We start from the raw sequence: 115,343 nt of genomic DNA on the forward strand, positions 1-115,343 counted from the left end.
CAGCGAATTTTTTAAGTTTTTTCAAGTCTTCTTTGTGGCTGACAAATGTGATAACAACACCAGACTTGCCCATGCGCCCTGTTCGTCCAGCACGGTGTGTGTACGTTTCTTTATCACGAGCAACTTCAAAATTGATGACGTATTCAAGGTTATCAATATCGATACCGCGAGCTACCAAGTCAGTTCCTAAAAGTAGTGAAATATCATGATTTTTGAATTTCTCAAGGATGACTTTACGGAATTTTACATTGATATCTGAGGCTAAAGAAACTGCAGACGCGCGGTTGAACTGCAGACGTTCTTCCGCAGCGCCAAGGTCTGAAAGGCTATTGAAGAAGACAAGACCACGAAAATCAGGGATGTTTGCAAATTTACGAAGCAATTCCACGCGGTCACGTTTGTCAACAGAAATGTAGTAGTGAGCAATGTGGTCGAGTTTTTGACCAGAAAGATCGATGGTAATTGTATTTTCAGCTAAAACGTCAGAATCAACTTTATCTGTTGCACTCATGTAAATCATTTGATGGTCACGTGGGACACGATGAATGATATTTTCAACAAAATGATATTGAGAGTCACTTAATAGCTCATCAAATTCATCTAAGATGATAGTGTCAACATTCATCATTTTGATTTTTTTGAGTTTGACAAGTTCAAAGACACGCCCTGGTGTTCCGATTAAAATTTCAGGACCTTTTTTCAAACGTTCGATTTGGCGTTTTTGGCTAGAACCTGAAATGAAAAGTTGTGTTGAGAGATTTAAAGGCTCAGCCCATGTTTTGGTAACGTCAAAGATTTGTCCAGCTAACTCTGTGTTTGGTGCCAAAATGAGCAATTGTTGAGATTTTTTAGGTTTTAATTTTAGCAAAGCTGGGAATAAGTAGGCTAACGTTTTACCTGTACCCGTTGGGCTAATACCAAGAAGATTATCTCCTTGTGAAATTGGTTCAAAGACTTGTTTTTGAATGTCAGTCAGTTCAGCAAATCCAGCTTCTTTTAGTTGGTTTTGCCATACTTGTGGAAATTGTGAAATCATAGTTTTCCTTTTCTTTGTATAAGTTCTTTATCCCATTATAACATATAAAAAGTAAACTTTTTTCAATTTAAAGACAAGTAAGGGATTACAATATTTGAAAAATTTAAAAAAAGTAGTAGAATAGATAGGAACTATTTTTTATTTGGAGTAATAAATGCGTAAAAAACCTATTATTATTGGTGTTACTGGTGGATCTGGTGGCGGAAAAACCAGCGTTTCTAAAGCAATTTTGGCTAACTTCCAAGACCAAAAAATTGCAATGATTCAACATGATTCTTATTATAAAGATCAAAGTCATTTGACTTTTGAAGAACGTGCCACAACTAACTATGACCACCCACTTGCTTTTGATACTGATTTGATGATTGAACACATCAACGAATTGATTGCAGGTCGTCCAGTTGATATTCCAATTTATGACTACACATTACACACACGTAGTGATAAAACATACCGTCAAGAACCTCAAGATGTTATTATCGTTGAAGGTATCATGGTTCTTGAAGACAAACGTCTTCGTGACTTGATGGATATCAAACTTTTTGTTGACACTGATGATGATATTCGTATTATCCGTCGTATTAAACGTGATATGGAAGAACGTGGACGCAGCCTTGACAGTGTTATCGAACAATACACTTCAGTGGTTAAACCAATGTTCCACCAATTTATCGAACCAACAAAACGTTATGCTGACATCATCATTCCTGAAGGTGCTTCAAACATTGTCGCTATCGACCTTATCAACACTAAGATTGCAGCGATTTTGAAAGATAACGAAGAATAAGAGAGGGCTGGGAAAACCAGCTCTTTTACTTTATGTGGATATTTTCAGAAAATTTATTTTATTTTGATTATTCTGTTGACTTTTAATTGATAAAGGAGTATTATGTAAAAAACGAAAAACATCGAAGGGAAAAAAGTCAATGACATTCACAACAATGACAGTCTTGCTATTGCGTGATGAGGGCTAGTGCATAAAAGCATTAGTCCTGTTTGGCTTACCAAGCGGGATGAAAACATCTCGCTTAACCGTGAGATGTTTTTATTTTTATCTTAATGTTTTTGCTAGAATTAGAAAGAGGTTACTATGCGTAAAGTTGAATTTCTTGATACCACTCTTCGTGACGGTGAACAGACCCCAGGCGTGAATTTTTCTGTGAAAGAAAAAGTTGCTATTGCAAAGCAACTTGAAAAATGGGGAATTGCATCTATTGAAGCAGGTTTTCCAGCAGCAAGTCCAGATTCATTTGAAGCAGTTCGTCAAATTTCAGAAGCTATGACAACAACTGCTGTGTCTGGCTTAGCACGTTCTGTCAAGTCAGATATTGATGCGTGTTATGAAGCATTGAAAGATGCCAAATACCCACAATGTCATGTCTTCATTGCTACAAGTCCGATTCACCGTGAATACAAATTAAAAAAGACAAAAGAAGAAATTCTTGATATCATCAAAGAGCATGTAACTTATGCGCGTAGTAAATTTGATGTGGTTGAATTTTCGCCAGAAGATGCTACACGTACTGAACTTGATTATCTGCTTGAAGTTGTCCAAACAGCAGTTGATGCTGGAGCTACTTACATCAACATTCCTGATACTGTTGGCTTTACGACACCTGAAGAGTTCGGTAATATTTTTAAATACCTTATTGAAAATGTAACATCTGACCACGAGATTATTTTCAGTCCGCACTGCCATGATGACCTTGGTATGGCAACAGCTAATACGCTAGCAGCTATTAAAAATGGTGCTGGTCGTGTTGAAGGTACAGTAAATGGAATCGGAGAGCGAGCTGGTAATGTAGCACTCGAAGAAATTGCTGTGGCTCTTAACATTCGTGAAGATTATTATCAAGCGACCTCAGATATTGTCCTTAATGAAACAGTTAATACTTCAGAGTTGATTTCTCGCTTTTCTGGAATTTCAATTCCTAAAAATAAAGCAGTTGTTGGCGGCAATGCCTTCTCACATGAATCAGGGATTCACCAAGATGGCGTCCTTAAAAATCCACTTACATACGAAATTATTACGCCAGAACTTGTTGGTGTTAAGCACAATTCACTTCCTCTTGGTAAACTTTCAGGTCGCCACGCCTTTGTTGAAAAATTAAAAGAGTTGGAGCTTGCTTTTGAAGAAGCAGAAATCAAACCACTCTTTAGCAAATTCAAAAAATTGGCAGATAAGAAAACAGAAATCACTGATGCTGATATCAGAGCATTGGTTGCTGGTACAGAGATTGAAAATCCAGAAGGTTTCCATTTTGGAGATTTGAAGCTTACATCTAACGCTGATGAAACTGTGACTGCAGAAGTTAGCATGGTGAATGCTGATGGAGAAGAGGTTGAAGTTCTAGCTGATGGTAAAGGTTCTGTTGAAGCAGTCTACAATGCGGTTGATAAATTCTTTAATCAAAAAGTTCGTCTTCTCAGCTATACAATGGATGCTGTGACTGATGGCATTGATTCTCAAGCTCGCGTGTCTGTATCAGTTGAAAACAGTGATTCAGGTACGATTTTTAACGCTTCAGGTATTGATTTTGATGTATTAAAAGCAGGTGCGATTGCTTACGTGAACGCAAATGCGCTTGTTCAAAAAGAAAATGCGGGAGAAATTGGCAAAGCTGTTTCATTCCGTGATGTGCCAACAAATGACTAAGAAAGGAAGTCGTGTGAGAGCCTAATTGTTTTCACGCAAGGTATAAGGATGACTAAAAAAATTGTAACGTTAGCAGGAGACGGAATTGGTCCAGAGATTATGGCAGCAGGTCTTGAAGTTCTCGAAGCTGTCGCTAATAAAATTGGTTTTGATTATGATATTGATGCTAAACCTTTTGGTGGTGCGGGAATTGATGCTAGTGGGCATCCTCTGCCAAAAGACACTTTAGATGCCGCTAAATCTGCGGATGCTATTTTGCTAGCAGCAATCGGTGGACCAAAATATGACAATGCAACAGTTCGACCAGAACAAGGTCTTCTTGCTATCCGTAAAGAATTGAATCTTTTTGCCAATATTCGTCCTGTTCGAATTTTTGATGCGCTAAAACACTTGTCGCCATTAAAACCTGAACGCATTGAAGGTGTTGATTTTGTAGTGGTACGTGAATTGACAGGTGGCATTTACTTTGGTGAACACAAATTGGAAGATGAAGCTGCGCGTGATATCAATGATTATTCAGCGCAAGAAATCCGTCGTATCATCCGTAAAGCCTTTGAACTAGCCCAAGTCCGTGGCAAGAAAGTCACTAGCATCGATAAACAAAATGTCTTGGCAACGTCAAAATTATGGCGAAAAGTTGCTGAAGAAGTTGCTCTAGATTTTCCAGATGTGACTTTGGAGCATCAATTGGTTGATAGCGCAGCTATGATTATGATTACTAACCCAGCTCGTTTTGATGTTATTGTCACTGAGAACTTATTCGGTGATATTTTATCAGATGAGTCAAGTGTCCTTCCTGGTACGCTTGGGGTGATGCCATCAGCTAGCCATTCAGAAAATGGTCCAAGTCTTTACGAGCCAATCCATGGTTCTGCTCCAGATATTGCTGGAAAAGGGATTGCAAATCCTGTCAGTATGATTTTGTCTGTAGCGATGATGCTTCGTGAAAGTTTTGGAGAATTAGCTGGTGCTGAAATGATTGAAGAAGCAGTTGATAAGACTTTTAATCAAGGTATTTTGACACGAGATTTAGGAGGTCAGGCTACTACAGCTGAAATGACAGCAGCCATTATTGCAAATCTATGAGTATAAAACAGTATGTCGTCTTTGTTTTCATTTTATGGAATGTTTTTGTCTTTATCACATATGGTGTTGATAAGATTAGGGCTATCAAGGGAAAATGGCGAATTCCAGAGAAAACCTTATTATGGGAGAGCATCTTATTTGGTGGTTTAGGTGCTTTTCTGGGCGGTAGTTTCTTTCATCATAAAACCTTAAAATGGTATTTTAGAGCTTGTTGGTATCTTGGAATTATCATCAATGTTGTTTTTGCCTATTGGTGTTTCATGATGTGGAAATGATGACAAGGACAGTGGAGGAAAATATGAGCGGAAAATCGATTTTTGATAAGCTTTGGGAGCGTCATGTGATTACAGGTGAAGAAGGCGAACCTCAGCTTATGTATGTTGACCAGCATTATATTCATGAAGTGACAAGTCCACAAGCCTTTCAAGGACTTCGTGATGCAGGACGAAAGGTACGTCGACCTGGATTAACATTTGGTACAACAGATCATAATGTGCCGACAGTAGATATTTTTAACATTCGTGATTTAATTTCTAAAAATCAAATTGACACGCTTGCTAGAAATGTCGAAGAATTTGGTATTGATGCTGCAACGCATGGGACTGAGCGCCAAGGGATTGTTCATATGGTTGGTCCAGAAACAGGACGCAGTCAACCTGGAAAATTTATTGTCTGCGGGGACAGCCATACAGCAACCCACGGTGCTTTTGGAGCGATTGCTTTTGGTATCGGTACTTCAGAAGTAGAGCACGTGTTTGCGACACAATGTATCTGGCAAGTGAAACCTAAAAAAATGAAAGTTGAATTTGTCGGCAAGCCACAAAAAGGTGTTTATTCAAAAGACTTTATCCTTGCTTTGATTGCCAAATACGGTGTTGATGCTGGTGTTGGTTATGCGGTCGAATACTGCGGTGAAGCAATTGATGCTCTTTCAATGGATGAGCGTATGACCATTGCTAATATGTCTATCGAATTTGGAGCGAAAATGGGCTTGATGAACCCAGACCAAAAAACGTTTGATTATGTGAAAGGTCGTGAAGCAGCACCTAAAGGTGAGAAATTTGACCAAGCAGTAGAGGACTGGAAAACGTTGGCTTCTGACCCGGATGCTAAATACGACAAAGTCATCACTATCGATGTATCAGAACTGGCACCAATGGTGACTTGGGGAACCAACCCTGAAATGGGCGTTGAATTTGGTCAACCATTCCCAGAAATCAAAGACATGAATGATGAACGTGCTTATCACTACATGGACATTAAACCTGGTGATAAAGCTGAAGATATCGACCTTGGTTATGTCTTCATCGGTTCTTGTACCAATGCTCGATTGTCAGATCTTCAATTGGCAGCGAAGATTGTCAAAGGAAAACATATTTCACCAAAATTGACAGCAATTGTTGTTCCGGGCTCTCGTCCAGTTAAGAAAGAAGCAGAGCGTCTTGGACTTGATAAAATTTTTACGGACGCCGGTTTTGAGTGGCGTGAGCCTGGTTGCTCAATGTGTCTTGGTATGAATCCAGACCATGTGCCAGAAGGTGTTCACTGTGCCTCAACTAGTAATCGTAACTTTGAAGGTCGCCAAGGATTTGGAGCTCGTACCCACCTTTGTAGCCCAGCCATGGCAGCAGCGGCAGCAATTGCTGGAAAATTTGTAGATGTACGCCAAATACCAGAAATTCAGTAAAGGAGAGAAAAGATGGAAAAATTTACAGTTTACACCGGGAAATCTGTTCCTTTGATGAATGATAACATTGATACTGACCAGCTTATTCCAAAGCAATTTCTAAAAGCTGTTGACAAAAAGGGGTTTGGGAAAAATCTTCTATTTGAATGGCGTTATTTAAATGATAGCTATGATGAAAATCCAGAATTTATCTTTAATAAACCCGAGTACCGAGATGCTACTATCTTGATTTCAGGTGATAATTTTGGTTCAGGGTCTTCACGCGAACACGCTGCTTGGGCGCTGGAAGACTATGGTTTTCGTTGTGTGATTGCAGGTTCATTTTCAGATATTCATTACAACAATGAGTTGAAAAATGGGATGCTTCCAATTGTTCAGCCACTGGAAGTTCGTCAGAAACTAGCAGCACTTCCTGCAGGCGAAGAAATTACCATTGATTTGCCAAATCAAGTTATCAAATCTTCAGCTGGTGAATTTCCATTTGATATTGACGGTGAGTGGAAACGTAAGCTTGTTCTAGGTCTGGATGATATTGGCATCACACTTCAGTATGAGGACTTGATTTCAACTTACGAAAAAAATCGTCCAAGTTATTGGCAATAACAGATTGTCGCAGTCATTTAATCATATAAAAAATCTGGGATAAAATTGTCTCAGATTTTTTAGCTAATTAGCTTTCAAGACAAATGACGTTACCTCATTTTTTTGATATAATTAACCTTATGGAAAATACTAAGAAAATTGAGAATTATGAAATCATGTTAGCGCAAGCAAATGCTTTATTTGCTAACGAAAGAAACTTGTTGTCAAACCTTTCGAATGCTAGCGCACTTTTGAAGATGACCTTGCCAAATTCTGTTTTTACTGGCTTTTACCTTTTCAATGGTGAAGAATTACTTCTTGGACCATTCCAAGGTGGGGTATCTTGTGTGCACATCAAGCTTGGTAAGGGTGTATGCGGTGAATCAGCTCAAAATCGTGAAACAATGATTGTCGCTGACGTTACAAAACACGCAAACTATATCGCTTGTGATTCAGCTGCCATGAGTGAAATTGTAGTGCCAATGGTTAAAGATGGAAAATTAGTTGGTGTCTTAGACCTAGATTCACGCTTGACAGATGACTATGATGCGATTGACCAAGAATATCTTGAAAAATTTGTGGCTGTACTTATCGAAAAATCATATTGGAATCTAGATATGTTTGGAGTTGAAAAATAATGTATCAAGCCCTTTATCGAAAGTACCGTAGTCAGACCTTTGATGAAATGGTCGGGCAAACGGTTATTTCAACGACTCTGAAACAAGCAGTATCTTCTGGGAAAATTAGTCACGCCTATTTGTTTTCGGGTCCACGAGGTACGGGTAAAACCAGTGCCGCTAAAATTTTTGCAAAGGCAATGAACTGTCCTCACCAAGTAAGTGGTGAACCTTGTAACCAGTGTGATATCTGCCGAGATATTACAAATGGTAGTCTTGAAGATGTCATTGAAATCGATGCTGCTTCAAACAATGGTGTTGATGAAATTCGTGATATCCGTGATAAATCAACTTACGCACCAAGCCGTGCGACTTACAAAGTTTATATCATCGATGAAGTGCACATGCTGTCAACTGGGGCTTTTAATGCACTTTTGAAAACTCTAGAAGAACCAACTGCAAATGTTGTCTTTATCTTAGCAACGACAGAGTTGCACAAAATTCCAGCAACAATTCTTTCTCGTGTTCAACGTTTTGAGTTTAAAGCGATTAAGTTAGCAGCGATTCGTGAGCATTTGGGTCATATCCTTGATAAAGAAGGTATCTCTTATGACGAAGATGCTCTAACCCTTATCGCTCGTTGTGCCGAAGGTGGTATGCGTGATGCACTATCTATCCTTGATCAAGCTCTTAGCTTAACAACTGACAATCATGTCTCACTTGCGATTGCTGAAGAAATTACAGGTAGTATTTCAATGGCTGCTCTGGATGATTTTGTGGCAAATGTTTTGGCGCAAGAAACAAGTAATGCTTTGGAAAATCTTGAAACGATTTTTGATAGCGGTAAGAGCATGAGCAGATTTGCAACGGATTTGTTGAATTATCTTCGTGATTTGTTGGTTGTTCAAAGCGGTGGTGAAAATACTCACACCAGCCAAGCCTTCCAAGAAAATTTATCAGGTGTTCAGCAGGATCGTATTTTTGAGATGATTAATCTGGTGACTAAGATTTTACCAGAGATCAAGAATGGTGTTCAACCTAAAATCTATGCTGAAATGCTGACGATTCAATTGTCTGAGTCTAGTAAACAAACTGTAAGTGCTCAAGTGCCAGAAGGTTTGTCAGATGAATTAGCAAGACTTAAAGCAGAAATCAAAGATTTGAAAGATCAACTGGCTAATCTTGACAGTTCAGCTATTTCTCAAAAATCAACAAAACGTCAAAAATCAAATTCAAGCTATCAGTATAAAGTTGATCGCACGAAGATTTTGACTATCATGCAAGAAACAATCGTTGATAGTCAAAAATCACGCGAGTATCTTGAAGCGCTTAAGGGGGCTTGGAATGAGATTTTGGACAGTATCTCTGCTCAAGACCGTGCCTTGTTACTAGGATCTGAGCCTGTTCTTGCAAACAGTGAGAATGCTATTTTGGCTTTTGATGCTGCCTTTAATGCAGAGCAAGCCATGAAGCGAACTGACCTTAATGACATGTTTGGAAATATCATGAGCAAGGCAGCAGGTTTTTCACCGAATATCTTGGCTGTTCCACGTAAAGATTTTAATAGCATTCGTACAGAATTTGCTCAAAATCTGAAAAAGAAAAAACAAACTCCAACGCAGGAAGAAGTTAAAGATGATTCTTTCATTCCAGAAGGATTTGATTTTCTAGCAGATAAGATTAACAAAATCGAAGATTAAAAAGAGGTATTCGTTTGAATACCTCTTGTGTTTTAAAACAGTTATATTATCTGATAAAAACAACTATCTATGCTATAATGATTGTATGACTATAAGACGTTTTTTATTAATGGCATTGGTATGTGCCTTTGAGACTTATTTTTTTAATGAATGTATATTAGATGGTGATTATTTCTTTGCTATCTTTTGGGGATTGTTGTTATTGCGCGATATTCAACGTGTCTACACACTTGATAAATTACTTCAAACCTTGACATCTACTCCCAAGAAGAAAGACTAATTTCACCACTGCGTAATAATTTTTCTTGACCATTGTCAAGTTTAACTAGCAGGTGCCCTTGATTGGTAATGTCAATGGCAAGTCCTGAAAATTCAATATCATTTTCGCTGAAAGTCACTTGTTTGTTCAAAACAAGTGATTTTTCTTTGTAAACTTTTACCAAATCTTTTTCTGGAATAGTCAAGAAAAGCTTCCAAATTTCTGTAATGAGCTCATTGCGCGTGATAGTTGGTTGAGATGAAAAGAGTGATCCAGCTTTTTTAGAAATATCTTTCGGGAAATCTGTGATATGGAAATTGATACCAACACCGATGATGACATCTGTAATTAGCCCAGTTTCAACTGATGAGGTTGCTTCAGTTAAAATTCCAGCGATTTTTTTGTCTTTATAGTAGATATCATTAACCCATTTGATGTCTGTTTCAATGCCTGTCAATCGAGAAATGGCTTTTACGATGCTTGAAGCAACCATAAGAGTGTATGGCTTGATTTCTTCAAAAGGTACATTTGGCTTAAGATGGAGAGACATGTAAATGCCTCCTTGTTTTGAAGCGAAGAATTGTCTGCCAAAACGACCTTTTGCCTTTTCTTGGCTAGGAGCGAGGTAAAGGTGGGATTGCTTATCAACTTCCATGTTATTTTTAGCATCAAGCTGAGTTGATTCACTTTTTTCGTTAATTGTGACAGGAATATTAAGCTCTTTAGCAATGATTTCGGGAAGAAGGAGGTCGCCTGAGGTAATTTTATAACCACGTTTTTTGATAGAATCAATTTTGACGCCTTTTTCTTCTAACGTTTTGATAGCTTTCCAAATCGCGGTGCGAGAAAGTTCAAATTCTTTTGCGAGTATCTCACCACTGATATAGTCGTTTTGATTTTGAAGGTAGCAGTAGATTTTTTCGTAGGTTTTCATACCTATTAGTATAATATATTTTTTCTAAATCTTCTTAGTTAAAAGTGAATTTGTTACAAAATGGTAAGAAATTTACTATAGGCATTTGTGGTGAAACGTGGTACAATATTCTAGTTAATGAGTCCCGATAAGACAATCTGGTGGTTTAATAACGTGTTACTCTTTGTTAGCTTATCTTGATATGCTTCAGTATTATCTGCGATTTCGCTGCCTTGATTAACCCGCCATTAATCGCGCCATCTCCCGTTTGGAAGGTGCAGATTGGTACTTTGTAACTCTCTTTGTTTTTTGATGAGTAAAGTTATTCATAAAACAATGAAAATCCTATGGAATCTTCGTGATTGGCTAAGTAAGTTGATTTGGGAAGAAACTATGGAATTTTTAACAAGTGCTTTTTATGGTAACGTATTAAGCAATTTTTAAAATTTTTAAGGGGGGACATTTTTATGTCAGAACGTAAACTTTTCACGTCTGAATCTGTTTCTGAGGGGCATCCAGATAAGATTGCAGACCAAATTTCAGATGCTATTTTAGATGCTGTGTTGGAACAAGATCCTGATGCGCACGTTGCAGCAGAAACTGCTGTATACACTGGATCAGTCCATGTTTTTGGTGAAATTTCAACAACAGCCTATGTTGATATTAACCGTGTTGTTCGCGATACTATTGCAGAAATCGGTTATACAAATGCTGAGTACGGCTTTTCTGCTGAGTCAGTTGGAGTTCATCCATCATTGGTTGAACAATCACCTGATATTGCACAAGGTGTTAACGAAGCTTTGGAAGTTCGTGGTAACGCAGACCAAGATCCACTTGATTTGATTGGTGCTGGTGACCAAGGTTTGATGTTTGGTTTTGCAGTTAATGAAACACCTGAGTTGATGCCACTACCAATTTCACTTTCTCACAAATTGGTTAAAAAATTGGCAGATTTGCGTAAATCAGGCGAAATTTCATATCTTCGCCCAGATGCTAAATCTCAGGTAACTGTTGAATATGACGAAAATGACAAACCAGTTCGTGTAGATACTGTCGTTATCTCAACTCAACATGACCCAGAAGCAACAAATGAACAAATTCATAATGATGTGATTGAAAAAGTCATCAAGGCTGTTATTCCAGAAAAATATCTTGATGACAAAACTAAATTCTTCATCAATCCAACTGGTCGTTTCGTAATCGGTGGTCCTCAAGGGGATTCTGGTTTGACTGGTCGTAAGATTATCGTTGATACTTACGGTGGTTATGCACGTCACGGCGGTGGTGCTTTCTCTGGTAAAGACGCTACAAAAGTTGACCGTTCTGCATCATATGCTGCACGTTACATCGCTAAAAATATTGTCGCTGCTGGTTTTGCAACTAAAGCAGAAGTGCAATTGGCTTACGCTATCGGTGTAGCACACCCAGTTTCAGTTCGTGTTGATACATTTGGCACAAATACTGTAGCAGAAAGTAAATTGGAAGCAGCTGTTCGTGAAGTCTTTGACCTTCGTCCAGCTGGTATCATTAAAATGCTTGATTTGAAACGTCCAATTTACCGCCAAACAGCTGCATATGGACACATGGGACGTACAGATATTGACCTTCCATGGGAAAAACTTGATAAAGTAGATGCTTTGAAAGAAGCAGTAAAATAAAAATATAAATCGTTGTACCTTCGGTGCAGCGATTTTTTAAATTCCATAAATTTTGTTCAAAGATTCTAGGGAACCTTTGTCTTTCTTTTGATAAACTATATATAGATAGGGAGGTGCTTGAAATGATTTATCGTTTTAATCAGACAATGACTTACATTGAAAGTGTACTTGATTCTGAAATTGATAAGAAGAAAATTCAACAACTTTCAGGGTATTCATATTCAATGTTTTCTCGTTTGTTTTCTATCTTAGCTGAGATGACTTTGTCGGAGTATATACGCAAACGTAGATTATCTGAAGCAGTTAATGATTTGAAAACAACATCTCAAAAAATTGTTGATATAGCTATGAAATATGGTTATGATTCAGCGGATAGTTTTAGTGCAGCTTTTAAAAAATTTCATGGTGTAACACCTTCTGAAGTTCGTCGAGGGATGACTTATAAAGTCTTTCCAAAATTACAGCTATCTTTAAAAGTAATGGGAGGACGAGATATGAACATTACGATTGAGAAAAAACAAGCTTTTGCTGTTGCTGGTGTGTTGGCTTCTGGTATTGAAAGCAAAGATTGCCCGAAAGTTTGGGACAAGTTGTATGCTACTTATGACTGTGATAGTCTAAAAAAACTGGGCAATGCAACCATGATTGGAGTTTGCTCAGAGACCATTGAAAATACAAGAGTTAATTATTTAGCTGGCTATGATGTAGCTGATAAAAAAGTGGCGCAAGAATTAGGATTAGATGTTTTGGAGGTGGATGAGGCAGAATATGCTGTTGTACCAGTGAAAGGAAATGTTCCTGATTCTATTCATGAAGCTTGGAAATACGTTCTTGAGGTGTTCTTTCCAGAAAACGGCTATAGACATTCAGGTGCCCCAGATTTTGAAGTTTATAAAGAAGGTAATATACACGCTGATAATTATGAAATGGCCTTATGGATACCAATTATAAAAGAGAAGTGACATAGAATATAAATCGTTGTACCTTCGGTGCAGCGATTTTTAATATAATTCCTTCGTCTTGTTACATTTGCAATAAAATAGTCATTATAAAGCGGATAAAATTCCGATTTTTTAAATTAAATTTGAAGATTCAAAATAGAAGTTTTATGATATACTATTAAAACGAGAGAAAATATTACAAAACCTTTACAAATTGTCAAAATATTCTTCGTAATCTGTTTGTAAAATTGAATAATCTATGATAAAATGAAAAGGTTGAATTCTAGCAGAAAGTTTTGAATGTATGCGTAAAATTGTTATTAATGGTGGCAAACCTTTAAAGGGAGAGGTTGCTATTTCAGGTGCTAAGAATAGTGTTGTGGCTTTGATTCCAGCAGCTATTCTATCTGATGATATTGTTATTTTGGATGGAGTTCCTGCCATTTCCGATGTTGATAGCCTAATTGAGATTATGGAAGTGATGGGAGCTAAGATTAAGAGAGAAGGCGAAACGCTTGAAATCGATCCACGTGGTGTTAAAAATCAACCGATGCCATATGGAAAAATCAATAGCTTGCGTGCTTCTTACTACTTCTATGGTAGTCTTCTTAGCCGTTTTGGTGAAGCAACTGTAGGGCTTCCTGGTGGATGTGACCTTGGACCTCGTCCGATTGACCTTCACTTGAAAGCTTTTGAAGCTATGGGAGCAAAAGTATCTTATGAAGGCGAAGCAATGCGCTTGGCAACAGATGGTCAACCAATTCATGGTGCTCACATCTACATGGATACGGTTAGTGTTGGTGCGACAATTAATACTATGCTTGCTGCAACAAAAGCAAATGGTCGTACAATCATTGAAAATGCAGCTCGTGAACCAGAAATCATCGATGTGGCTACTTTGTTGAATAACATGGGTGCTCACATTCGTGGTGCAGGTACTGATGTTATTACAATCGAAGGTGTTGAGAGCCTTCACGGAACACGTCATCAAGTTATTCCAGACCGTATCGAAGCAGGTACTTACATTGCTATGGCGGCAGCGATTGGTGAAGGTGTTCGTGTTACTAATGTCCTTTATGAACACTTGGAGAGCTATATTGCTAAGCTTGAGGAGATGGGTGTTCGTATGACAGTCGAAGAAGATGCTATCTTTGTTGAAAAACAATCAGGTCTAAAAGCTGTGTCAGTTAAAACATCACCATATCCTGGTTTTGCAACTGACTTACAACAGCCTATCACTCCGTTGTTATTGACAGCTGAAGGTCGCGGAACTATCTTAGATACTATTTACGAAAAACGTACTAACCACGTTGCTGAATTGGTTCGTATGGGTGCTGACATTTCTATTGTTGGTGGTCGTATTGCTTACCAAGGTCCTAATAAATTGACAGGTGCTCCAGTTAAAGCGTCAGACTTGCGTGCAGGTGCTGCACTTGTAACAGCAGGTTTGATGGCCGAAGGAACAACAGAGATTACTAATGTTGAATTTATCTTACGTGGTTACTCAAATATTATCGAAAAATTAACAGCTCTTGGTGCTGATATTAAATTAATCGAAGAATAAGAAGAAGCCTGTGAAGGCTTTTTTCTTTTGCTTTTTTGCACTAAAGTGTAACGATTCATTTTTTGATATCGTATGTTATAATAGAATCATGGATATTTGGACGCGTTTAGGACGCTATGCTTTTGTTGAGACAGAACGCATGTATTTACGTCCTTTTGCATATAAGGATAGTCAGGATTTTTTTGAGATTTGTCATAATCCAGACAATCTTCGTTTTATTTTTCCTAGCCGTGCGACACATGAGGAAAGTGATTTTCTCATGGTTCATTATTTTATGAAAGAGCCACTTGGAGTGTGGGCGATTGAAGATAAAAAAACTCGTAAAATGATTGGCTGTATACGTTTTGAAAAAATTGATGTTAATCATTTGTCTGCTGAGATTGGTTATTTTATAAATCAAGCATTCTGGGGAAAAGGGTTGATGACTGAGTGTTTAAAGACAATTGCTTTTTTAGGTTTCCAAGAAATTGGCTTAAAAGAGCTGCATGTTATTGCTCACGCAGAAAATCTTGCTAGTCAGCGAGTTGCGCAGAAATCTGGTTTTACCTTGAAACATCAATTTAAGGGAAGTGATCGATACACTAGAAAAATGCGTGATTATGTCGATTATCAGTTGAAAAAAGGTGACTATCGTTATGAGTAAACATCAGAAAATATTAGAGTATCTTGAAAATCTAGCTGTTGGAAAGCGCGTGAGTGTGCGTAGTATATCCAACCATTTGAATGTTAGTGACGGTACGGCTTATCGTGCAATTAAAGAAGCGGAAAATAGAGGGATTGTTGAGACAAGACCTCGAAGCGGTACGGTCAGAATTGAAAAGAAAGCTACTGTTCGTATTGAACGATTGACTTATTCTGAAATTGCTAGAATCAGTGATTCTGAAGTTTTAGCTGGAAAATCAGGACTCACACGAGAATTTAGCAAGTTTTCTATCGGTGCCATGACTCAGGAAAATATTTCACGTTATCTGGTTAAAGGTGGTTTGTTAATTGTTGGAGACCGTGAAAATATTCAATTGCTGGCGCTTGAAAATCATAATGCTATTTTGGTTACGGGTGGATTTTCTGTGTCAGAAGCTGTTATTCGCTTAGCAGATGAACTCGGAATTCCTGTCATGGTAACTAACTACGATACATTTACTGTTGCGACGATGATTAATCATGCTTTATCAAATGTCCGAATCAAAACGGACTTAACAACAGTTGATCAAGTTTATCAAGTGAAGTCAGAATACGGTTTTCTACGTGAAGGTGATACGATTCGTGATTTCAATACCTTAATGAAGCAAACCAAAAATGTGCGTTTTCCTGTTGTTAATAGCAAAAATGTTGTTATCGGTGTTGTCAGTATGCTTGATGTGGTCGGTCAAGAAAATAATGTTGACATAAAGAGCATCATGTCTCGTAATTTGATTATCGCAAAACCCCAAGCAAGTCTTGCTAATATCAGTCAAAAGATGATTTTTGAAGACCTTAACATGTTACCGGTTGTGGCAGATGATTTGACTTTACTAGGGGTGATTACACGACGTCAAGCTGTTGAGAACCTTCAAAATTTACAACACTCTAGTCTTTATACATACAGTGAGCAGATGTTGTCAAATTTGAAGCACGAAGATGGTGTTTATCAATTTGTCGTTGAGCCTGCAATGATTGACCACGCAGGAAATTTTGCTCAAGGTGTTTTAACTGAATTTATCAAAGAAATCAGTGTTCGTGTCTTAACTAAAAAACATCAAAAGAACATTATTATTGAGCAATTGATGCTTTACTTTTTACAGGCTGTTCAGATTGATGACCGTTTAGTTATCCAACCAAGGATTATTACAGAAAAACGTCGTAGTTCGGTGATTGATTTTGAAATTCTTTTAGATGACCAAATCGTTGCCAAAGCCTTGGTAACAACAAAAATTAACTATTAATTTCCAGTATCTTATAGAAATAAAGTGTCAAATAAGTGACATTTTTGACAGTTTAGTAACTATCAGTGTATAATTAAGATTACCAATACACTTTTTATAGATATTATTATAGGAGTATATATTTATATGATTACATTAAAATCAGCTCGTGAAATCGAAGCAATGGACCGTGCAGGGGATTTTCTTGCTTCTATTCACATCGGTCTTCGCGACCTTATCAAACCAGGTGTTGATATGTGGGAAGTTGAAGAGTATGTTCGCCGTCGTTGTAAAGAAGAAAATGTTCTTCCTCTTCAAATCGGTGTTGATGGCTCTATCATGGACTATCCATACGCTGTTTGCTGTAGCTTAAATGACGAAGTTGCGCACGCATTTCCACGTCACTACATTTTAAAAGAAGGCGATTTGCTTAAAGTTGATACTGTTCTGTCTGAACCGCTTGATAAATCAGTTGTTGACGTATCAAAATTGAACTTTGACAATGTTGAACAAGTTAAAAAATACACTGAATCATACACTGGTGGTTTGGCTGACTCATGTTGGGCATATGCTGTTGGTGAAGTATCACAAGAAGTTAAAGATCTTATGGATGTAACCAAAGAATGTCTTTATATCGGTATTGAAAAAGCAGTTGTTGGAAACCGTATCGGTGATATCGGTGCAGCAATCCAAGAATATGCTGAAAGCCGTGGATACGGTGTTGTTCGTGACCTAGTAGGTCACGGTGTTGGTCCTACAATGCACGAAGAACCAATGGTTCCTCACTATGGTAGAGCAGGTCGTGGACTTCGCCTACGTGAAGGAATGGTTATTACAGTAGAACCTATGATTACTACAGGAACTTGGGAAATTGATACTGACATGAAAACTGGCTGGGCTCACAAAACACTTGATGGTAGCTTATCATGTCAATACGAACACCAATTTGTGATTACAAAAGATGGTCCTGTAATTCTAACAAGCCAAGGAGAAGAAAGAACGTACTAAGAGATGAAGCGAAAGCAGTTCTTAGACAAATTATGGTCTAAACTAGAGTGGCAACCGCTGCAGGTTTATTTAAAACATTATCGCAGTGCAGAGATTGACTTATCAGCAATCGCAGTTGCTTACTACTTGTTGCTGACAGCTTTTCCGTTGATTGTTATCGCAGCAAATATTTTCCCTTACCTGAATATTGATGTTAATATTTTGTTAGCTTTCATGAAAAAGAATTTGCCGACAAATTTATATCCGTCGGTATCGGCTATTACGGTTGACATTTTTTCAAAACCTTCAGGTAGTATTTTGGGAGTTGCCACTTTAACAGCATTTTGGACCATGTCTAAATCGTTGACCTCTCTTCAAAAAGCAATTAATAAAGCATATGGTGTAGCACAACACAGAGATGTTGTCATTGGTCGATTAGTTGGTGTTATCGGGAGTCTTTTGATTCTTTTCTTGCTAACTTTCGTTTTACTATTTTCGACTTTCTTAAAAGTCGTTTTGCAAATTATCAATTCGAACTATGATTTGAGTGATACGATGGCAACTGTTATTTTGCACTTGTCACAGCCGGTGACAGTTATAACGATTGTTATCGGGCTGATGTTACTGTATTTTATTCTACCTAACGTTAAAATCAGACGTCTACGCTATATTTTACCAGGGACGATATTCACATCCGTTGTTATTGTGTTCTTGAATAACTTGTTTAGTAGTTATATTTTGAGAACTTTTGAACGAATGGTAGACATTAAAACATTTGGGTCTGTCGTGATTTTTGTTTTGATGTTGTGGTTTATCTTCCTTGCTCATATCTTGATTTTAGGAGCTGTCCTAAATGCAACTTATCAAGAAGTACGTCAAGGGAAAATGGAAAGCCGTCGTGGCGATTTATTGTCTATCTTGACGCAACGAGGAAAAAAATAACACCCAAGGGTGTTATTTTTTATCTTTAAAAACAAGTAATTTACTGAGAACATAATTCAAAACAATGACTAGGACTTGAGCAAAGAGAGTCTCGATAGCATTTACCATCGACAGATTGTCGCCTACGAATTGCCCGATAATGTGAGGAAATTTTGTCACTAAAAGGTAAGCCAAAACTAGGTCTAGAATCAGTGTTGATAGACGAGCAACAGAGAATTTGATTAGGCGTTTCACCCAACCTTTTCTAGCTTGATTGAAAACGAAATAATCATTGGTAAAAAATGCAAACATAATTGCAGTGACATTAGCGATAACAGCTGAGATAGTAGCGGATTCAATGATTGAAAAGACGATTAAACGTGTTCCCATGTAGACAACTGTTGCTAAAACTCCAAAAAATAAATATTTAAAAACTTCGCTTGTAATTATTTTTTTCATAAGACTACTATATCAAAATTTAACTATTTGTGCTATACTTTTAAGCGTTGTCTATACAACCCTTGGCGCTTTTTCCCTTTCGCCAAGCATATTAGAAACGTAGAAGGGACTAACTTTCTAACGTTAAAGGAGAAGAATTAAAATGAAAAAATTCACTATTCGTGATTTTACTCAAGTTGCTCTTGTTGCAGCAATTTATGTTGTTTTAACGGTTACACCGCCTTTAAATGCTATTTCTTATGGCGCATACCAATTTCGTGTGTCAGAAATGCTAGTATTTTTAGCTTTTTATAACCGTAAGTATATTGCAGGTCTTACGCTAGGGTGCATGATTGCTAACCTTTATAGTTTTGGATTGATTGATGTTTTTGTTGGTGGAAGCCAAACTTTCTTATTCCTAACTTTAGGGGTTACCTTATTTGAACGTTACAAAGATCAATATTTGTTCAACGGCTTGTTTAATAAAGCATTCTTTTATTTTTCGCTCTTATTTGCTGCATCAATGTTTACCATCGCAGCAGAATTATACGTGGTGGCTGATGCCCCATTCATGATGACTTGGTTCACATCAGCTGTAGGAGAATTTGTCTCTCTTTTAATTGGCTCACTCGTGATGGATAAATTAGGAAATCGCGTTGAGTTAACAGCTTAATAGATAAAAAGGCTTCCATTATTGGAAGCTTTTTCTTTTTAAAATTTTAAATTTCGTCAGCTTTAGGGGAGTTTTTTGGGTTAGATGTGTTAAAATAGTATGTATGAAAGAACGTATTCAAAAATTGGTTGAGACACTCAATCAGTACAGAAAAGAGTATTATACACAAGACCAACCAACGGTCTCTGATAGTGAGTATGACAAGCTCTATCGTGAATTGGTAGAGCTTGAAAAGGCTAATCCAGACTTGATTTTACCTGATAGTCCGACTCAGGCAGTTGGTGGTCTTATTTTGGACGGTTTTGAAAAATATCAACATGAAACACCGCTTTATAGTCTTCAAGATGCTTTTTCACGTGAAGAACTTGATGATTTTGACCGACGCGTTAAGGCTGAATTTCCAAATGCCTCTTACATGGCTGAACTTAAGATTGATGGCTTATCGGTATCGCTTGTCTATGTTGATGGTGAATTACAAGTTGGGGCTACACGTGGTGATGGTTCTATTGGTGAAAATATTACTGAGAACGTTAAGCGTATCAAAGATATCCCACATAAATTAGAACAACCATTGACGATTACAGTTCGAGGCGAAGCTTATTTACCAAGAAAATCATTTGATAAAATCAATGAAGAACGTCGTGAAAGTGGTCAGTCAGAATTTGCTAATCCTCGTAATGCTGCAGCTGGAACACTTCGTCAGTTAAACACTGCCGTTGTTGCAAAACGTAATTTAGCGACATTCCTTTATCAGGAAGTAGCTTCAACTGACAAAACAACACAAAATGATGTCTTAGAAGAGCTGGCAGGCTATGGTTTTTCTGTTAATCCGAGACGTATCACAACGTCATCTATGGATGATATTTGGACATTCATTCAAGAAGTCGCAGCTGAACGTGATGAATTAGCATACGATATTGATGGTATTGTTATCAAAGTTAATAGCTTAGCCATGCAAGAAGAACTAGGGTTTACAGTTAAAGCACCACGTTGGGCAATTGCTTATAAATTCCCAGCAGAAGAAAAAGAAGCTGAGATTTTATCAGTTGATTGGACAGTAGGGCGTACAGGTGTTGTAACACCGACAGCAAACTTGACGCCTGTTCAACTTGCAGGAACTACAGTTAGTCGCGCTACCTTGCACAATGTTGATTACATTGCTGAAAAAGATATTCGTATTGGTGACACGGTTATTGTCTACAAAGCAGGAGATATTATCCCAGCAGTACTTCACGTTGTTGAAAGCAAACGTGATAAGCAAGTGCCAATGACGATTCCTGAGGCTTGTCCATCTTGTGGTAGTGAGCTGATTCATTACGAAGACGAAGTCGCACTTCGTTGTATTAACCCGCTTTGCCCAAGTCAAATCCAAGAACGTTTGACTCATTTTGCTAGTCGTGATGCGATGAATATTACAGGGCTTGGTCCATCAATTGTTAAGAAACTCTTTAAGTCTGATTTGGTTCATGATGTTGCAGATATTTATCGACTAAGTGTTGAAGATTTATTAACGCTTGATGGCTTCAAGGAAAAATCTGCTGAGAAGCTTTATGATGCTATTCAAACGTCTAAGGCTAACTCAGCTGAAAAATTGTTATTCGGTCTAGGCATTCGACATGTTGGTGCTAAAGCTAGTCGTCAGCTTTTAGAGGTTTTCGAAAGTATTGAAAATCTTGTGGCAGCAGATGAAGAAGCTATTGCAACTATTGATGGTCTTGGAACTGTTATTGCCAAATCATTGCGCAGCTATTTTGCAAAAGATGAAGCAGAAGAGCTTTTAAAAGAATTGAAAAATGCAGGTGTTAACTTTGCGTATCTTGGAAAGAAAGTTTCTAAAGATGCACAATTAGCTGGTTTGACAGTCGTTCTAACTGGAAAATTGCAACGCTTGACACGTAATGAAGCAAAGGAAAAATTGCAAGATTTAGGAGCAAAAGTCACTGGAAGTGTTTCTAAGAAGACTGATATTGTCGTTGCAGGAGCAGATGCTGGTTCAAAATTGACAAAAGCCCAAGCGCTTGGAATTGAAGTCCGTGATGAAGCTTGGTTAGAAAGTTTATAATTTTTGAGGTAATAAAATGGTCAAAAAACAAAAACGCGCACGTTTAATCTATAATCCGACCTCTGGCCAGGAAATTATGAAGAAAAATGTTGCAGAAGTTCTAGATATTTTGGAAGGATTTGGATATGAAACTTCAGCATTCCAAACAACCCCTGAAGAAAATTCCGCACGCGATGAAGCAACTAGAGCTGCTAAAGCAGGCTTTGATTTGGTCATTGCTGCTGGTGGTGATGGAACAATTAATGAAGTGGTCAACGGAATTGCTCCGCTTCCAAAACGTCCAAAGATGGCAATTATCCCGACAGGTACCACAAATGATTTTGCGCGTGCTCTAAAAATTCCGCGTGGAAATCCAGTTGAAGCAGCTAAAATCATTGGTAAGAACCAGTTGATTCATATGGATATTGGTCAAGCGCGTGAAGATACTTACTTCATTAACATTGCAGCGGCAGGTTCATTCACAGAGTTAACTTACAGTGTCCCAAGTCAATTGAAAACAATGTTTGGATACTTAGCTTATTTGGCAAAAGGTGTAGAACTTTTGCCAGGTATTCGTACAGTTCCAGTCCGCATCAAGCATGATAAAGGTGTTTTTGAAGGTGATGTGTCAATGATTTTTGCGGCTATCACTAATTCAGTTGGTGGTTTTGAGCAAATTGCTCCTGATGCAAAACTTGATGATGGTAAATTCACTCTTATCTTGGTTAAAACAGCTAACTTGATTGAAATTCTTCGCCTAATTCGTTTGGTGCTTGATGGTGGCAAGCACATTGGTGATAAACGCATTGAGTATATTAAGACTGGGTCATTAGAAATTGAACCATTATCTGATAAGAGAATGATGATTAATTTAGATGGTGAATATGGTGGAGATGCTCCAATTAAACTTCGCAACCTTAAAAATCACATTACTTTCTTTGCAAACACAGATGAAATTTCTGACGATGCTCTAGTTTGGGATCAGGAGGAACTTGCTCTAGAGGCTATTGCTCAAAAATTTGCACATGAAGTTGAAGACTTGGATGATTCAATGGACAATTAATTATAAAATGTTCAAAATGTAACTATATTATAGAAGAAAGTTGTTCCATTTTTGAAGTTCATGTAAGCCTTTAAAAGAATTGTTGCTTTTTTATGGCAAATCAAGTTACTTTTTCTACATTTTTTTAGAAAAATAAGCTAATAATTAGCAGAAAATTATGGCGAAAAAGGCTAGAGAGAAGCGGATGATACCGTTTCTCTTTTTTTAAAACAAAAAACTAAACAGAGGTTAAGTATAGTCAGGGAAAACGTTTCCGAAACCATTGATTTCGTTGACAATTTTCTAAAATAGGACTAGAATAACAAGGTAAAAAATTTTAAAAGGAGATTCATATCATGTTGAATTTAAAAATCTTAGCACTTGGTCTTGCCGTACTAGGAGTTAGTCTTGGTGAAGGTATCCTTGTTGCCAATATTGCAAAATCTGCAGCACGTCAACCTGAAATGTTCAGCAAATTGCAAACACTTATGTTCCTTGGGGTAGCCTTTATCGAAGGTACATTCTTCGTCCTTCTTGCATCAACATTCTTCGTTGGATAATTCTAACTTAGAACATTAAAAAGAAGGAGGGATAGAGTTGGAAACATCTGTAAATCCAACAGCGCAGTTCTTTGGTATTGAGTTTGACTTAACCATTTTAGCGATGTCTCTCTTGACGGTGATTATTTCCTTCGGTATCATTTTTTGGGCTACTCGAAAAATGACTTTGAAACCTAAAGGAAAGCAGAATTTCATTGAGTACGTCTACGAGTTTGTACAAAATACGATTAAACCTAATCTAGGGAAATACACTCCCAACTACAGCTTGTTGATGTTCACGATTTTCTTTTTCATTCTGATTGCTAACAACCTTGGGTTGGTAGTAAAATTGGAGTCTGAAAACTACAACTTTTGGACATCTCCAACATCAACTTTCATGGTTGATTTCACGCTATCTTTGATTATAGCGATTGTTGTCCATTTTGAAGGTGTACGAAAAAAAGGTGTAGGTGCATACTTGAAAGGGTACTTAAGCCCATTTCCAATGATGCTTCCAATGAACATTTTAGAGCAATTTACAAATCTTTTGTCACTTGCTTTGCGTTTATTTGGTAATATCTATGCCGGTGAAGTTGTTACAGCTTTGATTGTTGGCTTTGGTACAAAAAGCTTAATTTTTGCGCCATTTGCCTTTGCCCTTAACTTGGCTTGGGTTGCTTTCTCAGCCTTTATCGGATGCATTCAAGCGTACGTATTCACAATTTTGTCATCTAAATATATTTCAGAAAAACTCCCAGAAGATGAGGATGAATCTTAAGAAAGGAATAATCAATGGAAACACTAATCAATAGTACAAGTATTGGTAATATCATTATTACTGCTGGTTCAGTGATCCTTTTGTTGGTTCTCATCAAACTTTTTGCTTGGGAACAATTGACAGGGATCTTTGCCGCTCGTGAAGAAAAAATTGCTAATGATATTGATGGTGCAGAAGCAGCTCGTAAAGAAGCAGAAGCTCTTGCTGCTAAACGCCAAGAAGAGTTAGCTGGCGCTCGTACTGAGGCAACACAAATTATTGATGATGCCAAAGAAACTGGTAAAAATCAAGAGGCTAAAATCGTCGCTGAAGCACGCGAAGAAGCTAGTCGCTTGAAAGCTAAAGCTAATCAAGATATCGAACAAAGTAAAGCAGAAGCTCTTTCAAGTGTGAAAGGTGATGTCGCTGATTTAACTGTCCTTTTGGCAGAAAAAATCATGACAGCAAATCTTGACAAAGAAGCTCAAAGCAATCTCATTGATAGCTATCTTGACAAGCTAGGAGATGCCTAATGGATAAAAAGACACAAGCTCTTGTTGAGCAATATGCGAAAAGTCTCGTAGAAATTGCTATTGAAAAAGACAGTTTAGCTGAACTCCAATCAGAAACAGAAGCTTTGTTGTCTGTTTTTGAAGAGACAAACTTAGCTGACTCTTTGTCAAGTTTAGTTGTTTCACGTGATGAAAAAGTAAAACTTGTTAGGTTGCTTCAAGAGTCTAGTTCAGTTTACATGAACAATTTTCTTGAGGTAATTTTACAAAATGAACGAGAAGCGCTCTTGAAAGCCATCTTAGAAGGCGTTCAGAAAGATTTTGTTATTGCAACTAATCAACACGACATTGTTGTGACAACTGCGGTAGCATTGACTAATGAACAAAAAGAACGTATCCTTGCTTTGGCAGCTGAAAAATTTGGTGTCCAAGCAGGTAAACTCGTTGAAAACATCGATGAATCAATCCTTGGTGGATTTATCATCAATGTTAACAATCAAGTAATTGACACAAGCATTCGTCGTCAATTGCAAGAATTTAAAATGAATTTGAAATAGAAAGTGGTGTGACTTTTGGCAATTAATGCACAAGAAATTAGCGCTTTAATTAAAAAGCAAATTGAAAACTTCCAGCCAAATTTTGACGTCACAGAAACTGGTGTTGTCACTTATATCGGTGATGGTATCGCTCGTGCTCGTGGTCTTGATAATGCCATGAGTGGAGAACTTCTTGAATTTTCAAATGGTGCTTTCGGTATGGCTCAAAACCTTGAGTCAAATGACGTAGGTATCATCATTCTTGGAGATTTCTCTTCAATTCGTGAAGGTGATGAAGTTAAACGTACTGGTAAAATCATGGAAGTACCAGTAGGTGAAGCTCTTATTGGTCGTGTTGTTAACCCACTTGGTCAACCAGTAGATGGTCTTGGAGATATCGAGACAACTGCTACACGTCCAGTGGAAACACCTGCACCAGGCGTTATGCAACGTAAATCAGTTTCTGAACCACTCCAAACAGGTATTAAAGCGATTGACGCTTTGGTTCCAATTGGACGTGGTCAACGTGAATTAATCATTGGTGACCGTCAAACAGGTAAAACATCTGTTGCGATTGACGCAATTTTGAACCAAAAAGGACAAGATATGATTTGTATCTATGTTGCTATTGGTCAAAAAGAATCAACTGTTCGTACACAAGTTGAAACACTTCGTAAATACGGTGCCCTTGATTACACAATTGTTGTGACAGCATCTGCTTCACAACCTTCTCCATTACTTTACATCGCTCCATATGCTGGTGTTGCAATGGCAGAAGAATTCATGTACAACGGAAAACACGTATTGATCGTTTATGATGATCTATCAAAACAAGCGGTAGCTTACCGTGAACTGTCACTTCTTCTTCGTCGTCCACCAGGACGTGAAGCTTACCCAGGTGACGTCTTCTACCTACACAGTCGCTTGCTTGAACGTTCTGCGAAAGTTTCTGATGCGCTTGGTGGTGGATCTATTACAGCTCTTCCATTCATCGAAACTCAAGCTGGTGATATCTCAGCTTACATCGCAACTAACGTAATCTCAATCACTGACGGACAAATCTTCTTGCAAGAAAATCTTTTCAACTCAGGTATTCGTCCTGCGATCGATGCTGGTTCTTCAGTATCACGTGTTGGTGGTTCAGCACAAATCAAAGCAATGAAGAAAGTTGCAGGTACACTTCGTCTTGACTTGGCTTCTTACCGTGAACTTGAAGCCTTCACTCAATTTGGTTCAGACTTGGATGCTGCAACTCAAGCTAAACTTAACCGTGGACGTCGTACAGTAGAAGTGCTTAAACAACCTGTTCACAAACCACTTCCTGTTGAAAAACAAGTTGTGATTCTTTATGCACTTACTCATGGTTTCTTGGATGATGTGCCAGTAAATGACATCCTAGCATTCGAAGAAGCTTTGTATGATTACTTTGATGCACACTACGAATCAATCTTTGAAACTATCCGTACAACAAAAGATTTACCTGAAGAATCTGTCTTAGATGCAGCTATCAAAGCCTTTAAAGATCAGTCAGAATTCAAATAAGAGGGAGGTAGCATATGGCAGGCTCTCTTAGTGAAATCAAAGGGAAAATTATTTCAACTCAGAAAACTAGTCATATCACTGGTGCCATGCAAATGGTATCAGCTGCAAAATTGACTAAATCTGAGCAGGCAGCAAAAGATTTCCAAGTTTACGCATCAAAAATTCGTCAAATCACAACTGACTTATTGAAATCAGAACTTGTTAATGGTTCAAAAAATCCAATGCTTGCAGCTCGTCCTGTTAAAAAGACTGGTTACATTGTAATCACATCTGATAAAGGACTTGTTGGCGGTTATAACTCAAAAATCCTTAAAGCAATGATGGATCTTATTGAGGAATATCACAAAGATGATAGCTACGCTATTATCGCCATTGGTGGTATTGGAGCTGATTTCTTTAAAGCTCGTGGTATGAACGTTGTCTTTGAATTGCGTGGTTTGGAAGATCAGCCATCATTTGAACAAGTTGGAAATATCATTTCACAATCTGTTGAAATGTATAAAAACGAATTGTTCGATGAATTATATGTATGTTACAATCATCACGTAAATAGCTTGACTAGTCAAGTTCGTGTACAACAAATGCTTCCAATTGCTGAGTTAGACGCTGACGAAGCAGCAGAAGAAGGTGTTACTGGTTTTGAATTGGAACCAAATCGTGAAATGATTTTGGAACAACTCTTGCCACAATACACTGAAAGTCTAATTTACGGAGCAATTGTTGATGCGAAAACTGCTGAGCATGCGGCAGGTATGACTGCTATGCAAACAGCAACAGATAATGCTAAAAATGTTATCAATGATTTGACTATTCAGTATAACCGTGCGCGTCAAGCTGCTATTACGCAAGAAATCACTGAAATTGTAGCAGGTGCTAACGCACTAGAATAATGTGAGTGCTTTTTAGCCTCATAAAAAAGGGAGCGACTCCCTAAAAAATCTAAAAGGAGAAAAACATGAGCTCAGGCAAAATTGCTCAGGTTGTTGGTCCAGTTGTTGACGTTGCGTTTGCAGCTGGTGACAAATTACCTGAGATTAATAATGCATTGATTGTTTATAAAAATGGCGATAAATCTCAAAAAATCGTGCTCGAAGTTGCTCTTGAACTTGGAGACGGTCTTGTTCGTACTATCGCTATGGAATCAACTGATGGGCTTACACGTGGATTAGAAGTTTTCGATACTGGTCGTCCAATTAGTGTACCAGTTGGTAAAGAAACTTTGGGTCGTGTGTTCAACGTTCTTGGTGATACAATCGACCTTGATGAACCATTCGCAGAAGATGCACCTCGCGAACCAATCCACAAAAAAGCACCAGCTTTTGATGAATTATCAACATCATCAGAAATCCTTGAAACAGGTATCAAAGTTATTGACCTTCTTGCCCCTTACCTTAAAGGTGGTAAAGTTGGACTTTTCGGTGGTGCCGGTGTTGGTAAAACCGTTCTTATCCAAGAATTGATTCACAACATTGCCCAAGAACACGGTGGTATCTCAGTATTTACCGGTGTTGGGGAACGTACACGTGAAGGTAATGACCTTTACTGGGAAATGAAAGAATCTGGCGTTATCGAAAAAACAGCCATGGTCTTCGGTCAAATGAATGAACCACCTGGAGCACGTATGCGTGTTGCCCTTACTGGTTTGACAATTGCGGAATACTTCCGTGATGTCGAAGGACAAGACGTGCTTCTCTTCATCGATAACATCTTCCGTTTCACTCAAGCAGGTTCTGAAGTATCAGCCCTTCTTGGTCGTATGCCATCAGCCGTTGGTTACCAACCAACATTGGCTACTGAAATGGGTCAATTGCAAGAACGTATCACATCAACTAAAAAAGGTTCTGTTACATCTATCCAAGCCATCTATGTGCCAGCCGATGACTACACTGACCCAGCGCCAGCAACAGCATTCGCTCACTTGGATTCAACAACTAACCTTGAACGTAAGTTGACTCAAATGGGTATCTACCCAGCCGTTGACCCTCTTGCTTCAAGTTCACGTGCCCTTGCACCAGAAATTGTTGGTCAAGAACACTATGAAGTAGCAACAGAAGTGCAACGTGTTCTTCAACGTTACCGTGAATTGCAAGATATCATCGCAATCCTTGGTATGGATGAATTGTCTGACGAAGAAAAAACATTGGTTGGACGTGCTCGTCGTATCCAATTCTTCTTGTCACAAAACTTCAACGTTGCTGAACAATTTACAGGTATGCCTGGTTCATACGTTCCAGTTGCTGAAACTGTTCGTGGATTCAAAGAAATCTTGGAAGGTAAATACGATGATCTTCCAGAAGATGCTTTCCGTAACGTAGGTCCAATCGAGGATGTAGTTGAAAAAGCTAAGAAAATGAATTACTAATGAGGTGATACCATGACATATATGACTGTTCAGGTAGTAACACCAGATGGTATTCGCTATGATCACCATGCTAATTTTATTTCAGTAAAAACACCGGATGGTGAGATGGGGATTTTGCCAGAACACATTAACCTCATTGCTCCGCTAACTGTCCACGAAATGAAGATTCATCGTACTGATGATCCTAATCACGTGGATTGGGTAGCTATCAACGGTGGTATTATTGAGATTAAAGATAATTTTGTGACAATTGTTGCAGACTCTGCAGAACGTGAACGCGATATCGATGTTAGCCGTGCTGAACGTGCTAAACTTCGTGCAGAACGTAAATTGGAACAAGCTCAAAGTACTCACGATATCGACGAAGTACGTCGTGCACAAGTTGCTCTTCGTCGTGCTTTGAACCGTATCAGTGTTGGTAATAAATAAAATATAAGAAAGTCTGAGATATTTGTCTCAGGCTTTTTTGTTCTCTAAGAAATTTCTATTACAGTTTTATTGCCACTGTGTAAAGAAGTTTGATATTTTATAAGTTTTTTGTTGTCGGCTTTGAATTCTGATATAATGGTTTTATGGAAATTTTAAATAGTTCAGTGACTCTGATTAGTCATCTTATTTTTATTGCGATGACTCACCAAGTGCTTCGCAATTTATTTGATTGGTCAAAAGTGATTAAAAATACTGCTGAGAATATCGGACGTCTCAAAGTTTTTATTCTTTTGTTGAGTATTGCCATAGGCTACATGGTAAGCCATTTTATTTTGGAAATTATCACTGTTAGCCAGACATTCTTCTTTGATTTTCAATAAAAGCAATAATTGCTAAACTGTGATATAATTTTAGGTATTATAATATAAGAATGGAGTTCATTTTGGATAAAATTATAATTGAAGGTGGTAATACTCGCCTTGAAGGAGAAGTAATTATTGAAGGAGCAAAGAATGCTGTTCTTCCTCTTCTTGCTGCGACAATTTTACCAGAGAAAGGAAAAACAATTTTAACCAATGTTCCAATCCTTTCAGATGTATATACAATGAATAATGTTGTTCGTGGCTTGGATATTCAAGTTGATTTTGATGAGGCTAAAAATACTATTGAGGTTGATGCTTCTGGAGATATCTTGGATGTTGCACCGTATGAGTATGTCAGCAAAATGCGTGCTTCAATCGTTGTTTTAGGACCAATTTTAGCCCGTAAAGGTCATGCCAAAGTTTCAATGCCGGGTGGTTGTACAATTGGTAGCCGCCCAATTGACCTTCACCTCAAAGGTTTGGAGGCTATGGGTGCAAAAATCACACAAGCTGGTGGTGATATTACAGCTACGGTTGATGGAAAACTTAAGGGAACAACAATCTATATGGATTTCCCATCAGTTGGAGCTACACAAAACTTGATGATGGCTGCAACTCTTGCTGAAGGTACTACAATTATTGAAAATGTGGCACGTGAGCCAGAAATTGTTGATTTGGCGGTGCTTCTAAATAAAATGGGAGCTGTTGTTAAGGGTGCTGGTACTGAAACACTTACCATCGTTGGTGTTGATAGTCTTCATGGTGCTGAACATGATGTTGTTCAAGACCGTATCGAAGCTGGTACATTTATGGTAGCGGCAGCGATGACATCTGGTGATGTTCTCATTAAAGATGCTATCTGGGAACACAATCGTCCATTGATTTCAAAATTGATTGAAATGGGTGTGACAGTAATCGATGAACCAGAAGGTATTCGTGTGGTTGCTGATACAGCTAAATTAAAGCCTGTAACAGTTAAAACACTTCCTCACCCAGGATTTCCTACAGACATGCAGGCTCAGTTCACAGCCTTGATGGCAGTGGTTAATGGTGAGTCAACAATGATTGAAACAGTTTTTGAAAATCGTTTCCAACATTTAGAAGAAATGCGCCGTATGGGGTTGCAATCAGAAATCATGCGTGATACGGCAATGATTCATGGTGGTACTGAATTACAAGGTGCTCCAGTGATGTCAACTGACCTTCGCGCAAGTGCAGCTTTGATTTTAACAGGAATGGTCGCTAAAGGAACAACAACAGTTGGTCGTTTGAATCACCTTGATCGTGGCTACTATAAATTCCATGAAAAATTGGCTAAACTAGGTGCAAATATTAAACGTGTAAGCGAGGCTTAAAAATGACAAGTGGCTGGAAATATGTAGTAAAACAATTGGGATTAGTTTTATTGGTTGCTCTATTAGCCTGCCTATTTTTAGCGATTGGACTGATGGTTGGATATGGTATTATCGGAGATGGTAAAAATCCATTTTCAATTCTATCACTCGATAAATGGCAATCTATTATTGCTAAGTTTACAGGTCAATAATTAGAGCGGTTTCGAGAAACTTTGTTGTAGAATTTAGAGGTGGAATCATCGAATCTATTTTTAGGTTTGATGTTCCACTTTTTTGGTGAAAGGAAGTTAATGGCAAAAAAATCAAATCTGTCTAAAAAGACAAAATCATTTATCTCTTTACTGGTTTTATTAGTTGGTATTGGAACAGGATGGGTAACGACGTCTGATTCTAGTGATCCAGTCAATCAAGTTTTGTCTCTTGTTACGGGAGCATCATCGTCACAGGTTGCTTCAAATCATTCAAGTGCTAATGACTCAGCACCAAGTCAGGAATTGGCTGAGTCAGTTTTAACTGATAATGTTAAAGCACAGTTAGGCTCAACTATTGAATGGAATGGAGCAGGGGCTTACCTTGTAAATGGAAATAAAACCGCTTTGAATGCCAAGGTTTCAAGCAAAGCTTATGCCAATAATAAGACGAAAGTAGTACAAGGACAGTCAGTTCCAACAGTTGCTAATGCACTTTTGAGTAAGTCAACCCGTCAATACCGAAGCCGTGAGGAAACGGGTAATGGCTCAACGTCGTGGACGCCAGCTGGTTGGCATCAAGTGCAAAATCTATCTGGAACTTATAGTCATGCGGTTGATCGTGGGCATTTGCTTGGTTATGCTTTGATTGGTGGTTTGAGAGGTTTTGACGCTTCAACAAGCAACCCTGAAAATGTTGCTACGCAGACAGCTTGGGCAAATGAAGCTAGATCAGAAAACTCGACTGGTCAGAATTACTATGAAGGGCTTGTTCGTCGAGCACTTGATCAGAATAAACGAGTTCGCTATCGTGTGACTTTAATCTACGATGGGGACAATATTTTAGCTAGTGGAACACACTTGGAAGCTAAGTCGTCTGATGGTAGTTTAGAGTTTAATGTCTTTGTGCCAAACGTTCAAAGTGGACTTACGATTGATTACTATTCAGGTCAGATTAGTGTGAATTAATTTGGCTTGACCTTGTCAAATGGTGAAAAATTTGCTAGAATGAGGAGTAAATTGAATAGTGTCTTATGAGACTAGTAACCTTATGGCAGTTTAACAGGGAATGGAAGTCGTGACTGGAAGCTTCCTAGATGAAAGTTTGGCGAATTCACTCATGATAAAGACGATGAATTAAGGTCTGCTAGTCAGATAAAAAACGGATGGTACCGCGTGTCAACGCTCCGCTATTGGAGTGTGGCACGCTTTTTTCGTTTTCAATTAAATCGGGCTTGACCCAAGGAAGGAAATTTAATGGATTTACAAGCGCAGTTAGAGGAATTAAAATCATCTACGCAAGCTAAATTGGCTGAAATGCGTGGAAACAATGCAAAAGAACTTCAAGAATTACGTGTTCAAGTTCTTGGTAAAAAAGGATCATTGACAGAATTATTGAAAGGGTTGAAAGACCTTTCTAAAGAAATGCGTCCAGTTGTCGGAAAACAAGTCAATGAAGTGCGTGACGTTTTGACAAAAGCTTTTGAAGAACAAGCTAAAATTGTTGAAGCAGCTAAAATTAAAGCACAATTGGAATCAGAAAGCTTGGATGTGACTCTTCCAGGACGTCAAATCAATCTTGGTAACCGTCATGTCTTGTCACAAACAAGTGAAGAAATCGAAGATATCTTCCTTGGTATGGGATTCCAAGTTGTTGATGGTTTTGAAGTTGAATCAGATTACTACAACTTCGAACGTATGAACTTGCCTAAAGATCACCCAGCACGTGATATGCAAGATACTTTCTACATCACTGAAGAAATCTTGCTTCGTACACACACAAGTCCTGTTCAAGCTCGTACACTTGATAAACATGACTTTTCTAAAGGTCCATTGAAAATGATCTCACCAGGACGTGTGTTCCGTCGTGATACTGACGATGCAACTCACAGTCACCAATTCCACCAAATCGAAGGTCTTGTTGTTGGTGAAAACATTTCTATGGGTGACCTTAAAGGAACTCTTGAAATGATTATCAAGAAAATGTTTGGTGAAGATCGTAAAATCCGTCTTCGTCCATCATACTTCCCATTCACTGAACCATCAGTAGAAGTTGACGTTTCATGCTTCAAATGTGGCGGTAAAGGATGTAACGTATGTAAGAAAACAGGTTGGATTGAAATCCTTGGTGCTGGTATGGTACACCCTCGTGTTCTTGAAATGTCTGGCGTTGACTCAGAAAAATATTCTGGATTTGCTTTTGGTCTTGGTCAAGAACGTATTGCAATGCTTCGTTATGGTATCAACGATATTCGTGGCTTCTATCAAGGCGATGTCCGTTTCTCAGATCAATTTAAATAATCATTATTAAGAAAAAGAATTGGAGGTCATCATGGCAGAAATCAGAGTTGAAAAAGTGACCTTGGATAAGTTGGATGTGCTACAAAAACTTAGCATTGATACTTTTCGTGAAACTTTTGGTTTTGATAATACCGAGGAAGAACTTCAACAATTTTTCGATGACAATTACACTTTAGAGCAACTTGAAAAAGATGTGACAGATGCTGAATCTGATGTTCGCTTTGTTTTGGTTGATGGACGTGAAGTTGGTTTTATGAAAGTCAACTGGGGAGCAGCACAGACTGAGCATGAGTTAGAAAATGCTTTTGAAATTCAACGTATTTATATTCTTAGTGAGTGTCAGGGCTTAGGCTTAGGTAAAAAGTTATTTGAGCTTGCGCTTGATATGGCTAAAAAAGGTGGATTTGATTGGGCTTGGTTAGGTGTCTGGGAAGACAATGTTAAAGCGCAAGGATTCTACCGTAAATATGGTTTTGAAAAATTTTCGGAACACTCATTTAAAGTTGGCGATAAAGTAGATACAGATTGGCTTATGAGAAAAGCCTTAAAAGAATAACAGTAGAAAGGGATAAAGAAGCTTGCAGGTCAATTAAGCTTTGACTGCGAAAGCTTTTAACACATTATTATGTTAGTAAGTTATAAATGGTTAAAAGAGCTTGTCGATGTTGATGTTACAACTCATGAGCTTTCTGAAAAAATGTCAACTACAGGGATTGAGGTTGAAGGAGTATCAACACCATCTGAAGGTTTGACAAAATTAGTTGTTGGTCACGTTGTATCTTGTGAAGATGTTCCTGAAACACACTTGCACCTTTGCCAAGTAGATACTGGTGATGACGAATTGCGCCAAATCGTTTGTGGTGCTCCAAATGTTACTGCAGGAATTAAAGTAATCGTTGCTGTTCCAGGTGCACGTATTGCAGACAACTACAAAATCAAAAAAGGTAAAATCCGTGGTATGGAATCACTTGGTATGATTTGCTCACTCCAAGAACTTGGTTTGCCAGAATCAATCATTCCAAAAGAATTTTCAGACGGAATTCAAATCTTGCCAGAAGATGCTAAACCAGGTGACAGCATTTTCCCATACCTTGATTTGGATGATGAAATCGTTGAATTATCAATCACACCAAACCGTGCGGACGCTCTTTCAATGCGCGGTGTAGCTCACGAAGTAGCAGCTATCTACGGAAAAGAAGTTCACTTCCCAGAAAAAGAAGTTAAAGAAGTTTCTAAAGCTGCTAAAGATGTTATCGATGTTGCAATCGAGTCTGACAAAGTCTTGACTTACAAAGCACGTGTCGTTGAAAATGTGACTGTTAAACCAAGTCCACAATGGTTGCAAAACCTTTTGATGAACGCTGGAATCCGTCCTATCAACAATGTTGTCGACGTGACAAACTACGTTCTATTGTACTTTGGTCAACCAATGCATGCCTTTGATTTGAACAAATTTGAAGGAAATAAAATTGTTGCACGTAATGCGCGTGAAGGTGAAAAATTAGTCACTCTTGATGGCGAAGAACGTGAATTGAATGCTGAAGACCTTGTCATCACAGTTAACGATAAACCAGTTGCACTTGCTGGTGTTATGGGCGGACAAGATACTGAAATCGACAGCAATTCTAAAAGCGTTGTTCTTGAAGCTGCTGTCTTTGACGGTACATCAATTCGTCGCACAAGCGGTCGTTTGAATCTTCGTTCTGAAAGTTCAGCTCGTTTTGAAAAAGGTATCAACTATGCTACAGTTGATGAAGCTCTAGACTTTGCTGCTGCAATGTTGACTGAATTGGCAGAAGGTGATGTTCTTGCTGGTCGAGTTGAAGCTGGTTCAGTACCAACTGAAGATGTAGAAGTATCAACTACTCTTGATTATGTTAACGTTCGTTTGGGAACAGAATTAACATATGCTGACATTGAAGATGTCTTTGCAAAACTTGGCTTTGGTTTGTCAGGAAATGCTGATAAATTTACAGTTTCAGTACCACGTCGTCGTTGGGATATTGCTATCCAAGCTGACTTGGTTGAAGAAATTGCTCGTATTTACGGTTACGAAAATCTTCCAACAACATTGCCACAAGCAGCTGGTACTGCAGGCGAATTGACAGCAACTCAAAAATTGCGTCGTAAAATGCGTTCAATCGCAGAAGCAGCAGGTTTGTCTGAAATCGTATCATACGCTTTGACAACACCAGAAAAAGCAACTGAATTCACATTGCAACCAAGCAACTTGACTGAATTAATGTGGCCAATGTCAGTTGAACGTTCAGTTCTTCGTCAAAATGTTGTTTCAGGTATGCTTGATACAATTGCTTACAATGTAGCTCGTAAAAACAGCAATTTGGCTATTTACGAAATTGGTAAAGTCTTTGAACAAAAAGGTAATCCCAAAGAAGACCTTCCAAATGAAATCAGCACATTTGCATTTGCAATTTCTGGTTTGGTAGCTGAAAAAGATTTCCAAACAAAAGCTACACCAGTTGATTTCTTCTATGCTAAAGGTATCGTTGAAGCAATCTTTAACAAACTTGACTTGACAGTTGATTACGTTGCTGAAAAAGGTCTTGATAGCATGCACCCAGGCCGTACAGCAAGCATTTACTTGGACGACAAATTAGTAGGTTTTGTTGGTCAAATTCACCCACAAACTGCTAAAAACTACAATGTTCCAGAAACTTATGTTGCTGAATTGAACTTGGATGTTATCGAAGCAGCTCTTGAAGCTGATAAAGCATTCGTAGAAATCACTAAATTCCCTGCAGTTTCTCGTGATATCGCTTTGCTATTGCCAAAAGCAACAACTCACAAAGAAATTGTAACTGCAATTGAATCAGCTAAAGTGAAACGTTTGACTGATATCAAACTCTTCGACGTGTACGCTGGTGCAAACATTGCTGAAGGAATGAAATCAATGGCTTATAGCCTTACATTCCAAAATCCAAATGATAACTTGACTGATGAAGAAGTTACAAAATACATGGATAAAATCACTAAAGCCCTTGTTGAACAACTTGGAGCAGAAGTTCGTTAATTGCTAACTGTACAGTAGGCTATTTGGGTTAATATACATAAACCACCGCTGCAAAGTGGTGGTTTTGTTTTGTCAGAAATCCAAACGCTCTTAGAATTTGATATAATAAAACTATCTATGCATGACGAAGGATTATTATGAAATTATTATATACAGATATTCAGTTTGATATGACTGAGATTTTAACGAAAGAGGCAATTGAACAAGCGAAAGTTAATAAGCGAGTTTTTTATATTGCTCCAAACTCTTTGTCTTTTGAAAAGGAAAGAGCGGTTTTAGAGCTTTTGCCTGAGCAGGCTTCTTTTGCAATTACTATTACGCGTTTTGCTCAGATGGCGCGCTATTTTGTCTTAAATGAGCCACAGACAACAGAAACAATTGACGATAATGGTCTAGCCATGATTTTTTACCGTGCGCTTTCACATTTTTCTGATACGGATTTGAAAGTCTTTGGACGTTTAAAACAGGATACCAATTTTATCAAGCAGTTAGTTGATTTGTATAAAGAGTTGAAGTCGGCTAATATGACTGTGCTTGATTTGAATGGGCTTCAATCTGAGGAAAAACAAGAGGATTTGGTGAAAATTTTCTTGGCGGTCAATGATATTTTATTAGCCAATCAGTATGACACTCAGTCAAAAATTGCTTTTTTTGCTAAGCAAGTTGAATCAGGGCATTTGGACAGTGCTCTTGCAAATGTAGCACTTGTCATTGATGGTTTTACACGTTTTTCAGCAGAAGAAGAACACTTGGTTAGCTTACTTGAGCAAAAATGTGCGCAAGTTATTATCGGGACATATAGCAGTCAAAAGGCTTATAAGGCTACCTTTACAGCAGGAAATGTTTATCAAGCAAGTTTGGATTTTTTGCGTTCTTTAGCGATGAAATTTCAAGCGCAGCCACATTATGTCGAGAGTTCTCAACAATCACATAAATCTTTTGCCAAGTTGTCAAAATTATTTGAAGCTAAGCATGATTTTACAACAGCAGAGTTAACCATGACAGATGATGATAAGAAACACTACGCTATCTGGGATGTTATCAACCAAAAAGAAGAGGTTGAGCATGTGGCTAAGGCGATTCGTCATAAGCTTTATGAGGGCTATCGTTATAAGGATATCTTGGTTCTTTTAGGTGATGTGGACAGCTATCGTCTTCAAATTGGAAAGATTTTTGACAAGTATGAAATTCCATATTATTTCGGAAAAGCTGAGTCGATGAGTGACCACCCGTTGGTGCATTTTATTGATTCTTTGGAGCGTGTGAAACGTTATCGCTTCCGAACAGAAGATGTTATCAATCTTTTGAAGACGGGACTTTATGGACAATTCAAGCAAGATGATTTAGACCTTTTTGAGCAATATTTGATTTATGCAGATATTAAGGGGCAAAGTAAGTTTGCAAAGGAATTTACGGTTAACTACAAAGGAAAAGAGCACTTAGCCTTTATGAATCAAATGCGTGAGCAAATCATGACGCCTTTACTTACGCTCTTTAAAGCACAAAAGCAGCTTGGTTCAAGTCTACTTGAAAAACTAATGACTTTCTTACGTGCTATTAGTCTGCCAGACAATCTTGAAGGTATGGTTGCCACTTTCCCAGAGATTGAGCAAGAAAAACATGAGCAAGTTTGGCGGACGTTTACGGGAATTTTAAACCAATTCCAAACGATTTTCGGTAAAGAAAAATTGTCTTTGGATGAATTTTTATCGCTTGTTAGAAGTGGTATGCTTGCTGCTCAGTACCGTGTCGTTCCTGCGACTGTAGACGTTGTTTCGGTAAAATCGTATGACCTAGTTGAACCACACACGAATAAGTTTGTTTTTGCACTCGGTATGACGCAGTCACATTTTCCTAAAATTGCCCAAAATCGCAGCTTAATCTCAGATGAAGAGCGTGCCAAGGTTAACGAAAGCACAGATGAAAATCAACGCTTTGATGTTATTAGCCGCGAGAATATCAAGAAAAATCACTTTGCAGCCCTCTCGCTTTTCAATGCTGCAACAGAAGAATTGGTTCTCAGTTTGCCACAAATTGTTAACGAATCAGAAGACAAAGAATCATCATATCTTGCAGAGCTAGCAAGCTTTGGTGTGCCAGTTTTGAAAAAAGGTCGCAATCGTTTATCAGCCAATCTTGAAGATATCGGAAACTACAAAGCGCTGTTGTCTCGAGTGATTGAGGTTAATCGTTTGGCGATTGAAGAAGAACGTGAACTTAGTAAAGAAGAGCAAACATTTTGGTCTGTTGCTGTTCGATATCTTCGAAAAAGACTTGAAACACAAGGTATTGAGCTGCCATTGATTAAAGATAATATGCAGACTAAGCCAGTAGCTTCTGAAGTTATTGAGACTCGTTTCCCAAGTGATAAACCGATTAACCTGTCTTCATCAGCTGTGACAACCTTCTATAATAACCAGTACAAGTATTTCTTGCAGTATGTTCTTGGCTTGCAAGAAGTTGAGACGATTCATCCGGATGCTAGAAACCACGGAACATATCTTCACCGTGTCTTTGAACTTGTCATGAAAGATGAGTCTAATCAGCCATTTGATACTAAGTTGAATCAAGCTATTCAAAAGACTAATTCAGAAGATGAATTTAAATTTGTTTATGAAGAAGACGAAGAAAGCCTCTATTCTCTGACAGTTTTGGAAGATATTGCAAGAAGCACGGCAAGCATTTTGAAAAATGATGCTCAGATTCAAGTTGAAAATGAAGAAGAGCCGTTTGAATTGATGATTGCAAATGCGGTGCGCATTCGAGGTATTATTGACCGTGTTGACCGCTTGAGTGATGGTAGTCTTGGTGTGGTTGACTATAAATCTAGCCATAATACTTTTGACATTCAGAAATTTTATAATGGTTTGAATCCGCAATTGGTGACATATATGCAAGCTTTGCGTGATAAAAAAGGAAGAAGCGAGTCAGATAAAATTTTCGGTGCTATGTACCTTCACATGCAAGAACCCAAGGTTGATCTGTCATCGGTAGCAACGACAGATAAAATTTTGGAGAATTTGTCTAAAGAACTGCGCTATCGTGGTCTATTCCTAGACGAAGAAAAAGGCTATCTGTCAAATGGAAATTATCATCTGAATGATTCTGTTTACAGTCAAGAAGAGCTCGATATTCTTCTTGCTTATAACCAAAAATTATTTATTCAAGCAGCAGAGCAAATCAAAAAGGGTCATTTTCTGATTAATCCATATAGCGAAGATGGCAAGTCTGTCCAAGGTGACCAGCTAAAAGCTATCACACGCTTTGAAGCCAATCGTCACATGCCATACGCGAGAAAATGGTATAAACTACCAAGAAAAGAAAGACGTCAGGGCTTTTTGAGTCTAATGCTAAAAGAAGAGGAGGAAAAAGATGAACTTTAAGCCGTTTTTGACATCAGAAGAGATTTCCTTTTTGCAAGCTCAAGAAGCAAAGTCATCAAGTAAACAAAAACGCACGTCTGAACAGATTGAAGCGATTTATAGTTCTGGTAATAATATTTTAGTCTCAGCCTCAGCGGGTTCTGGTAAAACTTTTGTCATGGTTGAGCGTATTATTGATAAGATTTTACGTGGTGTCACTGTTGACCAGCTTTTTATCTCAACTTTTACTGTTAAAGCTGCAGGTGAGTTAAAAGAGCGTCTTGAGAAAAAAATTAGTCAGGTTTTACAAGTAACCAAGGACAACAACATAAAAACATATTTGAATGAGCAACTGCTAGGTCTTCAGACAGCTGACATTGGGACAATGGATGCCTTCACGCAAAAATTGGTTAACCAATATGGCTATACGCTTGGTATTTCGCCGACTTTTCGTATTATGACTGATAAGAGTGAGCAAGACCTTGTCAAAAATGATGTATTTGCAGATTTGTTTTCTGATTATATGCTTGGTGAGAATCAAGATAGTTTTCGTAAATTGGTGCGTAATTTCTCAGGAAATCGCAAAGATAGCTCAGCGTTTAGAGAAATCGTTTATAAGATTTATGACTTCAGTCAAGCTACGGATAATCCAAAAAAATGGATGTCTGAGGTATTTTTAAAAGGTGCTAAAACTTATACGGATTTTTCTGCTATTCCAGACCAAGAGGTTAATGACTTTCTAAGTTGTTTACATGATACGGCAAACCATTTGCAAGATGTGACGGATTTAGAGGATTATAAGCAGGTTACAGCTAAGGGGACACCTACAGCCAACTATAAAAAACACTTAAATATGATTGAACATTTGCACGAATGGGCAATGCATTTTGAGACACTTTATGGGCGTGATGGGTTGGGACGTCTGGCTTCTGATGTGGCAGATTTAATTCCGTCTAGCCCAGCTGTGACAGTTGCAGGAACGAAATATCCTGTCTTTAAAAATCTACAAGGGCGCTTGACTGGGCTTAAACACCTAGAGACGATTTTTAATTACCAGTCAGAAAGTCTTCCTTTGTTGGAATTATTGCAGAATTTTGTTCAAGATTTTTCTGAGCAGTATTTACAAGCCAAAATCCAAGAAAACTCTTTTGAATTCTCAGATATTGCACACTTTGCGATTGAAATTTTAGAGGAAAATCCAGATATTCGTAAGCTTTATCAAGATAAGTACCACGAAGTGATGGTCGATGAGTACCAAGATAACAACCACACGCAGGAGCGCATGCTAGAATTGCTATCAAACGGTCATAATCGTTTTATGGTAGGAGATATCAAGCAATCGATTTATCGTTTCCGTCAGGCTGACCCACAGATTTTCAACCAAAAATTTAAAGATTTTCAAGAAAATCCTGAGCACGGAAAATTGATTTTGCTCAAAGAAAACTTCCGTAGCCAATCAGAAGTTCTAGATGCCACAAATAGCATTTTTACACACTTGATGGATGAATCGGTTGGTGAGATTTTGTATGATGGCATGCATCAGCTTGTTGCAGGAAGTGAGGCCCAAAAAGAAGCTCACCCTGAAAATGAAACAAAAGTGCTCATTTATGATACCGACGAATCAAATGGCGCTCCAGAAGGCGCCGAAGAAGAGTCAATTAATCCGAATGAAGTTAAGTTAGTCGCAAAAGAAATCATTCGTTTGCATAATGAGGAACACGTTCCATTTGAAGATATTACTCTTTTAGTTTCTCTTCGTACGCGAAATAATGCGATTTTGCAGACCTTTGAACACTACGGGATTCCTTTGGTAACGGATGGTGGCGAACAAAATTACCTCAAGTCGGTTGAGGTCATGGTGATGCTTGATACGCTTAGAGCACTTGATAATCCGCTTAATGATTATGCCCTAGTTGCTCTGATGCGCTCACCAATGTTTGCTTTTAATGAAGATGACCTTGCTAGACTAGCTCTCCAGACTCTTGAAGATGAACACAAAGCTAATCTTTATCAAAAACTTGAACACGCTTTGAATGGCATAGGTGAACACGCTGATTTGATGACGACAGCTCTTCAGAATAAATTGAAAGATTTCATGGATTGTCTTGCAAGCTGGCGTGAATTTGCCAAATGGCACTCGCTTTATGACTTGATTTGGAAGATTTATAATGAGCGTTTCTATTATGACTATGTCGGCAATCTTCCTCGTGCTGAGCAACGTCAAGCCAACCTTTATGCGCTTGCGCTTCGTGCCAACAATTTTGAACGAGGCGGCTTTAAAGGTTTGTCACGCTTTATTCGTATGATTGACAAAGTTCTTGAGAGTGAAAATGATTTGGCAGATGTTGAAGTGGCACTGCCTAAAAATGCTGTAAACTTGATGACCATTCACAAAAGTAAGGGACTTGAGTTTAAGTATGTTTTCATTTTAAATCTTGATAAGAGATTTAGTATTCAAGACATGAGCTCACCTTTGATTCTGTCGCGCAAAAATGGAGCAGGTATTAAGTATTTAGCTGATATGCGAGAAGAATTGGAAACTGATTATTTCCCAGCAGTAAAAGTTAGCATGGATACCATGCCTTATCAACTGAATAAACGAGAACTGCGTTTAGCCATGCTATCTGAACAAATGCGTCTGCTTTATGTTGCGATGACTCGTGCGGAAAAGAGATTGTATTTAGTCGGAAAAGCTAGTGCAGAAAAATTAGTGGATAAATATAGCGGAAAATCAGAAAATAATCATATTCCAGTATCTGAGCGTGAAACTTTCATGACCTTCCAAGACTGGATTCTTGCTATTTATGATACTTACAAAAATTTGCCACTTAAAGTTGAATTTGTCACAGATGATGATTTGACAGAGGAAAAAATTGGTCAAATTGAAATGACGTCTGCTATTAAACCAGATGACTTGAAAGATAATCGTCAGACAGACAATATTGCAGAAGCTTTGGATAGGTTAGAGGCTGTAGAAAAGTTAAATACTGAATATAAAGCTGCGATTAATCTTCCAAGCTTGAGAACACCAAGTCAAGTTAAAAAACTATATGAGCCAGTTATGGACGTTGATGGTGTTGATGTCATGGCAAAATCACATCAAGCTAAGCCGACGTTTGAACTTCCAGATTTTTCAAAGAAAGCAAAAGTAGAAGCAACAGCAATTGGTTCTGCGATGCATGAACTCATGCAGAGAATTGTGCTATCAGAGCAGGTAACGCTGGATGATATTACATCAGCATTAGCACAAGTTTCAGTTGAAGATGATGTCAAATCACGTATTTGTCTTGAGCATGTACTTGATTTCTTTGAAGGTTCAGAACTCGGACAAATGATTCAGAAAAATGTTGACAAGATTTATCGTGAAGCTCCATTTGCCATGTTAAAAGAAGACCCAGAAAGCAAGGAAAAGTTTGTTGTGCGTGGGATTGTCGACGGTTACCTTTTATTCGACGACCGAATTGTTCTGTTTGATTATAAAACAGATAAATACACTAACAGCGAAGACATCAAAAAACGCTATCAGGGACAAATGGCTCTTTACGCCGAAGCCCTTAGCAAGTCTTACCATATCGAACAAGTTGACAAATACCTTGTTTTGCTTGGCGGAGAAAACTTAGAAGTAGTTAAACTGTAATCTAAAAAGCAACCGATAATCGGTTGCTTTTTGTATAGTATTGTATATAGAAAAAATAAAGGTGAGTTTTTAGATTAATTCCAGAATTTAGCAGCGATGTCTTGACCTTGCTTGATTTTAGCCCATTGTTGAGGAATGGCTAGCTCATTTCCTGAGTCACATGACGCAAAGCCACATTGATGTGAAAGGAAAAGGCGTTCTTTTGGAATAATCTTGCTAGCTTCTTCGAGCATTTTAAGTGCACGTTCTTCGTTATCAAGTTCAGTTGTTTTACTTGAAAGAAGTCCAAGCACAACTTCAGCATCAGAGTCTTTCAAGCTTTCAAGTGCTTTAAGGTCACCAGCAACTTCGCTATCCCATTCTAGGAAGAAGCGGTCGTAGTGTTGGTCCTTCAAGAATTTTGTAGCGATAGCTTCATAAGTACCGCCAGATGCTGAACGGCTTTCATAGTTTCCACGGCAATTGTGTGTCCAAACTTTAAGACCAAGTTCATGACCATAATCAGCCACTTCATTATTGACAGAGATAAATTCATCAGCTAAATTAGCAAGACCGCCATTACCTTCAGCAAAGAACCCAGCAGGGTTAGTTTCATCAAAAAGTTCCCAAAGACAATCGTCGAATTGGATGATTTTGCCGCCAGCTTCTTTGTATTCTTTCAAGAATTCTTTATAAGCATTGATGAGTCCAGCTTTTAGTTCTTCATTAGTTTTGTAAACTTGATCCTCACCAACTAGTTTATTGAAAACGGTGAATTCTGTGTAGGCATGGGCAGGTCCCCAGATTGTTAGTTTTGTATCAGTTTCACCAGCTTCTTCTTTAAGAAGTTTAAAAATGTCAAGGAAGTGGTGGTTTTTGCCAGAAAGTGGCTCAGTGATACGAATACCGATATCTTTACGTGTTTCAAAATGACCGCCATCATGGTCTTGGAAAGTGTATCCGTGGTCAGCGATGTAACGTTGAATACCTTTTAAGCCCCAAACGAAATCAAGGTGCCACATAGATTTTGAGTATTCGCCGTCAGTTAGGACATCGATACCTGCCGCTTTTTCTTCAGCGATAACTTTTTTGATATCAGCTGTTTCTGTTTCTTTGTAGCCTTCGAATGCATCGTAGAAAGGATATTTGATATCATCACGGTGTTCGATAGCGATTTTGTATTCACGTAAATCTGCTGGTCGTAAAAGTGAACCAACTAGTTGAAATCTTGACTTAGCCATTTTCTATACCTCGTTTATTTTTTTGTGATTTCTATTTTAGCTGAGCTTTTCAGTTTTGGAAAATAGTTATTTATATGGGGTAATGTATAGTTATTAACTATAACTGGAAAAATATGTTTTTTCTATGAAAATGACAGAAAATTTGGTAAAATAAGAAAAGACTGACAATTTTTGTGGGAGATTTATAATGGACATTTGGGAGAAACTGTACGAAGCAGCAAAAAAAGACTATAATCCACATTATGTGACGCCTTTTATTTATTCAAATCATGTTGTCGCAGCGGTTGAAGCAGAAGATGGACAGATTTTCACAGGCTACTGTTTTGAAGCTACATCTGGTGTATTTCATCTTTGTGCGGAACGAGCTGCCGCATTTAATATGTTCCAGCAATCTGGTCAAACGGCCATAAAGCGTATCATTGCGTTTCGTGATAAAGCGCCAAATGGTGGTGGCTCAGGTATGCCTTGCGGTGCTTGCCGTGAATTTTTGATGCAACTATCACCTAAAAATAAAGATTTGGAATTTATGATTGACTATGATAAGCGTGAAACCATTACACTTGGTGAGTTGATGCCCAATTGGTGGGGAGAAGAGCGCATGGCAGCTGGCATTGAGGATTTAGACTAGTCACAAGTAAAGATAAGCGAGGTAGAGGATGCGAGATAATCATTTACACACACATTTTTCATATGATTCAGAGGCTAAGTTTGAAGATTATTTAACTCATTATGATGGTGATATTGTGACAACAGAGCACTATGATTTGTCAAATCCTTATACTAAGCAAGATGATGTGCCGGATTATGACGCTTATTCGCGTGAAATAGCTGAGCTTAATCGAAAATATGGCAATCGTATCAAAAAAGGAATTGAAATTGGCTACTACGAGCCACGTGAAGCTGATATTATTGCTTATCTAGCAGATAAGGACTATGACTTAAAATTGTTATCAGTTCACCATAATGGGACAAATGATTACCTTGATGATGAAGTGGCAGATATGGATAAAGCGGAGATTATTCAAGAATATCTGGATAAGTTGGAGTACGCTATTGGGCGCGTGGATGCGGATGTTTTAGCGCATTTTGATTATGGCTTTCGAATTTTTGATATGACAGTCGAGGATTTAAAAGTTTATGAACCTCAATTAAAGCGTATCTTCCAGAAAATGATTGACCATGATTTAGCTTTTGAGTTAAATAGTAAATCCATGTACTTGTATGGCAAAGAAGAGCTTTATCGATACGCATTAAGTCTAGTAAAAGAACTGGGTTGCCACAAATATTCTATTGGTTCAGATGGACATAAACTAGAGCATTTTCGATTGGCATTTGATAAGATTCAAGCATTATTGGATGAATTTGGTATTGAAGATTGGGAGATTTTGTAAAAAGATAAATAAAAAAGCTATGAGCGGATAGGCTCATAGCTTTTTATGTGTTCAGCAATTAGTGAGAAATACGTTTACGTGCTGCTTTTTTACGATTTTCTTGAATGAAGGCAGCTTTTTCTTCTTCAGGTTCAATAATTTTTTTCTTAACTGCAAAGATAGCACCAGCAACTGTAGCTGCAGTGGCTACCACACCAGTAGCAAGACCTTTAGCAAATGCGAATTTTTTAGCCATAATAATTCTCCTCCTTACTGATAAGAACAGGGAGTATAAAGAGTTCTTTATACTCTTTTGTAGCGGTAGGATTGGTTTTCTTGTCCCACCACCTTATGTTATAATAATGGTAACTAAAATTGCCTAAAAGTTCAAGTGAAAACGTTATATTTACTAAAAAATCAGGCTTAGGACGGATAAAAAATAAATGTCAAAAAAAATAAAACTGCTAGCTGTAGTTGGTCCAACTGCTGTTGGAAAAACTGCACTGGGAATTGAGCTAGCTAAACAATTCAATGGAGAAATTATCAGTGGTGATAGTCAGCAAGTCTATCGTCAATTAGATATTGGAACGGCAAAAGCAACTCCAGAAGAACAAGCTGAAGCAGTGCATCATTTGATTGATGTGCGCAATGTTGATGAGACTTACTCGGTTTATGATTTTGTTCAGGAAGCTAGCGCAGCCATTTCAGATATTGTCAGTCGAGGCAAACTTCCGATCATCGTCGGGGGAACAGGGCTTTATCTTCAAAGTTTGCTAGAAGGTTACCATCTGGGTGGTCAAGTTGATCAGGAAAAGGTTCTTGCTTATCGAAAAGAGCTTGAACTTTTGTCAGATGACGAGCTTTTTGAAAAAATAGCAGAGCAAAAAATTGAAATTCCTCAGATTAATCGACGACGAGCTATTCGAGCACTTGAGTTAGCTAAATTTGGAAAAGATTTAGAAAACAAAGTAACAGATTATGATGCTTACTTGATTGGTCTAAATGACGATCGTCAAGTTCTGTATGATCGCATTAATCGTCGCGTTGATCTCATGGTTGAAAATGGCGTTTTGGATGAGGCAAAATGGCTTTATGATAATTACCGAGAGGTTCAAGCAGCACGAGCTATTGGCTACAAAGAACTTTTCCCATACTTTTCAGGAGAAGAATCTCTTGAAAACTGTGTTGAAAAATTAAAACAAAACACACGACGCTTTGCTAAACGCCAGCTAACTTGGTTTAGAAATCGAATGGCAGTACAATTTTATAATGTTTCTGAGACAGATTTTAAAACAAAAGTTACAGAAGATGTCGACTGTTTCTTAAATGATAAGAAAATGTAAGGCAGTACAAAAACTCCTTTACCCTTTTCAAATAAAATTTATGTTATAATGATATTTACGGATTAATTAAGTAAAGGGGTGAGTACAAGATGATTGAAACAAGCAAGCACCAAGAACGAGTGATTTTGCTAGGAGTTGAGTTGCCTGACACAGAAAATTTTGAAATGTCTATGGAAGAATTGGCATCACTCGCAGAAACAGCAGGTGCTGAGGTAGTCTCATCTTATCGTCAAAAACGTGAGAAATATGATAGTAAATCTTTGATTGGTTCAGGAAAATTAGCTGAAATCAAAGCGATTGTTGACGCTAATGAGATTGATACTGTGATTGTCAATGACCGCTTAACGCCACGTCAAAATGTTAATTTGGAAGCAGAGCTTGGCGTTAAAGTTATTGACCGTATGCAGTTGATTTTAGATATTTTTGCCATGCGTGCCCGTAGTCACGAAGGTAAATTGCAAGTTCATCTGGCTCAACTCAAATACATGCTGCCACGTCTTGTTGGACAAGGTGTGATGCTTAGCCGACAAGCAGGTGGAATTGGTAGTCGTGGACCAGGTGAAAGTCAGTTAGAGCTTAATCGTCGTTCGATTCGCAATCAAATTTCAGATATTGAACGTCAACTGAAAATCGTTGAGAAAAATCGTGAAACTGGTCGAGAAAAACGCACCGAGTCACAAGTCTTTAAAATTGGTTTGATTGGCTACACAAATGCTGGTAAATCAACGATTATGAATGTTTTGACAAATGATAAGCAGTATGAAGCTGATGAATTATTTGCAACTTTGGATGCGACGACAAAGCAAATTTATTTACAAAATCAATTCCAAGTGACTCTCACAGACACGGTTGGATTTATTCAAAATTTACCGACAGAATTGGTAGCGGCATTTAAGTCAACATTGGAAGAAAGTCGAAATGTTGATTTGCTTTTGCATGTCATCGATGCTAGCGACCCAAATCATGCTGAACACGAGAAAGTGGTTATGAATTTGTTAAAAGAGTTGGATATGCTTGATATTCCTCGCTTAGCGGTTTATAACAAAATGGATGTGGCAGAGCATTTTGCAGCGACAGCTTTTCCAAATGTGCGTATTTCAGCGCGTGATAAGGATGCTCGTTCACTCTTGCGTCGATTGATTATTAATGAAATTCGTGAGATTTTTGAACCTTTTAGTATTCGTGTGCATCAAAGTCAGGCTTACAAGCTTTATGATTTGAATAAAATTGCGCTTCTTGACCGTTATGACTTTGCACAAGAATACGAAACGATTACAGGTTACATTAATCCAAAAAATAAATGGAGACTAGAAGAATTCTATGACTGATTATATAAGCTTAGCTTTAAAATATGGTGGTTTTACATCACTTGATAAAGTGTATTTGAAAAATACTTTGGCAGATTTAACTGATGCGCAAAAATTGAGTTTTATCACACCACCACCAAGTGTCATTAACGCTTATTTTGCAGAAATGTATCAAAAACAATCTCCACAAGCAGCAACGGATTATTACTTTGAATTGTCAAAAGAACTTGATTTATTAAATGACAACCCATCTTTTGATGAGCATAAACCGTTTATTCGCTTGAATTTATCTGGAAAATCATATGGTTTCACCTATGAAAATGATAAAGAAGTTGCGCGTGTTTTCTCTGAAAAGAATGAAGCATTGACAACGGATGTCTTGTTTGAATTGGCTCAGGTTTTCCCACAATACAAAGTCTATGTTGAATCTGATAAGATTAAAATGTCAAAAATGGACTTTGATGATGAAGAACTAGAAGACCTAACGCCAGAAAGCAGTTTGCTCAGCCATGTTTCAAAATTAAAAGGCAATATGGTTAAGCTAAAAAGTTTTAATCGTGATGAATTGTCAGATTTGTTGGCGCACTATCAAGGGCAAGTCTATTATACCTTTGATCAGCGCGAATTCATTGCGTATGTAAAAGTAACGAAATAGGAAGGATAACTAAAAACTTCGGTTTTTATTGGTATATATGGAATTACAATTTTTGGGAACAGGAGCAGGGCAACCCTCGAAATCACGTAATGTGTCAAGTTTAGTGTTAAAGTTACTTGATGAAATCAATGAGGTCTGGATGTTTGATTGCGGTGAGGGGACACAACGCCAAATCTTGGAAACTGCAATTCGTCCACGTAAAGTGAAACGCATTTTTATCACGCACTTACACGGTGATCACATTTTTGGTTTGCCAGGATTTTTAGCAAGTCGTGCCTTTCAAGCTAATGAAGAACAGACTGACCTTGATCTTTATGGTCCAGTAGGGATTCGTTCTTATGTTTTGAACAGCTTGCGTTTGTCAGGAGCACGTTTGCCATATCGTATCCACTTCCATGAATTTGACGAAAATAATCTTGGGAAAATCATGGAGACAGATAAATTTGTGGTTTATGCTGAAAAGCTTGATCACACTATTTTCTGTATTGGCTACCGTGTGATGCAAAAAGATCTTGAAGGAACACTTGATGCGGAAGCTTTGAAGGCTGCGGGTGTACCATTTGGTCCATTGTTTGGAAAAATCAAGAGTGGACAAGATGTTGTGCTTGAAGATGGCACAAAAATCATTGCTAAAGACTATATCTCAGCACCGAAAAAAGGAAAAGTTGTTACTATTTTAGGTGACACACGTAAGACTGATGCTAGTGTTCGTCTTGGACTAGGCGCTGATATCTTGGTCCACGAATCAACGTACGGTAAAGGTGATGAAAAAATTGCTCGTAAGCATGGTCACTCAACTGGGACACAAGCAGCTCAAATTGCAAAAGAGGCGTCTGCAAAATGTTTATTGCTTAATCACGTCAGTGCTCGTTTCTTGGGCCGCGAATGCAAACAAATTGAAAATGATGCCAAAGAAATTTTTGAAAATACACACTTAGTTAAAGATTTGGAAGAAGTTAGCTTATGAGAATAATTGCAATCACAGGGGCAACAGGTGGACTTGCTCAAGAAATCGTAAAACAACTGCCAACAGCTGATTTTGTCATTGCTTTAGGACGAAATCTTAAACGTTTAGAAGCGTGCTATGCTAGCCGACCAAACACAGTTTGTTATGAATTAGACATGACAAGTGATGAGGCAATTGGTGACATGATTGAAAAACTGTACGCTAAGCATGGACATATCGATGTCTTCATTAACAATGCTGGCTACGGTGATTTTAGTGAATTTGATGCTTATACAACAGCACAAATCCGTGATATGTTTGATATCAATACATTTGCAACTATGACTTTTTCACGTCTAGTTGGTCACAAAATGAAAGAAGCGGGGCACGGACATATTGTTAATATCGCAAGTATTGCTGGCTTGATTTCATCGGTTAAGTCATCTGTTTATTCTGCGACAAAATTTGCAGTGATTGGTTTTTCAAATGCTCTTCGTTTGGAACTTGCCGATAGTAATGTCTATGTGACTACCATTAACCCTGGACCGATTGCAACGACATTCTTTGATAAGGCAGACCCATCTGGTGAGTATTTAAAGAGTGTTGACAAATTTGTTCTTCAACCAGATTATGTTGCCCGCCGTACGGTTGCTATTTTAGGTAAAAATAAACGTGAAGTGAATATGCCATTTTCAATGGCAGCAGCTCACAAATTCTATACACTTTTTCCGAAAATCGCTGATTTTTTAGCACGAAAAGTGTTTAACTACAAATAACCTCCTTTCAATTCTACGCAAGAAGTGAGAAGTGAATGATAACAAGTAAATACCATTGGAAAAATATTGAAAAAGAGCCAGATGATGGCTTTTTTGACCTAACAAAAAAAGAAAAAATAACTGCCTTGGCTAGTAAGATTATTTACAGTCGAGGTATTGATACAGAAGAAAAATTATCCCAATTTTTATCAAATGATTTGTCAAAATTGCATGACCCATATCTCTTGCATGATATGGATAAGGCTGTTGCCCGTATTCGTCAAGCAATTGAAAATTATGAGCAAATCTTGGTGTACGGTGACTATGATGCTGACGGCATGACTAGTGCAAGTATCATGAAAGAAGCACTTGAAATGCTAGGTGCTGAAGCTCAAGTTTACCTACCAAACCGCTTTGTTGACGGCTACGGTCCAAATGAATCTGTTTATAAATATTTCATCGAACAACAGCAGGTTTCGCTGATTATTACAGTTGACAACGGTGTGGCTGGACATGAAGCGATTAGCTACGCACAAAGTCAGGGTGTTGATGTTATCGTGACAGACCACCATGGTTTGCCAGCAGAGCTTCCGGAAGCTTTTGCGATTGTGCACCCAGAGCATCCAGAAGGAAATTATCCGTTTAAGTATTTAGCTGGTTGCGGCGTTGCTTTCAAAGTAGCATGTGCTTTGCTTGAATCTATTCCGACAGAAATGCTTGATTTGGTTGCTATCGGTACGATTGCAGATATGGTCAGCTTGACTGATGAAAATCGAATCATGGTTAAAGTTGGGCTTGAAATGCTTAAGCAGACTGAACGCATTGGTTTAATGGAGCTGATGAAAGTGTCTGATATTGACATGTTGGATGTTAATGAAGAGACTGTTGGTTTTAAAATCGCTCCGCAATTAAATGCTCTAGGTCGTCTTGATGATCCAAATCCTGCTGTTGAGTTATTAACGGGATTTGATGATGAAGAAGCGCTAAGCATTGCTCAGATGATTAATGCAAAGAACGAAGAGCGTAAAGAAATCGTTCAAAAGATTTACGACGAAGCTATGAACATGGTGGATTTGGATAAGCCAGTTCAAGTTTTAGCCAAGGAAGGTTGGCATCCAGGTGTTTTGGGGATTGTAGCTGGACGTATTTTAGAACATATTGCTCAGCCTGTTATCGTTTTAAATATCGAAGATGGCATGGCGAAAGGTTCGGCAAGAAGTATTGAAACTATCAATATTTTCCAAGCACTCGATGACCATCGTGATTTATTTGAGGCTTTTGGTGGACATGCTGGCGCTGCTGGAATGACTTTGCCGGTTGAAAATCTTGAACAACTATCTCAGGTGTTGTGCGACTATATTGCTGATAATGATATTGATTTGTCACAGAAAAAGACGCTGACAATTGACGAAGTTTTGCCACTAGCTGAAATTGATTTAGACACGGTTAAGAGCCTTGAAAAAATTGCACCGTTTGGTATGGACAATCCAAAACCAGTTTTTGAGATTAAGGATTTTGAAGTTAAGCAAGCGCGTACCATGGGGCAAAATGGTGCACACTTGAAATTGAAAATTACGCAAGGTTCAACAGCCGTTGATTTGGTTGCTTTTAACCAAGGACACCTAGTCCAAGAGTTCCAACAAGCACAAAATCTTTGCCTTGCTGTGACTTTGTCAATCAATAAATGGAATGGTCAGACTACTGTACAATTGATGCTTGAAGATGCGCGTGTTGACGGTGTTCAGTTGATTGATATTCGTGCTAAGAATGCAAGCCTTCCTGAGCGTGTGCCTGTTCTGGATGAAGATACAACTGCAAGTGAAGTAGTTGTTCTAGACGTTCCAGAGAGCGCTGATGAATTAAAATCACTTTTTGTAGGTAGACAATTTGATGCTATTTATTTCAAAAACCACATCAAGCGTGCTTATTACTTGACAGGATACGGTACACGAGATCAATTTGCCAAGCTTTATAAAACGATTTATCAATTCCCTGAATTTGATGTTCGTTACAAGCTGAAAGAATTGAGTCATTATCTTAATATTCCTGATATTCTTTTGGTCAAAATGATTCAGATTTTTGATGAATTGGATTTTGTAACCATCACAGATGGAGTGATGGTCGTCAATAAAGATGCTGAGAAGCGCAGCATTTCTGACAGTAAAATTTATCAAAATCTTAAGCAAGAAGTGAAGTTCCAAGAGCTTATGGCACTTGGAACGCCACAAGAAATTTATGACTGGTTGATGAACTAGACTAAAAAGTTACGTTGCTTAGCTCAGCGTAGCTTTTTTAGTTTTTTGCCATAGAAAACGTTTACTTAAAAATTGAAAACTTTTTAAATTGGAACTATAATGAGACTGTAGGGTTATAGATAACTTTTAAGGTATTTTTTAAAGGAGGTTTCTTATGTGTACTGCAATTACTTATACAACTAAAGATAATTACTTTGGTCGAAATCTTGATTTGGACTTTTCTTACAATGAGACGGTAACGATTTGTCCTCGAAATTATCCTTTTTCGTTTAGACACCAAGGAGAAAATAACAGCCATTTTGCCATGATTGGTATGGCGACTGTAGTTGATGATTATCCACTTTTTTATGAAGCCGTTAATGAAAAAGGTTTGGGTATGGCAGGATTGAATTTTCCGGATAATGCTAATTATCAAGAAGTAGCAGAAGATAAGGTTAATGTTGCATCCTTTGAATTCATTCCTTGGTTATTGTCACAATGTGAATCTGTTGCAGAAGTTAAGGGACTATGTAAAAATCTTAATATAACAAACGAAGCTTTCAGCTCAGATTTTCAACCAAGTCCGCTACACTGGTTGGTAGCAGACCGTCATGAATCAATTGTGCTAGAACCACTTGCTAAAGGGTTAAAAGTTTACGATAACTCAACAGGTGTTTTGACTAATAACCCAACTTTTGATAAACAATTGTTCAATTTGAATAACTATCGTCATCTATCTCCAAAGGTTTCAGAAAATCGTTTTGCTAAAGAGTTAGAACTTGAAACTTATAGCCGTGGCATGGGTGGACTTGGTTTGCCTGGTGATTTATCATCAATGTCACGTTATGTAAAAGTTGCTTTTACAAAATTAAATTCTGTGGCTGAAGAAACAGAAGAAAGCAGTGTTAATCAATTCTTCCACATTTTAAAATCTGTTGAACAACAAAAAGGACTTTGCTACGTCGATGAAAGTGGCAAATATGAGTACACTATTTACAGCTCATGCATCAACACTGATAAGGGAATTTACTACTACACAACTTACGACAACTCACAGATAACAGCGGTTGATATGTATAAAGAAAATTTGGATGATAGCAAGTTGGTTTCTTATCCATTAGTAAAAGAATGGCAAGTCAACTATCAGAACTAAGGCCTCAAAATTTAATTGCCAAAATCTCTTCCCTTTTAGAGAAAATATGGTATAATAAAATGTAAAAACATTTTTTGGCAAAAAGCCCATAGAAAGAAGAAAATGGATTTAAAAGATTATATCGCTACAATTGAAAACTATCCTAAAGAAGGAATCACTTTCCGTGATATTTCTCCTTTGATGGCAGATGGAAATGCTTATAGCTATGCTGTTCGCGAAATTGTACAGTATGCTACTGACAAGAAAATTGACATGATTGTTGGGCCAGAAGCTCGCGGATTTATCGTAGGTTGCCCAGTTGCATTTGAGCTTGGAATTGGTTTCGCACCAGTTCGTAAACCTGGTAAATTACCACGTGAAGTAATCACAGCAGATTACGAAAAAGAGTACGGTACAGATACTTTGTGTATGCATGCCGATGCTATTAAACCTGGACAACGTGTCCTTATCGTTGATGACCTTTTGGCAACAGGTGGTACTGTAAAAGCAACTATCGAAATGGTAGAACGCCTTGGTGGTGTTGTTGCTGGATGTGCCTTCCTTGTTGAATTGGACGGCCTAAACGGACGTAAAGCAATCGAAGGTTACGATACGAAAGTTTTGATGAATTTCCCAGGATAATTATAGCTAAAAACTATAACTACCTAAAGAAATTATATAATTGAAAACTATATCTCCATCTCTTATAATATTACTTAAAAATAATATTATAGAGTGGAGATATTTTCATGCCAATAAAACTTGATAAAGAATTACCGGCCTTAGACATTTTGCGCAAAGAGAATGTCTTCATCATGGATAATAAACGTGCAAAACACCAAGATATTCGTCCGATGGATTTTCTCATTGTCAATCTAATGCCGACAAAAGAAGTGACGGAAACGCAACTTTTACGTTTGCTTGCCAACACACCGTTGCAAATTAATGTAGAATTTCTTTATATGACAAGCCATGAGTCGAAAAATACAACAGCTGAGCATTTGGAAACTTTTTATAAAACTTTTTCAGATGTTAAGCACAAGTATTATGATGGTCTGATTATTACTGGTGCGCCTGTTGAGACGATGCCTTTTGAAGAAGTGGATTATTGGGAAGAGCTCTGTGATATTTTTGACTGGGCAAAAACTCATGTTTATTCAACACTTCATCTTTGTTGGGGAGCTCAAGCAGGGCTTTATTACAAATATGGCATTAAAAAGGTCATGTTAGAACAAAAATTATCAGGTATCTTTTCTCAAACGGTAAAAGAACCATCAAATCCAATTGTTCGTGGTTTTGATGATTCCTTTATGGCTCCGCATTCTAGGCATACGGAAGTTCGTCATGAAGATGTTGACAAAATCGATAATCTTGAGGTAATTGCTGAAGGACCGTCGGTTGGATTGTCTATTGTGGCAAGTAAAGATTTGCGTGAGGTTTATAGTTTTGGGCATTTGGAATATGACCGTGAAACTTTGGATCGTGAATACAAACGTGATTTGAAAGCTGGGAAAAATCCGAATCTTCCTGAGCATTATTATACCAACGATAATCCAGAGCAAGATGTTCCAATGAAGTGGAATATGGCAGCAACGACATTTTTTAGTAACTGGATTAATTATGCCGTTTATCAAGAAACCCCATATTTGTTAGAGGAGTTAGAAAAAGAGCCTTCATTTTATGGTTTTCTATGATTAGCTGGAGTTGAAAAGTTAGCCGTCTTTTGATATGTTAAGTTTTAGTGGATGTGAAAATCTTTTAGGAATGATATTATGAGTTATTTAGAAAATTATAAATCTGGTAATTTGGTGTTACCAAGTGCTCTTTTGTTTCATTACAAAGACATTTTCAAAAGTTCAGATGACTTTTTGATTTGGCAATTTATTTATTTACAAAATACGACTAAAATGGATGATTTGGCACCAAGTCAAATTGCCAGTGCTCTTGATAAAACAGTTGCTGAAGTGAATCGCTCAATATCTGATTTGACAGCACAAGGTCTACTTGATATGAAGACGATTGAGCTTGAAAATGAAATCGAAGTGATTTTTGATGCTAGCCCAGTATTAGAATTGTTGGATCACTTGGTAGAAGCACCAAAACAAGTGGCTAAAAAGCAAGCTTCTAATCCGTTAAAAGAGCTAGTTGAAGATTTTGAACGTGAATTAGGTCGTATGTTGAGTCCATTTGAATTGGAAGATTTGCAAAAAACCATTCGTGAGGATAAGACTGAGCCTGACTTGGTACGTGCGGCTTTGCGCGAAGCCGTTTTCAACGGAAAAACAAACTGGAATTACATCAATGCCATTTTGCGCAATTGGCGTCGTGAAGGTATAACAACGCTACGTCAAGTTGAAGAACGACGTAAAGAACACGAAGATTCTAAAGCTGGTAAGGTCAATGTATCAGACGACTTTTTGGCTGCTATGGATTTGTGGAGTGACTGATGAGAATTGGACGAGAACGTTTAAAGAAAGTCTTAGAAATTATCGGTGATATGTATCCGGATGCTTGTTGTGAGTTGGAGTGGCAAACGCCATTTCAACTTTTGGTCGCGGTGATATTGTCTGCACAAACGACGGATAAAGCCGTTAATAAAGTTACACCAAATCTTTGGAAGAAATATCCTGAGATTGAGGATTTGGCGATGGCTAATTTGTCTGATGTGGAAGATTGTCTTCGTGCGATTGGGCTTTATAAAAATAAAGCTAAGAATATCATCAAGACTGCGCGTGCGATTTTGCAAGATTTTGATGGCAAAGTACCTAAGACACATAAAGAACTAGAAACCTTGCCTGGTGTTGGTCGAAAGACAGCTAACGTCGTACTAGCTGAAGTTTATGGTGTGCCGTCAATTGCTGTCGATACGCATGTTTCACGAATTGCAAAACGTCTTAACATTTCTGCACCAGATGCTGATGTTAAGGAGATTGAACAGGATTTGATGAAAAAAATTCCAAAGAAAGATTGGATTTTGACGCATCACCGCTTGATTTTCTTTGGACGCTATCATTGCTTGGCTAAAAAGCCTAATTGCGATATCTGTCCAGTCCAAACTTATTGCAAGTTTTATAAAGAAAATATCAAAAATAATTAGCAGTTCATATGGACTGCTTTTTATAGTGCTTTTGTAAGGAGAAGTCGTTTTTGATATAATAAAATGAATGATATTTTAGAAGGAAGAATTATGCAAACAGTATTATCACAGCGCTTAGCTGATGTGGCTGAATTTGTGCCACAAGGAGCGCGTTTATTGGACGTTGGAAGTGACCACGCTTACTTACCGATTGCTCTAATGGAAGAAGGAAAAATTGATTTTGCCATTGCTGGAGAAGTTGTGAAGGGGCCTTATGAATCTGCAGTTCACAACGTTTCTGGAGCGGCTTTATCAGACAAGATTGATGTCCGATTGGCTGATGGACTAGCAGCATTTGAAGCATCTGATAACATTACAACAATCACAATTTGCGGCATGGGTGGCGGATTAATTGCCGATATTTTAGCTGCTGGCGCTGAAAAATTAGCAAACGTAGAGCGTCTTATCTTACAGCCTAACAACCGTGAAGATGAGCTTCGTACTTGGTTGATGAACAATGGCTTCAAGTTGGTTGCTGAAAAAATCATGACTGAAAATGATAAATTCTACGAAATCATGGTAGTTGAACACGGTCAAATGGAGTTATCAGCGACAGAATTGCGTTTTGGTCCATTTTTGAATCAAGAAAAGTCTGATGTCTTTAAAGCACGCTGGCAACGAGAGTTGAAAAAACTTGAAATTGCTTTACCGCATGTTCCAGAGAATCGTGTTGATGACCGCTCTGCTATTTTACAAAAAATGACGGCTATCAAGGAGGCAATCAATGAAGGCTAGTGAAATTATTGCACGTTATGAAGCTTATTGCCCTCGCGAACTTTCAATGGAAGGCGATATTTCAGGACTTCAAATCGGAACACTGGATAAAGAAGTGAATCGAGTTATGATTGCGCTTGATGTGCGTGAAACGACGGTTGCTGAAGCGATTGAAAATGACGTTGATCTGATTATTGTTAAGCATGCACCGATTTTCCGTCCACTTAAAGATTTGGTGGCAACTCCTCAAAATCATATTTATCTGGATTTGATTAAGCATGATATCGCAGTTTATGTCAGTCATACGAATATTGATATCGTTCCAGATGGTTTAAATGACTGGTTCTGTGAGCTTTTGGAAATTACTGACACTGAGATTTTGAGCCCGACTGCTGATGGCTACGGTATCGGTCGTGTCGGTAACATCAAAGAGCAAACTTTTTCAGAATTTGCTCTAAAAGTTAAAGAAAAATTCCAGCTTGACAGTGTTCGTTTGGTGGCATACGGCAATCAAGAACAACTTATCAATCGTGTTGCTATTTGTGGTGGAAGTGGTCAAAGCTTCTATCGTGATGCAATGGCAAAAGGTGCCCAAGTATATATCACAGGGGACATTTACTATCATACAGCTCAAGAAATGATTACAAATGGTATGCTAGCTATCGACCCAGGACATCATATTGAAGTGCTTATGGTTGATAAATTACTTGAAAAATTTAATGCTTGGAAAGAAGAAAATGCCTGGAACACCGAATTTTTAGCAAGTAAAGCTCAAACAAATCCGTTTTACCATTTGTAGGATTTTAAACTGACATTTGTCAATATTATCTTCTAATTGCCTGTAAAATTAGGAAAATTAGTGACAGCATTTGCAAAAAATGATAAAATAGTTCTGATAATTGATATTTATTTATAAAGAGGGAGACCTAACTATGAAAGGTATTATTCTTGCAGGAGGCTCAGGAACACGTTTGTATCCTTTGACTCGTGCAGCTTCAAAACAACTTATGCCAGTGTATGATAAACCAATGATTTATTATCCACTATCAACATTGATGTTGGCTGGTATCCGAGATATCTTAATCATCTCAACACCAACTGATATTCACCGTTTTGAAGAATTACTAGGTGATGGTTCTGAATTTGGTATTTCACTTTCTTATGCTGTACAACCAAGTCCAGACGGATTGGCACAAGCATTTATCATTGGTGAAGACTTCATTGGTGATGACAACGTAGCACTTGTTTTGGGTGATAACATTTATCACGGTGCTGGACTTAGCAAAATGCTTCAAAAAGCAGCAAGCAAAGAAAAAGGTGCTACAGTATTTGGTTACCAAGTTAAAGACCCAGAACGTTTTGGTGTTGTTGAATTTGACGAAGATTTCAACGCTCTTTCAATCGAAGAAAAACCAGAACATCCAAAATCACACTATGCCGTAACAGGTCTTTATTTCTACGATAACGATGTTGTTGAAATTGCTAAAAGCATTAAACCAAGTGCTCGTGGTGAACTTGAAATCACAGATGTCAACAAAGTTTACCTAGAACGCGGAGATCTTTCAGTAGAAGTTATGGGTCGTGGATTTGCATGGCTTGATACTGGTACACACGAAAGTCTTCTTGAAGCAGCTCAATACATCGAAACAGTGCAACGCATGCAAAACCTTCAAGTAGCAAACTTGGAAGAAATTGCATACCGCATGGGCTACATCACAAAAGATGATGTGCGCGAACTTGCACAACCACTTAAGAAAAACGAATACGGAAAATACTTGCTCCGTTTGATTGGAGAAGAATAATGACAGAACAATTTTTTGGTAAAGAATTAGCAGCACGAAAAATCGAAGCTATTCCTGGAATGATTGAATTCGATATTCCAGTTCATGGTGATAACCGTGGTTGGTTCAAAGAAAACTTCCAAAAGGAAAAAATGTTACCACTTGGTTTCCCAGAATCATTCTTTGCAGAAGGAAAATTGCAAAATAACGTCAGCTTCTCACACAAAAATGTTTTGCGTGGACTTCACGCAGAACCATGGGATAAATACATCTCAGTTGCAGACGAAGGTAAAGTTCTAGGTTCATGGGTTGATTTGCGTGAAGGCGAAAGCTTTGGTCACGTTTATCAAACTGTTATCGATGCTTCAAAAGGTATCTTTGTTCCTCGTGGTGTCGCTAATGGTTTCCAAGTATTGTCTGATAAAGTATCATACAGCTACTTGGTAAATGACTACTGGGCACTTGAACTTAAACCAAAATATGCTTTTGTAAACTACGCAGATCCAACTCTTGGTATTAAATGGGAAAACTTGGAAGAAGCAGAAGTTTCTGAAGCAGATAAAAATCACCCATTGCTTAAAGATGTTAAACCTTTGAGCAAAGATGATTTGAACTAAGAATTTAAATATTTAACAAAATTTAATCAGAAAGGAGTGTTCAGTTTTTCAAACTGAACACGGGACTAAATCTCTAGGAAAAAAGATAAGTCTTCCTAGACGCTAGTCGTCTGCGTCAGATTTCCTATTTTTCTGCGAGATTTTTCGCAAGCGAAACGTCCCTTTGTATCTTAATTATGTCTGAATACAAAAATATCATCGTAACCGGTGGTGCAGGTTTCATCGGTTCAAACTTTGTACACTATGTTTACAATAACCACCCAGATGTACACGTTACAGTACTTGATAAATTGACATACGCTGGTAACCGTGCAAACTTGGAAGAAATCCTTGGTGACCGCGTTGAGTTGGTTGTTGGTGATATCGCTGACGCAGAATTGGTTGACAAATTGGCTGCTAAAGCTGATGCAATCGTTCACTACGCTGCAGAAAGCCACAACGATAACTCATTGAAAGATCCAAGCCCATTTATCCAAACAAACTTTGTTGGTACATACACACTTTTGGAAGCAGCTCGTAAATACGACCTCCGTTTCCACCATGTATCAACTGACGAAGTTTACGGAGATCTTCCACTTCGTGAAGACCTTCCAGGACATGGTGAAGGACCAGGTGAAAAATTCACTGCAGAAACAAAATACAACCCAAGTTCACCATATTCATCAACAAAAGCTGCATCAGACTTGATCGTAAAAGCTTGGGTACGTTCATTTGGCGTTAAAGCAACTATCTCTAACTGCTCTAACAACTACGGACCATACCAACACATCGAAAAATTCATTCCTCGTCAAATCACAAATATCTTGTCAGGAATTAAACCAAAACTTTACGGTGATGGTAAAAACGTTCGTGACTGGATTCACACAAACGACCACTCAACTGGTGTTTGGGCAATCTTGACAAAAGGACGTATCGGTGAAACTTACCTTATCGGTGCTGATGGTGAAAAGAACAACAAAGAAGTTCTTGAACTTATCCTTGAAAAAATGGGTCAACCAAAAGACGCTTACGATCACGTAACAGACCGTGCAGGTCACGACCTTCGTTACGCTATCGATTCAACTAAACTTCGTGAAGAACTTGGTTGGGAACCAAAATACACTAACTTCGAAGAAGGACTTGAAGCAACAATCAAATGGTATACAGATAACCAAGATTGGTGGAAAGCTGAAAAAGAAGCTGTTGAAGCTAACTACGCTAAAACACAAAAAGTTCTTGACTAATAAATTAAAAAGCCTATCACATCAAGCTTTTTCAGCTTGTGTGAAGGGCTTTTTTATGTAGAAGGGGCAAAACATAAGAAGGAAAATGTTATAATAATTTGTAAAATATTTGGAGTTGTAGGAAAGTAAAATGAACAATTTTATTATCGCTTGTTTAGTTATCACATCAGTGTTGATGATTGTAACAGAGATTATTGAGAGAATAACAGCAAGTATCAATAAAAGAGTGGAAGCTAAAGAGTTTTTGAGAAAAGAACGACGTTTGAGCTATATAAAAAGAGCAAGTGAGCGACGATAATTAAATTACCGTTTCAAGATTTTTGATTTAGAGATATGATATACTGTTATTAAAGATAGAGGTTGAAAAGTATCCGCCTCCAACGCGCCACTTTGTTAGTGGGTCGAGAAATGCGGGCGACATACGGCGGTCCCGCCTATCTTATTACTAGCGCTTAGAGTTAATCTAGGCGTTTTTTGGACTTTATATGACTCGGTCTGACGTTTTTAACTTGCTTAAATTTTTCTTGACGTCAAATTCAGAATAATAGCTATTTTTCTGGTACAATAGAAGAAAACGAGAAAGAAGAGAATGATGACAAAGTTAGCAACGATTTGTTATATTGATAATGGTGAGGCACTTTTGCTTTTGCACCGTAATAAAAAGCCAAATGATGTTCATGAAGGAAAATGGATTTCAGTTGGCGGTAAGCTTGAAGCAGGTGAGACTCCTGATGAATGCGCAAAGCGTGAAATTTTTGAAGAAACTCATTTTATCGTAAAAGAAATGGACTTTAAGGGAGTGATTACTTTCCCAGAATTTACACCTGGTCATGATTGGTACACTTATGTGTTTAAGGTGACTGATTTTGAGGGTGAATTGATTTCTGACGAAGAATCACGTGAAGGTACATTGGAATGGGTTCCTTATGATAAAGTTCTTTCAAAACCGACTTGGGAAGGTGATTACGAAATCTTTAAGTGGATTTTGGATGATGTTCCATTCTTTTCAGCTAAATTTACTTATGATGATCAGCAACGTTTAGTTGATAAAAGTGTAACTTTTTATGACAATAAGTAGCGCTTAGAAAATAGATTTACGTGAGTGAGGTTTTTTATGAACAGTCATAAAGAAAAAAAGTTTACAGATTCCTGGTTTTTCAAATGGGTATTAAATAGTCAAGCAACAGTAGCTATTTTGGTTACGTTTATTGCCTTTTTGACACTTTATTTGTTTACTAAGATTTCATTCTTATTTGAACCACTTTTGGCGTTTCTTGCTATTATCATGCTTCCTTTGGTTATATCAGCTATTCTTTACTATCTGATTAAGCCATTGGTTGCTTTCATCGAGCGTCGTGGTTTTAGTCGAACGACTTCAATTTTTATTATTTTTGCTATTATTATCGCTTTGATTATTTGGGCAGTTGCAAGCTTTATCCCGATGATTGAAGGGCAAGTTAAGTCATTTATCGAAAATTTACCTGCCTATGTTAAAAGTGTTAACGTTGAAGGTTCTAAGCTTTTGAGAAGCCCATGGCTTGCTAATTATCAGACTGAGCTGCAGGACATGCTTGCAAATATTAGCAACAAAGCTGTTGATTACGCTGAAAGCATTTCTAAGAATGCTTTTGATTGGGCATCTAATTTTGCGAGTGCTATAGCACGTGTAACTGTTGCTATCATTATGTCGCCATTTATTCTATTTTATTTCTTGCGTGATAGTCATAAGATGAAGGAGGGCTTGATTAGGTCTTTACCGACAAAAATGCGTCGTCCGTCAGCACGTATCCTTGGTGACATTAACAAGCAACTTGCAGGTTATGTTCAAGGTCAAGTAACTGTTGCTATCGTTGTTGGAATTATGTTTACGGTCTTCTTTAATATTATAGGCTTGCGTTATGCGGCAACTTTTGGTATTATTGCAGGGTTTCTTAATATGATTCCGTATCTTGGTAGCTTTTTAGCCATGGTTCCTATTGTGATTATGGGGATTGTTCAAGGACCGATTATGCTTGTTAAGGTTTTAGTCACTTTTGTGATTGAACAAACTTTCGAAGGACGTTTTGTGGCACCATTGGTTTTGGGAAGCAAGTTGAGCATTCACCCAATCACCATTATGTTTATTTTGCTAACATCTGGTTCAATGTTTGGTATTTGGGGAGTTTTCCTAGGAATTCCAATTTATGCGTCTATCAAGGTTGTTGTAAAAGAAATTTTTGACTGGTACAAAGGTGTCAGTGGTTTATACGAAGAAGATTTTATTGTCGAAAAAGGAGAAGAAAAAATAGAGAATGTTAAATAGTGAAAAAATGGTTGCTTCGCTTCAAAGTCAAAATTTGGAGCATGCTAATAAGTACTTTAAACGTGCTTTAAAAGAAGATGATGCGGAAACGCTCTTAGAATTGGCTGAATATCTTGAAAGCATTGGATTTTTACCGCAGGCAAAAGAAATTTACTTGCAAGAGCGTGAAGAATACCCAGAAGTCAATGTCAATCTTGCACAAATTGCTACAGAAGACGGCGACATTGAGGGGGCATTCTTGTATCTTGACGCGATTTCACCTGATAGTGATGCCTATTTGTCAGCACTTCTTGTTATGGCAGACATTTATGAAATGGAAGGTCTTGCGGATGTGGCGCGTGAGAAACTTTTGTTGGCTAATGAAATCAGTGATGAACCATTGGTTATCTTTGGTCTTGCTGAAATTGAACTTGAGCTTGGTAATTACAATCAAGCGATTAAGGAATATGCTAAGTTAGATAATCGCGAGATTTTGGAATTAACTGGTATTTCAACTTACCAACGTATTGGTCGAGCTTACGCTAGCCTTGGTAAATTTGAAGCTGCGATTGAGTTCCTTGAAAAAGCTGTAGAAATCGAGTACGATGACAATACTGTCTTTGAATTAGCGACAATCTTGTATGACCAAGAAGAGTATCAAAAAGCAAATATTTACTTCAAACAGTTGGAAACAATGAATCCAGACTTTGAAGGTTATGAATATGTCTACGCTCAATCTCTTCACGAAGAAAATAAAACTGAAGAAGCTCTTCGTTTGATTCAAAAAGGGTTGGCAAAAAATGAATTTGACACTAACCTTTTACTTGCTGCGTCACAATTCTCATATGAATTACATGATCCAAAACAAGCTGAAAGCTATTTAGTGAAAGCAAAAGAAGTTGCTGTAGACGATGAAGATGTACTTATGCGTTTGACTAACTTGTATTTGGAAGAAGAGCGCTACGAAGATGTGATTGCACTAAATCGTGATAATATCGATAATGTTCTTACAAAATGGAATATTGCTAAGGCTTATCAAGCACTTGAAGCTGATAAAAAAGCCCTTAAGATTTATGATGATTTAGCGACAGATTTAGCAGACAATCCTGAGTTCTTACAAGATTATGCTTATATTTTACGTGAATTTGGCTATATCGACCGTGCAAAAGACGTTGCTAAACGTTATTTAAGTTTTGTTCCAGATGATGTTAATATGGTGGAATTTATAGATGAAGATGAATTTTAAAAGTCTTTTAGCTGGTAATCTTATAACAGTTATTATCATTTTTGTTTTATTATCATTCTTTGATCAAAGTGGTGATCCAATGCGCAATATCATTGTTGTGTTTGTCGGATTTGTCTTGATGACTAGCTATGATTTTATCAGAACGAGAAAAGATAAGAAAAAATAAAACGTAGCAAAACGCTGCGTTTTTTCGTGTTATTTTCATAGATATTTTCATTAACAGAGGTTAAAGATAAATAAAAATTTCACAAGCGAAATTTCACAAACTTTTCGTAAAACTATGGTATAATTGATTCATATTTGTGAAAAAATAAAATTTTGTGATTTAGATTTGACTAATTTTATCACCAATCTTATTAAAAAGTGATGTATTTTGAAGGGAAACCCTTTCTTGATTAGTCATCTAAATATAGGAGATAAAATGACAGAACAAAAGCAATATGGGGCTGACTTAGTTGTAGACAGTCTCATCAACCATGACATCGAGTACGTATTTGGTATTCCGGGGGCAAAAATTGACCGTGTTTTTGATACTCTTGAAGACAAAGGGCCAAAATTAATCGTTGCTCGTCATGAACAAAATGCTGCTTTTATGGCGCAAGGTATTGGACGTATTACAGGAAATCCTGGTGTTGTGATCACAACCAGTGGACCTGGTGTATCAAACTTGGCAACAGGTTTGGTTACAGCGACTGATGAAGGTGATCCAGTCCTTGCTATTTCAGGGCAAGTAAAACGCTGTGATTTGTTGAAACGTTCTCACCAATCAATGAAAAACGTTGCGATGATGGAACCTGTGACAAAATTAGCAGTTGAAGTCCATGATCCAAATACACTTTCAGAAACGATTGCAAATGCCTACCGTGCTGCTAAATCAGGCAAACGCGGCGCAAGTTTTGTTTCAGTTCCGCAAGATGTGACAGATAGTCCTGTATCAGTTAAAGCAATCAAACCATTGACAGATCCTAAACTTGGTTCAGCGTCTGTTGATGATATTAACTATCTCGCACAAGCAATTCGCAATGCTAAGTTGCCTGTTTTGCTTTTGGGGAACGGAGCTTCTACACGTGCGGTTACAAAATCAATCCGTAAATTGTTAGAAGCAGTAAAATTACCAGTTGTTGAAACATTCCAAGGTGCTGGTATCGTTTCACGTGAACTTGAAGAAGATACTTTCTTTGGTCGTGTTGGTCTTTTCCGTAATCAACCAGGGGATATGCTTCTTAAAAAAGCTGACCTAGTTATCGCAATTGGTTATGACCCAATCGAGTATGAAGCTCGTAACTGGAATGCTGAAATTTCAGCACGTATCATTGTTATCGATGTAGCTCAAGCAGAAATCGACACTTATTTCCAACCAGAACGCGAATTGATTGGTGATATTTCTGATACTATTGATTTGTTGTTGCCAGCTGTTAACGGCTACACATTGCCAGAAGCTTCAGTAGATTATCTTCAAAATCTTAAAAAAAACGTTGTTGAGGATGTGAAATTTGACCGAAACTCTAAAGAAGGTCTTGTTCACCCTCTTGATGTCATTGAAGTCTTGCAAGAAAACACTACAGACGATATGACTGTTACAGTTGACGTTGGTAGTCACTACATTTGGATGGCACGTTACTTCAAATCATACGAAGCACGTCATTTGCTATTCTCAAATGGTATGCAAACTCTTGGTGTGGCTCTTCCATGGGCAATCTCAGCTGCGCTTGTACGTCCAAATACAAAAGTCATTTCTGTCTCTGGTGACGGTGGATTCTTATTCTCAGCACAAGAATTAGAAACAGCTGTGCGCCTTAATTTGCCAATCGTGCACATTATCTGGAACGATGGAAAATACAACATGGTTGAATTCCAAGAAGAGATGAAATATGGTCGTTCAGCCGGTGTTGACTTCGGACCAGTTGATTTTGTAAAATATGCTGAAAGTTTCGGTGCTAAAGGTTACCGAGTTGATAGCAAAGATTCATTTGAAGCGACACTTAAAAAAGCTATCGCTGAAGCTGAAAATGGTCCAGTCTTGATTGATATTCCAATTGATTACAAAGATAACATCAAACTTGGTGAAACAATTTTACCTGATGAATTTTATTAAGCCTTGCATTTTAGAGAATTTGGCAATAAAATAGATTAGTATTATTTAATTTTAAATGACGAAAGTGAAGGAGAATATGTCAGAAACAATTAAACTTTTCCAATACAATACCTTGAGTGCCCTTATGGCTGGTCTTTATGGTGGTACATTAACAATCGGTGAACTTTTAGAGCACGGTGATTTGGGAATTGGAACACTTGATTCTATTGATGGAGAGTTGATTATTCTAGACGGTAAAGCCTATCAAGCTATCGGTTCAAACGGAAAACCTGAAATTGTTGAGGTTTCTGATGATGTCAAAGTTCCTTATGCTGCAGTTGTTCCTCATCAAGCAGAAGTTATTTTCAAACAACGTTATGAAATGGATGATGTTGAATTGAAAAAACGCATCGAGTCATATTATGATGGGGTAAACTTGTTCCGTTCGATTAAAATTAAAGGGACTTTTTCTAAAATGCATGTTCGCATGATTCCAAAATCTGCACCAAATACAAAATTTGCAGAAGTAGCGACACGTCAACCAGAATACACTCGTGAAAACGTGACTGGTACCATTGTCGGTATTTGGACGCCTCAGATGTTCCATGGTGTAAGTGTTGCAGGGTATCATTTGCACTTTATTTCAGATGATTTAACTTTTGGTGGTCATGTGATGGATTTTGTCATTTCAGAAGGTGTTGTTGAAGTAGGACCTGTTGACCAACTAGATCAACGTTTCCCAGTTCAAGACCGCAAATACCTTTTTGCAAAATTCAATATGGATGAGCTAAAAGAAGACATCAATAAAAGCGAGTAAATCGTCTAGTCAAGCATAAGAAAAAGCACATTACTAAATAAGGGTCAGCCTTATTTTAGCAATGTGTTTTTTTATAAGATAAAATCCAATATAAAGTTGATTTTTATGCGATTTTATCATAAACTATAATTTGTTGTGTGTGAATTTTTTATCAATTTTGAAAATATTTGAAAATGAACTAATTCCACAATTTTATTAAATTTACAGGAGAATGTATGGATATTTTTCGAAAGACCCCAATGGCGCAAAAAACAAGTCATTTACAACGACGTCTGGGGCTTGCTGAACTTATCTTTTTAGGGGTAGGTTCGATGGTCGGGACTGGTATTTTTACCATAACAGGAGTGGGTGCTTCGCAATATGCAGGGCCTTCCATTACCATCTCGATTATTATTGCTGCTATTTGTGTAACTATGTCAGCATTGTTCTTTGCTGAATTTGCTTCAAGATTGCCTCATTCAGGTGGCGTTTATCGCTATTTGTATACTGTTTTTGGTGAGTATCCGGCTTGGATTGCTGGTTGGTTTATGATGATTGAGTTCGCAGGAGCTATTTCATCGGCTGCCTCAGGTTGGGGTGAATACTTAAAAGCTTTTTTAAGAACTTTTGGTGTCAATCTGCCAACAGCATTGAGTGGTCCATTTAACCCAGCAAAGGGAACTTATATTGATATTGTTCCAGTTATTTTGTTGTTTTTTGTAACGGTGCTGGTTGTCATGGGAGTGCAGACAGTATTGCGCTTTAATTCAATATTGGTTATTTTTAAATTAGCTGTGCTAATAATCTTCATCGCCCTTGGTTTAACAGCTATCAACACTAATAATTGGAGTGATTTTGCACCATACGGCTTTGGTCAAATTTATGGCGGAAAAGTTGGTATTGTAGCAGGAGCTTCATTGATGTTCTTTGCCTTTCTTGGGTTTGAATCAATTTCAATGGCAGCTGATGAAACAAAAGAGCCACAAAGAAAAATCCCTCAAGGTATTTTCGCATCAATTGGTTTGACAACTTTATTGTACATTTTAGTGACATTGGTTCTAACAGGGACAGTTCACTATTCTAAGTTGAATACTGCAGACGTTGTTCCTTTTGTACTTCGCAGTATTGGATTCCCTTTGGTTGGTAATATTGTCTCTGTTGTGGTTATTTTCACATTGGTGACTGTATGTATCTCAATGATGTTTGCACTATCTCGCGTGATTTACAACATTAGCTGTGATGGTCTATTGCCAAAACAATTCCAAGAATTGACATCTAAAAGTAAGGTGCCTAAAAAAGCGACAATTTTTGTTGGAATTGTGACAATGCTCTTCGCGGGAATTTTCCCTTTGGAAATTCTTGCTTTGTTGGTTAATATTGTGACACTTGCTTACCTTATCTTGCTTGCTTTCGGTGTTTTAAAACTTCGTAAAGACTTTGGTGAGCCAAAAGAAGGAGAATTCAAAACACCTTTGGTGCCGGTTCTTCCAATTCTATCAATTATCGTTTGCTTGTCATTGATGACACAATGTAAAGTTGAAACATGGATTAGCTTTATTGTTTCATTCGTTATTGGAAGTTTAATTTACTTTGGTTTTGGTTACAGACATTCTCAGTTGGGAAAAGAAACCGAAGAAAAATAATAAAAAAGTGATTCGTTTAAACGAATCACTTTTTATTTTCGATGCGCATACTATTGATTTTTTCTTCAGTCGGTGTAACGCGAAGCGTTTTTTGACCGGTGTAAGTGACAAAACCAGGTTTGGCTCCAGTTGGCTTGTTGAGTTTTTTAGCTTCAATCATATCAACTTGGATGAGATTTGATAGACGAGCTTTAGAATAATAAGCGGCAAGTTCTGCGGCGTCAGTCTTGACTTCATCGCTTGGGTTGAGGTTGTCTTTGATAAGAACGTGACTACCAGGAATGTCTTTGGCGTGGAACCAAAGCTCACCTTTTTTAGCCATTTTGAAGGTCAACTCATCGTTTTGAAGATTATTTCGCCCAACCATGATGATTGTCTTACCATCTGAAGCAAGATATTGTTCTGGTTTTTTACGTTTGTGACGTTTATCTTTTGTACGACGTTTGACAAATCCTGTCTCAACCAATTCTTCACGGATATCAGCAATGTCTGAGATAGAAGCATGACTCAAAGATGTTTCGACACTTTCAAGGTAAGTAATCGTATGCTTAGTTTCTTCGATTAGACCAGTTAAGTGCTTAACAGCTTCTTTAAGCTTTTGGTATTTTTTGAAATAACGCTGCGCATTTTGGTTAGGCGTCAAACTTTTATCAAGAGCAATGGTGATTTTTTCGTTAGTGTAATAGTTGTCAAGCTCCACTTGGTCTTGGTTGTTTGGCACCATTGAGAGATAAGTGGTTAAAAGTTCACCTTTTTGGCGGAATTCTTCGGCGTTTTCAGTCGCTTGGAGTTCTTTTTCTTGTTTTTTGAGTTTTTTGATATTTTTGTCAAGCTCTGTTTGAACGCGGTGAATCAAATCACTTGATTGTTGGTTAACACGATCGCGCTCGGCTTTGTCTTGATAGAAAACATCTAGCAATTCTGAAAGACTATCAAATGTCTTTTCTTTATTGCTGTTGTCAAATAGCACAGCAGAAAATGATTTATCAGTCATACTTGGCTGAACTTCTCTAGCAAAGAAAGCACGGAACTGTTTGATTTTATCATTGCTAAGCTGCGCAGTTAAATTTTCAGCTGTATCATGCCCTAAACCTTGGAAAAGTTTTTGAAGGTGACGAGGTGCTAAATCCTCAGTTTGTAAGATTTCAAATAATTTTTCATCTGAAACCGTAAATGGATTTTTGGCATCTGTTTTTGGCGGAGCGATGTAAGTTGAGCCAGGCAGAATTGTTCGGTAGCTATTTTGTGAGAAACCGATATGCTTGATAGACTCGATAATCTTGCTTTCAGCTTTATCAATCAAGATAATGTTACTGTGTTTGCCCATGATTTCAACGACCAAAGTGACTTTGATATTATCACCGATTTCGTTTTTATTTGAAAAGGCAATTTCTAAAATACGATCGTTGTCGATTTGTTCCAGACTTTCAATGACAGCACCTTGCAGGTATTTACGCATAATCATGGTAAATGTATTTGGTGTTTGTGGATTTTGAAAATCTGTTTTGGTAATTTGCACACGCCCAAAAACAGGGTGAGCAGAAAGTAGTAGTTTATAATTTTTACGGTTATTACGAATAGTTAAAACAAGCTCGTGCTCAAAGGGTTGATTGACCTTTTGAATGCGTCCGTAGAGGAGCTCATCTTGTAATTCTTTGGTTAAATGATGTAGAAAAAAACCATCAAATGACATGATTAAAGTTGTCAAAAGTTTTATCAGCAGAGAAACTGCAAATAAGACTTGCGACATCTCCTTTCTAATCTCGTGATTTCAATTCTTTTATTATACCATATTCACTGTGAAAACTGGTGTTTGTAAAACGGGAAAGTTGTTGATGTTATTTTTTTAGTTTTTGGATAATAGGAATAATTTCTTGGTAATGCTTATTTTCCATTTTGACGATAGCGTAGGTATTGACGAAAATATCTTTGAATTTTCTTGAGCTTGTAACGATAGCCTCATTGGCAAGTAGTCTTTCGGCGATGTCTTGGCTTACGATGGTAATACCTGTACCTTTGAGAACTTCATGTTCAATCAGTGAAAGGTTATCGATTGAGATGTGATGTTGTGTAGGTAGCTGATTAATCTTGATGAATTCCCTCAAGAAATTATGATAACTACTTGTCATGTGATAGAGTAAAAAGAGTGTTTTCTCCCCTTTATCAAAGGCATTAATAAGATTTTTATGCCCGATAATCATCAGTTTATCAGCGCGAAGTGGAATTTTAAGGACGCCTTTTTGAGTGTAACTACCTGACATGATGCCAAGATCAATCTGTCCATCTAAAAGTGCTTGGAAAATCTGATGAGAATTACTGTAAGATTGGACGTTTAGTTTGCGATTTTTTGGCAGATTATTCTGGATGGTGGAAAGGTAAGTTTTGAGGTAGGAAGTGTCAGAACCAAGAATAATGGTTTCGTCAAAGTTTGACTCTAAATCATCAAGAAGAGTGTTGTAAGAAAGTAAAGTTTGATTAGCAAATTGGTAAATGGCTTTTCCCTTTGTTGTAAGGGAGATTTTTTTATTTTTACGTAAGAAAACCTTACATAGATTGTTATTGATTTCTTTTATCCGCTTAGAAACTGCTGGTTGACTGATGTTGTTCAGTTTAGCAGCTTCAGAAAAGCTTTGAGTTTCGTAGATATCTTTGATTAATTTAAAGTCAAAAATAGATAATTTATAACTATGTTTCATATTTTAGATTTTATCATAAACAAAAGTTATATTCAATCTTCGCTAAGGAGGTTATATTTTCAAAAAAATAGCCTAAAATGCATGAAATATTAGCGATGTGTAAGAAAACCTCACATAAACCATTGAAATAAAATTCTGAAAATTATAAAATATTGACATCAATTGAGAAAGAGGTCCGAAGTATGGTTGTTTTGGAAGAGGAGTTGGCGGGTTTTGATTTAACGGCAAAGTATATGATTGAAATGAAAGGAATTCAAAAAAGTTATGGGAAACAAGAAGTTTTAAAAAATGTCAATCTTTCTGTTAAAAAGGGTGAAGTAGTGGTTTTAATAGGTCCATCTGGTAGTGGAAAATCAACTTTGATTCGAACGATTAATAAATTAGAAGAAATTAATGGGGGGAAAATAGCTGTAATGGGCAAAAATATTTACGATATGAACATGAATGATAATTTACTTCGGGAACGTGTCAACATGGTTTTCCAGCATTTCAATCTTTTTAATAACATGACCATTGCAAGAAACATTAGTATTGGCCCAGAAAAATTACACCGAAAAAGTAGCGAAGAGTTAAATGAGGTCGTTTGTCGGTTGTTAATGGCAGTTGGTTTGCTTGATAAGAAAGATGCTTATCCCGAAAATTTATCTGGTGGGCAGAAACAGCGTGTGGCAATTGCGAGAGCTTTGGCTATGGAGCCTGATATTATTTTATTTGATGAACCAACATCGGCACTTGATCCAGAAATGGTTGGTGAAGTTTTACAAGTCATGAAGGCTATCGCTAAAAGTGGGACGACAATGATTATTGTGACGCATGAAATTGGCTTTGCTAAAGAAGTGGCAGATCGGATAGTTTTTCTTGAAAATGGCGAGTTGATTGCGGATATGTTGCCAGAAGAAGTTAATAGTTCATATCCCAATCAACGTGTAGCAAGTTTTTTGAAACAAATTTTGTAAGTTAGGTGTAGGAGAGTTTTATGTTTGGTGGGTTTCTGGGAAGTTATGGTAGCTTTATTTTAGATGGTGCCTTGATGACGGTCTTTTTATCAGTGGTTTCGATGATTTCAGCTTTGGTTTTAGGTGGTGTTGTCACAGCAGCTCGGATGAGTGACAATCTTTTGGTTAGTGGTTTGACAAAACTTTATATTGAAGTGATTCGTGGTTTGCCAATGCTAGTCATTTTGTCACTCTTCTTTTATGGCTTGCCTGAGCTAGGGCTTAATATTCCCAAAGGGACTTTATTTGGGGTTGATTTAGATCGGTTGATTGCGGCGCTAACAGGCCTAACGGTAGGTGAATCGGTTTTTGTTGCTGAGATATATCGCTCAGGAATTCAGGCTGTTGATTCGGGACAGTTTGAAGGAGCACGAAGTATTGGATTTAATAAATTTCAAACCTATCGTTATGTGATTATTCCACAAGCTTTTAAAAATATATTACCAACGTTGGGTAATGAATTTGCTAATAACATCAAATCAAGTTCACAAGCGTCTGTTATTGGAGTGGCTGATTTGATGTTTACAGCAAGTACGATTCAAGGTATTTCTTACAAACCATTTCAAGCCGTTATTGCAGTTGGTATTGTGTATCTTGTCTTTACCTTTTCAACAACACGTATCGTTGCCCATTACGAAAAGAAAATGAACCGTAGTACAGAAGAACCTCTGAGTTTTGGTGAAAAGACAACTCAGTATTTACAAAAAATTAAATCTAGTTGGAAGCAACTGACAATAACAACAGCTGTTATAACAATCATTATTGGTTTATTTGCCTTGAATCAAGGCAGAGCTGCTCAGTCAGTAAGTGGTATTGAGAAGATTCAAGAATCAGGTCAGTTAGTGGTTGCGACGAATATTGGTTATGCGCCATATGAATTTTATGATTTGAGTACAGGTCATAAAAAGGCAGTTGGGGTTGACTTAGCCTTTGCCAAACAATTAGCAGATAAGCTACAAGTTAAATTGGTTGTTAAGAATATGAACTTTGATTCAATCTTAGGAACAATTACATCAGGTAATGCTGATATAGCTATTGCAGGGATGACTAAGACAAAGGAACGTGAAAAGTCAGTTGATTTCACCAAAAACTACGTTAAACAAACTAATAAAGTTATTGTTCGTAAAGAGTCAGCTAGTCAGTATTCATCGATAAAATCTTTAGCTCCGACATCAATTGCTGTTCAAAAATCCACTACGCAAGCTGATGTGGTAAAAGATAGTATCAAACCAAAACAAATTGTTGCTCTAACCAGTCTGCCAGATGCTTTCTTAAATTTATTACAAGGAAAAGTTGATGCGGTTGTTGCTGATGATACAGTGGCAGAGCAATACATCGCAAGTAACAGTGAATTAACATATGCTGATATTGAATTACCTGGGACAACTGAAACTGCTATGGCTTTGACACAAGGCAATCAATCGTTGAAAGTTTATGTCGATGACCTGATCGAACAAGATAAAAAGAATGGAACTTTTGACAATTGGATGAAAACTTATAGTAATCTTGCCCAAAAGAATACCGAAGAAAATTAAAAGGAGAATCTTATGACAGTAGTAGATGGAAGCAGTCGTTTACGAAAAGTGTTAATGTGCCGACCAGATTTTTTAGTCAGTGCTGCGCCGATTAATGTGATTTCTGAGCAGTACACAGAGCCATTAGATCACGAAAAAATGATGCAAGAATATGAAGCACTGGTTAAGGCTTATCAAGATAACGGCGTTGAAGTGGTTGAAGTCACTTCAAATAAGAAAATGCCGAATGCAGTTTTTGCAAGAGATTTTGGAGGTGATGTCAAGGAAGGTTATATTTTAGGACGATTTAAAAAAGAAATTCGCTTTGCTGAACGTCGACATTATGAAGACATCATGTCAGGGCTTGGCATTCCAAAAATTGCCGAAGTAACTGACGGTTACTTTGAAGGGGGTGATTTTGCTTTTATTGATGAAAAAACGTTAGCGATTGGTGTGCTTGACCGCACTAATCTCACGGGTGTTGATGAAATTCGTAAGCAGCTCGAACCGTTTGGTTACAAGGTCTACGCTGTTAAAGCAGATCCAGATTATTTGCATTTGGATATGTGCTTTAACTTAGTAGCTCCGAAACTTGCTATTGCTTATGAAGCTGGATTACCAGATGATTTTATTACCTTGGTTAAGGAAAAAGGCATTAAGATTATTTCTGGAACGCAAGACATGATTTTTAAACATGGATATAACGTTGAAGCTTTGGGAGATAATCGTGTGATGAGTTTAAAACAAAATACCTTTATCAATGAAGCTCTTCGTAGTGAAGGTATGGAAGTTATTGAGGTCGATATTACAGAGTTATTGAAGGCAGGCGGTGGCGTGCATTGCATGACTTTCCCACTTGAACGTTATTAAACAGTTGCTTATGAATTATTTGTAGATGTGGATTGCCACGTAAAAAACAATTTAGAAAGTTTGTTATGTCAACATTTTTAGCTAAATCATTTGAAACTATTGTCGCTTATGAACCTGGTGAACAACTTGGAGATGATTATCTTAAATTAAATGCCAATGAAAGTTCACAAGAGCCTAGTCCTCGTGTTTTAGAGGTTTTGAAGAATGCTCAAAACTTAAATTATTATAACGATCCATGTCAACATAAATTACGTCAAAAATTAGCACAGCTACATTCACTTGACCAAGCAAACATCATTGTTGGAACAGGGGCAGATGATGTTTTGGATTTAATTTTTCGGACATTTTTTGATCGTGGGGACAAAATCGCTTTTCCAAAAATCACTTACCCGTTTTATAAAGGATATGCGGATACGTTTGGATATGAAGTATTAGAGGTGCCTTTAACAAAAGATTTACGTGTTGATTTATCAGATTATGAAGATCTTGCGCATGCTGTTTTAGTTGTTAATCCAGATGCGCCAACAGGTTTTTTAAAACCTTTGTCTGCTATCAAAAAATTGGTTGCTTCGCACCCAGAACGACTAGTCATTGTTGATGAGGCTTATATTGATTTTGGCGGTGCTTCACAAACGGCTATCAAGCTAGTCGAAGAATTTTCGAATGTTATTGTTGTTCGTACTTTTTCAAAATCTCGTCAATTAGCCGGTGGTCGAATTGGTTACGCTGTTGCTTGTAAAGAACTCATCAAAGATATGGAAGATTTAAAAATGGCGGTTAATCCATTCAACGTGAGTTTGCTACAAGAAGAAGTGGCAATAGCAAGTTTAGAAGATGAATTTCATTTTGAAAGACATGTTAAGGAAATTATCGACAATCGTGATTTTTTGACATCAGCTCTTCGTATTTTAGGTTTTAAAGTTTTAAATAGTAAGACAAACTTTGTCTATGCGTCGTCACGCTTTATTTCTGGGGAAGAATTATATGAAAAATTGCGTGAGCGCCATATCTTAGTTCGTCACTATGAGACAGAAGAAGTCAAAGATTTTATTCGTATCACCATTGGTACCAAGAAAGAAATGCACCGTCTAGTTAGTGAGGTAGATGCTATTTTAAAGGAGAAAGATCATGATAAAAGTGTTAATTTCTGATTATCCAAATGTTTTGGCGGAGCGTGATTTGAGTATCGAAGTTAACCTTTTAAAGGAACTTTTACCTGCTGATAGTGAAATTGCTGTTTATCCTTATATCAATGAAGATGAATTTATCGAAAGAATGTCTGGGGTGGATGTACTTTTGACAGCCTTTCTTCCACTTAAAGAAGATATTTTAGGAAAATTTCCTGATTTGAAGGGAATTGCAGTTAATGCGACGGGGACAAATACCATTGATACCAACTATGCTCAAAAACTAGGCATTGCTGTTCGAAGTTTGGGGGCTTATTCGACAGAGGATGTAGCCAACCATGCGATAGCTCTCTTGCTTACTTTAAATCAAAAACTCTTTATACATCGCAAATTCATAGAAGCAGGATTTTGGAACTATCAAAAGGTTGGTGAGGTGAAACGACTTTCCTCTCAAACCTTAGCTATTTTTGGACTTGGTCGAATTGGGCAAGCAGTAGCAAAGCGCGCAAAAAGTTTTGGAATGTCAGTGATAGCTCATGATCCCTTTATTTCTGAGGAAGTGGCAGAACAGCTTGGTGTCAATTTGGTCTCGGTCGAAACTATTCAGGCAGAGGCGGATGTGATTAGTCTACATTTATTTGCAAATTCAGCTAATGAGCACTTCTTTAATCGTGATTTCTTTAAAAAGTTGAAAAAACCAGTCATTTTTATCAATGTGGCGCGTGGAAGTCTTGTTGATGAAGCAGCATTGATAGAAGCGCTAGATGAAGGCAAAGTAATTGGTGCTGGTCTTGATGTCTTAGAGAGCGAAAATCCAGACCTAGTTGGAAATCCGTTTGTTGGGCGAGATAATGTCATATTGACACCTCATTCTGCCTTTTATAGTCAAGAAAGTCTGAATACTTTGCAAGTTCAAACGGTTAAAAATGCAGTTGCAATTTTGAAGGAGTATCATCATGAAATTTGAAGCTATCGAGGAATATAGTTTGCCTGAGCGTATAGAAGCCATTGCTAAATATTTGGTATCGATTTTTTCAGTTAATGGTACAAAAGGTGAGGAAGAATTGGCAGATGCCATCTATGAATTGGTGCAGTCAGCGCCATATTTTAAAACTCATCCTGAATATGTTTGGCAACAAGTTTTAGCAGATGATTCCTTAAAGCGTAAAAATAATTTTGCACTGCTTAAAAAAATTGGAACATCAAAGACGGTAATCTTGCATTCTCACATGGATACCGTTGGGATTGAAGATTATGGTCCTATAAAAAACATCGCTAATGATTCAGACGCGCTGCAAGAGTTCTTTAAAAATTATGATGATGATCCAATTATTCAAAAGCATGCTAAATCTGGTGATTGGTTGTTTGGTCGCGGAATGCTTGATATGAAATCAGGTGATGCAGTCAATATTGCGATACTTTTTTACTACATGGAACATCTAGATGAGCTTCCTTGCAATTTACTTTTAATGACAAATTGTGTTGAGGAAAATGACCATACCGGTGCTATCCAAGCTTCTAGTGAACTTTTACGTCTTTCAAAACAGGGATTTGATTTTCAAGTAGCCATTAATACAGATTTTATTTCGCCTTCATATGACGGTGATGAGAAGAAATATCTCTACACAGGCGCTGCTGGAAAAATGCTGACATGTTTTTATATTAAAGGCAGAGAAACACATGTCGGTAGTTGCTTGATGGGGATTGATGCAACCTTAATATCAAGTGCCATTAATCTCAAAATCAACACTAACCTTGATTTAGTTGAAACAATTGATAATGAAGAAATTTTACCGAGTTCAGCTTTGCTTCAACGTGATTGTAAAGATTTCTATAATGTACAAACTAACAAGCGTGCCAATCTTTACTTCAATACTTTTCTTTATGAAAAGAGTGCAGATGAGGTCTTACAATTTTTACTTGAGGCAAGCAAAGAAGCGGTTCAAGAGTTATCGATGACCTATCGCAAACGATTTAAAGTCTACAGTAAAAGAAGTCGCATTCACAGCAGTATCTCACATGATATTGATGTGATGACATTTTCACAGTATCTCGGTGTCTTAGAGCAAAAAGGGTATGATAGCAAAGTCTTGATTAGAGAGTTTTTCGAAAATATTGGAGACTATGATAAAAGAGAAGTTGGTTTTGATTTAATTGATTTTCTTGAAGCTAAGACACAGTTGGATGGAGCAAAGGTGATTATCTTTTTAGCACCACCATTTTGCCCTCACAATTACATTGATTTAGGTAGTGATGTCGACCGAGCTCTTGAAGAAATGATGGCGGAATTTCCTCAAGAACAATTCGTGAAACGACGTTTTTTCCCGTTTTTAAGTGATTCAAGTTATCTTGCCATGCGAGAAAGTTTTGAAGATATTGACAAGTTGAAGGCTAATTTTCCTTTGATGGATGCTATTTATCCTTTGCCAGTTGAGACAATTAGAAGCCTCAATATTCCTGCTGTCGATTTAGGAGTCTACGGTATTGGTGCCCACACATGGAAGGAAAGAGTCTATAAACCTTATTCTTATCATACTCTTCCGAATGTTATTAGAAGTTTTATTGACCATCTCATAATGTAACAAGAAAAAATGTGAAAATTTTGAAAAGTGCTTGATATTTTTTGATTTTAGGTTATAATTATAAAAAAACACAGGAGGAAGACTAGGATGAACATGACACAAATTCTTACAAGTTGGCAAAGTTGGCGTATGTAGAAGTTGTGTTTATGTAGTTGCATAGATACGACTTTTGGAGTACTTCTAAAAAGTATCTATGCGCTAATCTTAGTTACAAGATATCAAAAGCGTGTAGTAAAAACTTACTACACGCTTTTCTTTTTAGTTGACTCACAGGTTGAAAGTAAATAAAAGTAGATATTAGTCAACGGAGATAAAAGATGAAAAATAAAGCACTTATTGGAACACTTATTGGTCTTGTAATTTTGGTAGTTGGTTCAATGATTTATGACCAAACCAAAAATGATTCAAGTAAAAATGATGTGGTTAAAATTGGTATTTTGCAGTATGTTACTCACGATGCGCTTGATGAGATTGAAAAGGGAATCGAAGATGGTTTAGCCGATGCTGGTTATGATAAGAGTAACGCTAAAATTACGGTTCTCAATGCAGAAGCTGACCAAAGTAAAATTCAAACCATGAGTAAACAACTGGTTAACGCCAAAAATGATGTTCTTATTGGAATTGCTACACCAGCAGCTCAAGGTTTGGCATCAGCTACGAGTGATACTCCAGTTGTGATGGGCGCAATTTCAGACCCAGTTGGTGCAAAATTGGTGAAAAATCTTAAACACCCAGAAGCAAATGTCACTGGTGTTTCAAACCAAGTTCCAATTGAACAAACGGTTGAAATGATTCAAGAAATTACACCAAATGCCAAAACAATTGGTGTCTTATATGCTAGCAGCGAGGATAACTCTGTTTCGCAAGTTGCTGAATTCAAAAAATACGCTGAAGCAGCAGGTATCAACGTCGTTAAATACGCTGTTCCATCAACAAATGAAATCAAAACGACAATGTCAGTAATGACTAGCAAGGTTGATGCGGTTTTCGTGCCGCAAGATAACACGATTGCTTCAGCATTTACGACAGTTGTCAATTCAGCAAATGCCGCTAAGATTCCAGTTTATTCATGTGTTGATACGATGGTTGAACAAGGAAGTATCGCCTCAGTTGCACAAAGTCAATACGATTTGGGGGTAGAAACAGCTAAGGTTGCAGTTAAATTACTTGCAGGTAAAAAAGTGTCTGATGTTCCTGTAAAAATTGTTAATACTGGTACACCAACGCTTAATTTGAAAGAAGCAAAAGAGCTTGGCATTACGGTTCCTGACAGCATGTTGTCAAAAGCAACAGTAGCAGTCAAAGAAGATGAAAATTAAGAGAGGAAGAGAAAAAATATGATTATTTCGTCAGTTTCACAAGGACTTTTGTGGGGAATTCTTGGATTGGGAATTTACCTCACATTCCGAATCCTTAATTTTCCAGATATGACAACAGAAGGGTCATTTCCGCTTGGTGGCGCAGTAGCTGTTACCTTGATGAACAATGGTTTACATCCGCTTTTAGCGACTCTAGCAGGAATGCTTGCAGGATGTGTGGCTGGTCTTGTTACTGGGTTGCTTTATACGAAAGGAAAAATTCCAACGCTTCTAGCAGGAATTTTGGTGATGACGTCATGTAACTCAGTTATGCTTATGGTTATGAAGCGTGCTAACCTTGGTTTACTTGATATCAAACCGCTGCAAGCATTGCTGCCATTTTCAGATAGCACGAATCTTTTGGTGATTGGTTTGTTAGCAGTTGTTATCGTGATTTCTGCATTGATTTTCTTCTTGTATACTCGACTAGGTCAAGCTTATATCGCAACGGGTGATAACCGTGATATGGCAAAAAGTTTTGGTATCAACACTGACCGCATGGAAGTTATGGGGCTTGTTGTTTCAAATGGTTTGATTGCTTTGTCAGGTGCACTTGTTAGTCAACAAGATGGCTATGCGGATGTTTCAAAAGGAATCGGTGTTATCGTTATTGGGCTTGCAAGTATTATCATCGGAGAAGTGCTCTACTCAACAGGCTTGACACTACTTGAACGTTTGATTGCGATTGTGGTTGGTTCAATCTTGTACCAATTTTTAATTACAGGTGTTATTGCACTTGGATTTAATACGAATTATCTTAAATTGTTTAGTGCGATTGTCCTAGCAATTTGTTTAATGGTTCCAGTTCTTAAAAATAAATTCTTTAAAGGAGTGACCTTATCACGATGAAAAAAATTGTAGAATTAAAAAATGCAACAGTTCAAGTCAACAATGGTCTTGATGAGGTCAAAACAATCCTTGATGATGTGAATTTGACCATTTATGAACATGATTTCTTAACCATTTTAGGTGGAAATGGTGCTGGTAAATCAACACTCTTTAATGTGATTGCTGGAACGTTGATGTTAACTAGCGGAAAAATTTATATTTTGGGTAAAGATGTGACAAATCTACCAGCTGAAAAACGTGCCAATTATCTTGCGCGTGTTTTCCAAGATCCGAAAATGGGAACAGCACCACGTATGACTGTGGCTGAAAATCTTCTCATTGCTAAATATCGTGGTGAAAAACGTGGACTTTTGCCTCGAAAAATTCATCATTTTACTGATGAGTTTAAAACATTGGTCGCACGAACTGGAAATGGTCTTGAAAAACATTTGGACACACCGACGGGGCTTTTATCAGGTGGGCAACGTCAAGCGCTTAGCCTTTTAATGGCAACCTTAAAACGACCAGAATTGTTACTGCTTGATGAACACACAGCTGCGCTTGACCCAAAAACAAGTGTATCTTTGATGAATCTGACAGACGAATTTGTATCTGGTGATGAGCTAACAGCGCTCATGATTACACATCACATGGAAGATGCGCTCAAGTACGGCAACCGTTTGATTGTTATGAAAGACGGCAAAATTATCAAAGACCTTAACCAAGACGAAAAAGCCCAAATGGCAATTGCTGATTACTATCAATTGTTTGAATAAGAAAAAATGCCTTAGGGCGTTTTTTTTTGCGCTCTTAATAACATTTCCAAATTCAAAAGAAGAAAATCTTCTGAAAATATGTTACAATGAAGTTGCTGTAATTCGACTTGCTAACCTTTTTTGGAGGCAAGGACCGTTAGTAAGATTTCATAAGCAAAGTAATTTGCACGTATAAAAAATTAAAATAAGGAGAAAACATCGACATGAGCGATATTAAAATTATTGCCCTAGGTGGGGTTCGTGAAAATGCTAAGAACCTCTATGTGGTAGAAGTTAATGACTCGATTTTCGTTTTGGATGCCGGGTTAAGATATCCTGAAAACGAGCAACTTGGTGTGGATGAAGTTATTCCAAACCTTGATTACTTGATTGAAAATAAAAAACGTGTTCAAGGGATTTTCCTAACACACGGGCACGCGGATGCTATCGGAGCTCTTCCATACATCTTGTCTGAATTCAAAGCGCCAGTCTTTGGTTCACCACTTACAATTGAATTAGCAAAACTTTTTGTTAAAAAGAACACTAATGTTAAAAAATTCAATAATTTCCACGTTATTGATGCTGAAACAGAGATTGAATTTGCGGATGCAACTATTTCATTCTTTAAAACTACTCACTCAGTTCCAGAAAGTTTAGGGATTGTTGTAGGGACAGACGAAGGAAACATTGTTTACACAGGTGACTTCAAATTTGACCAAGCTGCACGTAAATATTACCGCACTGATTTGGCACGCTTGACAGAAATTGGTCGTGAAGGAGTGCTTGCTCTTCTTTCTGATTCAGCTAACGCAACTAGCCATGTGATGACAGCTAGTGAAGCAGAAGTTGCGGCTGAAATGGATAGCGCAATCGCTGACGCTGAAGGCCGTGTTATCATCGCTGCCGTTGCTTCAAACCTTGTTCGTATCCAACAAGTTTTTGATTCAGCTGCAGAATATGGTCGCCGTGTGGTTCTTACAGGTTTTGATGCTGAAAACATTGTTCGCACAGCGATTCGTATGAAACGTCTTCGTTTGGTAGATGAAAAACTTATCATCAAGCCAAAAGATATGCACAAATACGAAGACCACGAATTGATTATTCTTGAAGCTGGTCGTATGGGTGAACCAATCAATGGTTTGCATAAGATGGCTCTTGGTCGTCACCGTTACGTTCAAATTAAAGACGGTGATTTGGTATACATCGTTACAACACCAAGCCTTTCAAAAGAAGCTGCTGTTGCACGCGTTGAAAACTTGATTTACAAAGCAGGTGGGATTGTTCACCTTATTTCACAGAGCCTTAACGTGTCTGGTCATGCCAATGCGCGTGACTTGCAATTGATGCTTAACCTTCTTCAACCGAAATACCTCTTCCCAGTTCAAGGTGAGTACCGTAATTTAGCTGCTCACGCTGAATTGGCAGAAGAAGTTGGTATGTATCCTGAAAATATCTACATCGTTAAACGTGGTGATGTCATGGTTCTTGGTAAAAATGGCTTTAACCACGAAGGTAGCGTGCCAGCTGGAGATGTCATGATTGATGGTAATGCTATCGGTGATGTTGGTAACATCGTTCTTCGTGACCGTAAAGTCTTGTCAGAAGATGGTATTTTCATCGTTGCTTTGACTGTTAATAAACGTGAGAAGAAAATCGTTTCTAAAGCGAAGATTCACACACGTGGATTTGTCTATGTTAAGAAGAGTCGTGATATTCTTCGTGAGTCAGCTGAATTGGTTAACCAAACTGTTGAAAATTATCTTGAACAAGAAAACTTTGACTGGGGTGAATTAAAAGGAGCTGTTCGCGATGAAGTCGCTAAGTTCTTATTTGACCAAACAAAACGTCGCCCAGCGATTTTACCAGTCGTCATGGAAGTAAGATAAAAATAAAGAGAGGGTGAGCAGTGCTCAATCCTCTTTTTTCTTGTTTTTTTAAGCTTTGCTTGTTATACTAAAGCCCAGGGTAATTTGTTTATCTAAAAACCCGATAAAGAAAGGCTATGTATGAGAACATTATTTAAGATTATCTTCTTTATTCCAAGTCTTATTATTAATATTATTTGGAGTTTTTTCTGGGCAATTATCAAGACCATCGTCTTGTTTGCTATTGTTTGTTTTGGTCTGCTTTATTATGCTAATAACAGTAGCTCGCAGTTAGCAAATTCTATTTCAAATATTGCAAACAGTGTAACGACTTATTTTGCAGACAATAAAGACGATATTGCTTCTAATTTAAAAGAATTGTCAACGGATGACTTTACGCATTATTCTGGTGCTCGCTGGTCAAGCAATTCAGCAAATGTTTATATTGAAACAACAGACGAGACCTTGGTTTCTGCTTATGAAGAAGCTATTAATGCTTGGAATGCGACCGGTGCCTTTACGTTTACGTTAGTTGATGATGAAAGCTCTGCTGATATTGTTGCGACGGAATACTCTGATGCCAGCTCGAAAGCAGCAGGGCTGGCTGAAACTGAGACTAATGCTTTGACAAATCAAATCACTCATGTCGATGTGAAGTTGAACACGTATTATTTGCTTGAAAATGATTATGGCTACACACACAACCGTATCGTCTACACTGCCGAGCATGAACTTGGGCATGCGATTGGATTAGATCACGACGATGACGAAGAATCAGTTATGCAGTCATCAGGCTCTTACTATGGCATCCAAAGTGTTGATATCGAGAAAGTGAATGAGATTTATGCCCCTTAGTGAAAATAAATTTTGAAAAATCTGCTGAATTTGGCAGATTTTTTGACATTCTCCTAGTTTAACGAGTAAGTATTTGTTAAAATATAACTATGATTATTTTACAAGGAAACAAAATTGAACGCTCTTTTTCGGGCGATGTATTATTTGATAATATTAATATTCAAGTTGATGAAAAGGACCGTATTGCGCTTGTTGGGCGAAACGGTGCTGGTAAATCAACGTTATTAAAAATTTTAGTTGGGGAAGAAGCACCAACATCAGGTGAAATTAACACAAAACGTGATTTGAGCTTGTCATATTTGGCACAAGATAGTCGCTTTGAGTCTGAAAATACGATTTTTGATGAAATGCTCCATGTTTTTGATGATGTGCGCAGCATGGAATCACGTCTTCGTAAGATGGAAATGCAAATGGCTGAGCTATCTGGTGATGCTTTTGATAAATTGATGTCAGACTACGACCGCTTGTCAGAAGAATTTCGTGTTAAAGGTGGTTTTACCTACGAAGCAGAAATCAAAGCGATTTTAAATGGATTCAAGTTTGATGAATCGATGTGGCAAATGAAGATCTCTGAGTTGTCTGGTGGTCAAAACACACGCTTGGCACTTGCCAAAATGCTGCTTGAAAAACCTGAACTTTTGGTACTTGACGAACCAACCAACCACTTGGATATTGAAACGATTGCTTGGCTTGAAAATTATTTGGTCAACTACCAAGGCGCATTGATTATCGTCAGTCACGACCGCTACTTCCTAGATAAAGTGGCAACGATTACTCTTGACTTGACAAAACATTCGCTTGACCGTTATGTTGGTAATTACTCAAAATTCATGGATTTGAAAGCAGAGAAATTAGCGCTCGAAGCCAAAAATTACGAAAAACAAGCTAAAGAAATTGCTAAGCTGGAAGATTTTGTGCAACGTAACCTTGTTCGTGCTTCAACAACAAAACGTGCGCAAGCTCGCCGCAAACAATTGGAAAAAATGGAACGCTTGGATAAACCGTCAGCTGGTCAAAAATCTGCTAATATGACCTTCCATGCGGACAAAGTATCAGGTAACGTTGTTTTGACAGTGGCAGATGCTGCTATTGGCTATGACGACCAAATCTTATCTGAACCAATCAACATTGATGTTAAGAAATTTGATGCCATTGCCATTGTTGGACCAAACGGTATCGGAAAATCAACTTTGATTAAATCAATCGTCGGTCAGATTCCATTTATCAAAGGGACATCAACTTATGGTGCCAACGTCGAAGTGGGGTACTATGACCAAACGCAATCAAACTTGACTCGTACCAATACTGTACTTGATGAACTTTGGAATGATTTTTCAACAACACCAGAAGTTGAAATCAGAAATCGTCTGGGTGCTTTCTTATTCTCAGGTGATGACGTTAAAAAATCTGTCAGCATGCTTTCAGGTGGCGAACGAGCTCGTCTGCTTTTAGCAAAATTGTCAATGCAAAACAACAATTTCCTTATCCTTGACGAACCAACCAACCACTTGGATATCGACAGTAAGGAAGTTCTGGAAGATGCTTTGATTGATTTTGATGGCACGCTTCTATTTGTCAGCCACGACCGTTATTTCATTAACCGTGTAGCAACAAAAGTGCTTGAAATCTCTGAAGAAGGCTCAACACTTTACCTTGGTGATTATGATTATTACCTTGAGAAAAAAGCAGAGCTGGAAGAACTAGCTCGCTTGAAAGCTGAAGAAGCACAAGAAAAAGCAACAGTTGTCGTTGAAAAAGCGCCAGCTAATGATTATCAAGCGCAAAAAGCAAATCAAAAAGAACTTCGCAAACTCACACGCCGAATCACTGAAATTGAAAATCAATTAGAAGAAATTGAAGCGCGTGAAGAAGAAATCAACCAAGCTATGCTTGCTACAAATGAAGCAAGTGAGTTGATTGATTTGCAAAAAGAACTCGATGAACTAACTGAACAACAAGAAAATCTCATGTTAGAATGGGAAGAACTCAGCGAAAAGATTGAGGGATAAGATAGAAGAATTTCGACAGAAATGTCGGGATTTTTTTGTTTTGAAAAAATCAATAGCAGGCTATTGACTTTTTGTTTCAAAGTTTTATAATAGTGGTGGAAATAATGAAATGTATGGCAAATTTTAGAAGATGTCCAATGATTGGGATTTTCTAAAAACTTGCTTTTTTATTGTCGGAGGTTACTATGAATCCTAAAAATGCTCCGTATGGTTGGCTTGTTAAGCGAATCGCGCATCAGTTGGAACAAAATATGAATAATTTCCTAAAGCCTTATAATATCACGATTATGCAGTCTTGGGTTTTATTGTATTTAAAAGATGCTAAGGCATGCTGCACTTATAAGGAACTTGAGAGGGTGTTTGAGGTTTCGCAACCAACCATGGTTGGGATTATCTCACGCTTAGAGCAAAAGGAGTTGGTCGCTTCTGTTCAAGATGAAAAGGACAAGCGTATCAAGAAAGTTCGTATTACTGATAAGGGTCTTGAGTTGATTATTCTTGTGTGTGATCACTTGAAAGAGTCTGAAGATGATATCATAAGAGGCTTTTTTGATAATGAAAAAGAGGCATTTCATTCTTTGCTTGAAAGAGCATATTATAATGTTGTAGAAAGAGGTGACAAGAATGATTAAAACTCTTTTAGCTCAAGTCAAGGAGTACAAGACACCGTCTTTACTTGCTCCTTTGTGTGCAGCTTTAGAAGTTTTCTTCGATATGTCAGTCCCTTTTGTCATTGCTAAATTAATTGACCAAGGGGTTCAAGCTGGAAATCTAGCTGTTGCCATGAAATATGGTATTTTAATGTTAATCCTTGCCGCATGTGGCTTGACGACTGGTTTTTTAGCTGGTAAATTTGCTGCGCAAGCATCTGCAGGTTTCGCCGCTAATTTGCGTGAAGGTATGTATGATAATATTCAAACCTTTGCTTTTTCAAATATTGATAAATACAGCACAGCAGGTCTTGTCACTCGTATGACAACAGACGTTACAAACGTGCAAAATGCTTATCAAATGATTATTCGTGTGGTTGTGCGTGCACCTCTTACAATCATTGTCAGCATGATTATGTGTTTTGTGGTTGATCATCGTTTGAGTTTGATTTTCCTTGCTGCTGTCTTGATTCTTGGAGCTTCTCTTCTATTTATCATGCGTAAGGCGATGTCTACTTTTAATTATGTCTTCCGCAAATATGATGATTTGAATGCTAGTGTTCAAGAAAATATTTCAGCCATCCGAGTTGTCAAAGCTTTTGTACGTGAAAAATACGAAAACAAAAAATTCACGAAAGCGGCTGAAAATATTTATAACCTTTTTGTTAAAGCAGAAAAAATCATCATTTTTAACGTTCCAGTTATGATGACAATTATCTTTGGATGTATCATTTGCTTGTCATGGTTCGGGGCACAGTTTATCGTCGGCGGGACACTCACAACGGGTGAATTGACTTCTTTGATGTCTTATATCTTTGCCATGATGATGTCACTCATGATGTTATCAATGATTATGGTTATGGTTTCAATGAGTACTGCCAGTGCAGAACGTATCGCTGAAGTTTTGAATGAAAAAGCTGATATTGTTAATCCTGAAAATCCATTAATGGAAGTACCAAATGGAGAAATCGATTTTGACCACGTGCATTTTTCATACAAACATGGCGGTGGCGAAGAAGTGCTTTCTGATATTGATTTGAGCATCAAGTCAGGTGAAATTATCGGTGTTATCGGTGGTACAGGTTCAGGGAAGACATCATTTGCTAACTTGATTTCTCGCCTTTACGATGTTGATGCTGGCTCAATTAAAGTTGGTGGACATGATGTCCGTGAATACGATTTGGAAGTTCTTCGTGACCAAGTTGCGGTTGTTCTTCAAAAAAATGTCCTTTTCTCAGGTACTATTTTAGACAACCTTCGTTGGGGTAATGAAAATGCGACTGACGAAGAATGTATCGAAGCTTGTCGTCAAGCTTGCGCTGATGAATTCATCGAGCGATTCCCTGACAAATACAACACTTGGATTGAGCAAGGCGGAAGCAACGTTTCTGGTGGTCAAAAACAACGTCTATGTATCGCCCGCGCATTGCTTAAAAAACCAAAAGTCTTAATTCTTGATGATTCAACAAGTGCCGTTGATACCGCAACGGACGCAAATATTCGTAAGTCATTTGAAGAAACTATCCCTGGAACAACAAAAATTATCATTGCACAACGCATCTCAAGTGTGCAACATGCTGATAAGATTTTGGTTCTTGATGATGGTAAAATCTCAGGCTTTGCTAGCCATGATGAATTACTTAAAACAAATGCTATCTATCGTGAAATCAATGATGTTCAACAACAAGGTAGCGGTGATTTTGATGAGGAAGGAGGTAATAACTAATGTCTCAATCTAAAACTCAAGTGAATAAACAGGCAACGCTAAAACGTGTTTTGGCATATGTTTTCAAAAACTATAAGTGGCGATTTATGGCAGTGTTTGTTTTGATTTTAATCTCTGCCCTTTGTATGGTTCGTTTTAGTTTGTTTATGCAAACTTTGATTGATAGTTATATTACTCCTCTTTTAGCAGCTAAGAATCCTGATTTTTCAGGATTAGCACACGCTATTTTCCAATTAATCATTATTGGAATTATCGGTGTGGCAAGTACTTATACCTTTAATCGTCTCATGGTTTATGTTGGGCAAGGGACAATGCGTCGTATTCGTGTTGATTTGTTCACTCATATGGAAAGCTTGCCAATTAAGTACTTTGACACACACGCTCACGGGGATATCATGTCAATCTACACTAACGACGTTGATACTCTTCGTCAGTTGATTAGTCAAAGTATTCCGCAAGTGGTGAATTCAACTTTTTCTATCGTGACAACATTTGTCAGTATGCTCGTTTTGAATGTGCCATTGTCAGCTTTGTCACTATTCATGGTTGTTGTTCTACTTTATGTAGCTCGTAAAATCGCTGCGCAATCATCAAAATATTTCCATGACCAACAAAATGACCTTGGTCGTGTCAATGGGTTCATTGAAGAAATGATGGATGGTCAGAAAGTCGTTAAAGTTTTCAACCACGAAGAGCGTGCTATGGAAGACTTTCGAAAACTTAACCAAGAACTTCGTGAATCTGCTACAAATGCCAACATCTTTGCGAATATCTTGATGCCAGTATCTGCTAACATCGGTCACTTTTCATATGTTCTTTGTGCCATGCTTGGAGCAGTTCTTGCTCTTAATGGTTATGCTGGTTTGACTTTGGGGACTTTGGTTTCTTTCCTAGCCTTAAACCGTGGCTTCACTAATCCGATTACTCAAATCAGCCAACAAATCAACTCTGTTGTTATGGCGATGGCGGGTGCTGACCGTGTCTTCCAACTGCTAGATGCAGAGCCTGAATTGGATGAAGGTTACGTTGAATTGGTTAATGCAAAAGAAGACGCTGCTGGAAATCTACAAGAAGTTGAAGAAGTAACAGGTACTTGGGCTTGGAAACACCCACACGAAGATGGTACAGTGACTTATCATAGACAAGAAGGTCGTGTGACTTTCACAGATGTAACCTTTGGTTATAACGATGATAAGATGGTTTTACATGACATTAATTTGTTTGCGGAACCTGGTCAAAAAATCGCTTTTGTCGGATCAACTGGTGCAGGTAAAACAACTATTACAAACTTGATTAACCGTTTCTACGACATCCAAGAAGGTAAGATTCATTACGATGGTATTAACATTCGTAAAATCAAAAAAGCTGACCTTCGTCGTAGCCTAGGGATTGTATTGCAAGATACGCACCTCTTTACAGGAACAGTTATGGATAACATCCGTTACGGAAGACTGAATGCGACTGATGACGAATGTATCGAAGCAGCTAAATTAGCTAATGCACATGATTTCATTAAACGTTTGCCTGAAGGTTATGATACTATTTTGACAGGTGACGGAAGTAATTTATCTCAAGGTCAACGTCAATTGCTTGCGATTGCGCGTGCAGCCGTAGCAAATCCACCTGCTTTGATTTTAGATGAAGCAACATCATCTATCGATACGCGTACCGAGGTTCACGTACAAGAAGGTATGGATGCTCTTATGAAAGGTCGTACAACATTTGTTATCGCTCACCGCTTGTCAACTGTTCGCAATGCGGATTGTATCATGGTTCTTGAACAAGGACGCATCATCGAACGTGGTAACCACGATGAGTTGATTGCGCAAAAAGGACGTTATTACCAACTTTATACAGGTAATGCCATTAGTGAATAATAGATTTAAACAATCCTTGGAAAGTAGCAGAGCTGTTTTTCAAGGGTTGTTTTTTGTTTTAGGTATATATTTTTAGTTGAAAATGCTAAATTGTCGTGATCCACTTTGTTCAAAGCAAAGGAGAAACAGAATTTATTGTTTTTTGATTTGTACCGACTGGTAACGACCAATCTGACAAAATCAGAAATGATAAAGTCTATTGCGAAAAATTGGTAGCAGAAATTTTGAAAGAGAAGTAAGGGGCGCATTTGGCGCCTTTTTTAGTTTACCTTTTTGAAACGTTTGCAAATAACGGTTAAATAATTTGTGATTTGAGACATAATATCATATGATGAATGGACTAAGAAAAAGATATTTGGAGGGCAATATGATGAATTTGTCTCTAGAACAATATATAGATATGTATCTCAAAATGCAGCGTATTCGCGAGTTTGATATGCGTATTAATAAGTTAGTCAGACGTGGTTTTGTCCAAGGAATGACGCACTTTTCAGTTGGAGAAGAAGCAGCAAGTGTTGGAGCAATGGCGCATTTGACTTATGATGATATTATTTTTTCAAATCATCGTGGGCATGGGCAGTGCATTGCTAAGGACATGGATTTGAACAAAATGATGGCTGAGCTTGCTGGCAAGGTGACTGGTGTGTCAAAAGGACGTGGTGGTTCCATGCATTTGGCAGATTTTGAAAAGGGTAATTATGGTACGAATGGTATTGTTGGTGGTGGTTATGCTCTTGCTGTTGGTGCAGCCTTGACACAACAATATAAAAAGACAAATAACATTGTTGTTGCTTTTTCTGGTGACGGTGCAACCAATGAAGGCTCTTTTCATGAATCTGTAAACCTAGCAGCCACTTGGAGATTGCCTGTCATTTTCTTTATTATCAATAATCGCTATGGTATTTCTATGGACATTAGGAGAGCGACCAACACGCCGCATCTTTACACACGTGCTGAGGCTTATGGCATTCCAGGGTTTTACTGTGAAGATGGTAATGATGTCCTAGCAGTTTATGAGACAATGGGCAAAGCAGTTGAGCATGTGCGTTCTGGAAATGGTCCAGCCATTGTTGAGGTAGAATCTTACCGTTGGTTTGGACATTCGACAGCTGACGCAGGTAAATATCGAAGTAAAGAGGAAGTTGATGAATGGAAGAAAAAAGATCCGCTTATCAAATTCCGCACGTACTTGACTGAAAATCATTTAGCAAGCCATGACGAATTGGATGCTATCGATGCGCAAGTAGTTAAAGAAATCGATGATGCTTATGCTTTTGCGCAAAATAGTCCCGAGCCAGATTTATCAGTAGCGTTTGAGGATATCTGGGTAGATTAGGTGCCTTTCAATCACAAAGAGGAGAAAGACAATGACTGAAACAAAACAAATGGCATTTCGTGAAGCAATCAATCTTGCAATGACAGAGGAAATGCGAAAAGATGAGACGATTTTTTTGATGGGTGAAGATGTTGGCATCTACGGTGGTGACTTTGGTACGTCTGTTGGTATGTTTGAGGAGTTTGGCCCTGAACGAGTCAAGGATACCCCAATTTCAGAAGCTGCAATCGCAGGAAGTGCTATCGGCGCTGCGATAACTGGTCTTCGTCCGATTGTTGATGTGACCTTTATGGATTTCATCACTATTGCGCTTGATGCCATTGTTAACAACGGCGCTAAAAATAACTACATGCTTGGTGGCGGTTTGAAAACACCAGTGACCTTTAGGGTGGCATCGGGTTCTGGAATTGGTTCGGCAGCGCAACACTCACAGTCTCTGGAAGCATGGTTGACTCATATTCCTGGCATTAAGGTTGTTGCACCAGGAAATGCTAATGATGCCAAAGGACTTTTAAAATCAGCTATTCGAGATAATAATATCGTCATTTTCATGGAGCCAAAGGCGCTTTATGGCAAGAAAGAGAAAGTTAGGTTAGATTCTGATTTTTATTTGCCACTTGGAAAGGGTGAGATTAAGCGTGAGGGAAGCGACTTGACCATTGTCTCTTATGGTCGTATGTTGGAACGTGTTCTCCAAGCAGCTGATGAAGTGGCAGCTGACGGTATCAGCGTTGAAGTGGTTGACCCGCGGACGCTTATTCCACTTGACAAAGAGTTAATTTTCAACTCTGTTAAAAAAACTGGTAAGCTCATGCTGGTTAATGACGCTTATAAAACAGGTGGTTTTATTGGAGAAATAGCTGCGCTGGTTACAGAAAGTGAAGCTTTTGATTACCTCGATTATCCGATTGTGCGTTTAGCAAGTGAGGATGTGCCAGTACCATATGCTCGTGTGTTGGAAGAGGCTATCTTGCCAGACGTTGCTAAGATAAAAGCTGCCATTTATCAAATGGCACGTAATGGTCGCAAGTCTTGAAAGGAGTCTCTGTGGTAAATGAAATGATTATGCCAAAGGCATCTGAAATTGGAAAAGTTCGTGCCACACCAGCTGCTAGAAAGTTGGCACGTGAGCGCAGCATTAATCTAGAAAAAATCAGTGGCAGCGGTGAAAATGGACGAATTCACAAAGAAGACGTCGAACAATTTAGCAAGATTCGTGTAACGCCACTAGCTCGCAGAATTGCAGAGGACAGAGGTGTTAACCTTGAAAAGCTAGTCGGAACAGGTGTTTCTGGCAAGATTACTAAGGAAGACGTTCTAGCGAGCTTAGGTGAAGGTGCTCCTCAAAAAGAAGAAGTGGACAGCCAAGTGCCACCTCAAACTGTGGCTGTCCCAGATGTATCAGTTGCAACTGACGGAGTTGAGATAGTTAAAATGTCTGCCATGCGTAAAGCAATCTCAAAAGGAATGAGCCATTCCTACTTTACGGCGCCAACTTTTACGCTTAATTACGACGTTGATATGACAAATCTGATTGCTCTTCGAAAACAACTTGTTGAACCAATTAAGGAGAAGACTGGCTATAAGGTCACTTTTACTGACTTGATTGGACTTGCTACGGTTAAGACTTTGATGAAAGATGAGCATCGTTTTCTTAACGCTTCTTTGATTAATGATGCTCAGGAGATTGAAGTGCATCATTTTGTCAATCTTGGAATTGCTGTTGGACTTTCTGAAGGATTAGTGGTTCCTGTGATTCATGGCGCTGAAAAGATGAGCTTGTCAGACTTTGTGGTAGCTTCAAAAAATGTTATTCAAAAAGCACAGACTGGCAAATTGAAATCAGCAGACATGTCTGGCTCAACTTTCACCATAACAAATCTTGGAATGTTTGGAACCAAGTCATTTAATCCAATTATAAATCAGCCAAATTCGGCGATTCTTGGTATTTCAGCAACTATTGAAACACCCGTTGTTCATGAGAGTGAAGTGGTTATTCGACCTATTATGGGAATGAGTTTGACCATTGACCATCGCTTGGTTGACGGAATGAATGGTGCAAAATTCATGCTGGATTTAAAAGCAATTCTTGAAAATCCGCTGGAATTATTAATTTAGCTTATGAATTGAAAAGAAAGGTAATCTATGGCAATAGAAATTATCATGCCTAAGCTTGGCGTTGACATGCAAGAAGGCGAAATCATTGAATGGAAAAAAGCGGAAGGCGATTCTGTTCAAGAAGGCGATATTCTGCTTGAAATTATGTCTGATAAGACAAATATGGAAATCGAAGCCGAAGACTCTGGAGTACTTTTGAAAATTCTTCACGAGGCTGGTGAGGTTGTTCCAGTCACGGAAATTATTAGCTACCTAGGTGCTGAAGGTGAGGTAGTTGAGAAAATTGAACAAGCCACAACAGACCTAACTGCGGCAGGATTGGAAGTACCAAAGGAAGTAGCGGCTGATACGAGTTCTGAACAAAAAGCTCCGCTTGCAGCTGATGAGTATGACATGATTGTGGTTGGTGGAGGTCCTGCAGGTTATTACGCTGCTATCCGTGGTGCACAGCTTGGAGGCAAAATTGCAATCGTTGAAAAATCAGAGTTTGGCGGTACCTGCCTAAATGTTGGCTGTATTCCAACCAAAACTTATCTTAAAAATGCTGAAATCCTTGATGGGCTAAAAATCGCCGCAGGTCGTGGTATCAATCTAGCCTCAACTAGCTACAGTATTGATATGGATAAGACAGTCGCATTTAAAAATTCTGTTGTCAAAACACTGACAAGTGGTGTTCGTAATCTTTTGAAAGCCAATAAAGTAACTATCTTTGAAGGATTGGCCAAAGTCAATCCAGACAAAACAGTTACGATTGGCTCGCAAGTGATCAAGGGGCATAGCATCATTTTGGCAACAGGGTCAAAAGTATCACGCATTAATATTCCAGGTATCGATTCTCCACTTGTTTTGACCTCTGATGATATCCTTGATTTGCGAGAAGTTCCGAAATCATTAACTGTTATTGGTGGCGGTGTTGTTGGAGTTGAACTTGGCTTGGTTTGGTCGTCTTACGGCGTTGATGTGACCGTTATTGAAATGTCAGACCGCATTGTTCCAGCAATGGACAAGGAAATCTCACAGGAGTTACAAAAAATTCTGACCAAAAAAGGCATGACTATTAAAACAAATGTTGGAGTGTCAGAAATTATTGAGAAAAACAATCAGCTTGAATTGACACTAACAAATGGTGAGAAAATCCAATCAGACAAAGCTCTGCTATCGATTGGACGAATTCCACAGCTACAAGGTCTTGAAAATCTCAACCTTGACATGGAAGGCAATCGCATCAAAGTTAATGCCTATCAAGAAACGTCAATCCCAGGTATTTATGCTCCTGGAGATGTTAATGGTCAAAAAATGCTGGCACACGCTGCTTATCGTATGGGAGAAGTGGCTGCTGAAAATGCTCTACGTGGCAATCATCGCAAAGCCAATCTCACATACACTCCAGCAGCAGTTTATACACACCCAGAAGTTGCTATGGTTGGGTTAACTGAAGAGGCTGCGCGTGAACAATATGGTGATATTTTAATTGGAAAGTCAAGTTTTGCTGGTAATGGACGAGCTCTAGCCTCTAATGAAGCACAAGGTTTTGTTAAAGTTATTGCTGATAGCAAGTATCATGAAATCCTTGGTGTGCATATCATTGGACCATCAGCTGCTGAGCTCATTAATGAAGCAGCAACTATTATGGAAAATGAATTGACCGTTGATGACGTTGCCCAAGCCATCCATGGGCACCCGACCTTTTCTGAAAACATGTACGAAGCCTTCCTAGATACCATTGGTGAAGCTATCCACAACATGCCAAAGAGATAGATTGATATGTGCTATGATTCAGCAAGTTCTTACAAGTTAGTATAAATCAAAAAGAGTATGAGATAGAATTCTCATACTCTTTTATGACTCTAAACTATTTAGATTTCCTCTTTAACGAGTTTGTTTGAAGTTTGTGTTTTAGCGAGGTAGACGCCTGTCAACGTGATGATAATAGCGATAATAGATTGCAGATTTAAGTGTTCTTGGAAAATGACCCAAGCGTAAAGAGCTGCAACGACGGGTTGTGATAGAGTGATTAATGATGACAGACTAGCATTGACTTTCCCTAGGCAATATGCGAGCAGTCCTTGTCCTAAAATCTGTGACACAAGAGCTAGCGCCAAAAGTGGCCAGAGTTCTTCAAAGTTTTTAGGCACGTAAAAACCTTCTGTAAAGAAGATAACAGCAGCCAGTACGAGCAATGTTCCAAAAGCGCTGAGGAACATGATAACATTTGATTTGACCGTATCACGTAGCTTGTAAACGGTAATCATGAACATTGCGTAAAAGACTGAAGCACCTAGGCTCATTGAATCGCCAAGAAGTCTTTCGGGTGACACAGTGACTTTATTTGCCATAAGGACAAAAACGCCAAGTAAAGTAACAAGTCCACCTAAAAGAAATTTGGGTGTCATTTTTTCTTTGAATAGAAAATAACTGACTGGAATCACCGTAAATGGTGTTAGATTAACGAGCAAATTTGAATTTGCCACAGTTGTGTAAGAAAAAGAACTGTTCCAAAAAGTCAAATCCCCTGCTAGAAAAGCGCCTGCTAAAACGATAGTGACAACTTGTTTATAACTGAGTGATTGCAAATCTGATTTTTTGATAAAAGGCAGTAACATTGGGATAGAAAATAAAACTCGGTAAAAACCAGTGTTGATTGGTGGTAATGGGCTGAGTTTTACAAAAATACCACCTGTTGCCAAAAAACAGATTGCTAAAAAGATTAAAAAGATGTATTTTGCTGAGTTACAGCGGTTGTTATTCATGTATTTTTTTCACCTCAGGTAAAATTTTAAAGGATAAGTGGTATAATAAAAAGTACCAGTTTTTAAAAATTTTTAGGTGCCACTTTGGAGGGAAAATGATTCATTTAGATAGAAGCGCAGGTGCTAGTCCACTGTACCAGCAGATTTACCAGCAAATCAAGACAGATATTTTGCAGGGCTACTTATCGCCAGATGAAAAACTTTTAGGGACAAGAACGCTCGCTAAAATGCTTGAGGTCAGTAGAAATACGGTTGATAGAGCATATGTGCAATTGACCTTGGAAGGATATATTGAAAGCCGTCAAAATGCAGGCTTTTATGTCTTGAAATTGCCAAAATCCTTCACGTCTGATAAAAAATTTAGCGAAACCGTGTCAACGAAAGAATGCTGTACCTCTGACGAAGAGATTATTTATGATTTGACAAACAGCAGCCATACCAGCAATTTATTTCCTAAAAAAGTGTGGAAGAAACATTACCTGAATGCACTTGATGAGCTAGATGATGCTGAGAAGTTGTCGACACTTCAGCCGTTTCAAGGTGAATACAAACTCAGAAAAGAAATTAGTCGTTATTTGGAACGTATTCGTGGGGTTAGGTGTCATCCGAGCCAGATTATTATCACGAGTGGACTTCAGCAGTCGATTGACTTTTTGTGTGATTTTTTGGGAAATACGCAAAATAGTGTCTTAATGGAAGAACCTAGTTATCCTAAAGCGCGAGCTATTTTTAAGAAAAATCATTATCAAATTGTGACAGCAGAAGTTGATGACAAAGGATTGGAGCTAACAAAGATTGATAAAAATGCTGATATTGGTATGATTTACACAACACCGTCCCATCAATTTCCGCTTGGAATGATTATGCCCATTTCAAGACGTCAAGAGCTTTTAACGTTCGCAAAAGAAAGAAATTCTTTTATTATCGAAGATGATTATGATAGTGAACTTCGCTATTATCAAAGACCTATTCCAGCGTTGAAGTCAATTGACTATCTTGATCGCGTGATTTATTTGGGGACTTTTTCAAAAATCCTTTCACCATCCTTTCGAATGGGTTACATGGTTTTGCCAGAGCAGTTTACAGAAAGATTTATAGAAAATTCAAAGCCTTTCAATAGTACAGTCAATCTTTTGAACCAAATTGCGCTTGCTAATATCTTATCAAGTGGTGACTATGATCGCTTGGTTCGTAAGATGAACCACGTTTTTAAGAAACGTTATGAAGCCTTTAAGCAGGAATTTCAAAAATTCAAATCACCGATAGAATTGTCTTCAAACGTTAGTGGTCAGTATTTTTTGCTGCACTTATCAAATGGGATGCAGCAGGATGAGTTGATTAAAAAAGCTGAAAAAGAAGGTGTCCGAGTTTATGATACTATGCAATTTTGGCAGGAAAAAGCAGCCTGCCCTCAGGAAAGTCTTTTTCTAGGATTTAGTAAAATTGATTTGGAAGATATTCCAGATTGTGTTCGTCGTCTCAGAAAGGCATGGGAGAAGTAGTGAGCATATTAAGAGACGGTGGAATAGGATTCTGATATACTAAGCCTAATGAAAATGAAGGAGCTTTCATATGAAGTATATCGTCAATAAGTCTCATAATCCTGCCTACAATATTGCGTTAGAAGCTTATGCTTTTCGTGAATTGTTAGCTGAAGATGAGCTTTTCATTCTTTGGATTAATGAGCCAGCGATTATCATTGGCAAACACCAAAATGCTATTGAAGAGATTAACAAAGCTTACACAGATGAGCATGGCATTCATGTCGTCCGTCGCTTGTCAGGTGGCGGCGCGGTTTACCATGACCTCAATAATTTGAATTACACGATTATTTCTAATAAATCGCAAGAAGGTACCTTTGATTTTAAGACTTTTTCAAGACCTGTCATTGATACTTTAGCTGATTTAGGGGTGACAGCGACTTTTACTGGTCGTAATGACCTTGAAATTGATGGCAAGAAATTTTGTGGCAATGCGCAAGCTTATTTTAAAGGACGAATGATGCATCACGGCTGTCTGCTGTTTGATGTTGATATGACGGTGCTTGAAAATGCCCTGCAAGTTTCAAAGGATAAAATTGAATCAAAAGGTGTCAAATCAGTGCGTGCGCGTGTGACAAATATCTTAGATGAATTGCCAGAAAAAATGACTGTTGAAGCATTTTCAGAACAATTACTTAACAAAATAAAAGAACAATACCCTGACATGACGGAGTATGTTCTTTCTGAAGCTGATTTAGAAAACATTCAAAATCTAGCCGATAACCAATTTGCCACTTGGGATTGGACTTATGGACAATCACCAGAATATACCATTAAGCGTTCAGTTCGTTATCCAGCAGGAAAAATTACAACATACGCTAATATTGAAAAATCAGTTATCAAAGGAATTAAAATATACGGTGACTTTTTTGGTATCAACGACGTTGCTGAGCTTGAACAAGCCCTAATCGGACTTCGATACGACTATCTTGATGTTCTAAAAAAACTCCAAACAATTGACACCACTAAATATTTCACCAATATAGCCCCACAAGAAATCGCGAAAGCAATCGTGGATTGAAAAAGAACAAAAAAACACTTTACGTTACGTAAAGTGTTTTTGGGATTTTTTATTTTAGTTTCATTGTATTGTCCCAGATGCTTTCCTTTGCAATTGTTGCTCCATCTGGTGTTTCAACATGTAAATATGGTAAATCGCTGTCCGAATAGTAATGATTATCCTCAGCCCATTGTTTAAAGAAACTATATTTTAAGTTTAATAAACTATCTACTAATTGTTGAAGTTCGTTATCAGAATAGTATTTATATTCTTGTGGAACAACGACAGTCATAATTTCTTTACATACGTATCCCCCACTTACTCGGTCATTACTGCCGCTTGCATATAGGGTATTATTTAATTGTTCTATATAGTGTGCTTGATAATTTTTAGCTCCTTCATCATCAAGTTTAGACCAAGCAGCATATGACGAACTTTCAACTGTACTACTAGAAGTACTAGAACTTACGCTTGATGAAGATGAAGAACTGCTAAAACTTGAACTTGTAGAATTAGTTGTTGACGTTGTTTGGCTTGTTGATGTTGCTGCTGGTTCAGCTTTCTTTTCTTTACCAGAGCCGGCTACCGCAAAGCTTGCTATAAAAAGAAGTACTAGTAAGCAGATTCCGACAATAACTGCAATTGCTTTGTCATTTTTCTTTTCCAATTTATAACTCCTATCAGCTTTTAACGTGGTTCAGTTTTTGCACGTTCTGTTAATGTTTAATCTAAGTGGTGTGTGTGTTTGGTAATCCATTGGTTCAGTTTAATGTTGAGCCAGAATGAATAAATACCGATTGTAATAATGGTTAGAATTAGCCATTTAATCCAGTTTCCAAAAAGCTGGATTGCTTTTCCATCAAAGTATAAGCGGTGTCCATCAATCACAGTATGCTTGACCTTCCAATTAATCATGATGCAGATACCCCATGGAGCGCAAATTCCAAGTGTAAAAATAGTAATTACGGTAGCTACAATACTATGTCCAATATAGCTTAGCAAACCACCATCAAAATAACTTTCTTGTTTCATCAAAACTCCTTTATGTGAAATTCTAAACATTTTAATGTGAGCAAAACGATAACAGTTTAACATAATGATGTTTGACATGCAAGATAGGATAGCGCTTTATCAAAAAAGAACACCAATTTTTGTGAGTCGGTGTTCTTTTATGTATTACAAAATGTTTTTATTTTTTGATTTCTTCTTGCATCAGCTTAAGGAAGAGTTTGGTACTTGGTGATTGAGTGCTTTGCTTTTTCCAGAGAATCTGAAGCGAATCGTGTTTTTGAGTCGTGAATGGGATAAATTTCAGTTCAGAATCAGCGTAGGAAGTGTTGATAATGCCACCAAGACAAATCGCAATACCAAGTCCAGCTTTGACTAAAAGTGACGCGTTGTAGAGAAGATTATAGGTTGCGACGATGTGATAGTCGCCAAGTCCAGCTAACTCTCGGAGGTCATTATTGGTTTGAGCAGAAGTGATTAGTGGATAGGACAAAATATCTGCCAGTTCAACTTTATCAAACTTAGTCAACGGATGATTTTTGGGGACCAAGACTCCCCATTGGTCACGATTTTTAAGAGCAAGCGAATTGTATTTTCGGTTGTCAAAATCACCGATTGTAATACCTAAATCGTAGACTCCTTTATTCAAATGCTCCAAAATGTCATCAGCATTTCCGCTACGAATGTGAATACGAATCTCAGGGTACTGGTCTGTCATTTTTTTGGTGACAATTGCGACAATGTCAAGTGAGTGAGTTTCAGCAGCACCAATGTAAATCTCTCCAGATATCTCTTCTGATTTTCGAATATTATTTTCTGTTTTTTCGACTAAAGCAAGAATTTCGATGGCACGATTGTAGAGGTATTGCCCATCATCTGTCAATTGAATTTCTCGACTGCCACGGTGAAAAAGTACAGTATCAAGTTCTTCTTCCAAATCTTTGATTTGGCGTGATAGTGTCGGTTGTGTCACGTGTAAGGTATTTGCAGCGTTTGAAATACTTTTCGTTTGGACAATGGTTACAAAATAATTAAGGACGCGAATATCCATATCTTTCTCCTATACATTTTAGCTATATTAAGTATGTAATATAAGTATTTGCTATGTTTATTGTAGCGTGTTAGAGTATTTTTGTAAATTAAAAGACAAAAAATCCTTGACTTGGAGTCGACTACAAGGTGTAGACTAAGTGACGTTTCGGTCCTAGAAGGACTTTGAAAATGGAGGAATAAAAATGAAAATCATTAATCAAGAATTATTGACTGGAGAGCGTGCCTGTTTTAAAGCAGAAAATACAAAAATCACTCAATCAGTTTTTGCGGACGGCGAATCTCCTTTAAAAGAAAGCCGCAATATCATTTTAGAAAATGATATTTTCCGTTGGAAATACCCGCTTTGGTACTCAAAACATGTTACAGCTGAAAATGTTCAGCTACTTGATACTGCACGTTCTGGAATCTGGTATACGCATGATATTAAAATCAAAAATAGTGTCATTCAAGCCCCCAAGACTTTCCGTCGCAGCTCAGCTATTGTTCTAGAAAATGTTCAAATGCCAAATGCTTTAGAAAGTTTGTGGTCATGTGAAGAGGTTAGATTAACAAATGTTAATGTGACTGGTGACTATTTTGGCATGAATAGTAAGAATGTTAAGCTGGAAAATGTGACCATTACTGGTAATTATTGCTTTGATGGCGCTGAAAATGTGGAAGTCTCAAATAGTACTTTGCTATCCAAAGATGCTTTTTGGAATTGCAAGCATGTAGTTGTTCGAGATTCGACAATCGTTGGCGAATACCTTGCATGGAATACCGAAGACATTACGTTTATCAATTGTACGATTGAAAGCAATCAAGGGCTTTGTTATATGAAGCATGTTACGCTCGATAATTGTAAATTAATCCATTCAGATTTGGTCTTTGAATATGTTGAGGATTTGCAAGCAGACATCAAGTCTGACATTGTCAGCGTTAAAAATCCAATTTCGGGTTCTATTGTAGCTGACAATATCGGTGAGATTATTTTTGATGACCCTAACATTGATAGCAGTAAAACTAAGATTAGCTTGAGAAAGGCTGTGTGATACATGAAAAAATATCATTTTGACAAGGTTGTTAATCGTCGCAACCTTAATTCTTATAAGTGGGATGTTGGTGAGAACGAACTTCCAATGTGGGTTGCGGATATGGATTTTGATACGGCTCCAGAAATCAAATGTGCTATTCAGACACGTTTAAATCAGGGTGCTCTTGGTTACAATACCGTGCCAGATTCATTTTTTGAGTCTTATATTTCATGGTGGGAGCGTCGACATGGTTTCACACTTCAAAAAGAGTGGCTGATGTTTTGTACAGGTGCTGTTCCAGCGATTTCATCAATTGTCCGCAAGATGACTGAAGTGGGCGACAAGGTTTTGCTCATCACGCCAGTTTACAATATTTTTTACAATTCTATCTTGAACAACGGTCGTGAAGTTTTAGAGAGTCGCATGCTGTATGAGGATGGAAAGTACAGTATCGATTATGAGGATTTGGAAAATAAGCTAGCGCAAGATGAGACGACTTTGATGATTTTTTGCAATCCACACAATCCAACAGGTTATGTCTGGACAAAAGCGGAGCTCGAAAAAATTGGTCAACTTTGTCTAAAATATGGTGTTCTTATCTTATCAGACGAAGTTCATTGTGATTTGACACATCCAGGCAGTAAGTACACGCCTTTTGCATCAGTATCAGAGGCTATTTCAAATATCAGCATGACTTGTCTGGCACCGTCAAAAGCCTTTAATATTGCAGGACTGCAGACATCGGTGATTTCTGTGCCAAATGAAGCCCTTCGCAAACAAGTTAATCGTGGTATCAATACAGACGAAGTAGCAGAGCCAAATTCATTTGCTATTCAAGCGACAGAAGCAGCTTTTAATGATTCTGAAGGTTGGTTAGATGAATTGAATCGCTATTTGGCAACTAACCGCGCCTACCTAATTGAGCAAGTGAATAAGACTTTCCCTGAAATTAAAATCGTTGAGGCAAAGGCGACTTACCTTGCTTGGCTTGACTGCTCTGCTATTTCACAAGATACGACAGACTTATGTGACTTCATCCGCCACGAAACAGGCTTAATCTTATCGAGCGGTGAGATTTTTGGTGGCAATGGAAGAGCATTTATCAGATGGAATTATGCTTGTCCACTTGAGCTTTTAATTGATGGTGTGGAGCGTTTTAAAAAAGCTGTTAAAACATACATCGAGCAGTAAATGAAAAAATATCTAAGTATTTTGCTGATTGTGATGGCTGCGCTTTTATTAGTTTGCAAGTCGAGTCAGCAAACTCAAGTACGCAAAAAATATTTAGGTGAAAAAATGATTAATGTAAGAGTAAATGGTAAAAAGTTTAAACTTCTTTTAAATGATTCGGTTGCGGCGCGTGAGTTTCGAGACAGTCTTCCTTTGACGCTAAAGATGTCTGATGTGAATAGAAATGAAAAATATGCTGTGTTAGATAGAGATTTCACTTCAGATAATCGTCGAGCTCGAAAAATTCATTCTGGTGATTTGAAATTATGGGCTGGTAATGGTTTGGTGTTATTTTATGACGATTTTTCATCAAGCTATTCATACACTGATTTAGGAAAAATGACAGATAGTAGTGGACTAGCAGAGTGTCTTGGACGTAGTAGTATCACAGTGACATTTGAAGAGGAGAATTAGCATGGCATTTCTTGTAACGATTGCTGGCGAAAGCTTTGAGTTGATTTTGGAAAATAATGCTAGCGCGATAGCACTTGTCAAGCTTTTGCCACTTGAGCTCGATATGGCTGATGTTAATGGAAATGAAAAATTTTATTTATTAGCTGACCACTTACCTAGCCATGAGCAATGTTCATGCTCGATTAAAGCAGGTGATTTATTGCTCTGCCAGACAAATGAATTAACTTTTTTCTACGATGATTGCAAGACTTGCTTTAAGTATACTTACCTAGGTCATGTCAAAGACACAATGAAGTTTAAAAAAGCTATGGCTGGAAAAAAGGTCACTGTTGTTTTTGAGGAAAAATAAAAAATTCTCTTGACCTAGAGTGAGCTCCAAGGTATAAAGTATAGGTGATATTAAAAAGAGGAGGAAATTATGGAAAGTGATGTAGTTGCAGCACAGCAAAACACGTATTTTTTTAGCAATCGTGATTTAGCAAAATTGTTCATTCCTTTGATTATTGAACAAGGTTTGGAATATCTGGTGGGCTTAATCGCCTCGATTTTGGTTTCAAGAGTTGGTGAAGCAGCAGTGTCAGGAGTATCCTTGGTTGAATTTCTTATGGCGCTCTTTATCAGTATTTTTGCTGCATTTGCAACGGGTGGTGGCATTGTTGCAGGTCAATACTTAGGTGACCGTGATAGTAAAAATGCTAATAAAGCTGTCAATCAGTTGGTCAAGTTCACATTGTATTTTAGCTTAATGATTACTATTTTGATTTTTGCGATTAAGCCATTTATCTTAAGTCATTTATTTGGAACGATTACACCTGAGGTTCATTCGCAAGCAGATCGTTACTTTAATATCGTTGCTTTATCAACACCGTTTATTGCTCTTTATAATTCGGGTGCAGCGATTTTTAGAACCTTAAATAAATCACGCTTGCCGATGAATATTATGCTAGTCATGAATGGATTGAATATTTTAATGGGGATTAGTCTGATTTATGGCCTTGGATGGGGTGTTGAAGGAGTAGCTGTACCGATTCTCTTTTCACGTGTTGGCGCAATGATTTTAGTGCTTTGGTTTGCCTATCATCTAACATCTGAATTGACTTTAGGAAATTTTTTGAAAGAAAAAGTTGACTGGAAAATGATTAAGAAGGTTCTTAGTATTGGACTACCATTTGGTTTTGAAAATGGTATGTTTTTCCTTGGGCGTTTGATTGTCTTGTCTGTTGTGTCACTTTTTGGTACAGCTGCCATCGCTGCAAATTCGGTTGGTGGAACCATTATCATGTTTCAAGGATTGCCGGGTATTTCAATCGTGTTGGGCTTAGCAGTCATTATTTCAAAATGTGTTGGTGCTGGAGATTATGTGCAAGCAGAATATTACAAACGTAAAGTTAGCCGAATCATCCATATTACAAATGCTTGTTTTTCAGCTGCTGTTATAGCTTTAATGCCTTTGTTAATGAAATTATATGATCTATCAGCACAAGCAACACACTATGTTTGGATTATTGTCCTTGCTCATGGGATTTTAGTCAGCCTTTTTTGGAATTCTGGCTATGTTTTACCTGTTGTCTTTCGTAGTGCGGGTGATGCGAATTTCCCAATGGTCATCAGTATTTCTTCTATGCTTTTAGTTCGTGTAGTATGTGCCTACTTTTTTTCTGTTAACCTTGGTATGGGGATGCTAGGAACTTGGGCGGCTATGTTTCTAGACTGGTTTGTTAAAGGAATTATCTATGAAATCCGTTACCATAAGGGAACATGGAAAAATTATAAGTTAGTGTAAGAAAAGATTTCCTCACTAGTTTGGTGGGGAATTTTTATTGGAAAACTATGCTTTTTAGGCATTAGATATATCAAATATAAGTATTTGTAATAGACAGCATTCCTTGTTATGATAATGGTAGAAGTTAAGGAAAGGAAGTGTCAAATGCAGAAAACTTCAAACCGTTCATTGGTTTTACTGTTAACAATCGGTGTATTTGGAATTCTGAATACAGAAATGGGGATAACGGGTATCTTGCCACATATTTCTGAGCATTATGGCGTCTCCCTAACAACAGCTGGTTTGTTGGTATCTGGTTTTGCTTTAGTCGTGGCTATCGCAGGACCAACCATGCCCTTACTGTTTTCAAAGGTCAACCGAAGGTCTGTTATGCTTTTGGCTACCGGTGCTTTTGCTTTGAGCACTATCGTTTCGATTTTTTCGCCAAACTTTACTGTTTTACTGATTGCGCGTGTTTTACCAGCAATTTTTCATCCTGTATATGTTTCTATGGCAATGACGGTTGCAGCTACATCAGTTCCTGAAAATGAATCGCAAAAAGCAGTTGCTCAAGTTTTTATGGGAGTTTCAGCTGGAACGCTGCTTGGAGTGCCAGTTTCTAATTTTTTGGCTAGCCAATTCTCGCTCAGCTTCGCCATGCTTTTCTTTGCTGTTATTAATTTACTTGTTTTTATCGGAACCATAGTTTTAGTGCCATCGATGCCAGTGACACGTGGCTTGTCTTATGGACAACAATTAAGTATTTTAAAACGAAAAACGATATGGATTTCTATTATAAGCGTTATTTTATTGAATGGAGCTGTGCTTGGTTTTAATTCCTATATGTCAGATTTCTTAGCGAGTTTCTCACGAATCAATGTTAATTTAATCGCCTTGGTTTTGTTAAGTATTGGCTTGGCTAATATTATCGGTAATGCTCTGGCTGGAAAGTTCTTAGATAAAAATGCTCATCAACTATTGATTAGTTTACCGCTTGTCCTAATTATTAATCTAGCTTTGCTATTTTTCTTTGGAAATCGAGCACTAGCAATGATGATTTTAGTTGTCATTTTTGGAATGTTTGGTGGACTTGCAGGAAATGTGAATCAATATATGATTTATAGCGTTGGTGATGATGCACCCGATTTTGCTAACGGCTTATTTTTGGCAGCTGCCAATCTTGGTGTGACTGTCGGGACATCGTTTACAGGTAAATTTATTGACATCGGAAATGGTAGTCAGTTTAGCATTTGGGGAAGTATCATAATGTTGTTATTTGCTTTCTTAACAATTCAAATTCGACAGAAGTGGCTTTCAAACAAATAATTTTATTGAAATTTTGGTAAATCACCTTGACTTAGAGCGGACTTCAAGGTGTAAAGTAACTACTAGAGAAAGATTTAGAAGCTTTTGCCGACAAATCTTTTTAATTAGTTTTGGTTAGTGTTACACTTGAAGTAACATGGCAAATCCACAATGAAAAGGAGAATAAGATGACTGAACAATTACATTTGGTACAAGAATGGGATAAAGTTTTCCCAAAAAGTGACAAAGTTGATCACAAAAAAGTGACTTTCCATAATCATTTTGGAATAACCTTGGCTGCTGACATGTATACTCCTAAAAATGCTTCAGGGAAATTGCCAGCACTTGCGGTGTCAGGTCCTTTTGGAGCAGTGAAAGAACAGTCTTCAGGACTTTATGCGCAAGAAATGGCAGAGCGTGGTTTCTTGACAATTGCTTTTGACCCGTCTTACACAGGAGAATCAGGCGGCACTCCACGTTATATGCAATCGCCAGACATTAACACCGAAGATTTCCAAGCAGCTGTTGATTACCTATCAACGCTTGAAAATGTTGATGCGGATAAAATTGGTATCATCGGTATTTGTGGTTGGGGAGGCATTGCCCTTAATGCAGCAGCGATTGACCCACGCATCAAAGTAACAGTAGCCTCAACTATGTATGACATGTCTCGAATTGCTGGAAATGGTTATTTTGATACAGCTGATAATGAAGAAGCACGTTACAAAGCTCGCCTAGCTCTTGCAAATCAACGTACAAAAGATTATCAAAATGGTGATTACGCCCTAGCTGGTGGGGTAGTCGACCCGCTTCCAGACGATGCACCGCAATTTGTCAAAGATTATTACGCTTATTACAAACAACCGCGTGGTTATCATGCCCGTAGTCTTAATTCAAATAATGGCTGGGCAGTTCAAGCAAATACAAGTTTCTTAAACACTCGTTTTCTTCATTATATTGATGAAATTCGCAATAGCGTACTTGTTGTCCATGGTGATCAAGCCCATTCATATTACATGGGAAAAGATGCTTTTGAAAAATTAAAAGGTGACAACAAGAAGATGATTTCTGTTGAAGGTGCTAGTCATTGTGATCTCTATGACCAAAAAGAAATCATTCCATTTGATGATATTGAAAGTTTCATTAAAGAAAACATGTCATAAATTTTCTTGTAAAAAAACTTCCGTCTGTTAAGGCGGAAGTTTTTGGTATTAACGAAGTAATTTTTGATAAAGGGCAACTTCATTATCTTCAGCAACGTTGAAGATGATCTTTTTGACGTATTTACTTTGTGACAAGAAGTTTTTGACGGTATTTACAGCGATTCTAGCAGCATCTTCGTTAATAAAGTGTTTATCATGATTTGTTGCTAGTGATGCTAGTGCAACAGACTCCAATTGATTTTTCTCAGCTAAGGTTAAGCAAGAAAGATAGCTTTGTGCAAGCAAATCAGCATCAGACTCTGTTAGATGTTCATTGACAGCTGGTCCAACAGTGTGAAGAATGAATTTTGCTGGAAGATTGTAACCAGGAGTGATTTTAGCACTACCTTCTGGTTCGTCATGACCTTGATCTTTCATGAGATTGTAGCATTCCAAGCGTAGTTGAACACCAGCGTAAGTGTGAATGGTGTTATCTGCGCATTCATGTAGAGGTTGGAAACAGCCAAGCATTTGACGGTTTGTCGTATTAACAATAGCATCTACCTGAAGGCGTGAAATATCTCCTTTCCACACGTATAAACGATCATCTGTGGCGAGTGGTTGAATGTGATTTAAAAAGACAACAACGCGCTCAGCTTTTTTCAATTGAAGATAATCATTTTGCATAATCAAAAAGCGTGTTGAGACTGCCATAGGCGGTCTAACATTGAGAAGAGCTCGCAAAAGTGCTTCTTGTCCAGGTAAATCCTTAGGGACATCGATAGTTTTGAATTGTGGATTTTCCATAATCAGGTAATCTAAAAGGAAGTTTACCATTTCTTTCTTAGTCATACGGACTCCTTACTAAATATAAAATCGCTTACTCAAACTTTAGTATATCACCTTTTTAAGGAATTCGCATTAAGAAAAATAGACTTTATAATAGTAGTAAAATAAAAAGTGAGTTTGGAAAAATCCAAACCCACTTTAGTTTATTTTGTCAACATAAACGCTATTGCATGAAGAATCCATAAATGAAGTGGGTAAAAAATGTAAAAGAACCATTTATGAATAGGATGGTAGCTCCCTTTTTTCCCACTATAGATGAGTAAGAATGGTAAAAATAAGAAACTCATAGCATCACTGTTATAACAGAACATATCAAACCATTGACTGAAGTCTTTAAAGTGGGATGGATTGATATCTGGTCCCATTAGTAAAAATGAAAAAATACTCCAAATTGCAAAGTAGATTAATTGTTTTTTACGATTGCCATAAAATCCCCAGAAAATCAACATTAGAAATAAAAGAGGAATCCCACCTTCAAGAGTAATAGTCAATTTTCCAATGTGAATCCCGACTGTAGAAAGAAATAAGCCAAAAATAAAAATAGCACTTCCTGAAATTTTACGAAAAGCTTTTGTTCCAATACTTGCAACGTACATAAAGCTATACCCAACTGCGAGTGTTAAAAAGATATTATCTGGAATGCAGTTGGCTTGTCCGAGTAAAAGGAGTGAGAGAAAGTCACCGGCTTGCATTAAAATAGCTGCCGCCCAGAGACGCGACTAAGGTGTTTTTTACGATTTTTAGTGTGGAAAAAACCTTCGACGGTTAAATATGCAAAAAGCGGTGCAACAAATCTAGTGATAAGATGAATCCAACTTGGAAGAGGAAACATTCCATGAAAAGCAAAGAAAGCAGAATCTAAAACCATAAATGCTGCAGCAATGTACTTAAGTTTTAGTGTTTAAAATTTTTAATTCCTTCAAAAGTAAGACCTCCGAAAATTATTTTAACAAGCTAAAGGACTCTTTTTTCTTACAGAAATGTAAGTTAGAAAAAAAAAACGTTTTTCTGCTATAATAGTCTTATGCTTAATAAGAATACTATTTTACAAGAAGCTGAAAAGCTTGTTTATGATAAATTGCATGCTGAATCTAGTGGACATGACTGGTGGCATGCTGTTCGTGTGAGAAATACGGCGCGTGAATTGGCGGAAAAAGAAGGAGCAGATAGCTTCATTTGTCAATTGACTGCTTTGGTGCATGACATGGCTGATGAGAAATTAAATGATGATCCAGAGCAAGCTTTAGCAGAATTAAAGGAGTGGTTGACTAGTCAAGGCTTAGCTGAGAGTGATGTGAATCATGTTATTCAAATCATCAATACCATGTCGTTTAAAGGCGACGGCAGCAGTGTACCAGAAACACTAGAAGGAAAAATTGTACAAGATGCTGACCGATTAGATGCTATTGGGGCAATTGGAATTGCTCGTTGCATGGCTTATTCAGGTAGCAAAGGACGTCCAATTCATGACCCAGACATGAAAGCTCGCAAACATTTAAATCACGATGAATACCGTAACGGTAAGGATACAGCAATCATTCACTTCTATGAAAAATTGCTCAAACTTAAAGATTTGATGAATACTGATTATGCACGCAAAATGGCAGATCACCGCCACAAAGTTTTAGAAGAATTTTTGCAAGAATTTTACGCAGAATGGGATGGTAAATTCTAGTCTTGCAATAAAAAATGAAAATGCTATAATTGAAAGACCAAAATTATGGAGGTTAGGTTAATGACAATTAGACGTGCAAAAGAAACTGATATTTCAGCGCTTATAGATTTGCTAGGACAAGTTCTCTTGGTACACCACAAAGTTCGACCAGATTTGTTCCAAGAAAAGGGTGTCAAGTACACTGAAAATGAATTGGCAGAGCTTATCGTTGATGACAATCGCCCTATTTTTGTCTATGAAGATGAAAATGGCAAAGTTCTTGGTCACATGTTTACTGTGATTGAAGAATCAAGTGCACCAAAAGTACCACACAAAACACTTTTTATTGATGATTTGTGTGTAGATGAAGCTGCGCGTGGACACAAAATCGGTGAAAAATTATATCAATTTGCTCTTCAATATGCCAAAGAAATTGGCTGCTATAATCTTACATTAAACGTTTGGAGTGCTAATAAATCTGCTGTGCGTTTCTATGAACGTCAAGGATTGACACCACAAGAAACCCGTATGGAACAAATTATTGATTAATAAAATGAGAAGTAAATGTGTAAAACGTTTACTTCTATTTTTTTGTCAAAAAATGCTTACGAAGAAAAATTTTTTATGGTAGACTGAATCCTGTTGACTGTAAACTGGAGTTGTTTGGAAAGAGTGCAAAGCGTCTATTTAAGCACTATCCTAGCGGAGGACATTACGTTGTACGCCGACCTAGGTTGAGGGTTGATGAATAATTAGATGAATGGAGATTGGAAGAATGCCTCGTAATTTTAAAGAAGCAATGGTGTTTACATGTTTGATGTGTGGAATGATGGTTTTTGGAATGAGTATGTGGAACTTGTTCGTTGCAGGAGCATTTTCATGGAAACACGTTTTCCTAGGATTCATCCCAGGTTTTATCGTTGCTTTCATTTTAGATACTTTAGTCGTTGGACCAATTGCTAAAAAAATCGCATTTGGAATTTTGCCAAGCGGCTTAAAACATCAAATAGTCAAAATTCTTACTATCTCAGGATGCATGGTTCTTGGTATGGTAACTTGTATGTCATTTTACGGAATGGTCTTTAGTCATGGCTTATCAGCTATTTCTCTTTCATTATATGGACGTACTTGGATTACAAACTTTGTTGTAGCATTGCCATATAATTTCTTAATCGTTGGACCAATTGCCCGTTTCTTCCTTGGAGAAATTCAAAAACAAGGACTTTTGGCACCAGCGCCAGCACCTGCTGAAGTAACTGAATAATATGAAGAAGTGGTTGAGACAAAAGTGCTCAGCCTCTTTTTTGTACAAAAATGAAATTTTGTTGAAAATACTTTGGAAAGTCCAATTTATTTGCCTTGCTGATTTGAAAAAGTAGTATAATGAGCTTAAGGACGTGTAACCGTTTTTAGAAATCGAGGAACAAGTTATGAGTGATAGAACAAATGAAAAAACTGTTCAACTTGACCTTGAAACTTACGCAGCTAACGACGTTTACAAAGCCGCTGCTACGCAAAGCTCAGGCCTAAGTCATAAACAAGTCAAAGAACGTCAAAAACAATATGGTCCAAATCGATTAAAAGAAGCTGAAAAAGAACCAGTCATTGTAACTTTTATTAGGAATTTTACAAGCCTTATGGCAATCCTTCTCTGGGTAGGAGGTGCTGTGGCGATTTTATCTCACAGTGTTGAGCTTGGTCTAGCCATTTGGTTTGTCAATATCATCAATGGTGTGTTTAGTTTTGTTCAAGAATACCGTGCGAGTCAAGCGACAGAAGCTCTTAAAAAGATGCTACCATCTTATGCGCGTGTCATTCGTGAAGGGCAAGAAGAAAAGGTACTTGCTGAAGAGCTAGTGCCAGGCGACCTTGTTTTAATTGAAGAAGGTGACCGTATCTCTGCAGATGGTCGTGTCATTTTTGCAACAGACTTGCAGGTCAATCAATCCGCCCTCACAGGTGAGTCAAATCCTGTCTATAAAAATAGTGAGGCTGACACAGATGCTAAAAAAACAGCTCTAGAATACGACAACATGGTCTTTGCAGGTACGACTGTTTCATCTGGTTCAGCCAAGATGATTGTCTCAGCGACAGGTATGGCAACTCAGTTTGGACAAATCGCTCACCTGACAGAAAATATGGCTGATGATAAGAGCCCGCTTCAAAAAGAATTAGACCATTTGACAAAACAAATTTCAGTAATTGCGATTACAGTTGGGGTTATTTTCTTTATCGCAGCGACACTTTTTGTTCACCAACCATTTGCAAAAGCCTTTATTTTCGCACTTGGTATGATCGTCGCCTTTATTCCTGAAGGATTACTTCCGACAGTTACTCTTTCTTTGGCAATGGCTGTGCAACGCATGGCAAAATCAAATGCCTTGGTTAAAAAATTATCATCCGTTGAAACTTTGGGAGCTACTTCGGTTATTTGTTCGGATAAGACAGGTACATTGACCCAAAATGCCATGACGGTTAATCACCTCTGGCAAGTATCTGGTCAGTATGATGTGACAGGACTGGGCTATGCTGCTGAAGGAGATATCCGCAAAAGTGGTGGTAAGAAAGCTGCGCTTATCGAAAGTCAACCGCTTGAACACCTTGTCCGCTTTGCTCACCTCTGCAGTAATGCACAAGTTTTGCCACCTAATGACGAAAATACTTCGTACACTGTCCTTGGTGACCCGACTGAAGCTTGTTTGAATGTTTTGGCTGAAAAAGCAGGACTCACTCTTGAAAAAAATATTGCGTGGGCACCTCGTTTGAAAGAATTACCTTTTGATTCTGTGCGCAAGCGCATGACAACTATCAATCGAGTAGACAGTCTAGTTGATGGTAGTTCTTTGGTGTCAATCACCAAAGGCGCACCAAAAGAAATGGTAGAGCTCTGCCATTTCTACAAAGACCAAACTGGCATTCATGAAATGACAGCTGATGTTCAATCACGTATCCTAGCAGCAAATGATGCATTTGCCAAAGATGGTTTACGAGTTTTGGCGCTTGCTTATCGGACTTTGGAAAGCGATCGATTGACCCAAGAAGAGCAATGGACGCAAGAAGTTCTTGAAAAGAATATGATTTTTCTTGGTTTGATTGCCATGAGTGACCCTCCTCGTGAAGGGGTGCGTGAAGCAGTCGAAAAATGTCACCGAGCAAGTATTCGCATTATCATGGTGACAGGAGACTACGGCTTAACAGCACTTAGCATTGCAAAGAAAATTGGTATTGTACGTGGCGATGATGCACGCGTGGTTACTGGATTAGAGTTGGAAAACATGTCAGATGACCAACTTAAAGACGCCCTCAAAGGTGAGATTGTTTTTGCGCGTGTAGCACCTGAACAAAAATACCGAGTCGTGTCAGCTTTGCAAGA

The 115,343-nt window shown here is 37.8% G+C and carries 109 protein-coding genes and 1 riboswitch (2 of these 110 cut by a window edge); of the genes, 95 read left to right on the plus strand and 14 right to left on the minus strand.

Annotated features, from left to right (window positions below; translation table 11 throughout):
- Positions 1-1,036, minus strand: the 5' portion of a protein-coding gene (locus tag ACNTMY_RS03225; RefSeq protein WP_423216629.1) for a DEAD/DEAH box helicase. Its footprint begins 50 nt before the window's first position; 1,036 of the gene's 1,086 nt are visible here — the first part of the coding sequence; its start codon is at positions 1,034-1,036; the stop codon falls past the left edge of the window.
- Positions 1,037-1,190: 154 nt separating this feature from the next.
- Between ACNTMY_RS03225 and udk the strand changes: the two genes are divergently transcribed.
- The 9 genes from udk to ACNTMY_RS03270 all read left to right on the plus strand — a co-directional run bounded on the left by udk (position 1,191) and on the right by ACNTMY_RS03270 (position 9,644).
- The gene (gene udk, locus ACNTMY_RS03230) at positions 1,191-1,823 is read left to right on the plus strand and encodes a uridine kinase (protein WP_134775067.1); all 633 of its coding nucleotides are present in this window, start codon (positions 1,191-1,193) and stop codon (positions 1,821-1,823) included.
- Between the two features lie 303 nt (positions 1,824-2,126).
- Positions 2,127-3,692 carry a 2-isopropylmalate synthase gene (locus tag ACNTMY_RS03235; RefSeq protein ID WP_423216630.1) on the plus strand — a complete coding sequence of 522 codons (1,566 nt, stop codon included), beginning with the start codon at positions 2,127-2,129 and terminating at the stop codon, positions 3,690-3,692.
- Between the two features lie 48 nt (positions 3,693-3,740).
- Positions 3,741-4,778, plus strand: coding sequence for a 3-isopropylmalate dehydrogenase (gene leuB, locus ACNTMY_RS03240; RefSeq protein WP_398575364.1), 1,038 nt, complete (start codon positions 3,741-3,743; stop codon positions 4,776-4,778).
- The gene (locus ACNTMY_RS03245; RefSeq protein WP_074450907.1) at positions 4,775-5,053 is read left to right on the plus strand and encodes a DUF1294 domain-containing protein; all 279 of its coding nucleotides are present in this window, start codon (positions 4,775-4,777) and stop codon (positions 5,051-5,053) included. Before leuB ends, ACNTMY_RS03245 begins: the two co-directional genes overlap by 4 nt.
- Before the next feature lie 23 nt (positions 5,054-5,076).
- Positions 5,077-6,465 (plus strand): 3-isopropylmalate dehydratase large subunit, encoded by a 1,389-nt coding sequence (leuC, locus tag ACNTMY_RS03250; RefSeq protein ID WP_423216631.1) that lies wholly within the window; start codon positions 5,077-5,079, stop codon positions 6,463-6,465.
- A gap of 12 nt (positions 6,466-6,477) precedes the next feature.
- The gene (gene leuD / locus ACNTMY_RS03255; protein WP_423214480.1) at positions 6,478-7,068 is read left to right on the plus strand and encodes a 3-isopropylmalate dehydratase small subunit; all 591 of its coding nucleotides are present in this window, start codon (positions 6,478-6,480) and stop codon (positions 7,066-7,068) included.
- Between the two features lie 119 nt (positions 7,069-7,187).
- On the plus strand, positions 7,188-7,685 hold the full coding sequence (locus ACNTMY_RS03260) for a GAF domain-containing protein (protein WP_039698379.1): 498 nt from the start codon (positions 7,188-7,190) through the stop codon (positions 7,683-7,685).
- Positions 7,685-9,364, plus strand: coding sequence for a DNA polymerase III subunit gamma/tau (gene dnaX, locus ACNTMY_RS03265; RefSeq protein ID WP_423216632.1), 1,680 nt, complete (start codon positions 7,685-7,687; stop codon positions 9,362-9,364). Before ACNTMY_RS03260 ends, dnaX begins: the two co-directional genes overlap by 1 nt.
- An 85-nt stretch (positions 9,365-9,449) precedes the next feature.
- Positions 9,450-9,644 carry a DUF3272 family protein gene (locus ACNTMY_RS03270; RefSeq protein ID WP_024344321.1) on the plus strand — a complete coding sequence of 65 codons (195 nt, stop codon included), beginning with the start codon at positions 9,450-9,452 and terminating at the stop codon, positions 9,642-9,644.
- Here ACNTMY_RS03270 and birA read toward each other — a convergent pair.
- Positions 9,622-10,557, minus strand: a complete 936-nt coding sequence (birA, locus tag ACNTMY_RS03275) for a bifunctional biotin--[acetyl-CoA-carboxylase] ligase/biotin operon repressor BirA (protein ID WP_423216633.1) — start codon at positions 10,555-10,557, stop codon at positions 9,622-9,624. The genes ACNTMY_RS03270 and birA overlap by 23 nt on opposite strands.
- Positions 10,558-10,848: 291 nt before the next feature.
- On the opposite strand from birA, the gene ACNTMY_RS03280 reads away from it, so the two are divergent.
- From ACNTMY_RS03280 to ACNTMY_RS03315, 8 genes are all read left to right on the plus strand, one after another.
- Entirely contained in the window at positions 10,849-10,980 is a 132-nt protein-coding gene (locus ACNTMY_RS03280; protein WP_423216634.1) for a hypothetical protein, read from the plus strand.
- Between the two features lie 23 nt (positions 10,981-11,003).
- Positions 11,004-12,194, plus strand: coding sequence for a methionine adenosyltransferase (gene metK, locus ACNTMY_RS03285; RefSeq protein ID WP_423214483.1), 1,191 nt, complete (start codon positions 11,004-11,006; stop codon positions 12,192-12,194).
- Positions 12,195-12,316: 122 nt separating this feature from the next.
- The gene (locus ACNTMY_RS03290; protein WP_420543910.1) at positions 12,317-13,156 is read left to right on the plus strand and encodes an AraC family transcriptional regulator; all 840 of its coding nucleotides are present in this window, start codon (positions 12,317-12,319) and stop codon (positions 13,154-13,156) included.
- 283 nt (positions 13,157-13,439) lie between these two features.
- A complete protein-coding gene (locus tag ACNTMY_RS03295) occupies positions 13,440-14,699 on the plus strand; it encodes a UDP-N-acetylglucosamine 1-carboxyvinyltransferase (RefSeq protein WP_423216635.1) in 1,260 nt (419 codons plus the stop codon).
- 88 nt (positions 14,700-14,787) lie between these two features.
- Positions 14,788-15,342 carry a GNAT family N-acetyltransferase gene (locus tag ACNTMY_RS03300; protein WP_423216636.1) on the plus strand — a complete coding sequence of 185 codons (555 nt, stop codon included), beginning with the start codon at positions 14,788-14,790 and terminating at the stop codon, positions 15,340-15,342.
- Positions 15,335-16,621: a CBS-HotDog domain-containing transcription factor SpxR gene (spxR, locus tag ACNTMY_RS03305; protein WP_423216637.1), complete on the plus strand. Its 1,287-nt coding sequence runs from the start codon at positions 15,335-15,337 to the stop codon at positions 16,619-16,621. Before ACNTMY_RS03300 ends, spxR begins: the two co-directional genes overlap by 8 nt.
- A 126-nt stretch (positions 16,622-16,747) precedes the next feature.
- Positions 16,748-17,608 (plus strand): methionyl aminopeptidase, encoded by an 861-nt coding sequence (locus tag ACNTMY_RS03310; protein WP_134775075.1) that lies wholly within the window; start codon positions 16,748-16,750, stop codon positions 17,606-17,608.
- A 3-nt stretch (positions 17,609-17,611) separates the two neighbouring features.
- A complete protein-coding gene (locus ACNTMY_RS03315) occupies positions 17,612-18,529 on the plus strand; it encodes a YihY/virulence factor BrkB family protein (protein ID WP_423216638.1) in 918 nt (305 codons plus the stop codon).
- A gap of 12 nt (positions 18,530-18,541) precedes the next feature.
- On the opposite strand, the gene ACNTMY_RS03320 is transcribed toward ACNTMY_RS03315, so the two are convergent.
- A complete protein-coding gene (locus tag ACNTMY_RS03320) occupies positions 18,542-18,967 on the minus strand; it encodes a GtrA family protein (protein ID WP_423216639.1) in 426 nt (141 codons plus the stop codon).
- A 28-nt stretch (positions 18,968-18,995) separates the two neighbouring features.
- A riboswitch (PreQ1 riboswitch) is annotated at positions 18,996-19,107 on the plus strand.
- Positions 19,108-19,109: 2 nt separating this feature from the next.
- Here ACNTMY_RS03320 and ACNTMY_RS03325 point away from each other — a divergent pair.
- The 20 genes from ACNTMY_RS03325 (at position 19,110) to addA (ending at position 43,615) form a co-directional block, all read left to right on the plus strand.
- Positions 19,110-19,619 (plus strand): QueT transporter family protein, encoded by a 510-nt coding sequence (locus tag ACNTMY_RS03325; protein ID WP_423216640.1) that lies wholly within the window; start codon positions 19,110-19,112, stop codon positions 19,617-19,619.
- 103 nt (positions 19,620-19,722) lie between these two features.
- Positions 19,723-21,681, plus strand: coding sequence for an NAD-dependent DNA ligase LigA (gene ligA / locus ACNTMY_RS03330; RefSeq protein ID WP_423216641.1), 1,959 nt, complete (start codon positions 19,723-19,725; stop codon positions 21,679-21,681).
- A 16-nt stretch (positions 21,682-21,697) separates the two neighbouring features.
- Positions 21,698-22,723 carry a diacylglycerol kinase family lipid kinase gene (locus ACNTMY_RS03335; RefSeq protein WP_423214488.1) on the plus strand — a complete coding sequence of 342 codons (1,026 nt, stop codon included), beginning with the start codon at positions 21,698-21,700 and terminating at the stop codon, positions 22,721-22,723.
- A 335-nt stretch (positions 22,724-23,058) separates the two neighbouring features.
- Complete coding sequence (locus ACNTMY_RS03340) at positions 23,059-23,262, plus strand: F0F1 ATP synthase subunit C (protein WP_039697151.1); 204 nt, start codon at positions 23,059-23,061, stop codon at positions 23,260-23,262.
- Between the two features lie 37 nt (positions 23,263-23,299).
- Entirely contained in the window at positions 23,300-24,019 is a 720-nt protein-coding gene (gene atpB / locus ACNTMY_RS03345; protein WP_278487538.1) for a F0F1 ATP synthase subunit A, read from the plus strand.
- A 14-nt stretch (positions 24,020-24,033) separates the two neighbouring features.
- Positions 24,034-24,531: a F0F1 ATP synthase subunit B gene (gene atpF / locus ACNTMY_RS03350; protein ID WP_021141995.1), complete on the plus strand. Its 498-nt coding sequence runs from the start codon at positions 24,034-24,036 to the stop codon at positions 24,529-24,531.
- Positions 24,531-25,067: a F0F1 ATP synthase subunit delta gene (locus ACNTMY_RS03355; protein WP_074628818.1), complete on the plus strand. Its 537-nt coding sequence runs from the start codon at positions 24,531-24,533 to the stop codon at positions 25,065-25,067. Before atpF ends, ACNTMY_RS03355 begins: the two co-directional genes overlap by 1 nt.
- A 15-nt stretch (positions 25,068-25,082) precedes the next feature.
- Positions 25,083-26,588 (plus strand): F0F1 ATP synthase subunit alpha, encoded by a 1,506-nt coding sequence (gene atpA / locus ACNTMY_RS03360; RefSeq protein ID WP_021141997.1) that lies wholly within the window; start codon positions 25,083-25,085, stop codon positions 26,586-26,588.
- A 14-nt stretch (positions 26,589-26,602) separates the two neighbouring features.
- On the plus strand, positions 26,603-27,478 hold the full coding sequence (locus tag ACNTMY_RS03365; RefSeq protein WP_423216642.1) for a F0F1 ATP synthase subunit gamma: 876 nt from the start codon (positions 26,603-26,605) through the stop codon (positions 27,476-27,478).
- Between the two features lie 65 nt (positions 27,479-27,543).
- Positions 27,544-28,950, plus strand: coding sequence for a F0F1 ATP synthase subunit beta (gene atpD / locus ACNTMY_RS03370; protein ID WP_024344335.1), 1,407 nt, complete (start codon positions 27,544-27,546; stop codon positions 28,948-28,950).
- Between the two features lie 12 nt (positions 28,951-28,962).
- Positions 28,963-29,379 (plus strand): F0F1 ATP synthase subunit epsilon, encoded by a 417-nt coding sequence (locus tag ACNTMY_RS03375; protein WP_423216643.1) that lies wholly within the window; start codon positions 28,963-28,965, stop codon positions 29,377-29,379.
- A gap of 143 nt (positions 29,380-29,522) precedes the next feature.
- Positions 29,523-29,759 carry a DUF1146 family protein gene (locus tag ACNTMY_RS03380; RefSeq protein WP_423216644.1) on the plus strand — a complete coding sequence of 79 codons (237 nt, stop codon included), beginning with the start codon at positions 29,523-29,525 and terminating at the stop codon, positions 29,757-29,759.
- A gap of 62 nt (positions 29,760-29,821) precedes the next feature.
- Positions 29,822-31,096, plus strand: a complete 1,275-nt coding sequence (gene murA / locus ACNTMY_RS03385) for a UDP-N-acetylglucosamine 1-carboxyvinyltransferase (protein WP_423216645.1) — start codon at positions 29,822-29,824, stop codon at positions 31,094-31,096.
- 2 nt (positions 31,097-31,098) lie between these two features.
- Positions 31,099-31,287, plus strand: coding sequence for a DNA-directed RNA polymerase subunit beta (locus tag ACNTMY_RS03390; RefSeq protein WP_423216646.1), 189 nt, complete (start codon positions 31,099-31,101; stop codon positions 31,285-31,287).
- 99 nt (positions 31,288-31,386) lie between these two features.
- The gene (locus tag ACNTMY_RS03395; RefSeq protein ID WP_423216647.1) at positions 31,387-32,253 is read left to right on the plus strand and encodes a DNA/RNA non-specific endonuclease; all 867 of its coding nucleotides are present in this window, start codon (positions 31,387-31,389) and stop codon (positions 32,251-32,253) included.
- 288 nt (positions 32,254-32,541) lie between these two features.
- A complete protein-coding gene (gene pheS, locus ACNTMY_RS03400) occupies positions 32,542-33,585 on the plus strand; it encodes a phenylalanine--tRNA ligase subunit alpha (RefSeq protein WP_027967999.1) in 1,044 nt (347 codons plus the stop codon).
- Between the two features lie 31 nt (positions 33,586-33,616).
- Complete coding sequence (locus ACNTMY_RS03405; RefSeq protein ID WP_423216648.1) at positions 33,617-34,141, plus strand: GNAT family N-acetyltransferase; 525 nt, start codon at positions 33,617-33,619, stop codon at positions 34,139-34,141.
- A gap of 69 nt (positions 34,142-34,210) precedes the next feature.
- Positions 34,211-36,616 (plus strand): phenylalanine--tRNA ligase subunit beta, encoded by a 2,406-nt coding sequence (gene pheT, locus ACNTMY_RS03410; protein WP_423216649.1) that lies wholly within the window; start codon positions 34,211-34,213, stop codon positions 36,614-36,616.
- A gap of 137 nt (positions 36,617-36,753) precedes the next feature.
- Positions 36,754-39,999, plus strand: a complete 3,246-nt coding sequence (rexB, locus tag ACNTMY_RS03415) for an ATP-dependent nuclease subunit B (protein ID WP_423216650.1) — start codon at positions 36,754-36,756, stop codon at positions 39,997-39,999.
- Positions 39,989-43,615: a helicase-exonuclease AddAB subunit AddA gene (gene addA, locus ACNTMY_RS03420; RefSeq protein WP_423216651.1), complete on the plus strand. Its 3,627-nt coding sequence runs from the start codon at positions 39,989-39,991 to the stop codon at positions 43,613-43,615. Before rexB ends, addA begins: the two co-directional genes overlap by 11 nt.
- Before the next feature lie 74 nt (positions 43,616-43,689).
- Here addA and ACNTMY_RS03425 read toward each other — a convergent pair whose 3' ends face one another.
- Entirely contained in the window at positions 43,690-44,835 is a 1,146-nt protein-coding gene (locus ACNTMY_RS03425; protein WP_423216652.1) for a cobalamin-independent methionine synthase II family protein, read from the minus strand.
- Between the two features lie 187 nt (positions 44,836-45,022).
- On the opposite strand from ACNTMY_RS03425, the gene ACNTMY_RS03430 reads away from it, so the two are divergent.
- Both ACNTMY_RS03430 and ACNTMY_RS03435 read left to right on the plus strand, forming a co-directional pair.
- The gene (locus ACNTMY_RS03430; protein ID WP_423216653.1) at positions 45,023-45,463 is read left to right on the plus strand and encodes a cytidine deaminase family protein; all 441 of its coding nucleotides are present in this window, start codon (positions 45,023-45,025) and stop codon (positions 45,461-45,463) included.
- Between the two features lie 28 nt (positions 45,464-45,491).
- Complete coding sequence (locus ACNTMY_RS03435) at positions 45,492-46,226, plus strand: hypothetical protein (protein WP_423216654.1); 735 nt, start codon at positions 45,492-45,494, stop codon at positions 46,224-46,226.
- Positions 46,227-46,284: 58 nt separating this feature from the next.
- Here ACNTMY_RS03435 and ACNTMY_RS03440 read toward each other — a convergent pair whose 3' ends face one another.
- The gene (locus tag ACNTMY_RS03440; RefSeq protein ID WP_006532352.1) at positions 46,285-46,461 is read right to left on the minus strand and encodes a DUF3042 family protein; all 177 of its coding nucleotides are present in this window, start codon (positions 46,459-46,461) and stop codon (positions 46,285-46,287) included.
- A gap of 187 nt (positions 46,462-46,648) precedes the next feature.
- On the opposite strand from ACNTMY_RS03440, the gene miaA reads away from it, so the two are divergent.
- The 24 genes from miaA (at position 46,649) to ACNTMY_RS03560 (ending at position 70,088) form a co-directional block, all read left to right on the plus strand.
- Entirely contained in the window at positions 46,649-47,548 is a 900-nt protein-coding gene (miaA, locus tag ACNTMY_RS03445; protein WP_423216655.1) for a tRNA (adenosine(37)-N6)-dimethylallyltransferase MiaA, read from the plus strand.
- Between the two features lie 89 nt (positions 47,549-47,637).
- Positions 47,638-48,876 (plus strand): GTPase HflX, encoded by a 1,239-nt coding sequence (gene hflX / locus ACNTMY_RS03450; protein ID WP_423216656.1) that lies wholly within the window; start codon positions 47,638-47,640, stop codon positions 48,874-48,876.
- Positions 48,869-49,510, plus strand: coding sequence for a cystathionine beta-lyase (locus ACNTMY_RS03455; protein WP_423216657.1), 642 nt, complete (start codon positions 48,869-48,871; stop codon positions 49,508-49,510). Before hflX ends, ACNTMY_RS03455 begins: the two co-directional genes overlap by 8 nt.
- 37 nt (positions 49,511-49,547) lie before the next feature.
- Positions 49,548-50,477: a ribonuclease Z gene (rnz, locus tag ACNTMY_RS03460; RefSeq protein ID WP_423216658.1), complete on the plus strand. Its 930-nt coding sequence runs from the start codon at positions 49,548-49,550 to the stop codon at positions 50,475-50,477.
- Positions 50,474-51,232 (plus strand): SDR family NAD(P)-dependent oxidoreductase, encoded by a 759-nt coding sequence (locus tag ACNTMY_RS03465; RefSeq protein ID WP_423216659.1) that lies wholly within the window; start codon positions 50,474-50,476, stop codon positions 51,230-51,232. Before rnz ends, ACNTMY_RS03465 begins: the two co-directional genes overlap by 4 nt.
- Positions 51,233-51,267: 35 nt before the next feature.
- Entirely contained in the window at positions 51,268-53,466 is a 2,199-nt protein-coding gene (recJ, locus tag ACNTMY_RS03470; RefSeq protein WP_423216660.1) for a single-stranded-DNA-specific exonuclease RecJ, read from the plus strand.
- 154 nt (positions 53,467-53,620) lie between these two features.
- Positions 53,621-54,598 carry a choloylglycine hydrolase gene (gene bsh / locus ACNTMY_RS03475; protein ID WP_074566150.1) on the plus strand — a complete coding sequence of 326 codons (978 nt, stop codon included), beginning with the start codon at positions 53,621-53,623 and terminating at the stop codon, positions 54,596-54,598.
- A gap of 102 nt (positions 54,599-54,700) precedes the next feature.
- The gene (locus ACNTMY_RS03480; RefSeq protein ID WP_021142031.1) at positions 54,701-55,219 is read left to right on the plus strand and encodes an adenine phosphoribosyltransferase; all 519 of its coding nucleotides are present in this window, start codon (positions 54,701-54,703) and stop codon (positions 55,217-55,219) included.
- Positions 55,220-55,326: 107 nt separating this feature from the next.
- Positions 55,327-56,271, plus strand: coding sequence for a homoserine O-acetyltransferase MetA (gene metA, locus ACNTMY_RS03485; RefSeq protein ID WP_039690959.1), 945 nt, complete (start codon positions 55,327-55,329; stop codon positions 56,269-56,271).
- A 78-nt stretch (positions 56,272-56,349) separates the two neighbouring features.
- Positions 56,350-57,024 carry a DnaD domain-containing protein gene (locus tag ACNTMY_RS03490; RefSeq protein ID WP_021142033.1) on the plus strand — a complete coding sequence of 225 codons (675 nt, stop codon included), beginning with the start codon at positions 56,350-56,352 and terminating at the stop codon, positions 57,022-57,024.
- A complete protein-coding gene (nth, locus tag ACNTMY_RS03495) occupies positions 57,024-57,674 on the plus strand; it encodes an endonuclease III (protein WP_423216661.1) in 651 nt (216 codons plus the stop codon). The genes ACNTMY_RS03490 and nth overlap by 1 nt, the downstream gene beginning before the upstream one ends.
- 90 nt (positions 57,675-57,764) lie before the next feature.
- Positions 57,765-58,448, plus strand: coding sequence for a tRNA (adenine(22)-N(1))-methyltransferase (locus ACNTMY_RS03500; protein ID WP_074566402.1), 684 nt, complete (start codon positions 57,765-57,767; stop codon positions 58,446-58,448).
- Complete coding sequence (locus ACNTMY_RS03505; RefSeq protein WP_423216662.1) at positions 58,438-59,226, plus strand: Nif3-like dinuclear metal center hexameric protein; 789 nt, start codon at positions 58,438-58,440, stop codon at positions 59,224-59,226. Before ACNTMY_RS03500 ends, ACNTMY_RS03505 begins: the two co-directional genes overlap by 11 nt.
- Before the next feature lie 133 nt (positions 59,227-59,359).
- Positions 59,360-60,229, plus strand: a complete 870-nt coding sequence (rfbA, locus tag ACNTMY_RS03510) for a glucose-1-phosphate thymidylyltransferase RfbA (RefSeq protein ID WP_004231150.1) — start codon at positions 59,360-59,362, stop codon at positions 60,227-60,229.
- Complete coding sequence (locus ACNTMY_RS03515) at positions 60,229-60,825, plus strand: dTDP-4-dehydrorhamnose 3,5-epimerase family protein (protein ID WP_004231151.1); 597 nt, start codon at positions 60,229-60,231, stop codon at positions 60,823-60,825. The genes rfbA and ACNTMY_RS03515 overlap by 1 nt, the downstream gene beginning before the upstream one ends.
- 176 nt (positions 60,826-61,001) lie before the next feature.
- Complete coding sequence (gene rfbB, locus ACNTMY_RS03520) at positions 61,002-62,048, plus strand: dTDP-glucose 4,6-dehydratase (RefSeq protein WP_021142038.1); 1,047 nt, start codon at positions 61,002-61,004, stop codon at positions 62,046-62,048.
- Positions 62,049-62,178: 130 nt separating this feature from the next.
- On the plus strand, positions 62,179-62,346 hold the full coding sequence (locus ACNTMY_RS03525) for a hypothetical protein (RefSeq protein ID WP_423216663.1): 168 nt from the start codon (positions 62,179-62,181) through the stop codon (positions 62,344-62,346).
- Positions 62,347-62,640: 294 nt separating this feature from the next.
- On the plus strand, positions 62,641-63,126 hold the full coding sequence (locus ACNTMY_RS03530; protein WP_021142040.1) for an NUDIX hydrolase: 486 nt from the start codon (positions 62,641-62,643) through the stop codon (positions 63,124-63,126).
- A 36-nt stretch (positions 63,127-63,162) separates the two neighbouring features.
- The gene (locus tag ACNTMY_RS03535) at positions 63,163-64,350 is read left to right on the plus strand and encodes an AI-2E family transporter (protein WP_423216664.1); all 1,188 of its coding nucleotides are present in this window, start codon (positions 63,163-63,165) and stop codon (positions 64,348-64,350) included.
- Positions 64,340-65,575: a tetratricopeptide repeat protein gene (locus tag ACNTMY_RS03540; RefSeq protein ID WP_423216665.1), complete on the plus strand. Its 1,236-nt coding sequence runs from the start codon at positions 64,340-64,342 to the stop codon at positions 65,573-65,575. The genes ACNTMY_RS03535 and ACNTMY_RS03540 overlap by 11 nt, the downstream gene beginning before the upstream one ends.
- Complete coding sequence (locus tag ACNTMY_RS03545) at positions 65,559-65,741, plus strand: hypothetical protein (RefSeq protein ID WP_021142043.1); 183 nt, start codon at positions 65,559-65,561, stop codon at positions 65,739-65,741. The genes ACNTMY_RS03540 and ACNTMY_RS03545 overlap by 17 nt, the downstream gene beginning before the upstream one ends.
- Positions 65,742-65,996: 255 nt before the next feature.
- Positions 65,997-67,670, plus strand: a complete 1,674-nt coding sequence (alsS, locus tag ACNTMY_RS03550) for an acetolactate synthase AlsS (protein ID WP_423216666.1) — start codon at positions 65,997-65,999, stop codon at positions 67,668-67,670.
- Positions 67,671-67,746: 76 nt separating this feature from the next.
- Positions 67,747-68,466, plus strand: coding sequence for an acetolactate decarboxylase (budA, locus tag ACNTMY_RS03555; RefSeq protein ID WP_021142045.1), 720 nt, complete (start codon positions 67,747-67,749; stop codon positions 68,464-68,466).
- Positions 68,467-68,681: 215 nt separating this feature from the next.
- On the plus strand, positions 68,682-70,088 hold the full coding sequence (locus tag ACNTMY_RS03560) for an APC family permease (protein WP_423216667.1): 1,407 nt from the start codon (positions 68,682-68,684) through the stop codon (positions 70,086-70,088).
- A gap of 25 nt (positions 70,089-70,113) precedes the next feature.
- On the opposite strand, the gene ACNTMY_RS03565 is transcribed toward ACNTMY_RS03560, so the two are convergent.
- Positions 70,114-71,781: an Rqc2 family fibronectin-binding protein gene (locus ACNTMY_RS03565; RefSeq protein WP_423216855.1), complete on the minus strand. Its 1,668-nt coding sequence runs from the start codon at positions 71,779-71,781 to the stop codon at positions 70,114-70,116.
- A 145-nt stretch (positions 71,782-71,926) separates the two neighbouring features.
- Entirely contained in the window at positions 71,927-72,784 is an 858-nt protein-coding gene (locus ACNTMY_RS03570; RefSeq protein ID WP_423216668.1) for a LysR family transcriptional regulator, read from the minus strand.
- A gap of 182 nt (positions 72,785-72,966) precedes the next feature.
- Here ACNTMY_RS03570 and ACNTMY_RS03575 point away from each other — a divergent pair, with 182 nt between their 5' ends.
- The 19 genes from ACNTMY_RS03575 (at position 72,967) to lpdA (ending at position 97,007) form a co-directional block, all read left to right on the plus strand.
- A complete protein-coding gene (locus tag ACNTMY_RS03575; RefSeq protein WP_423216669.1) occupies positions 72,967-73,740 on the plus strand; it encodes an amino acid ABC transporter ATP-binding protein in 774 nt (257 codons plus the stop codon).
- 20 nt (positions 73,741-73,760) lie between these two features.
- A complete protein-coding gene (locus ACNTMY_RS03580; RefSeq protein ID WP_423216670.1) occupies positions 73,761-75,314 on the plus strand; it encodes an ABC transporter permease subunit in 1,554 nt (517 codons plus the stop codon).
- A 12-nt stretch (positions 75,315-75,326) separates the two neighbouring features.
- A complete protein-coding gene (locus ACNTMY_RS03585) occupies positions 75,327-76,163 on the plus strand; it encodes a dimethylarginine dimethylaminohydrolase family protein (RefSeq protein WP_423216671.1) in 837 nt (278 codons plus the stop codon).
- Between the two features lie 65 nt (positions 76,164-76,228).
- The gene (hisC, locus tag ACNTMY_RS03590; protein ID WP_423216672.1) at positions 76,229-77,314 is read left to right on the plus strand and encodes a histidinol-phosphate transaminase; all 1,086 of its coding nucleotides are present in this window, start codon (positions 76,229-76,231) and stop codon (positions 77,312-77,314) included.
- The gene (locus ACNTMY_RS03595) at positions 77,292-78,257 is read left to right on the plus strand and encodes an NAD(P)-dependent oxidoreductase (protein WP_423216673.1); all 966 of its coding nucleotides are present in this window, start codon (positions 77,292-77,294) and stop codon (positions 78,255-78,257) included. Before hisC ends, ACNTMY_RS03595 begins: the two co-directional genes overlap by 23 nt.
- Complete coding sequence (locus ACNTMY_RS03600; RefSeq protein ID WP_423216674.1) at positions 78,247-79,872, plus strand: peptidase M20; 1,626 nt, start codon at positions 78,247-78,249, stop codon at positions 79,870-79,872. Before ACNTMY_RS03595 ends, ACNTMY_RS03600 begins: the two co-directional genes overlap by 11 nt.
- 317 nt (positions 79,873-80,189) lie before the next feature.
- Entirely contained in the window at positions 80,190-81,191 is a 1,002-nt protein-coding gene (gene trpX / locus ACNTMY_RS03605; protein WP_423216675.1) for a tryptophan ABC transporter substrate-binding protein, read from the plus strand.
- A gap of 18 nt (positions 81,192-81,209) precedes the next feature.
- Complete coding sequence (locus ACNTMY_RS03610; RefSeq protein WP_423216676.1) at positions 81,210-82,079, plus strand: ABC transporter permease; 870 nt, start codon at positions 81,210-81,212, stop codon at positions 82,077-82,079.
- Entirely contained in the window at positions 82,076-82,834 is a 759-nt protein-coding gene (locus ACNTMY_RS03615; protein WP_423216677.1) for an ABC transporter ATP-binding protein, read from the plus strand. Before ACNTMY_RS03610 ends, ACNTMY_RS03615 begins: the two co-directional genes overlap by 4 nt.
- Before the next feature lie 203 nt (positions 82,835-83,037).
- Positions 83,038-84,699, plus strand: a complete 1,662-nt coding sequence (locus ACNTMY_RS03620; protein WP_423216678.1) for a ribonuclease J — start codon at positions 83,038-83,040, stop codon at positions 84,697-84,699.
- Between the two features lie 120 nt (positions 84,700-84,819).
- Entirely contained in the window at positions 84,820-85,533 is a 714-nt protein-coding gene (locus ACNTMY_RS03625) for a matrixin family metalloprotease (protein ID WP_423216679.1), read from the plus strand.
- Between the two features lie 89 nt (positions 85,534-85,622).
- Entirely contained in the window at positions 85,623-87,542 is a 1,920-nt protein-coding gene (locus ACNTMY_RS03630) for an ABC-F family ATP-binding cassette domain-containing protein (RefSeq protein WP_423216680.1), read from the plus strand.
- A 185-nt stretch (positions 87,543-87,727) separates the two neighbouring features.
- Entirely contained in the window at positions 87,728-88,174 is a 447-nt protein-coding gene (locus ACNTMY_RS03635) for a MarR family winged helix-turn-helix transcriptional regulator (protein WP_423215404.1), read from the plus strand.
- Positions 88,167-89,918, plus strand: a complete 1,752-nt coding sequence (locus ACNTMY_RS03640) for an ABC transporter ATP-binding protein (protein WP_423216681.1) — start codon at positions 88,167-88,169, stop codon at positions 89,916-89,918. The genes ACNTMY_RS03635 and ACNTMY_RS03640 overlap by 8 nt, the downstream gene beginning before the upstream one ends.
- Positions 89,918-91,795 (plus strand): ABC transporter ATP-binding protein, encoded by a 1,878-nt coding sequence (locus tag ACNTMY_RS03645; RefSeq protein WP_423216682.1) that lies wholly within the window; start codon positions 89,918-89,920, stop codon positions 91,793-91,795. The genes ACNTMY_RS03640 and ACNTMY_RS03645 overlap by 1 nt, the downstream gene beginning before the upstream one ends.
- A gap of 367 nt (positions 91,796-92,162) precedes the next feature.
- Complete coding sequence (locus ACNTMY_RS03650; protein WP_423216683.1) at positions 92,163-93,131, plus strand: thiamine pyrophosphate-dependent dehydrogenase E1 component subunit alpha; 969 nt, start codon at positions 92,163-92,165, stop codon at positions 93,129-93,131.
- A gap of 31 nt (positions 93,132-93,162) precedes the next feature.
- Positions 93,163-94,167 (plus strand): alpha-ketoacid dehydrogenase subunit beta, encoded by a 1,005-nt coding sequence (locus ACNTMY_RS03655; protein ID WP_423216684.1) that lies wholly within the window; start codon positions 93,163-93,165, stop codon positions 94,165-94,167.
- Positions 94,168-94,190: 23 nt separating this feature from the next.
- A complete protein-coding gene (locus ACNTMY_RS03660; protein WP_423216856.1) occupies positions 94,191-95,249 on the plus strand; it encodes a dihydrolipoamide acetyltransferase in 1,059 nt (352 codons plus the stop codon).
- 27 nt (positions 95,250-95,276) lie between these two features.
- Positions 95,277-97,007 carry a dihydrolipoyl dehydrogenase gene (gene lpdA, locus ACNTMY_RS03665; RefSeq protein ID WP_423216685.1) on the plus strand — a complete coding sequence of 577 codons (1,731 nt, stop codon included), beginning with the start codon at positions 95,277-95,279 and terminating at the stop codon, positions 97,005-97,007.
- A gap of 98 nt (positions 97,008-97,105) precedes the next feature.
- Here the strand turns inward: lpdA and ACNTMY_RS03670 are convergent, their stop codons facing one another.
- The gene (locus ACNTMY_RS03670) at positions 97,106-97,999 is read right to left on the minus strand and encodes a DMT family transporter (protein WP_423216686.1); all 894 of its coding nucleotides are present in this window, start codon (positions 97,997-97,999) and stop codon (positions 97,106-97,108) included.
- 95 nt (positions 98,000-98,094) lie between these two features.
- Between ACNTMY_RS03670 and ACNTMY_RS03675 the strand changes: the two genes are divergently transcribed.
- The gene (locus tag ACNTMY_RS03675) at positions 98,095-99,501 is read left to right on the plus strand and encodes a PLP-dependent aminotransferase family protein (protein WP_423216687.1); all 1,407 of its coding nucleotides are present in this window, start codon (positions 98,095-98,097) and stop codon (positions 99,499-99,501) included.
- 70 nt (positions 99,502-99,571) lie between these two features.
- Positions 99,572-100,561 (plus strand): lipoate--protein ligase, encoded by a 990-nt coding sequence (locus tag ACNTMY_RS03680; protein WP_423216688.1) that lies wholly within the window; start codon positions 99,572-99,574, stop codon positions 100,559-100,561.
- A 49-nt stretch (positions 100,562-100,610) separates the two neighbouring features.
- On the opposite strand, the gene ACNTMY_RS03685 is transcribed toward ACNTMY_RS03680, so the two are convergent.
- The 3 genes from ACNTMY_RS03685 to ACNTMY_RS03695 form a co-directional block, all read right to left on the minus strand.
- Complete coding sequence (locus ACNTMY_RS03685) at positions 100,611-101,207, minus strand: hypothetical protein (protein WP_423216689.1); 597 nt, start codon at positions 101,205-101,207, stop codon at positions 100,611-100,613.
- 56 nt (positions 101,208-101,263) lie between these two features.
- On the minus strand, positions 101,264-101,572 hold the full coding sequence (locus ACNTMY_RS03690) for a DUF898 family protein (protein ID WP_423216690.1): 309 nt from the start codon (positions 101,570-101,572) through the stop codon (positions 101,264-101,266).
- Positions 101,573-101,729: 157 nt separating this feature from the next.
- Positions 101,730-102,599, minus strand: coding sequence for a LysR family transcriptional regulator (locus ACNTMY_RS03695; RefSeq protein ID WP_423216691.1), 870 nt, complete (start codon positions 102,597-102,599; stop codon positions 101,730-101,732).
- Between the two features lie 184 nt (positions 102,600-102,783).
- Between ACNTMY_RS03695 and ACNTMY_RS03700 the strand changes: the two genes are divergently transcribed.
- The 7 genes from ACNTMY_RS03700 to ACNTMY_RS03730 all read left to right on the plus strand — a co-directional run bounded on the left by ACNTMY_RS03700 (position 102,784) and on the right by ACNTMY_RS03730 (position 109,488).
- On the plus strand, positions 102,784-103,632 hold the full coding sequence (locus ACNTMY_RS03700; protein ID WP_423216692.1) for a DUF3737 family protein: 849 nt from the start codon (positions 102,784-102,786) through the stop codon (positions 103,630-103,632).
- A gap of 3 nt (positions 103,633-103,635) precedes the next feature.
- Positions 103,636-104,805 (plus strand): MalY/PatB family protein, encoded by a 1,170-nt coding sequence (locus ACNTMY_RS03705; protein WP_423216693.1) that lies wholly within the window; start codon positions 103,636-103,638, stop codon positions 104,803-104,805.
- 105 nt (positions 104,806-104,910) lie between these two features.
- Entirely contained in the window at positions 104,911-105,258 is a 348-nt protein-coding gene (locus ACNTMY_RS03710) for a cyclophilin-like fold protein (protein ID WP_423216694.1), read from the plus strand.
- Between the two features lies 1 nt (position 105,259).
- Entirely contained in the window at positions 105,260-105,607 is a 348-nt protein-coding gene (locus ACNTMY_RS03715; RefSeq protein WP_423216695.1) for a cyclophilin-like fold protein, read from the plus strand.
- A 69-nt stretch (positions 105,608-105,676) separates the two neighbouring features.
- Complete coding sequence (locus ACNTMY_RS03720; RefSeq protein WP_423216696.1) at positions 105,677-107,041, plus strand: MATE family efflux transporter; 1,365 nt, start codon at positions 105,677-105,679, stop codon at positions 107,039-107,041.
- A 144-nt stretch (positions 107,042-107,185) separates the two neighbouring features.
- The gene (locus ACNTMY_RS03725) at positions 107,186-108,346 is read left to right on the plus strand and encodes an MFS transporter (protein ID WP_423216697.1); all 1,161 of its coding nucleotides are present in this window, start codon (positions 107,186-107,188) and stop codon (positions 108,344-108,346) included.
- A gap of 167 nt (positions 108,347-108,513) precedes the next feature.
- Positions 108,514-109,488 carry an alpha/beta hydrolase gene (locus tag ACNTMY_RS03730; protein WP_423216698.1) on the plus strand — a complete coding sequence of 325 codons (975 nt, stop codon included), beginning with the start codon at positions 108,514-108,516 and terminating at the stop codon, positions 109,486-109,488.
- A gap of 48 nt (positions 109,489-109,536) precedes the next feature.
- Here ACNTMY_RS03730 and ACNTMY_RS03735 read toward each other — a convergent pair whose 3' ends face one another.
- The 3 genes from ACNTMY_RS03735 to ACNTMY_RS03745 all read right to left on the minus strand — a co-directional run bounded on the left by ACNTMY_RS03735 (position 109,537) and on the right by ACNTMY_RS03745 (position 111,184).
- The gene (locus ACNTMY_RS03735; protein ID WP_423216699.1) at positions 109,537-110,319 is read right to left on the minus strand and encodes a protein-ADP-ribose hydrolase; all 783 of its coding nucleotides are present in this window, start codon (positions 110,317-110,319) and stop codon (positions 109,537-109,539) included.
- A 140-nt stretch (positions 110,320-110,459) separates the two neighbouring features.
- The gene (locus tag ACNTMY_RS03740; protein ID WP_423216700.1) at positions 110,460-111,008 is read right to left on the minus strand and encodes a TraX family protein; all 549 of its coding nucleotides are present in this window, start codon (positions 111,006-111,008) and stop codon (positions 110,460-110,462) included.
- Positions 111,008-111,184: a hypothetical protein gene (locus tag ACNTMY_RS03745; protein ID WP_423216701.1), complete on the minus strand. Its 177-nt coding sequence runs from the start codon at positions 111,182-111,184 to the stop codon at positions 111,008-111,010. Before ACNTMY_RS03745 ends, ACNTMY_RS03740 begins: the two co-directional genes overlap by 1 nt.
- Positions 111,185-111,340: 156 nt before the next feature.
- On the opposite strand from ACNTMY_RS03745, the gene ACNTMY_RS03750 reads away from it, so the two are divergent.
- The 4 genes from ACNTMY_RS03750 to ACNTMY_RS03765 form a co-directional block, all read left to right on the plus strand.
- A complete protein-coding gene (locus ACNTMY_RS03750; RefSeq protein ID WP_423216702.1) occupies positions 111,341-111,991 on the plus strand; it encodes an HD domain-containing protein in 651 nt (216 codons plus the stop codon).
- A gap of 60 nt (positions 111,992-112,051) precedes the next feature.
- Positions 112,052-112,519 (plus strand): GNAT family N-acetyltransferase, encoded by a 468-nt coding sequence (locus ACNTMY_RS03755; protein ID WP_423216703.1) that lies wholly within the window; start codon positions 112,052-112,054, stop codon positions 112,517-112,519.
- A 226-nt stretch (positions 112,520-112,745) separates the two neighbouring features.
- Complete coding sequence (locus ACNTMY_RS03760) at positions 112,746-113,234, plus strand: DUF2798 domain-containing protein (protein WP_420543961.1); 489 nt, start codon at positions 112,746-112,748, stop codon at positions 113,232-113,234.
- A gap of 166 nt (positions 113,235-113,400) precedes the next feature.
- Positions 113,401-115,343 carry the 5' portion of a cation-translocating P-type ATPase gene (locus ACNTMY_RS03765; protein ID WP_423216704.1) on the plus strand. 847 nt of this gene lie beyond the right edge of the window, so 1,943 of the gene's 2,790 nt are visible here — the first part of the coding sequence; it begins with the start codon at positions 113,401-113,403; the stop codon falls past the right edge of the window.

The organism is Streptococcus equinus (genome assembly GCF_049393735.1).
GTDB classification, from domain to species: Bacteria; Bacillota; Bacilli; order Lactobacillales; family Streptococcaceae; genus Streptococcus; species Streptococcus equinus_G.

What these genes read in the sequence shown, in the direction of transcription:
- ACNTMY_RS03440 (WP_006532352.1), bottom strand. Translation starts at nt 46,461, where the DNA reads ATGGCTAAAAAATTCGCATTTGCTAAAGGTCTTGCTACTGGTGTGGTA.
- pheT (WP_423216649.1), top strand. Translation starts at nt 34,211, where the DNA reads ATGTTAGTAAGTTATAAATGGTTAAAAGAGCTTGTCGATGTTGATGTT.
- ACNTMY_RS03710 (WP_423216694.1), top strand. Translation starts at nt 104,911, where the DNA reads ATGATTAATGTAAGAGTAAATGGTAAAAAGTTTAAACTTCTTTTAAAT.
- ACNTMY_RS03600 (WP_423216674.1), top strand. Translation starts at nt 78,247, where the DNA reads ATGAAATTTGAAGCTATCGAGGAATATAGTTTGCCTGAGCGTATAGAA.
- ACNTMY_RS03575 (WP_423216669.1), top strand. Translation starts at nt 72,967, where the DNA reads ATGGTTGTTTTGGAAGAGGAGTTGGCGGGTTTTGATTTAACGGCAAAG.
- ligA (WP_423216641.1), top strand. Translation starts at nt 19,723, where the DNA reads ATGAAAGAACGTATTCAAAAATTGGTTGAGACACTCAATCAGTACAGA.
- ACNTMY_RS03375 (WP_423216643.1), top strand. Translation starts at nt 28,963, where the DNA reads ATGACATATATGACTGTTCAGGTAGTAACACCAGATGGTATTCGCTAT.
- ACNTMY_RS03295 (WP_423216635.1), top strand. Translation starts at nt 13,440, where the DNA reads ATGCGTAAAATTGTTATTAATGGTGGCAAACCTTTAAAGGGAGAGGTT.
- ACNTMY_RS03525 (WP_423216663.1), top strand. Translation starts at nt 62,179, where the DNA reads ATGAACAATTTTATTATCGCTTGTTTAGTTATCACATCAGTGTTGATG.
- ACNTMY_RS03245 (WP_074450907.1), top strand. Translation starts at nt 4,775, where the DNA reads ATGAGTATAAAACAGTATGTCGTCTTTGTTTTCATTTTATGGAATGTT.
- ACNTMY_RS03695 (WP_423216691.1), bottom strand. Translation starts at nt 102,599, where the DNA reads ATGGATATTCGCGTCCTTAATTATTTTGTAACCATTGTCCAAACGAAA.
- ACNTMY_RS03540 (WP_423216665.1), top strand. Translation starts at nt 64,340, where the DNA reads ATGTTAAATAGTGAAAAAATGGTTGCTTCGCTTCAAAGTCAAAATTTG.
- atpD (WP_024344335.1), top strand. Translation starts at nt 27,544, where the DNA reads ATGAGCTCAGGCAAAATTGCTCAGGTTGTTGGTCCAGTTGTTGACGTT.
- addA (WP_423216651.1), top strand. Translation starts at nt 39,989, where the DNA reads ATGAACTTTAAGCCGTTTTTGACATCAGAAGAGATTTCCTTTTTGCAA.
- ACNTMY_RS03655 (WP_423216684.1), top strand. Translation starts at nt 93,163, where the DNA reads ATGACTGAAACAAAACAAATGGCATTTCGTGAAGCAATCAATCTTGCA.
- ACNTMY_RS03675 (WP_423216687.1), top strand. Translation starts at nt 98,095, where the DNA reads ATGATTCATTTAGATAGAAGCGCAGGTGCTAGTCCACTGTACCAGCAG.
- ACNTMY_RS03760 (WP_420543961.1), top strand. Translation starts at nt 112,746, where the DNA reads ATGCCTCGTAATTTTAAAGAAGCAATGGTGTTTACATGTTTGATGTGT.
- ACNTMY_RS03755 (WP_423216703.1), top strand. Translation starts at nt 112,052, where the DNA reads ATGACAATTAGACGTGCAAAAGAAACTGATATTTCAGCGCTTATAGAT.
- ACNTMY_RS03340 (WP_039697151.1), top strand. Translation starts at nt 23,059, where the DNA reads ATGTTGAATTTAAAAATCTTAGCACTTGGTCTTGCCGTACTAGGAGTT.
- birA (WP_423216633.1), bottom strand. Translation starts at nt 10,557, where the DNA reads ATGAAAACCTACGAAAAAATCTACTGCTACCTTCAAAATCAAAACGAC.
- ACNTMY_RS03395 (WP_423216647.1), top strand. Translation starts at nt 31,387, where the DNA reads ATGGCAAAAAAATCAAATCTGTCTAAAAAGACAAAATCATTTATCTCT.
- ACNTMY_RS03630 (WP_423216680.1), top strand. Translation starts at nt 85,623, where the DNA reads ATGATTATTTTACAAGGAAACAAAATTGAACGCTCTTTTTCGGGCGAT.
- ACNTMY_RS03465 (WP_423216659.1), top strand. Translation starts at nt 50,474, where the DNA reads ATGAGAATAATTGCAATCACAGGGGCAACAGGTGGACTTGCTCAAGAA.
- ACNTMY_RS03560 (WP_423216667.1), top strand. Translation starts at nt 68,682, where the DNA reads ATGGATATTTTTCGAAAGACCCCAATGGCGCAAAAAACAAGTCATTTA.
- ACNTMY_RS03235 (WP_423216630.1), top strand. Translation starts at nt 2,127, where the DNA reads ATGCGTAAAGTTGAATTTCTTGATACCACTCTTCGTGACGGTGAACAG.
- ACNTMY_RS03615 (WP_423216677.1), top strand. Translation starts at nt 82,076, where the DNA reads ATGAAAAAAATTGTAGAATTAAAAAATGCAACAGTTCAAGTCAACAAT.
- ACNTMY_RS03310 (WP_134775075.1), top strand. Translation starts at nt 16,748, where the DNA reads ATGATTACATTAAAATCAGCTCGTGAAATCGAAGCAATGGACCGTGCA.
- ACNTMY_RS03680 (WP_423216688.1), top strand. Translation starts at nt 99,572, where the DNA reads ATGAAGTATATCGTCAATAAGTCTCATAATCCTGCCTACAATATTGCG.
- ACNTMY_RS03425 (WP_423216652.1), bottom strand. Translation starts at nt 44,835, where the DNA reads ATGGCTAAGTCAAGATTTCAACTAGTTGGTTCACTTTTACGACCAGCA.
- ACNTMY_RS03690 (WP_423216690.1), bottom strand. Translation starts at nt 101,572, where the DNA reads ATGAAACAAGAAAGTTATTTTGATGGTGGTTTGCTAAGCTATATTGGA.
- metA (WP_039690959.1), top strand. Translation starts at nt 55,327, where the DNA reads ATGCCAATAAAACTTGATAAAGAATTACCGGCCTTAGACATTTTGCGC.
- atpF (WP_021141995.1), top strand. Translation starts at nt 24,034, where the DNA reads ATGGAAACACTAATCAATAGTACAAGTATTGGTAATATCATTATTACT.
- ACNTMY_RS03365 (WP_423216642.1), top strand. Translation starts at nt 26,603, where the DNA reads ATGGCAGGCTCTCTTAGTGAAATCAAAGGGAAAATTATTTCAACTCAG.
- hflX (WP_423216656.1), top strand. Translation starts at nt 47,638, where the DNA reads ATGATTGAAACAAGCAAGCACCAAGAACGAGTGATTTTGCTAGGAGTT.
- ACNTMY_RS03610 (WP_423216676.1), top strand. Translation starts at nt 81,210, where the DNA reads ATGATTATTTCGTCAGTTTCACAAGGACTTTTGTGGGGAATTCTTGGA.
- leuB (WP_398575364.1), top strand. Translation starts at nt 3,741, where the DNA reads ATGACTAAAAAAATTGTAACGTTAGCAGGAGACGGAATTGGTCCAGAG.
- ACNTMY_RS03320 (WP_423216639.1), bottom strand. Translation starts at nt 18,967, where the DNA reads ATGAAAAAAATAATTACAAGCGAAGTTTTTAAATATTTATTTTTTGGA.
- ACNTMY_RS03500 (WP_074566402.1), top strand. Translation starts at nt 57,765, where the DNA reads ATGCAAACAGTATTATCACAGCGCTTAGCTGATGTGGCTGAATTTGTG.
- leuD (WP_423214480.1), top strand. Translation starts at nt 6,478, where the DNA reads ATGGAAAAATTTACAGTTTACACCGGGAAATCTGTTCCTTTGATGAAT.
- ACNTMY_RS03645 (WP_423216682.1), top strand. Translation starts at nt 89,918, where the DNA reads ATGTCTCAATCTAAAACTCAAGTGAATAAACAGGCAACGCTAAAACGT.
- ACNTMY_RS03530 (WP_021142040.1), top strand. Translation starts at nt 62,641, where the DNA reads ATGACAAAGTTAGCAACGATTTGTTATATTGATAATGGTGAGGCACTT.
- budA (WP_021142045.1), top strand. Translation starts at nt 67,747, where the DNA reads ATGTCAGAAACAATTAAACTTTTCCAATACAATACCTTGAGTGCCCTT.
- ACNTMY_RS03660 (WP_423216856.1), top strand. Translation starts at nt 94,191, where the DNA reads ATGATTATGCCAAAGGCATCTGAAATTGGAAAAGTTCGTGCCACACCA.
- ACNTMY_RS03490 (WP_021142033.1), top strand. Translation starts at nt 56,350, where the DNA reads ATGAGTTATTTAGAAAATTATAAATCTGGTAATTTGGTGTTACCAAGT.
- ACNTMY_RS03700 (WP_423216692.1), top strand. Translation starts at nt 102,784, where the DNA reads ATGAAAATCATTAATCAAGAATTATTGACTGGAGAGCGTGCCTGTTTT.
- nth (WP_423216661.1), top strand. Translation starts at nt 57,024, where the DNA reads ATGAGAATTGGACGAGAACGTTTAAAGAAAGTCTTAGAAATTATCGGT.
- ACNTMY_RS03585 (WP_423216671.1), top strand. Translation starts at nt 75,327, where the DNA reads ATGACAGTAGTAGATGGAAGCAGTCGTTTACGAAAAGTGTTAATGTGC.
- recJ (WP_423216660.1), top strand. Translation starts at nt 51,268, where the DNA reads ATGATAACAAGTAAATACCATTGGAAAAATATTGAAAAAGAGCCAGAT.
- ACNTMY_RS03740 (WP_423216700.1), bottom strand. Translation starts at nt 111,008, where the DNA reads ATGCAAGCCGGTGACTTTCTCTCACTCCTTTTACTCGGACAAGCCAAC.
- rfbA (WP_004231150.1), top strand. Translation starts at nt 59,360, where the DNA reads ATGAAAGGTATTATTCTTGCAGGAGGCTCAGGAACACGTTTGTATCCT.
- ACNTMY_RS03335 (WP_423214488.1), top strand. Translation starts at nt 21,698, where the DNA reads ATGGTCAAAAAACAAAAACGCGCACGTTTAATCTATAATCCGACCTCT.
- ACNTMY_RS03730 (WP_423216698.1), top strand. Translation starts at nt 108,514, where the DNA reads ATGACTGAACAATTACATTTGGTACAAGAATGGGATAAAGTTTTCCCA.
- miaA (WP_423216655.1), top strand. Translation starts at nt 46,649, where the DNA reads ATGTCAAAAAAAATAAAACTGCTAGCTGTAGTTGGTCCAACTGCTGTT.
- rfbB (WP_021142038.1), top strand. Translation starts at nt 61,002, where the DNA reads ATGTCTGAATACAAAAATATCATCGTAACCGGTGGTGCAGGTTTCATC.
- ACNTMY_RS03715 (WP_423216695.1), top strand. Translation starts at nt 105,260, where the DNA reads ATGGCATTTCTTGTAACGATTGCTGGCGAAAGCTTTGAGTTGATTTTG.
- ACNTMY_RS03725 (WP_423216697.1), top strand. Translation starts at nt 107,186, where the DNA reads ATGCAGAAAACTTCAAACCGTTCATTGGTTTTACTGTTAACAATCGGT.
- ACNTMY_RS03535 (WP_423216664.1), top strand. Translation starts at nt 63,163, where the DNA reads ATGAACAGTCATAAAGAAAAAAAGTTTACAGATTCCTGGTTTTTCAAA.
- ACNTMY_RS03380 (WP_423216644.1), top strand. Translation starts at nt 29,523, where the DNA reads ATGGAAATTTTAAATAGTTCAGTGACTCTGATTAGTCATCTTATTTTT.
- ACNTMY_RS03300 (WP_423216636.1), top strand. Translation starts at nt 14,788, where the DNA reads ATGGATATTTGGACGCGTTTAGGACGCTATGCTTTTGTTGAGACAGAA.
- ACNTMY_RS03315 (WP_423216638.1), top strand. Translation starts at nt 17,612, where the DNA reads ATGAAGCGAAAGCAGTTCTTAGACAAATTATGGTCTAAACTAGAGTGG.
- ACNTMY_RS03750 (WP_423216702.1), top strand. Translation starts at nt 111,341, where the DNA reads ATGCTTAATAAGAATACTATTTTACAAGAAGCTGAAAAGCTTGTTTAT.
- ACNTMY_RS03595 (WP_423216673.1), top strand. Translation starts at nt 77,292, where the DNA reads ATGATAAAAGTGTTAATTTCTGATTATCCAAATGTTTTGGCGGAGCGT.
- rexB (WP_423216650.1), top strand. Translation starts at nt 36,754, where the DNA reads ATGAAATTATTATATACAGATATTCAGTTTGATATGACTGAGATTTTA.
- ACNTMY_RS03480 (WP_021142031.1), top strand. Translation starts at nt 54,701, where the DNA reads ATGGATTTAAAAGATTATATCGCTACAATTGAAAACTATCCTAAAGAA.
- bsh (WP_074566150.1), top strand. Translation starts at nt 53,621, where the DNA reads ATGTGTACTGCAATTACTTATACAACTAAAGATAATTACTTTGGTCGA.
- dnaX (WP_423216632.1), top strand. Translation starts at nt 7,685, where the DNA reads ATGTATCAAGCCCTTTATCGAAAGTACCGTAGTCAGACCTTTGATGAA.
- ACNTMY_RS03455 (WP_423216657.1), top strand. Translation starts at nt 48,869, where the DNA reads ATGACTGATTATATAAGCTTAGCTTTAAAATATGGTGGTTTTACATCA.
- ACNTMY_RS03580 (WP_423216670.1), top strand. Translation starts at nt 73,761, where the DNA reads ATGTTTGGTGGGTTTCTGGGAAGTTATGGTAGCTTTATTTTAGATGGT.
- ACNTMY_RS03565 (WP_423216855.1), bottom strand. Translation starts at nt 71,781, where the DNA reads ATGTCATTTGATGGTTTTTTTCTACATCATTTAACCAAAGAATTACAA.
- ACNTMY_RS03640 (WP_423216681.1), top strand. Translation starts at nt 88,167, where the DNA reads ATGATTAAAACTCTTTTAGCTCAAGTCAAGGAGTACAAGACACCGTCT.
- ACNTMY_RS03290 (WP_420543910.1), top strand. Translation starts at nt 12,317, where the DNA reads ATGATTTATCGTTTTAATCAGACAATGACTTACATTGAAAGTGTACTT.
- hisC (WP_423216672.1), top strand. Translation starts at nt 76,229, where the DNA reads ATGTCAACATTTTTAGCTAAATCATTTGAAACTATTGTCGCTTATGAA.
- ACNTMY_RS03435 (WP_423216654.1), top strand. Translation starts at nt 45,492, where the DNA reads ATGCGAGATAATCATTTACACACACATTTTTCATATGATTCAGAGGCT.
- ACNTMY_RS03650 (WP_423216683.1), top strand. Translation starts at nt 92,163, where the DNA reads ATGATGAATTTGTCTCTAGAACAATATATAGATATGTATCTCAAAATG.
- ACNTMY_RS03280 (WP_423216634.1), top strand. Translation starts at nt 10,849, where the DNA reads ATGAGTAAAGTTATTCATAAAACAATGAAAATCCTATGGAATCTTCGT.
- spxR (WP_423216637.1), top strand. Translation starts at nt 15,335, where the DNA reads ATGAGTAAACATCAGAAAATATTAGAGTATCTTGAAAATCTAGCTGTT.
- ACNTMY_RS03390 (WP_423216646.1), top strand. Translation starts at nt 31,099, where the DNA reads ATGACAAGTGGCTGGAAATATGTAGTAAAACAATTGGGATTAGTTTTA.
- ACNTMY_RS03720 (WP_423216696.1), top strand. Translation starts at nt 105,677, where the DNA reads ATGGAAAGTGATGTAGTTGCAGCACAGCAAAACACGTATTTTTTTAGC.
- ACNTMY_RS03570 (WP_423216668.1), bottom strand. Translation starts at nt 72,784, where the DNA reads ATGAAACATAGTTATAAATTATCTATTTTTGACTTTAAATTAATCAAA.
- ACNTMY_RS03545 (WP_021142043.1), top strand. Translation starts at nt 65,559, where the DNA reads ATGAAGATGAATTTTAAAAGTCTTTTAGCTGGTAATCTTATAACAGTT.
- ACNTMY_RS03745 (WP_423216701.1), bottom strand. Translation starts at nt 111,184, where the DNA reads ATGGTTTTAGATTCTGCTTTCTTTGCTTTTCATGGAATGTTTCCTCTT.
- ACNTMY_RS03430 (WP_423216653.1), top strand. Translation starts at nt 45,023, where the DNA reads ATGGACATTTGGGAGAAACTGTACGAAGCAGCAAAAAAAGACTATAAT.
- ACNTMY_RS03735 (WP_423216699.1), bottom strand. Translation starts at nt 110,319, where the DNA reads ATGACTAAGAAAGAAATGGTAAACTTCCTTTTAGATTACCTGATTATG.
- leuC (WP_423216631.1), top strand. Translation starts at nt 5,077, where the DNA reads ATGAGCGGAAAATCGATTTTTGATAAGCTTTGGGAGCGTCATGTGATT.
- pheS (WP_027967999.1), top strand. Translation starts at nt 32,542, where the DNA reads ATGGATTTACAAGCGCAGTTAGAGGAATTAAAATCATCTACGCAAGCT.
- ACNTMY_RS03625 (WP_423216679.1), top strand. Translation starts at nt 84,820, where the DNA reads ATGAGAACATTATTTAAGATTATCTTCTTTATTCCAAGTCTTATTATT.
- ACNTMY_RS03515 (WP_004231151.1), top strand. Translation starts at nt 60,229, where the DNA reads ATGACAGAACAATTTTTTGGTAAAGAATTAGCAGCACGAAAAATCGAA.
- ACNTMY_RS03355 (WP_074628818.1), top strand. Translation starts at nt 24,531, where the DNA reads ATGGATAAAAAGACACAAGCTCTTGTTGAGCAATATGCGAAAAGTCTC.
- metK (WP_423214483.1), top strand. Translation starts at nt 11,004, where the DNA reads ATGTCAGAACGTAAACTTTTCACGTCTGAATCTGTTTCTGAGGGGCAT.
- ACNTMY_RS03620 (WP_423216678.1), top strand. Translation starts at nt 83,038, where the DNA reads ATGAGCGATATTAAAATTATTGCCCTAGGTGGGGTTCGTGAAAATGCT.
- trpX (WP_423216675.1), top strand. Translation starts at nt 80,190, where the DNA reads ATGAAAAATAAAGCACTTATTGGAACACTTATTGGTCTTGTAATTTTG.
- ACNTMY_RS03705 (WP_423216693.1), top strand. Translation starts at nt 103,636, where the DNA reads ATGAAAAAATATCATTTTGACAAGGTTGTTAATCGTCGCAACCTTAAT.
- ACNTMY_RS03670 (WP_423216686.1), bottom strand. Translation starts at nt 97,999, where the DNA reads ATGAATAACAACCGCTGTAACTCAGCAAAATACATCTTTTTAATCTTT.
- ACNTMY_RS03405 (WP_423216648.1), top strand. Translation starts at nt 33,617, where the DNA reads ATGGCAGAAATCAGAGTTGAAAAAGTGACCTTGGATAAGTTGGATGTG.
- rnz (WP_423216658.1), top strand. Translation starts at nt 49,548, where the DNA reads ATGGAATTACAATTTTTGGGAACAGGAGCAGGGCAACCCTCGAAATCA.
- ACNTMY_RS03270 (WP_024344321.1), top strand. Translation starts at nt 9,450, where the DNA reads ATGACTATAAGACGTTTTTTATTAATGGCATTGGTATGTGCCTTTGAG.
- alsS (WP_423216666.1), top strand. Translation starts at nt 65,997, where the DNA reads ATGACAGAACAAAAGCAATATGGGGCTGACTTAGTTGTAGACAGTCTC.
- ACNTMY_RS03635 (WP_423215404.1), top strand. Translation starts at nt 87,728, where the DNA reads ATGAATCCTAAAAATGCTCCGTATGGTTGGCTTGTTAAGCGAATCGCG.
- udk (WP_134775067.1), top strand. Translation starts at nt 1,191, where the DNA reads ATGCGTAAAAAACCTATTATTATTGGTGTTACTGGTGGATCTGGTGGC.
- ACNTMY_RS03325 (WP_423216640.1), top strand. Translation starts at nt 19,110, where the DNA reads ATGAAAAAATTCACTATTCGTGATTTTACTCAAGTTGCTCTTGTTGCA.
- lpdA (WP_423216685.1), top strand. Translation starts at nt 95,277, where the DNA reads ATGGCAATAGAAATTATCATGCCTAAGCTTGGCGTTGACATGCAAGAA.
- ACNTMY_RS03505 (WP_423216662.1), top strand. Translation starts at nt 58,438, where the DNA reads ATGAAGGCTAGTGAAATTATTGCACGTTATGAAGCTTATTGCCCTCGC.
- ACNTMY_RS03260 (WP_039698379.1), top strand. Translation starts at nt 7,188, where the DNA reads ATGGAAAATACTAAGAAAATTGAGAATTATGAAATCATGTTAGCGCAA.